General features: G+C 48.5%; 92 protein-coding genes, 2 tRNA genes and 1 pseudogene. 34 read left to right on the plus strand and 61 right to left on the minus strand.

Going from position 1 to position 105,923, the window contains the following annotated elements; translation table 11 throughout:
- The 3 genes and pseudogenes from katE2 to Q366_RS12200 form a co-directional block, all read right to left on the minus strand.
- Window positions 1-415, minus strand: a pseudogene (gene katE2 / locus Q366_RS12190) (catalase KatE2); the annotation flags it as partial.
- Between the two features lie 426 nt (window positions 416-841).
- Window positions 842-1,168 carry a helix-turn-helix domain-containing protein gene (locus Q366_RS12195; protein ID WP_035239295.1) on the minus strand — a complete coding sequence of 109 codons (327 nt, stop codon included), beginning with the start codon at window positions 1,166-1,168 and terminating at the stop codon, window positions 842-844.
- A complete protein-coding gene (locus Q366_RS12200) occupies window positions 1,161-1,523 on the minus strand; it encodes a type II toxin-antitoxin system RelE/ParE family toxin (RefSeq protein WP_035239297.1) in 363 nt (120 codons plus the stop codon). Before Q366_RS12200 ends, Q366_RS12195 begins: the two co-directional genes overlap by 8 nt.
- A 207-nt stretch (window positions 1,524-1,730) precedes the next feature.
- On the opposite strand from Q366_RS12200, the gene tnpC reads away from it, so the two are divergent.
- The gene (tnpC, locus tag Q366_RS12205; protein WP_035239299.1) at window positions 1,731-3,260 is read left to right on the plus strand and encodes an IS66 family transposase; all 1,530 of its coding nucleotides are present in this window, start codon (window positions 1,731-1,733) and stop codon (window positions 3,258-3,260) included.
- A 516-nt stretch (window positions 3,261-3,776) separates the two neighbouring features.
- Here tnpC and Q366_RS12210 read toward each other — a convergent pair.
- The 4 genes from Q366_RS12210 to Q366_RS12225 are packed head-to-tail and all read right to left on the minus strand — an operon-like array spanning window position 3,777 to window position 13,120.
- Complete coding sequence (locus Q366_RS12210; protein WP_035239302.1) at window positions 3,777-9,650, minus strand: DEAD/DEAH box helicase; 5,874 nt, start codon at window positions 9,648-9,650, stop codon at window positions 3,777-3,779.
- 5 nt (window positions 9,651-9,655) lie between these two features.
- The gene (locus Q366_RS12215; protein ID WP_245619953.1) at window positions 9,656-10,927 is read right to left on the minus strand and encodes a BREX system ATP-binding domain-containing protein; all 1,272 of its coding nucleotides are present in this window, start codon (window positions 10,925-10,927) and stop codon (window positions 9,656-9,658) included.
- 29 nt (window positions 10,928-10,956) lie between these two features.
- Window positions 10,957-12,270, minus strand: coding sequence for a BREX system ATP-binding domain-containing protein (locus tag Q366_RS12220; RefSeq protein WP_035239304.1), 1,314 nt, complete (start codon window positions 12,268-12,270; stop codon window positions 10,957-10,959).
- A 13-nt stretch (window positions 12,271-12,283) separates the two neighbouring features.
- The gene (locus tag Q366_RS12225; protein ID WP_035239307.1) at window positions 12,284-13,120 is read right to left on the minus strand and encodes a hypothetical protein; all 837 of its coding nucleotides are present in this window, start codon (window positions 13,118-13,120) and stop codon (window positions 12,284-12,286) included.
- Window positions 13,121-13,356: 236 nt separating this feature from the next.
- Here Q366_RS12225 and Q366_RS12230 point away from each other — a divergent pair, with 236 nt between their 5' ends.
- Complete coding sequence (locus tag Q366_RS12230; protein ID WP_245619954.1) at window positions 13,357-13,872, plus strand: hypothetical protein; 516 nt, start codon at window positions 13,357-13,359, stop codon at window positions 13,870-13,872.
- A gap of 83 nt (window positions 13,873-13,955) precedes the next feature.
- Here the strand turns inward: Q366_RS12230 and Q366_RS12235 are convergent, their stop codons facing one another.
- Genes Q366_RS12235 through Q366_RS12265 form a run of 7 tightly spaced genes read right to left on the minus strand, consistent with a single transcriptional unit; the run spans window position 13,956 to window position 21,818 of the window.
- Window positions 13,956-15,581: an NADP-dependent glyceraldehyde-3-phosphate dehydrogenase gene (locus Q366_RS12235; protein ID WP_035239312.1), complete on the minus strand. Its 1,626-nt coding sequence runs from the start codon at window positions 15,579-15,581 to the stop codon at window positions 13,956-13,958.
- An 11-nt stretch (window positions 15,582-15,592) separates the two neighbouring features.
- The gene (locus Q366_RS12240) at window positions 15,593-17,275 is read right to left on the minus strand and encodes a HEAT repeat domain-containing protein (RefSeq protein ID WP_035239314.1); all 1,683 of its coding nucleotides are present in this window, start codon (window positions 17,273-17,275) and stop codon (window positions 15,593-15,595) included.
- Window positions 17,276-17,284: 9 nt separating this feature from the next.
- A complete protein-coding gene (gene galE / locus Q366_RS12245; protein WP_035239316.1) occupies window positions 17,285-18,301 on the minus strand; it encodes a UDP-glucose 4-epimerase GalE in 1,017 nt (338 codons plus the stop codon).
- 12 nt (window positions 18,302-18,313) lie between these two features.
- Entirely contained in the window at window positions 18,314-19,108 is a 795-nt protein-coding gene (locus tag Q366_RS12250) for a LutC/YkgG family protein (RefSeq protein ID WP_169742961.1), read from the minus strand.
- 13 nt (window positions 19,109-19,121) lie between these two features.
- Window positions 19,122-20,570 (minus strand): LutB/LldF family L-lactate oxidation iron-sulfur protein, encoded by a 1,449-nt coding sequence (locus Q366_RS12255; RefSeq protein WP_035239318.1) that lies wholly within the window; start codon window positions 20,568-20,570, stop codon window positions 19,122-19,124.
- Window positions 20,567-21,304, minus strand: a complete 738-nt coding sequence (locus Q366_RS12260) for a (Fe-S)-binding protein (protein WP_035239321.1) — start codon at window positions 21,302-21,304, stop codon at window positions 20,567-20,569. Before Q366_RS12260 ends, Q366_RS12255 begins: the two co-directional genes overlap by 4 nt.
- 10 nt (window positions 21,305-21,314) lie before the next feature.
- The gene (locus Q366_RS12265) at window positions 21,315-21,818 is read right to left on the minus strand and encodes a MarR family winged helix-turn-helix transcriptional regulator (protein ID WP_035239324.1); all 504 of its coding nucleotides are present in this window, start codon (window positions 21,816-21,818) and stop codon (window positions 21,315-21,317) included.
- Between the two features lie 200 nt (window positions 21,819-22,018).
- Here Q366_RS12265 and Q366_RS12270 point away from each other — a divergent pair, with 200 nt between their 5' ends.
- Window positions 22,019-22,927 carry a flagellar basal body-associated FliL family protein gene (locus Q366_RS12270; protein ID WP_245619955.1) on the plus strand — a complete coding sequence of 303 codons (909 nt, stop codon included), beginning with the start codon at window positions 22,019-22,021 and terminating at the stop codon, window positions 22,925-22,927.
- An 11-nt stretch (window positions 22,928-22,938) separates the two neighbouring features.
- On the opposite strand, the gene Q366_RS12275 is transcribed toward Q366_RS12270, so the two are convergent.
- Window positions 22,939-23,580, minus strand: a complete 642-nt coding sequence (locus tag Q366_RS12275) for a thiamine diphosphokinase (protein ID WP_035239325.1) — start codon at window positions 23,578-23,580, stop codon at window positions 22,939-22,941.
- A gap of 127 nt (window positions 23,581-23,707) precedes the next feature.
- On the opposite strand from Q366_RS12275, the gene lptF reads away from it, so the two are divergent.
- The 10 genes from lptF (at window position 23,708) to Q366_RS12325 (ending at window position 34,430) form a co-directional block, all read left to right on the plus strand.
- Entirely contained in the window at window positions 23,708-24,898 is a 1,191-nt protein-coding gene (gene lptF / locus Q366_RS12280; RefSeq protein WP_035239326.1) for an LPS export ABC transporter permease LptF, read from the plus strand.
- On the plus strand, window positions 24,895-25,974 hold the full coding sequence (lptG, locus tag Q366_RS12285) for an LPS export ABC transporter permease LptG (protein WP_035239327.1): 1,080 nt from the start codon (window positions 24,895-24,897) through the stop codon (window positions 25,972-25,974). Before lptF ends, lptG begins: the two co-directional genes overlap by 4 nt.
- A gap of 10 nt (window positions 25,975-25,984) precedes the next feature.
- Window positions 25,985-27,283 (plus strand): 3-deoxy-D-manno-octulosonic acid transferase, encoded by a 1,299-nt coding sequence (locus Q366_RS12290; RefSeq protein WP_035239329.1) that lies wholly within the window; start codon window positions 25,985-25,987, stop codon window positions 27,281-27,283.
- The gene (lpxK, locus tag Q366_RS12295) at window positions 27,276-28,469 is read left to right on the plus strand and encodes a tetraacyldisaccharide 4'-kinase (RefSeq protein ID WP_035239330.1); all 1,194 of its coding nucleotides are present in this window, start codon (window positions 27,276-27,278) and stop codon (window positions 28,467-28,469) included. Before Q366_RS12290 ends, lpxK begins: the two co-directional genes overlap by 8 nt.
- A gap of 25 nt (window positions 28,470-28,494) precedes the next feature.
- Entirely contained in the window at window positions 28,495-29,391 is an 897-nt protein-coding gene (locus tag Q366_RS12300) for a lysophospholipid acyltransferase family protein (RefSeq protein ID WP_035239333.1), read from the plus strand.
- Window positions 29,392-29,491: 100 nt separating this feature from the next.
- Window positions 29,492-30,250 carry a glycosyltransferase family 2 protein gene (locus Q366_RS12305; RefSeq protein WP_035239334.1) on the plus strand — a complete coding sequence of 253 codons (759 nt, stop codon included), beginning with the start codon at window positions 29,492-29,494 and terminating at the stop codon, window positions 30,248-30,250.
- Window positions 30,243-31,190 (plus strand): glycosyltransferase family 2 protein, encoded by a 948-nt coding sequence (locus Q366_RS20370; RefSeq protein ID WP_051958021.1) that lies wholly within the window; start codon window positions 30,243-30,245, stop codon window positions 31,188-31,190. Before Q366_RS12305 ends, Q366_RS20370 begins: the two co-directional genes overlap by 8 nt.
- A complete protein-coding gene (locus Q366_RS12315) occupies window positions 31,159-32,283 on the plus strand; it encodes a glycosyltransferase family 9 protein (RefSeq protein WP_035239336.1) in 1,125 nt (374 codons plus the stop codon). The genes Q366_RS20370 and Q366_RS12315 overlap by 32 nt, the downstream gene beginning before the upstream one ends.
- A gap of 35 nt (window positions 32,284-32,318) precedes the next feature.
- Window positions 32,319-33,236, plus strand: a complete 918-nt coding sequence (locus Q366_RS12320; protein ID WP_051958022.1) for a glycosyltransferase family 2 protein — start codon at window positions 32,319-32,321, stop codon at window positions 33,234-33,236.
- Between the two features lie 12 nt (window positions 33,237-33,248).
- Entirely contained in the window at window positions 33,249-34,430 is a 1,182-nt protein-coding gene (locus Q366_RS12325; protein ID WP_035239339.1) for a glycosyltransferase family 4 protein, read from the plus strand.
- A 34-nt stretch (window positions 34,431-34,464) separates the two neighbouring features.
- On the opposite strand, the gene Q366_RS12330 is transcribed toward Q366_RS12325, so the two are convergent.
- The 5 genes from Q366_RS12330 to waaF all read right to left on the minus strand — a co-directional run bounded on the left by Q366_RS12330 (window position 34,465) and on the right by waaF (window position 39,698).
- Window positions 34,465-35,268, minus strand: coding sequence for a hypothetical protein (locus Q366_RS12330; RefSeq protein ID WP_156968169.1), 804 nt, complete (start codon window positions 35,266-35,268; stop codon window positions 34,465-34,467).
- Window positions 35,228-36,484, minus strand: a complete 1,257-nt coding sequence (locus Q366_RS12335) for a CgeB family protein (RefSeq protein WP_084691815.1) — start codon at window positions 36,482-36,484, stop codon at window positions 35,228-35,230. Before Q366_RS12335 ends, Q366_RS12330 begins: the two co-directional genes overlap by 41 nt.
- A gap of 5 nt (window positions 36,485-36,489) precedes the next feature.
- A complete protein-coding gene (locus Q366_RS12340) occupies window positions 36,490-37,428 on the minus strand; it encodes a hypothetical protein (protein WP_035239346.1) in 939 nt (312 codons plus the stop codon).
- 105 nt (window positions 37,429-37,533) lie between these two features.
- A complete protein-coding gene (waaC, locus tag Q366_RS12345) occupies window positions 37,534-38,628 on the minus strand; it encodes a lipopolysaccharide heptosyltransferase I (protein WP_281175493.1) in 1,095 nt (364 codons plus the stop codon).
- A 35-nt stretch (window positions 38,629-38,663) separates the two neighbouring features.
- Window positions 38,664-39,698, minus strand: coding sequence for a lipopolysaccharide heptosyltransferase II (waaF, locus tag Q366_RS12350; RefSeq protein ID WP_245619956.1), 1,035 nt, complete (start codon window positions 39,696-39,698; stop codon window positions 38,664-38,666).
- A gap of 363 nt (window positions 39,699-40,061) precedes the next feature.
- Here waaF and Q366_RS12355 point away from each other — a divergent pair, with 363 nt between their 5' ends.
- A complete protein-coding gene (locus tag Q366_RS12355) occupies window positions 40,062-41,378 on the plus strand; it encodes a nucleotide sugar dehydrogenase (RefSeq protein ID WP_035239472.1) in 1,317 nt (438 codons plus the stop codon).
- Between the two features lie 28 nt (window positions 41,379-41,406).
- Here Q366_RS12355 and Q366_RS12360 read toward each other — a convergent pair whose 3' ends face one another.
- The 4 genes from Q366_RS12360 to Q366_RS12375 are packed head-to-tail and all read right to left on the minus strand — an operon-like array spanning window position 41,407 to window position 45,664.
- Window positions 41,407-42,612: a glycosyltransferase family 4 protein gene (locus Q366_RS12360; RefSeq protein ID WP_035239352.1), complete on the minus strand. Its 1,206-nt coding sequence runs from the start codon at window positions 42,610-42,612 to the stop codon at window positions 41,407-41,409.
- Between the two features lie 6 nt (window positions 42,613-42,618).
- Window positions 42,619-43,356 carry a 3-deoxy-manno-octulosonate cytidylyltransferase gene (gene kdsB / locus Q366_RS12365; protein WP_035239355.1) on the minus strand — a complete coding sequence of 246 codons (738 nt, stop codon included), beginning with the start codon at window positions 43,354-43,356 and terminating at the stop codon, window positions 42,619-42,621.
- Window positions 43,357-43,359: 3 nt separating this feature from the next.
- Window positions 43,360-44,427, minus strand: coding sequence for an iron-containing alcohol dehydrogenase family protein (locus Q366_RS12370; RefSeq protein WP_035239358.1), 1,068 nt, complete (start codon window positions 44,425-44,427; stop codon window positions 43,360-43,362).
- A 52-nt stretch (window positions 44,428-44,479) separates the two neighbouring features.
- Window positions 44,480-45,664 (minus strand): DegT/DnrJ/EryC1/StrS family aminotransferase, encoded by a 1,185-nt coding sequence (locus tag Q366_RS12375; protein WP_035239360.1) that lies wholly within the window; start codon window positions 45,662-45,664, stop codon window positions 44,480-44,482.
- 199 nt (window positions 45,665-45,863) lie between these two features.
- Between Q366_RS12375 and Q366_RS12380 the strand changes: the two genes are divergently transcribed.
- Both Q366_RS12380 and hemW read left to right on the plus strand, forming a co-directional pair.
- Window positions 45,864-47,027, plus strand: coding sequence for a radical SAM protein (locus Q366_RS12380; protein ID WP_035239362.1), 1,164 nt, complete (start codon window positions 45,864-45,866; stop codon window positions 47,025-47,027).
- Window positions 47,020-48,201 carry a radical SAM family heme chaperone HemW gene (gene hemW, locus Q366_RS12385; RefSeq protein ID WP_035239364.1) on the plus strand — a complete coding sequence of 394 codons (1,182 nt, stop codon included), beginning with the start codon at window positions 47,020-47,022 and terminating at the stop codon, window positions 48,199-48,201. Before Q366_RS12380 ends, hemW begins: the two co-directional genes overlap by 8 nt.
- 14 nt (window positions 48,202-48,215) lie before the next feature.
- Here hemW and selB read toward each other — a convergent pair whose 3' ends face one another.
- Both selB and Q366_RS21570 read right to left on the minus strand, forming a co-directional pair.
- On the minus strand, window positions 48,216-50,132 hold the full coding sequence (gene selB / locus Q366_RS12390) for a selenocysteine-specific translation elongation factor (RefSeq protein WP_035239365.1): 1,917 nt from the start codon (window positions 50,130-50,132) through the stop codon (window positions 48,216-48,218).
- A 13-nt stretch (window positions 50,133-50,145) separates the two neighbouring features.
- The gene (locus tag Q366_RS21570) at window positions 50,146-50,316 is read right to left on the minus strand and encodes a hypothetical protein (protein WP_169742962.1); all 171 of its coding nucleotides are present in this window, start codon (window positions 50,314-50,316) and stop codon (window positions 50,146-50,148) included.
- Window positions 50,317-50,524: 208 nt separating this feature from the next.
- On the opposite strand from Q366_RS21570, the gene Q366_RS12395 reads away from it, so the two are divergent.
- Both Q366_RS12395 and Q366_RS12400 read left to right on the plus strand, forming a co-directional pair.
- Window positions 50,525-50,600 (plus strand) — tRNA-His (locus Q366_RS12395).
- Window positions 50,601-50,950: 350 nt separating this feature from the next.
- Window positions 50,951-51,451, plus strand: a complete 501-nt coding sequence (locus Q366_RS12400; RefSeq protein WP_035239367.1) for a hypothetical protein — start codon at window positions 50,951-50,953, stop codon at window positions 51,449-51,451.
- A gap of 200 nt (window positions 51,452-51,651) precedes the next feature.
- Here Q366_RS12400 and Q366_RS12405 read toward each other — a convergent pair whose 3' ends face one another.
- The 4 genes from Q366_RS12405 to Q366_RS12420 form a co-directional block, all read right to left on the minus strand.
- Complete coding sequence (locus Q366_RS12405; RefSeq protein WP_035239370.1) at window positions 51,652-52,134, minus strand: adenosine-specific kinase; 483 nt, start codon at window positions 52,132-52,134, stop codon at window positions 51,652-51,654.
- A gap of 174 nt (window positions 52,135-52,308) precedes the next feature.
- On the minus strand, window positions 52,309-54,060 hold the full coding sequence (locus Q366_RS12410; RefSeq protein WP_035239373.1) for a hypothetical protein: 1,752 nt from the start codon (window positions 54,058-54,060) through the stop codon (window positions 52,309-52,311).
- Window positions 54,050-55,555, minus strand: coding sequence for a hypothetical protein (locus Q366_RS12415; RefSeq protein WP_035239375.1), 1,506 nt, complete (start codon window positions 55,553-55,555; stop codon window positions 54,050-54,052). Before Q366_RS12415 ends, Q366_RS12410 begins: the two co-directional genes overlap by 11 nt.
- Window positions 55,556-55,604: 49 nt before the next feature.
- On the minus strand, window positions 55,605-57,482 hold the full coding sequence (locus Q366_RS12420) for a hypothetical protein (protein ID WP_035239377.1): 1,878 nt from the start codon (window positions 57,480-57,482) through the stop codon (window positions 55,605-55,607).
- A gap of 263 nt (window positions 57,483-57,745) precedes the next feature.
- On the opposite strand from Q366_RS12420, the gene Q366_RS12425 reads away from it, so the two are divergent.
- The gene (locus Q366_RS12425) at window positions 57,746-58,816 is read left to right on the plus strand and encodes a flavin monoamine oxidase family protein (protein ID WP_035239379.1); all 1,071 of its coding nucleotides are present in this window, start codon (window positions 57,746-57,748) and stop codon (window positions 58,814-58,816) included.
- Between the two features lie 279 nt (window positions 58,817-59,095).
- Complete coding sequence (locus tag Q366_RS20375) at window positions 59,096-60,250, plus strand: tetratricopeptide repeat protein (protein WP_051958023.1); 1,155 nt, start codon at window positions 59,096-59,098, stop codon at window positions 60,248-60,250.
- A 14-nt stretch (window positions 60,251-60,264) separates the two neighbouring features.
- Here the strand turns inward: Q366_RS20375 and Q366_RS12435 are convergent, their stop codons facing one another.
- From Q366_RS12435 to Q366_RS12485, 11 genes are all read right to left on the minus strand, one after another.
- Window positions 60,265-62,637: a flagellar assembly protein A gene (locus Q366_RS12435; protein ID WP_035239383.1), complete on the minus strand. Its 2,373-nt coding sequence runs from the start codon at window positions 62,635-62,637 to the stop codon at window positions 60,265-60,267.
- A 131-nt stretch (window positions 62,638-62,768) separates the two neighbouring features.
- Window positions 62,769-63,503 (minus strand): response regulator, encoded by a 735-nt coding sequence (locus Q366_RS20380; RefSeq protein WP_051958024.1) that lies wholly within the window; start codon window positions 63,501-63,503, stop codon window positions 62,769-62,771.
- A 129-nt stretch (window positions 63,504-63,632) separates the two neighbouring features.
- Window positions 63,633-64,451: an HDOD domain-containing protein gene (locus Q366_RS12445; RefSeq protein WP_245619957.1), complete on the minus strand. Its 819-nt coding sequence runs from the start codon at window positions 64,449-64,451 to the stop codon at window positions 63,633-63,635.
- Between the two features lie 74 nt (window positions 64,452-64,525).
- Complete coding sequence (locus Q366_RS12450) at window positions 64,526-64,921, minus strand: FxsA family protein (protein WP_035239388.1); 396 nt, start codon at window positions 64,919-64,921, stop codon at window positions 64,526-64,528.
- Window positions 64,922-65,001: 80 nt separating this feature from the next.
- Complete coding sequence (gene aat, locus Q366_RS12455; RefSeq protein ID WP_035239390.1) at window positions 65,002-65,745, minus strand: leucyl/phenylalanyl-tRNA--protein transferase; 744 nt, start codon at window positions 65,743-65,745, stop codon at window positions 65,002-65,004.
- Complete coding sequence (gene clpA / locus Q366_RS12460; protein WP_035239391.1) at window positions 65,745-68,006, minus strand: ATP-dependent Clp protease ATP-binding subunit ClpA; 2,262 nt, start codon at window positions 68,004-68,006, stop codon at window positions 65,745-65,747. The genes aat and clpA overlap by 1 nt, the downstream gene beginning before the upstream one ends.
- 7 nt (window positions 68,007-68,013) lie before the next feature.
- Window positions 68,014-68,322, minus strand: coding sequence for an ATP-dependent Clp protease adapter ClpS (clpS, locus tag Q366_RS12465; protein WP_035239393.1), 309 nt, complete (start codon window positions 68,320-68,322; stop codon window positions 68,014-68,016).
- Between the two features lie 31 nt (window positions 68,323-68,353).
- Complete coding sequence (gene secA / locus Q366_RS12470) at window positions 68,354-70,879, minus strand: preprotein translocase subunit SecA (protein ID WP_035239395.1); 2,526 nt, start codon at window positions 70,877-70,879, stop codon at window positions 68,354-68,356.
- Between the two features lie 298 nt (window positions 70,880-71,177).
- Entirely contained in the window at window positions 71,178-71,945 is a 768-nt protein-coding gene (locus tag Q366_RS12475; protein ID WP_245619958.1) for a M23 family metallopeptidase, read from the minus strand.
- A gap of 209 nt (window positions 71,946-72,154) precedes the next feature.
- Window positions 72,155-73,192 carry an N-acetyl-gamma-glutamyl-phosphate reductase gene (gene argC, locus Q366_RS12480; protein WP_035239398.1) on the minus strand — a complete coding sequence of 346 codons (1,038 nt, stop codon included), beginning with the start codon at window positions 73,190-73,192 and terminating at the stop codon, window positions 72,155-72,157.
- A gap of 104 nt (window positions 73,193-73,296) precedes the next feature.
- Entirely contained in the window at window positions 73,297-73,749 is a 453-nt protein-coding gene (locus tag Q366_RS12485) for a macro domain-containing protein (RefSeq protein ID WP_035239399.1), read from the minus strand.
- Window positions 73,750-73,955: 206 nt separating this feature from the next.
- On the opposite strand from Q366_RS12485, the gene trhA reads away from it, so the two are divergent.
- The 3 genes from trhA to Q366_RS12500 all read left to right on the plus strand — a co-directional run bounded on the left by trhA (window position 73,956) and on the right by Q366_RS12500 (window position 77,107).
- The gene (trhA, locus tag Q366_RS12490) at window positions 73,956-74,615 is read left to right on the plus strand and encodes a PAQR family membrane homeostasis protein TrhA (protein ID WP_035239402.1); all 660 of its coding nucleotides are present in this window, start codon (window positions 73,956-73,958) and stop codon (window positions 74,613-74,615) included.
- A 96-nt stretch (window positions 74,616-74,711) separates the two neighbouring features.
- Complete coding sequence (locus tag Q366_RS12495; RefSeq protein WP_035239480.1) at window positions 74,712-75,266, plus strand: NUDIX hydrolase; 555 nt, start codon at window positions 74,712-74,714, stop codon at window positions 75,264-75,266.
- Between the two features lie 11 nt (window positions 75,267-75,277).
- Window positions 75,278-77,107: a M48 family metallopeptidase gene (locus tag Q366_RS12500; RefSeq protein WP_035239405.1), complete on the plus strand. Its 1,830-nt coding sequence runs from the start codon at window positions 75,278-75,280 to the stop codon at window positions 77,105-77,107.
- 48 nt (window positions 77,108-77,155) lie between these two features.
- On the opposite strand, the gene Q366_RS12505 is transcribed toward Q366_RS12500, so the two are convergent.
- A complete protein-coding gene (locus tag Q366_RS12505; RefSeq protein WP_245619959.1) occupies window positions 77,156-77,866 on the minus strand; it encodes a hypothetical protein in 711 nt (236 codons plus the stop codon).
- Window positions 77,835-78,269: an iron-sulfur cluster assembly scaffold protein gene (locus tag Q366_RS12510; protein WP_035239408.1), complete on the minus strand. Its 435-nt coding sequence runs from the start codon at window positions 78,267-78,269 to the stop codon at window positions 77,835-77,837. Before Q366_RS12510 ends, Q366_RS12505 begins: the two co-directional genes overlap by 32 nt.
- Before the next feature lie 365 nt (window positions 78,270-78,634).
- Between Q366_RS12510 and Q366_RS12520 the strand changes: the two genes are divergently transcribed.
- Together Q366_RS12520 and Q366_RS12525 are read left to right on the plus strand one after the other, a co-directional pair.
- Entirely contained in the window at window positions 78,635-78,865 is a 231-nt protein-coding gene (locus tag Q366_RS12520; RefSeq protein WP_035239412.1) for a KH domain-containing protein, read from the plus strand.
- 103 nt (window positions 78,866-78,968) lie between these two features.
- On the plus strand, window positions 78,969-79,802 hold the full coding sequence (locus Q366_RS12525) for an HAD-IIB family hydrolase (RefSeq protein WP_035239414.1): 834 nt from the start codon (window positions 78,969-78,971) through the stop codon (window positions 79,800-79,802).
- Window positions 79,803-79,819: 17 nt separating this feature from the next.
- On the opposite strand, the gene Q366_RS12530 is transcribed toward Q366_RS12525, so the two are convergent.
- From Q366_RS12530 to Q366_RS12600, 15 genes are all read right to left on the minus strand, one after another.
- A complete protein-coding gene (locus Q366_RS12530) occupies window positions 79,820-82,114 on the minus strand; it encodes a response regulator (RefSeq protein WP_035239415.1) in 2,295 nt (764 codons plus the stop codon).
- Entirely contained in the window at window positions 82,114-82,410 is a 297-nt protein-coding gene (locus Q366_RS12535) for an MASE3 domain-containing protein (protein ID WP_035239418.1), read from the minus strand. The genes Q366_RS12530 and Q366_RS12535 overlap by 1 nt, the downstream gene beginning before the upstream one ends.
- A 40-nt stretch (window positions 82,411-82,450) precedes the next feature.
- Window positions 82,451-83,116 (minus strand): response regulator, encoded by a 666-nt coding sequence (locus tag Q366_RS12540; RefSeq protein ID WP_035239420.1) that lies wholly within the window; start codon window positions 83,114-83,116, stop codon window positions 82,451-82,453.
- A gap of 299 nt (window positions 83,117-83,415) precedes the next feature.
- Entirely contained in the window at window positions 83,416-83,955 is a 540-nt protein-coding gene (locus tag Q366_RS12545; RefSeq protein WP_035239421.1) for a ferritin-like domain-containing protein, read from the minus strand.
- Window positions 83,956-83,972: 17 nt separating this feature from the next.
- Window positions 83,973-84,833, minus strand: coding sequence for a thiamine pyrophosphate-dependent enzyme (locus Q366_RS12550; RefSeq protein WP_035239422.1), 861 nt, complete (start codon window positions 84,831-84,833; stop codon window positions 83,973-83,975).
- 1 nt (window position 84,834) lies between these two features.
- On the minus strand, window positions 84,835-86,535 hold the full coding sequence (locus Q366_RS12555) for a 2-oxoacid:acceptor oxidoreductase subunit alpha (protein ID WP_035239424.1): 1,701 nt from the start codon (window positions 86,533-86,535) through the stop codon (window positions 84,835-84,837).
- 16 nt (window positions 86,536-86,551) lie between these two features.
- A complete protein-coding gene (gene acnA, locus Q366_RS12560; RefSeq protein WP_084691817.1) occupies window positions 86,552-89,245 on the minus strand; it encodes an aconitate hydratase AcnA in 2,694 nt (897 codons plus the stop codon).
- Window positions 89,246-89,289: 44 nt separating this feature from the next.
- Window positions 89,290-89,682 carry a response regulator gene (locus tag Q366_RS12565; protein WP_051958025.1) on the minus strand — a complete coding sequence of 131 codons (393 nt, stop codon included), beginning with the start codon at window positions 89,680-89,682 and terminating at the stop codon, window positions 89,290-89,292.
- 334 nt (window positions 89,683-90,016) lie between these two features.
- Window positions 90,017-91,675 carry a radical SAM family protein gene (locus tag Q366_RS21575; RefSeq protein WP_035239426.1) on the minus strand — a complete coding sequence of 553 codons (1,659 nt, stop codon included), beginning with the start codon at window positions 91,673-91,675 and terminating at the stop codon, window positions 90,017-90,019.
- 93 nt (window positions 91,676-91,768) lie between these two features.
- Window positions 91,769-92,926 carry a sulfate reduction electron transfer complex DsrMKJOP subunit DsrP gene (gene dsrP / locus Q366_RS12575; protein WP_035239428.1) on the minus strand — a complete coding sequence of 386 codons (1,158 nt, stop codon included), beginning with the start codon at window positions 92,924-92,926 and terminating at the stop codon, window positions 91,769-91,771.
- Window positions 92,927-92,937: 11 nt separating this feature from the next.
- Entirely contained in the window at window positions 92,938-93,762 is an 825-nt protein-coding gene (dsrO, locus tag Q366_RS12580) for a sulfate reduction electron transfer complex DsrMKJOP subunit DsrO (protein WP_035239430.1), read from the minus strand.
- Window positions 93,759-94,154 carry a sulfate reduction electron transfer complex DsrMKJOP subunit DsrJ gene (gene dsrJ, locus Q366_RS12585; RefSeq protein WP_035239433.1) on the minus strand — a complete coding sequence of 132 codons (396 nt, stop codon included), beginning with the start codon at window positions 94,152-94,154 and terminating at the stop codon, window positions 93,759-93,761. The genes dsrO and dsrJ overlap by 4 nt, the downstream gene beginning before the upstream one ends.
- Before the next feature lies 1 nt (window position 94,155).
- A complete protein-coding gene (dsrK, locus tag Q366_RS12590; RefSeq protein ID WP_035239436.1) occupies window positions 94,156-95,814 on the minus strand; it encodes a sulfate reduction electron transfer complex DsrMKJOP subunit DsrK in 1,659 nt (552 codons plus the stop codon).
- Between the two features lie 3 nt (window positions 95,815-95,817).
- On the minus strand, window positions 95,818-96,825 hold the full coding sequence (dsrM, locus tag Q366_RS12595; protein WP_035239439.1) for a sulfate reduction electron transfer complex DsrMKJOP subunit DsrM: 1,008 nt from the start codon (window positions 96,823-96,825) through the stop codon (window positions 95,818-95,820).
- 54 nt (window positions 96,826-96,879) lie between these two features.
- Window positions 96,880-97,389: an RsbRD N-terminal domain-containing protein gene (locus Q366_RS12600; RefSeq protein WP_035239442.1), complete on the minus strand. Its 510-nt coding sequence runs from the start codon at window positions 97,387-97,389 to the stop codon at window positions 96,880-96,882.
- A gap of 408 nt (window positions 97,390-97,797) precedes the next feature.
- Between Q366_RS12600 and Q366_RS12605 the strand changes: the two genes are divergently transcribed.
- Window positions 97,798-98,247 carry an acyloxyacyl hydrolase gene (locus Q366_RS12605; protein ID WP_483782858.1) on the plus strand — a complete coding sequence of 150 codons (450 nt, stop codon included), beginning with the start codon at window positions 97,798-97,800 and terminating at the stop codon, window positions 98,245-98,247.
- A 38-nt stretch (window positions 98,248-98,285) separates the two neighbouring features.
- On the opposite strand, the gene Q366_RS12610 is transcribed toward Q366_RS12605, so the two are convergent.
- From Q366_RS12610 to Q366_RS12620, 3 genes are all read right to left on the minus strand, one after another.
- A complete protein-coding gene (locus Q366_RS12610; RefSeq protein ID WP_035239446.1) occupies window positions 98,286-99,008 on the minus strand; it encodes a class I SAM-dependent methyltransferase in 723 nt (240 codons plus the stop codon).
- Window positions 98,989-100,245 (minus strand): glycosyltransferase family 4 protein, encoded by a 1,257-nt coding sequence (locus tag Q366_RS12615; protein ID WP_035239488.1) that lies wholly within the window; start codon window positions 100,243-100,245, stop codon window positions 98,989-98,991. Before Q366_RS12615 ends, Q366_RS12610 begins: the two co-directional genes overlap by 20 nt.
- Window positions 100,246-100,257: 12 nt before the next feature.
- A tRNA-Arg gene (locus tag Q366_RS12620) sits at window positions 100,258-100,333 on the minus strand.
- A gap of 337 nt (window positions 100,334-100,670) precedes the next feature.
- Between Q366_RS12620 and Q366_RS12625 the strand changes: the two genes are divergently transcribed.
- From Q366_RS12625 to Q366_RS12660, 8 genes are all read left to right on the plus strand, one after another.
- Window positions 100,671-101,114 carry a YebG family protein gene (locus tag Q366_RS12625; protein WP_035239448.1) on the plus strand — a complete coding sequence of 148 codons (444 nt, stop codon included), beginning with the start codon at window positions 100,671-100,673 and terminating at the stop codon, window positions 101,112-101,114.
- A 355-nt stretch (window positions 101,115-101,469) separates the two neighbouring features.
- A complete protein-coding gene (locus Q366_RS12630; RefSeq protein WP_035239450.1) occupies window positions 101,470-102,663 on the plus strand; it encodes a helix-turn-helix domain-containing protein in 1,194 nt (397 codons plus the stop codon).
- A complete protein-coding gene (locus tag Q366_RS12635) occupies window positions 102,647-102,859 on the plus strand; it encodes a TraK family protein (RefSeq protein WP_035239451.1) in 213 nt (70 codons plus the stop codon). The genes Q366_RS12630 and Q366_RS12635 overlap by 17 nt, the downstream gene beginning before the upstream one ends.
- On the plus strand, window positions 102,856-103,200 hold the full coding sequence (locus Q366_RS12640; RefSeq protein ID WP_035239452.1) for a TraK family protein: 345 nt from the start codon (window positions 102,856-102,858) through the stop codon (window positions 103,198-103,200). The genes Q366_RS12635 and Q366_RS12640 overlap by 4 nt, the downstream gene beginning before the upstream one ends.
- Window positions 103,201-103,284: 84 nt before the next feature.
- Entirely contained in the window at window positions 103,285-104,481 is a 1,197-nt protein-coding gene (locus tag Q366_RS12645) for a Rha family transcriptional regulator (protein WP_035239454.1), read from the plus strand.
- A gap of 5 nt (window positions 104,482-104,486) precedes the next feature.
- On the plus strand, window positions 104,487-105,224 hold the full coding sequence (locus Q366_RS12650; protein WP_035239456.1) for a nucleotide-binding protein: 738 nt from the start codon (window positions 104,487-104,489) through the stop codon (window positions 105,222-105,224).
- On the plus strand, window positions 105,221-105,469 hold the full coding sequence (locus Q366_RS12655) for a hypothetical protein (protein ID WP_004073543.1): 249 nt from the start codon (window positions 105,221-105,223) through the stop codon (window positions 105,467-105,469). Before Q366_RS12650 ends, Q366_RS12655 begins: the two co-directional genes overlap by 4 nt.
- Window positions 105,470-105,484: 15 nt before the next feature.
- Complete coding sequence (locus Q366_RS12660; RefSeq protein WP_004073544.1) at window positions 105,485-105,805, plus strand: TrbC/VirB2 family type IV secretion system protein; 321 nt, start codon at window positions 105,485-105,487, stop codon at window positions 105,803-105,805.
- The last annotated feature ends 118 nt before the right edge of the window (window positions 105,806-105,923 follow it).

A 105,923-nucleotide genomic window follows, 5' to 3' on the forward strand; every position in this document is an offset into this window, starting at 1 on the left:
GGTCACGCAAAAAGAAGACAGGCGTATTATTGCCCACCATATCCCAGTTACCCTCCTCGGTGTAGAATTTAAGTGCAAAACCGCGAATATCACGTTCGGCATCAGCAGCACCGCGTTCTCCGGCCACGGTGGAAAAACGTGCAAACAATTCAGTTTTTTTGCCGATCTCAGAAAATATCTTGGCGCGGGTGTATTGTGTGATGTCATGGGTTACGGTGAATGTACCATAAGCTCCGGAGCCCTTGGCGTGCATCCGTCGCTCGGGAATCACTTCTCTATCAAAATGGGCCATTTTTTCCAGGTACCAGACATCCTGGAGAAGTTGAGGGCCGCGAGGTCCAGCTGTCATGACGTTCTGGTTGTCAGGTACCGGAGCCCCGGCGTTGGTTGTTAGCTTATTGTTCTCATCTTTCATCATTGTTGTCCTTTTTTGTTATTGTTTTGTTGTGTTAACTAAATGTGAGAGTCTGTATCACATGAAAAAATAAATATTATCCAACCATTATACGCAAGGAGTTGGGACAAAAAGGAGGTCAAGATAATTGGAGATTAGACATCTTCTGTTAAAAATTGCAATCGTTAATTTAAAAATCCTATAAAATTTCCATCTAAATTATAGGCAATAAGGACATTGTTGACTTTGTCTATCAATGTGGAGTGTAACTCTTGCCAGTAAAAGCGCTGACTACTTTTGTTATTGATTGTTGCTCATTTAGACAGCGACCATAACGATTGCCTCTGGGCGACCCTTCCCGTTCCTTTTTTGTAACTGGTTAATCACCCGAATTACAATTTTATCAATCCAGGGATTTTTACAGGCAAATGACAACAATTGCAGACCTTATGCTGAGTAGACAAGGCTTAAGCGGGCTTCATCCTGCTTTTTAGGCTTAACAATAATATCTACATCCTGGTCGAGTGCTTTCAGAAATAAAAATAGACGTTCCATTGAAAAGCCCTCAAGCCTGCCGTTTTTCAGAGCAGAAACCTTAGGCTGATTAATTCCTAAAATATGACCTGCCTTTTCTTGAGTTATGTCCCTTTGTTCAATAATATCATAAATCATAGACGCTATTTGGGCCTTTGCTAGGCGGTCATCAGGTAAATCCAACCCCATATCCTTAAATATATTGCCGGAACTTTTGATATGTTCAATTTTATTATTCATTTGGTTTCTCCTTAGCGAGTTCAAGGGCCTGTTGAAGTCTTTTTTTAATCATTTCTATTTCTTTTTTCGGTGTTTTTATTCCTGATTTAGATTTTTTTTGAAACGCATGTAATACATAAATATTATTACCTAATTTAAGGATATAAACCGCCCGATAAGTATCTGTTCGGTAAGAACTGACGATTTCAAAGACCCCATCAAACCCCTTTAATGGCTTTGCTTTATGATGTTTTTTGCCTTCCAGAGCCCTGTGAAGCGCAAATCCAATTTCATCTTTTACCGTATCTGGAAATTTTTTAAGTTGTTCGAGCGAAGACCCGACCCAGACTATCAATTTTATTTGTTTATCGTTCATAATACATATTATCCCATATTGGGGATATAGCAACAAGCCCTTTTTCGAGAAAAGGGGCCTACTATTGACCCTTAGTCAAAATTCTTCCCTCAATTATCGGCTACCGATTTAAGTCTGGACGTAACCGTTCACTCCCCCCCCCTCTACTGAGTTTCGAACAAAATAATTGCTGACGAAGCAATTTCAGCTGTGGTATGCTTTTATATTATGGAGAGGCTGACAAAAGACGATCTCACACAAATGGATCGAGGTTATTTTGAGAATCTCGCACCCAAAGCACTAATAGATCTGGCCTGTAGGCTGCGAGATTTTAGTGTGGATCTAGTGGAGCGTCTTGAACAAAATTCCAAAAACAGCTCCAGGCCCCCCTCATCAGACAACCCTTACGACAAAGGAAACGGCAAGGAATTCAAATCTGAGGAAGATGACAAAGATGCATGTTCTGAAGATGAAAACAATTCATCCGGAGATGAGGAACATTCCGACTCGGATGACCCCATGCAGTCCAATGAGGTCAAACGTTCTCCAGGAAAACAACCTGGTGCTCAGGGCTTTTGGCGATCAGAACCTCCAGTTCCAGAAAAAATCGTTCCCCATTATCCCACAGTGTGTACAGGTTGTGGCAGCTCTGCCCTCAAACGATCAGACCGGCCATATATGGGATTTTACGTTTACGAACTTGAAAAAACCGACATGGGGATTCGTATACGCTGTACACTTGAGCATTACTACGGGGCAGTTTGTGAATGTGGGCATGAAACAAAAGCCCGGCCCGGTGAAGGTGCTGTTTCCAGGCTCGAAGGACGCAAAGAAGATCTAAAGCTGACGGAATACTCAATGGTCGGCCCAATGCTGGTGTCATTCATTTCCGCGTTGAGTGTCCGATACAAGATGTCTCGTGTAAAAATTCGAGAATTTCTTTCCTATTGGCTGGGGCTTGAGTTGTCAGTTGGAACGATTGATAAATCTATCCGGGAAGCCGGTGTCGCTTGTTTTCCAATTGTAGAAGCGCTTCTTGAAGATATACAAAAACAAGAGGTTATTCACTTAGACGAAACCCCCTGGTATGAAAAAGGGTGTTTAAGATGGTTGTGGGTAGTGATTTCAAGCCACATAGCCATATTTCATATCGGAAGCAGGAAGAAAGAAGAGCTTTTGGGGCTCATCACAGAGGCGTTTTTTGGCTGGTTGGTGACGGATGGCTACCTGGCATATCGAAGTCATAAAAAACGACAACGTTGCCTGGCCCATCTGATTCGCAAAGGCATCGCTCTTACCGGGTCGGTAGACAAAAAAGCTCAAAAAATGGGGGAATGGCTCTTACGGGAGCTCAGAGGGCTTATAAAAGCCGTAGCCGAAGATGGTGAGGGTGGTCAACAATGCAACCTCATCCTCGCCAGATTAAAAAGGGTTTGCAAACTGGGATCTGAAGAAGAGCATGAGAAATTGAGAGCATTGGCTAAAGAAATTCTCAATGACTGGGATGCAGTGATTGCGTTTGTCAAAAATCCGTTTCTTCCTCCTACCAATAATGAAGCGGAGCGGGCCTTGCGGCATGCTGTTATTGCAAGACGAATCAGTTTTGGCACACGAACTACAGAAGGTAGTCGTGCATATGCGGCTCTATTGAGTGTTATCGAAACATGCCGTTTACGAGGACAAGATCCCTGGACTTATATTGCTGAAACAGTCGCTCTTGGAAGAAAAGGTATGGTCCCTTCAGCAATCAGAGCATAAAAAATGGGGGGGGGGAGTGAACGGTTACGTCTGGACAGTTTTTAATTTCAAGTAGTTATCTGAAACAGTATTTTTATACTGCCGTGGCAAGGGCAAATCGTCCATTCTATGAACAACCCATTCAAAAAGGTCTGGAAATTCTGGCGCTCACCCGCTATCGCGCCGAGCAAAGCTCGGCGCATCTTGCAGGGTGAAAGTCCCTGTCGGGTGAAATTCAGTAGGGGAGACCGCGCTCCCTGAAGTGCTGGTACAGCTTCGAAAGAGCAACTTGTGGACGCCGAGGGTTTTAGCGGTCACCGAAGGCTACACAGAAGCATCCGTTGAAGATCCGCGCGGAAGCGAGTCTAACCGAAGAACCGGATGCGGGAAAACCGCACGTCCGGGACTGTGCGGAGGGCGCTGGGTGACCGGCGTTCCTACCGTGAGAATACTTTGAAAAAGAAAAAAGGTTAATTATCCTATCCGTATCAAAGTATTAGCGGGTGAGCACCACCTGCTCAATCTGGGATTAAAATATTAAAATGGGGATAACTGTTTGGGAAAATAAAATACCGCGTTTTGGGTCCGGCAATGGGTCAGCAGCTGTTTGAAGCAGCAGTGTCCGGCCAGCAGGGCCTCTGAATCGGGAATGAGCGAGAAAAAGGCCTGGCTGCCCATGATGACCAGTTTTTTCCTGGCCCGGGTCATGGCCACATTGAGGCGGTTGGGGCTGTTTAAAAATTCGCTGGTCAGATGATCCGGGTCCGAGGCGGTGAGGCCGAAGAGGATGATGTCTCGTTCAGCACCCTGGATTCGTTCCACTGTGTCCACAAGGGGCAGAAGGGTATTGTCCGGGTCCGGGGGGTGCTGGTCTGCCAGGATTTTCCCCAGCCGCTGGAGGATGGCATTGTTCTGGGCCCGGTGGGGGGTGATGATGGCCATTCGGTCCGGGGACAGGCCGTGGCCCAGGATCAGGCGGCGGGCCAGGGCCGCCATGAGATCCGCCTCCACATCCGATTGCTGGGCGCATCCCTGGTGATCCGTTAATACCAGCGTAACAGGTTGTTTGGGATCCAGGATATCCCTGAGTATCGGATCGTCCTCTGCTGGATTGTATTTTTCGCCCGGGTCATCCGGCTCATTCAGGCAAAGCCGTGCATTTTCCACTGAAGGGTGTGGGCAAAGCCGGCGGTAGTACCAGGTTTTGGATGGGAATGCGCAGATTTCCCTGTTCATCCGAAAGGTGGTGTCCAGGGTGACCTGGCACGCTTCCGGATACAGGTCCCGGATATTGGAGAGAATGGAGTTGTTCAGGCGCAGTTGGTTTTCATTGTTACTATTGTCATGGGGATCATAATTGCCCATGACAATGGGGGGAAGCTGGTGAACATCGCCCAGGAAAAGGAAATTTTCCCTGCCGTATATGAGACTGAGCAGGGCCTGGGGCACCGGGACCTGGGAGGCTTCGTCAAAAATCATCCAGTCCAGGGCCAGGGGAAAGCCTTTGTCCCTGCTGTTGAACAGGGAATAAAACCCGTATCCGGTGGCGCCTAAAATCAGCCAGGGCCGGGTTGGCAGATCCCGGGCCTCCTTTGTATATTCCACCTTCATGGCGGCATGGCCCGGACTGGATGTTCCGGATTCAGGGGTGTTCTCCTCCCCCCATTTCACGCAAAGGCCCGGAAAATCATCCGGCAGATATTGGTTGACCAGTTGGACCACTTTTTTCAATACCGTGTCAATGGCCTGGTGGGTCAGGGCGCTGATGCCGATGCGCAGGGGCTTTCCGGTTTCATGGGCTTCAAGGATCAGGGCGATGATGATCCATCCCAGCACATGGGTTTTCCCGGTGCCGGGCGGGCCCTGGATCATGGCGGTGCAGTATTGGAACGGGAGCCTCAGGGCCTGCTGCTGGGACGGGTTGAGGCCGTGGTTGTCCCGGGCCAGCCATTTTTCCACCCAGGCCCCTGATGCTGGTCCCTGTTTTTCCAGGGCTGTCCCGGCCAGAAGCTGCCTCAGATGGAAATATCTGTCTTCTGAAAACAGGGTCTGGGCGGCGTGAAGCAGTTTTTCCCGGTTCCAGTCATCCATATCTTCTTCAAGGGAGTAGAACAATTCTTTATTGAGATTGATCTTGCCGGACCGGGAAAGCAGCCCGATGTCACCGGCTTGTCTGTCATATTCCACCATGATCACGGGAAAGCCGTTTTGCAGATCAGCCATGCCATGGGGCACCAGTTTTAAAAAATCCCCCTGGCGGAATTTGGCCGGCCAGGTCTGGTCGGTGGGCCTGAAGAGATTGATAAAGCGCCCGAAGCTGTCCAGCCGGGTCCGGACGAATTTCAGGTATCCCAGGGACCTGAACCGCAGCATCCGCTCTTCCAGGGGCTGTTCCTGGAGCATCATGATATCTGCTTCTTTCAGGCGTTGTTCCTCCTGGATAAATGTGGTATAGGGCCGGGCCTTTTTGTCGCCAGGGTTGACCTGACTGCTGCTGACAGGGGGCCATTCCCTGATCCATTGGCTTTCCAGCCGGGATACGGCGGTCTGGTACAGTTCTGCCATGAGCCCGAGGCATTGTTTGGCCTGGGCTGCAGCCTGGACTATATCGCTGATGAATCCGCTGTTGTGGTGGAACAGGGTGGGGGGCGGTGCCGGGAGGGTCTGGCAGTTGAAGATGCGGCCCAGGGTATACAGGGATGCTGTGCCCGGCGCGGGCATATAAAAATGGGCGGTCAGGACCTTTTGTATATCTGTCCAGGGGGAGGGCTGGGTTTGGCCGAGGAATTCCCAGGATGGTTCCTGTGCCTCCCCGGGCCATTGGACCCATTGATTCAGGGCAGCCGGTGTCTGGGCACCGAAATGGAAGAGATGGGGGCCCTGGCCGGCATGGATGCTTTGTTCCCACACCCGGGCCAATTCCCTTAAAAAGGTTTGCCGGACTGCCTGGCGCTCCTCGTGGGTTTCCATGGTCCATATCTTTGATTCAACGATTGTCCGGCCGTCTGTATCCAGGACCTGCCACCCCAGAACCCGGGGCAGGCCCTCCAGGGGATCTTTTTCCAGGTGGATGAACATGGGTCTGGACAGGTTGGCCGGGAACTGGTGGGTCTTTTTTTTGTGGCAGCGGATGCGGCCGGTTAAAAAAGCATCACCCCATCCCGTTAATTTTTTTTGCTGTCCCGGAGAGAGCAGAGCGGCTTGGTTTTCAAGGGCACCGGGGAGCTGTTCAAGGGTGGTGCAGCCCATCTGTTTCAGGGCAGCCAGTTCTCCTTGGGTTAATTGGGGCAGGAACCGGATATCCTCGTGGGCCAGGGCATGGTGGTAGCAGCCGGGGAATCCGGAACAGGCGGTACACAGGTTTTGGAGCCTGTAATCTGCATGGGCTGGCAGGCTGGAAATCACATGGCCAAGGTGGTTCAGGAGCGTGGGCAGGGTTGCCATGTATGGGGTTAAATCAAATTCATGGATCTGATACGGTGCTGTTTCCCGAACGTCGCCCAATGGCGGCGGGGTAATGATGAACCCGTTGGAGGAGACCCGGGCAGGCAGGTTGCAGCGGTCAATAATTTGTTCCAGTGCCAGGGCATAGAAGGCCACCTGCCATTTATGGTGGTATCCTGGTTTCTGGCTGCGCTTGATATCCCCGGCTTGAATGATTGTCTGTCCGCCTTTGCCCGGGGACAGTTTCAAAAGATCGGGGATGCCGATGCCTGTGATATGGGGGAATTGACGGATGGGCTCTTCTGTTTTGAGATAGCACTGGGACAGCCAGACCGGCGGGTCCTTTTCCGGATCACGGCCGGCCAGTTGCGCTATTGTTTCTCCCAGCAGCTTAACCGAAGGGGCCCACCGGGGCTCTTCAGCGGCTGCCGGTTCCGGGACCGCCAGGTGGTTCCCCTGGTGTTCAAGGGCGGCCAGCACTGCCTGTTCATGTTGGACCCCCTGCTCCCGGACAAGGGCCATGACATGGTCCTGCTCTTTTACGGGATGGGCCAGGCCAAGGTATGACAGACAGAACCTGCGGTCACACTGGCCGTGGAACATATAATCACTGACCATGGTGGCGGTGAGGGCCCGGGCGTCGGACCGGTCCGGATCAAGGCAAGGGGCCTGCCATACAGGGGATAAAAAGGGTAAATCTTCCGGCGGTTTTGCGGCCTGCTTTTCATGGGACAGGAGCGCTGCGCAGGCTTGCATCTCAAAGTCCAAAGATTCATCGGCAACCATGGGCAACGGTCCGGAAAGGTTGGCTATATCCCCGGAAACAATATCCGAACCCAATTCAAGATACCGGGCAAAGGTATCTGCCACCCGCTGGTCAAAAAGGAAATCCGCCACCTCTTCAACCATTTGTTTCTGGGGCAGGGTCCGCCAGAAAATACTCAAGGGAATCAGGCTGCGCAGCACCCTGAAATGGGCTAAGACCCAGGTGTGAAAGGCCTTTTTTGTAACGGGCAGGTTCAGTTTTTGAAAGTCAATCCAGCAGGCGCATTCCACCCCGGTTTCGCTGGAGGCCACCTCTATATCATCATCCTGGAAATGATCCCGGACCGCCCATTCCAGCACCAGGTTGCCGGCAGACCCCAGAAAGGTGCGGAAATGGAACTTTGCCCGGGTTCCCGGAACCACTTCAATGCCGTTGGCCAGAACCACCCGGTTTTCAGAAGATGACAGTTCCAGGTGGAATAATTTCTGGGTCCGGGCCATGAGGCCGCTGTCCCGGGGCAGGGTGCCGGTATCCAGGATGCGCCCCATGGCCTGGGCCGTTTCCCAGGAGACATGGGCACCTAGGCCCACCCAGACCAGGTCTTTATCATCCTTTTTCATGGCCGGCCGGGCTGTGACCTTGCCGGGCTCACCTTCTTCAATTTTCAGGATTTTAAGGCGCCGGCCCGACAGATAGACCCGGTCCCCAACCTCCATCTGGTCCACAATGGATTGGGGGATGTCGGCAATGGATTCCATGTCCACTTCAAGGATGTATTCTTTTTCGCTTTCCGGAAAGTTTCCCCAGATTTTGTATGCCATAAAATGGTTCCGGTACTGCCATCCGCCCCGGAACAGGCCGGGCCGCCCGGTCCTTTGATCAGCCCGTCTCAGCCAGCCCTTTTTTTCAAGGGCCTTGAAAATATCCGGCAGCAGGCTTTTGCGGTCGGCAAACAGAGCCTTCAGGGCGTTGAGGGAAATTTCCTTTTTTTCGTAGAGGCAGGAGATGACCTGCTGGCTCAACACACTGGGCAACGCTTTGGGGGTCGGGGCCTCGATTTTTCCCTGGCGGCCCAGGGCCAGCAGAGCCAGAAAGCGGATCACCTGGTTGCCGGCGGCTTCCCCGGAGCAGATGCCCCAGAAATTGATGGATTGCCCCCGGCGGTTGGCCCGGCCGATGCGCTGGAGAAAGGCCGACACTGATCCCGGGGGCTGGTAAAGGAGTACTGCGTCCACATCCCCCACATCAATGCCCAGCTCCAGGGTGGAGGTGGCAATACACAGGGCATGGGGATTTTTCCGGAACCGGTCTTCTGCTTTTTTCCGTTCCTTTGCCTTGAGGTTGGAGTAGTGCAGCTCGGTGACTTCCCTGAACACCCCGTTGCGCCGGACAATGCCCGAAAGCCGGTCGCAGGCCGACCGGCTGTTGCAGAAAACAAGAATTTTTCGATACCCCCATTCCCGGTACAGATCATTGAGCAGGGCGGGCAGCTCAATATCCTCTTTTTTCAGATGAAGGAGCCGGGCCTGAATCTGCCGGTCCGCATCGTCGGAGATGGCGGTGCTGTCAGGCCTGAAATTGAAAAAATCCATGACCCCGGGGATGCCGGAAATGGTGGCGGACATGGCGATTTTCTGTATGGGCGCATTGGTTCTTCGTTCCAGGCGGGTGAACAGATAGACCAGGTGGCGTCCCCGGTACTGGTGGACCAGGGGATGGACTTCATCGATGATCACGGTGCCCACCCGGGCCAGAAAGGCTTTGAGGTTGGGCTTGGCAGTGCCCAGCAGCACATCCAGGGATTCCGGAGTGGTGAACATGATGTCCGGCCGCTTATTCCCCCCTTTTTTGATGTCTCCGGTCCGGATGGCCAGGATCAGGTTGAGCCGCTCGGTGATGATGGGCTCGAACCGGCGCATGAGATCCTTGGCCAGGGCCCGGGTGGGAATGATGTACAGGACGCCGTGGGCCCGGCCCGATGTGATGACCCGCTCCAGGGCCGGGGCCAGTACAGCCTCGCTTTTGCCTGATCCCGTGGCTGCCTGGACAATGAGATCCCGGCCTTCAAGGATGGGGGCCATGGCTTCAATCTGGACCGGCCGCAGGCCGGCAAAGGCCCCGTAAAAAGGGCGGAAGGTGTTGGGAAGCCTTAAAAGGGGGGCGGGCAGGGGGGCGGATGGCGGATCAGGGCCCTGGAACATGGGGCTCAGCAGGGCGCTTTCTGCTGTTCCAGATCCAGGAGGTTGACCAACAGCCTCAATTTCATCCTGGATTCAGCCCCTTTGTTTTGGGAGAGGGCCTGCATCATTTTCCGGGTCAGTTCAGCGGTTCCCGGTGCCCACCCGTAGGCCCGGCCGTGGAGGATTTTGAGTTTGCCTGTGAGTGTCTCCCATTCGCCTGAAGACAGGTCCTGGAGAGAATGGATATTGATGTCTTTCCAGGCCTTGTGGTAATTGCGGGCAAAGCAGGGAATGTCGTCGGTTGGATGGTCCGCTTTCCGTGGTCCGCCGGGCCTGCGGGTCCGGTCCCAGGGCTCGGTTTCAACCAGGGTGAAAAAATCATGGGTAAAGGCAAATACCGGGTAAAATCCCTGGGCCGGTTTTTCCGGGCAGAAGATCTCATGGAGGAGATCATAGCTTTTGCTGCGGCTGGTGATGCGGGTCTGGCCGATGGATTCCCCTTCGTCAAAAAGCAGGACCCACCCCTTGTATCCCATCTCCTTGAACAATTGGGCCAGCCCTTTGACCATGGCCAGATATTCCCTGGATTCCCGGCAGACCAGGGAGCTGTCTTTATAAAACGGCACTTCCCGGTAATGGAAGGCCGCGTTAAGCTTATGGGCCGGGATCTCTCTGCCCATGAGGGCATTTTTCAGGGTCCAGGAAAAGGATCTGGGCTGAAACCGGGCATGTTTTTTCAGCTTTTGTTTGCCGGCCGGAATCTCCATGTTCTTGTGGGCCATGGCCGCCAGGATGGCCCGGAACCGGTGGGGCATGTCGCCGGGGATGAACTCGCTGATGGATTTATTCCTGTTTTCCGGCCGGGCCAGCCATTGGTTCGCTGATGCCTTCCACAACGTTGCCAGGCTGGTTTCACCATTGGGAAAGACCATGGCCCCCATCAGGGCCCGGTAGACCTCTTTGAAGTCGTGGAAAGGGATCTGCCGCGGGTCCAGGTTGATATAGCTGACCACAAAATTATTTTCCAGGGCCCGCTGTTTCAGATAGGTGAGGCTGTGGGATTTACCCTGGCCGTATGCGCCGCAGACACAGAGGTGGTAAGATGTTCCCCTGTCCAGGGCGGCGGCCCCCCGGTCAAAGAGCTGGTTGAGCTTTTCTTCCCCCGAGGTGAGCCATTGGACCCCCAGGGGATCGAACAGGCCCTCCCTGAGGCGCTCCACTGCCCTGCGGAGATGGAAATTTTTGGTGCCGTTGATCTGCGCGTTAAATGCTTTTTCATCCAATGCTTTTTCATCCATGGTATCAATTTCGGTTTATGCGTCCCAAGTTAAGAATCCCAGGTGGGCTCCATCTGTTTTATCTTTTCCGCTTCCATCTCTTTTCGGGTCTCGACCATCTGCCGGGCCATGTCCATCTCCTCCGGGGACTGCCCCTGTTCGGCCAGGTCCAGGACCCCGATGAGCTGTTTGATGAAAAGCCGCACCTCGCTGATGACCCCCATCCTTTTCTGGTTGGCGCAGATATCCTCCAGGACCTTGTCCGTGACCATCTCCTGCGGGGACCAGCGGTAGGCGATGCCGTGCAGGGACAGCAGGCACCGGCCCAGGTCCACCAGTTCTTCGGTTTGAAGCGGGGTCTGGTGGATATCCACAAGGACGCCCCGGTAGTTGAGGCGTTTGGCGTCGCCGCCCGATGCCCCGATGGACCGCACCCGGCTCCACAGGGCGTCGTAGGATTTAAATCCGTTTTCCGATACCAGCACGTCCGGGATAATGGAAAAGAAGATGTGAAGGTATTGGGCGGTCTCGCTGTTGTCGATGAAGAGGCGGACATTTTCGTAGGCAGCATTGCGCACAGAGGCACTCATGGCCACCACCGTCTCCATTTCGTCCATGAGCAGGATCAGGCCCTGGTGTCCGGACCGTCGCAAAAACAGGATCAGGGAGTTCATCAACTGCCGGGCATTGGCCTTGGTCAGGTATTCGTAAACCTGGAAGGGCTTGAGTTCCCGTTTGGTGACTTTGCCGCCGTCAAACCAGTGCATGAGAATTTCCCGGTCTGCCTTGCGGCTTTCTTCATCCTCCCCCTCTTCCATGGGGGCAAACCGGTTGCTCACCAGGGCGGCCAGCGCATTGGCAAAGTTGATATCCATGTCCGGGATATCCCTGAATTCTTCGGCCAGGGCCGTACATTTTTCTGTGGCAGCCTCTGCCTTGGCGCCTTGGAATTCCGGCACCAGGGACGCCAGCCAGGCGGTCAGCAGATCCCGGATGCCCATGCCGTCAAAATTGCCCTGGAGCTGCCGGACAATGGACTGGTAAACGGTTTCAAATTTGTGGATGGGCACATCCCGGGTCAGGACCACAAAGGAGACGGCAAATCCTTTTTCCATGGCCAGGTGCCGGATTACGGACATGAAATGGGTTTTACCGTCTCCGTAATCCCCGCTGATGAACCGCACCTTGGCCCCGCCTTGGGCAATGTAATTCACAAGGTCGTCTTCGATATAGGAGAGCCATTGCTGCCGGTCCACGGTAAATACCGGCACATATTCCACAGGCACGCTGCCCTTGCGCAACTCTTCGATGATGGATCTGGCCTGGAAGGGTTTGAGTTCTTTGAGGGCATCCAATGATATCATGGCCAAAGATCCTTTAAGATTTATGGAAAGAGATGGCAGTGATCTGGCGCAGTTCCCCCTGGGTGTCCAGGAGCCACAGGGCCTTGTTCCGTCCCGGGGTGAGCTGAAGTTCGTATCCCTGGGACGTGCCGCCGATGCCTGCCTGGTAGTACCGCCACAGGTCCACGGAAAATTGATCCAGGCTGTAGCCTTTGAATTTTCCCTTGTCCATGTCCTGGAAAAAGGTTTTAGACTGCAAAGAGATCACATAGGCCAGGTAAAACTGCTGCATGGGAACGGGACGGCCGGCGGGCAGATCTTCTTTTTCAAGGAGTTCCAGGTAGACCTTGCCCAGGGTATCAATGAATTCCTGGGGATTATAGGGCGTATCGTACAATTGCTTCTTGAGCCGGACCACCATGGCCATGATCCGCCGGGGATCAATGGATTTGAGTATTTTTTTATTAATCTTCGTGGAGCGGCTGGCAAAATCAATCTCCCCGGTGATGCCCTTTAAAACCCTGAACCTGGGAAAATCCATCTCCATTTCAAGACCGGCCTCTTCGCATTTTTGGGTCAGGTCTTCGATGAGATCCATGCGGTACTGCTCCACCTTTTCATCGGCATAGGCCCCCAGGGTTTCAAATACCGGGGCGCAGCTTTCAAGGGTATTATCCTCGCATATATCCCTGGCCAGTTTGCTTTTCAGCAGTTCATCCAGTTGGAGAAAGTCATCCTTTCCCGCACACTGGATGCATTTTCTGATCAAATCGGCTTTTTTCTGTTTCTGATTCAGGTCCTGCTGAAAGGGCTGGACGATCTGTTTTAAATTCTCTTGGGCATCCCCAAGAAATTCATTGGCTTCCGGCATTTGATTCCTCGTTTGGTTTCAGATTTTAATTGACCTTTTTTTACACCAGTGCCGAAAAAATTTCAATGATTAAGCAAGGTCCAGGTTCATGGGGTGACAAGCGATTGCCCCGGGAGGCCTGTGAGGATTGTCCTTGAATCCTGTTCTGCATTGATTTATAATCGCCTGTAATTTAAGTCGTAACTATTTAAAATAATGGACAATCACTAATGACCATGGCATGTGTAAGAAAGATCTTGCCAAATGTTAAGGATTTCGAATCGTTCTGGAAAAAACAAGGTCCTTTCCGGTACGCACTGACAAGCAAGGAATACCCGCCTGTGCTGCTGGAACCCGAAGAGTGGATATTTGGCCAGGATAAACAGGTTCTTCTCAAGGAGCTGATGCAGTTCTCCCGTATGAAGATGGCCTTTGTACCGGCCCCGTTCAACCCGGACAATAAACGTATCCTGCGTCCTGATGATATCTGTGCCTGGAAAATTGTCCATTTTCCGGAAGCCTGGAATGCCATGATCTGCGACGGGTTCCTGCCCGAAGGCCAGCTCACCCGGGCCGTGGTGGAAGAATGTGCCAGCCTGGGTCTGGCCCAGGATAAATCAGGTATTGAACAGGCTTTTTTCAGTCTGCTGGAAAGGCAGCTGGACGGTATGGGCTATGTCTGGCTGACGCCCCGGGGGAACGCAAAAACCGCCTTTATTCATGAATACCTGGCGGCGTGGTACCGGGATGAGGAAGAGGCCGGACTATTGTAGTATTTGGGGGAGTCCTGTCCCGATCCACTGTACCCGATCCACTGTACCCGATTCACTGTATTATTTGTGTCCGGACCTGTGGGTTACAAAAGAAAATCGGTGGCCAGAAATTTGCTTTTGTGCTCCTGAACGATGCGGGTAATGATCTGTTTGTTCAGTGCTGTCTGTTTGGCAGCCACCAGTGTTCGAATGGAAAAAACCCGCAGTGCATCGGATATGGAAAGGGTTCCTTCGGCGGAATCCTTCCGGCCTGTGAAGGGAAAGCTGTCCGGCCCCCGCTGGCACTGGCTGTTGATATTGACCCGGCAGACCTGGTTTACCAGCGGATCGATCAGCCGGGCGATCTGCTCTGGATCACTGCCGAAAATGCTGACCTGCTGGCCGTAGTTTGAATTGATCATATATTCAACGGGCTCGCTGATATCGTCAAAGGGCAGGGCAGGGATGACCGGTCCGAACTGCTCCTCATGATAGACCCGCATCTTTGAAGAAACCGGATACAAAACAGCCGGGAAAAAGAAGCTGCCGGAAATACTTGCCCCGGACGGATTCACCACCCGGGCCCCCTGGGCAACAGCATCGGTGACCAGGGACTGTAAATAATCTGTTTTGCCTTTTTCCGCCACGGGTGTCAAAAAAACCCCTTCCTGCCATGGCATCCCAAAGGATAACGCATTCACGGCCATGACAAGCCGTTCAAGGAAGGCATCGGCAATGCAGGATTCCACAAAAAGGATCTTGATGGCGGTGCAGCGCTGCCCGTTAAAGGAAAGGGTGCCCAGAATGCATTCGTTCACGGCCAGATCAAGGTCTGCGTCTTTGAGCACAATGGCCGGGTTTTTAGCCTCCAGGCCCAGCACACATCTAAGGCGGTTGGGATGGGGATGCTGTTTTTTCAAGGCATTTGCCGTCCTGCTCGTGCCGATCAGCCCCAGCACATTGATCTTGCCCGACGCCATGAGCGGGGGAATCATTTTTTTCCCCTCTCCGTAGATGACATTGATGACCCCCTTGGGGAAAACCTCACAAAAAGCATCCAGAAGAGGCGCATAAAGAAGGGCGCCGTGCTTGGGCGGTTTTAAAATAACGGTGTTTCCCATGATAAGGGCCGGAATCAATGTGGTGAATGTCTCGTTGAGCGGATAATTAAAGGGTCCCATGCACAAAACCACCCCCAGGGGAGCCCGCCGGATCTGGGCCATAATATCCGCCTCAATGGTGAACCGGGAAGAGACCCGGTCCAGCTCTTTTAATGCGGCAATGGTCTCCTGAATATATTGAATGGTCCGGTCAAATTCCTTGGTTGAATCCCCGAGAGACTTTCCCACCTCCCACATGAGAAATCGAACCACGGGATCTTTTACTTCCATCATTCGAAAAACAAATTTCTCCAGGTGGTCAATTCGCTCGGCAACGGACAGGGTCGGCCATCTCCCCCGCCCATGATCATAGGCCGCTACCGCCGCATCCAGGGCCTCCAATGCCTGTTTCTCTGTCAACATCGGATACTCGCCGATAAAAAACGGCTTGGGGTCTGCATCTGACGCCACCCAAACCGGAGAAAACACCGCCTGGCAGGGGCCATCCCAGACCCGGATGTCGCCGTTGATAAGATAACCTGTCTGAATGCAGGGAATATTGTTTAAAAGGGACTCGGGTATATCACCAGTCCGGGCAAATGTGGTCTGAATTTTTTCATTTAATAACATGGCTGATTTCCTTATTTTTTCCCTCCGGCCAGGGATTTGATCTGGCCGGGTTTTGCCGGAAATCCCCAGAACCCGTTAATGCCGCAGGTCTGGAAGATTGATTCTATATTGCTTTTGTCCAGATGCTGCTGGAGGGAGCTGACCATGAGGGGAACCTGGGCTGCCGGATAAATCTCTCTGATTTCACGGGCAAGGTCGTTGACCCGCATCTGTCTGACAAAAAAATCCATTATGATTGCGGCCGGCTTTTCACTTACAATGAACTCGAACGCCTCCTGGGAGCCCAAAAAGGTTCGGGCGCAGAATCCGCATCTGTGAATGAGTATGGAAAAGACATCCAGATAGGGTGCTGATGGATTAATTACCACAATCACCGGGCGGCCTGTCTGGTTTTGATCATCCCTGATCCGGGCAAATTTTTTAGCGGTTGAGGTCTGTTTCCGTTTTTCAAGAATGCTGATCCAGGTGTCAATGGTTCTGACCGGAGCAAAAGATTCCAGATAGTTTGAACTGATATATGAGAATGTGTCCGAGGCCATCAACGCTTCTATGAGCCGGGGCGCGCATGTATCCAGAATCGTCGTGGCCACCGTTTCTCCCGCTTTGGTGCCGGATTCAATTTTTTTTCTTATTTCGGCAATCACATAATCCGAACAATGTCTGTCCAGGGCCCTGATGGCTGCCATGCTCACAAAAAAAGCCGGATCTGTGACTGCCTTTAGAATGGGCGCTGTGGATTCAAGTTCAGGGTAATGTGACAGGGCGCTATATAAAGAAAAACGGACCGAATTTTTAAGATTTTTTTCTTCGGTAAGGGCCAGAAGATCGCCCAGCGATTCCTGGGGAATGGTCCTTGCAACAAGCCTTAACAGGTTTTCCAGCAGATCGGGTGTCTGATTTTTCAGATTGTCATGCAGGGCATGGGCCACTTCAGGCCCTTTGTCTCCAAAGTATTCAAAGGCGTTAAAGCGGTCTTCAATTTTAGGGGAGACCAGCAGCCGGACATTGGGGTCCTCAGGGACCTGGCAGGGTGGGGCCGGTCTGGCCGGTCCGGGTTGCCCGGACGGTTTGGGCAGCCGGGCCGGTTTTGCCTCTTTCCGGGGCTGGGGTGCAGGCGGTGTTTTTCGTTTACTGTTTAAAAAAGTCAGGGCATCCAGAATATCAGAATCACATTTGTCGGTCTGTGCAATTTGTTCCAGTCGATTCACAGCCTTGTTCGTGCCGATACGTTCCATGGCCGTAACCGCTTCCTTGCGCAGTTCGGAATCATCATAGAAAACAAATTCCGCCAGGTCATCAATGAGAAATTCCATGCCAAGTCTGCCTGCTGCCCTGAAAAGTTCCCTGAGCAGATCCTTGTTGGTCTCCTTGCTTAAAATATGCCTGATTAAGTGGATGATGGGGCCGGGACGGTCCGGGTTGGTATGGTTGATCAGAATCATGGAAAACTTAAAATTAATATGTGCCCTGTCCATGGTGAGTTGATACAGGCGCGGACGAAGGGGATGGGTGGGACCCATGGTGTTCATGAGAAAAAACAGAATATCATAGGCCACATTGTCTGGAGCCAGGGCAAGTTGTTCAATCATGGCCTGCTGCTGGCCGTCATCAAGGCTTAAAATCTGTAACAGGGTATCTGAATTGATCTGCCCTGTTTTGATTATCCTTTTAAATTCCGAGATAAATGACGCCATATGTTCTCCTTATGAATCATATCCTTTGGGGTTTTTCTGCTGCCAATGCCATGCATCTTTGCACATATCCCCGATGTCCAGGGCGGCTTTCCAGCCAAGTTCCCGCTCGGCTTTAGACGGGTCAGCCCAGCATGCGGCAATGTCTCCGGGCCTGCGGGGCACAAGTTCGTAGGGAATATTGTGTCCACAGGCCTTTTCAAACCCTTTGATCATCTCAATCACGGAATATCCCCGGCCGGTGCCAAGGTTGTAAATATCCACACCTGACGCCTCCATGAGCCTGGGAAGGCAGCAGATATGTCCTTTGGCAAGGTCTGTGACGTGGATGAAATCCCGGACCCCTGTGCCGTCCGGGGTATCATAATCATTGCCGAAAACATTGACGCAGGGCAGCTGCCCTATTGCCACCCGGGCCACATAAGGCATCAGATTGTTGGGAATGTCCCTGGGGTCTTCGCCAATGTCGCCGGACGGATGCGCCCCCACCGGGTTGAAATACCGCAGCAGGGTGATGTGCCATTTGGGGTCAGCCCTGTAAAGATCGGACAGAATGTCTTCAATCATCAGTTTGGTTCTGCCGTAGGGGTTGGTTACGGACAAAGGAAAGTCTTCCGTGATGGGCAGGCTGGCCGGGTTGCCGTAAACCGTGGCGGATGATGAAAATACAATGGCGGTGACACCTGATTCTTCCATGGCGGAAAGCAGGTTTAGGGTGCCGGTTATGTTGTTATGGTAATAGCAAAGCGGCTTGGAAACCGACTCTCCCACAGCTTTAAGCCCTGCAAAGTGGATCACGGCATCAATATCTTTGTGGGCATTGAACACCGCATGGATATTGGCTTCGTCCAGCAGATCTGTCTGGTGAAATACAAGATCTTTTCCCGTAATGTTTCTGACCCGGTCAAGGGCCTTGGCGGAGGAGTTGACAAGATTATCCACCACCACCACGTCGTGATCCTGGTTAAGCAGTTCCACGCAGGTATGACTGCCGATATACCCGGCACCGCCGGTGACAAGAATTTTCATTGGAATTCCTTATTATCCAGTAATTACATAAAGATAAAGTTTCCTTGGACCATGGGCGCCGTGTACCATAACCAGTTCAATGTCTGCGGTTTTGCTCGGACCCGAGATCAGGGTCATGTGATGGGGGAGTAATTCTGCTTCCCTTGTCTCAGGATCATATTTAAGCAGGGCATAAAGTTCCTTTAAATTGGTCAGCATCTGTTCTTTTCCGATCACTGCCACATGGATGGAGGGCAGCAATGATACGGCCCGGGCCTCTTTGGGCCTGGATTTCATGACCAGTGTGGCCGTGTCTGCCAGGCAGAAATCCGCCGAGGTCACACCGATGTAAGAATCAATCATTTGCCGGCGCACCCGGTCCCTGGCCTTGGATCTTGTGAGGTCATCCATGCCTGTGGTGTCAAACGCCGCCGTATGAACCGGCACGTTCTGGTCTTTTAATGCGGTTTTCAGATCCAGGGCATTGACCAGGGGGTGATCCCACTGGACCACACTTTTTTTTGCGCCCCATTCAGGTCCGGTCTCTTTCACCAGGTTGGCAATGGCCTTTGACACCTGGGCCTTGTCCTTTACCGGAATGACATTGAGGTTCAATGGTACGGCCTCCCGGGAAAGATGGTGTAATAGAGCCATGTGGTCTTTATCCCGGCGGGATTTTATTGTTTTCACAATGGCGGCCTGTTCCGGGCTCGGATCCTTGGGGTCTGTAAAAATTTTTGCAGCACGCGCTCCGGCACTCTCCTGTCCAATGCCCAGGGCTGTCCTAAGCGTCTTTATAAACTGAGTTTCAGTGGTGTTGGTCTGCATAAATTTTAAGTCCTCAACCATGGGCCTTTTTAGCGTTTAGCTTTTTAAACCGTTTTCGGAAAGGGGTTTGGGAAAGCGGCTGTATATCCCTGGATCTGGTCCAGCCCGCACCAGGTCCCGGCATTTTGGTAATCATGCCCCTGGATGTGGGAAATATTTTCTGTCCCAGGGCAAAGGTCCTAAGAAAGGCCCGGTACAGGGCAGGGTGCCCGGCCAGAAATGCCCAGGCCTGGTGGATGGTTTTTTCCGCGACACTAACGGGCTGGGTCTCCCATTGATCATCGCCGTATGCCAGCCGGTACCTCAGTTCAAGCAGCATTCTGGGCAAATCAATATTCACCGAGCAGGCCTGTTGGCAGGCACCGCATAACGATTCGCCCAGGCACAGGTCTTTTGCCTGGTTCATGCCTTCCATCAGCGGTGTGAGTACAGCCCCGATGGGACCGCAGTAGGTGGCGTCATAGGCATGCCCGCCGATTTTGCCGTAAACCGGGCAGACGTTCAGACAGGCCGAGCAGCGGATGCAGCACAGAATTTCCCTGAATTTGGGATCTGCAAGGATTCGGCTTCTGCCGTTGTCCAGGATAACCAGGTGAAATTCTTCCGGACCGTCGGGAAATTCCGGGCCGGCCGGGCCGCCGATGTAGGATACGCATCCGCCCAGTTTCTGGGCCGCAGCTCCCCGGGACAGCAGGCGGAACAGGATGTCGTGGTCCTCGAGATTGGGCACCACCCGCTCCATGCCCATGATGGCCACATGCACTTTGGGCAGGGTGGTGGCCATGCGAATATTGCCTTCGTTGGATACCACGGTTATATGGCCGGTCTGGGCACAGGCCAGGTTGCAGCCGGAAATCCCCATATCTGCGGTGAGAAATTTTTCACGCAGGGCTTTTCTGGCAATCCGGGTCAGTTCCGGCGGGTCTTCGGTATAGGGCACGCCCAGTTTTCGTTCAAACAGTCTGCCCACCTGCTGCCGGGTTTTATGGGCTGCCGGCGCAATGATGTGGGAGGGCTTTTCTCCGGCAAGCTGTATGATGTATTCACCCAGGTCGGTTTCGTTGACTTCAATGCCCCGGGCTTCAAAGGCCGGGTTCAGACGAATCTCCTCTGTGACCATGGACTTGCCCTTGACCACCTGCTTGACATGGTGTTGTCGGGCTATCTTCAGGCAGTATTCCACAGCTTGTTCGCCTGTCCGGGCAAAATAAACCCTTCCGCCGTTCTCCCGGATTTTGGCTGCCAGACGGGTCAGCACAACATCCAGGTTGTTGATGGTTTTCTCCCGGATGTCATGGGCGGCAAGGCGCAGGTCCGGGCCTTCGTCCAGGTTTTGATAGGAAAGGGCCGTGGCCTTGCCCAGGCCGGACTGAATTTTATTTAAGGCTTTTTGCAGGATCTCATCCTTAATGGCTGATGCGGCATTTTGTGCATATTTTTTTGTGGCGGCATCGTGGCTCATACCGCACCTGCCTTTTTGCCTGCCAGGAGCTGGGCAATGTGCATTACCCTGACATTGAGGGTGTTGCGGGTCAGATACCCCTTGATATTCATCAGGCATCCCATATCACAGCCCACCACGGCATCGGCTCCCGAATCAAGAATGTTTTTTACTTTTTCCCTGACCATGGCCGTGGAGATGTCCGGGTATTTGGTTGAAAACGCACCGCCAAAACCGCAGCATGTGTCGCAACCCTTCATCTCCACAAACGTGGCGCCCCTGACCTGGCTGATCAGTGTACGGGGCTGGGCTGCCACGCCAAGATACCGTTTCAGGTGACAGGAGTCATGGTAGGTAATGGTGCCGTCATAATAGGCACCTGTGTTTTCGATATGGAGCACGTCAACCAGGTACTCGGTGAGTTCAAAGGTTCTTTTTCCCACGGCAATGGCCCGCGCTTTCCACGCCGGCTCATTTTCGAATAATTCGGGATAGTGATGCCGGACCATGGAAACGCAGGAGCCTGACGGGCAGACAATGGTTTCAGAATCTTCAAAGGTCTCAATGTAATGCTTTGCCGCCTTTGCCGCTTCTTTCCGGTATCCCGCGTTGAACGAGGGCTGGCCGCAGCAGGTCTGATTTTCCGGGTAGTCCATGGTGATGCCAAGGCGCTGGAACAGGCTGACCATGGCCTCTCCTACCTCCGGGTACATACCATCCACAATGCACTGGATGAACAGGGTTGCATGTGTCATTGAATTTTTCCTAACCGTTTGTATTCTGCCGGATGGGGCCTGTAACCAGGATGGGAGATGCCTCAATCTTGTCTGCGGCCATCAGGCTGACCACCCGCTCAAAGGCGCTTATGATCATCATCTGTTCCCAGTCTTCAATATCGGAAAACAGCTCCGTGAATTTTTCCTGGAGTAACGGTGGCAGATTCTGGATAATATCCTGACCCTTTTTTGTGAGAAAAAGGCTGACAGCCCGCCTGTCATCCTCTCTTTGTTTTCGGGCAATGTATCCACGGGCCTCAAGGCGCTTGGTGATATCTGTTACGGTTGCCTGACTTAAGCTTGTGGCCCGGGATAACGGGGTAATGGAAATCTGACCATGGGACGAAATTTGCTGGAGCACAATAAGCTGGGGGCCTGTCAGACCAAATTCTTTGTTCAGCTTTCTGGAATGAATGTCAACTGCCTGGATGATTTTGCGAATTGATATCAAAAGGGTTTGACATCTTTGGTTGCTGAGTTTTGTTTCGGTCATGATTATATATATTCTTAAATTAAGTATTCTTAAATTAATTTTTTAAAATTAGTTTGATGATATACAGTTTTAAGGCGGTATTGTATACTATTGTCCGGCCAGGAGGCAAGCACCAATGGTTTTTGTCCTGCTTGACCCGTAACATCGACCATGGTAGCCTGTGCAGGCATAAGTGCAAATGGGAAATCAAACGAATTTCAATGTCAATTCTTCGGGTAAATGCCATGGAACAACAGGTTAAAAAAGTGAATTTGAAGCGGTGTGCTATTGTCTGCGCGGGCATATTTTTCTTTTTCATGGTCCTTTCCGGTATGTCAGGATGCGGCGGAGAAAAAGAAAAAAAGGATATGGATCTGATCCCGGGTAACTGGGTTCACTACAGGAACCGCACCTATACTCTCATCGCCATGAATATTAAAGGTACGTGGAGCTCTTCGGTCAGGATTGCAGATGTGACCTCCAAAATTGTTGATGCCAAGGGAACAGCCAGCGGTACCTGGGTTTGGAATGAGAACCAGCTCATTTTCACCGTCGTGGCGTCTGATATCGACAAAATCTGGAAAAAAAATGACACCCGTTTTTACAAGGTGATTGAACTCAGCGACTATCTCATGGTCCTTGAGGGCGAAGACGGCCGCAAGGAAGAATGGAAGAAAACAAGTCTCCAGAAGGAGAAAGAGGGATCTGGCGCAGTCAATACGATTGTTACCATGGCGCCCTATGCCGTTAATCTGAATAAATATTCTTCCAACACCCAGGATCGCTACCTGTGTCTGAGTATGCATTTGGAACTTATGGAACTGATGCCGGAGCAGCCTGTGCCCCAATTTCATCCCAGGGCCAGGGATGCCGCCATCATGTATCTGTCTTCTTTGACCTATGATGATGTGTCTGATTTTGATCGCATCAAAGTTCAGAGAGAAAAGATCAGGGAGGTACTCAATCCCTATATTGGCGGACTAATCAAAGACGTTGTCATTGATCATGTGGTGATTGCCTTATCTGCCGCCAAGGTGGAAGAATTTATCATTGAACATACTGCTGTACCAAGCAAGGAGGAGACCGCTGAAGGAGAAACCGGCAAAAAAAAGAATCCCAAAGCCTCCTGACGGGCAGGTGGTCAATTTTCCGCCTTGGGTTTGATGACCAGTACGGTGCCGGACTTAAGACTGATTTCGACCGTATCCTGGCTGAATACATTGCTGATACCCATGGTTGTTCCCATGCAAAGGCTTTGATCCGTCAACGGGTACTCCAGCCCCTCCAGGGTCAGCCCTTTAACATGGTCTGATACCGGGATGACGGATATCAGGTCTCCGGGGCGGCCCGTGAGTGTCAGGCGGGAAACAACAATATGAATATCGTTATATGCATCAAAGATCGTGGCGGGGATTCCCTGGTCTGCAAGTCTGCGCAGAAGGAAAATATTTGCCAGGGTATGGTCAAGCCGGGTGCTGGTGGCGCCCATAATGAGAAGGTCTGTACATCCATGGTTAATGGCATATTCCATGCACAATTCCATATCTGTCTGGTCCTTGCGTACCGGATGCTTTAAAATTTCAACCTGTTTTTCCTTAAAGAATGAAAGGATGCTTTCGGGAATGGAATCAAGGTCACCGATGATAATCCGGGGAATAATGCCCATGTGGTGAAGATGAACAGCCCCGCCGTCTGCGGCAATAACCATGTCCGCTTGTTGAATCCGGGATAAAAGCCCGTCTGTTTCAGACAGGGTTCCGTTTGCCACAATGACTGTTTTCATAATTTGGTTTTCATACCAGAAAAATACTATAATGCAAACAATACTATTTCATTAACACACGATTTATTGTAATTTTTGTTGGAGATTTTATTGACACAATGTCCAGAAGATCATATTTTCCCAGGCGATGAAGGTTTTCAAACGTATACATACATACCTGTTTCTTGAGTTCATCCCGCCATTTGCCATAAGCACCTTTTTTTTAACCTCGGTGTTTTTGATGACCCGGATTCCGGATATCACGAATATGGTGGTTAACTACAACTCCAGCATCACGGATATCCTGCTTTTGATATCTTATACCCTGCCGCGGTTCATGGAATTTACCATTCCCATGTCAGCCATGATTTCCGTGCTTTTGACCATCATGCGCATGTCCGGGGAAAATGAGATCACCGCCCTGAAAGGGGCGGGAATGTCTTTGTACAAACTGTTGCCACCGGTGCTGATATTCAGCGTGATCGCCCTTTTTATCACCATGTGGATGACGGTTTACGGGATTCCCAATGGCAAACTGGCCCTGAAAGTGAAAACCATAGAACTTGCCAGATCCAGTATTGACGCAGCACTGCAGGAGCGCCAGTTTAACAGCCGGCTGAACGGGATCATGATTTATGTGGCCCATGTGGATATGGGCACCCGGGATCTGACGGACGTATTTATTGAAGACCGCAGGACTGCTGATGTGGTCTCCATTTCCACGGCGCCCAGGGGGCGCCTGGTGCGCAAGGGAAACCAGGATATATACACGATCCGTCTGTATGACGGTATGATCAACCAGGTCAATGTTCAGGACCATTCCGTGACCAATATTAATTTCGGGCATTATGACATCAATATTGACCTGACTGCCCTGCAGAAAAACGGGCCCAGAGAGGAGAAAAAGGATTTTGATGAAATGAGCCTGCATGAACTGGTCCAGCATATCCAAAACGGTTTTAAAACACCTGAAATGGATAGTGAGGCGCGTCTGGTGCTGCATGAAAAATTTTCCATTCCCTTTGCCTGCCTTGTTCTCGGATTAGTGGCGTTTCCTTTGGGGGTCCAGTCCATATCGTTAAGAAAATCAAGTGGCTTTGGTATGGGGATAGGCTTCTTTCTTCTCTATTATCTGCTGCTGGCCATTGGCTGGTCCGGTGGTGAGGCCGGCCATTATCCGCCGGTGATCGCCATGTGGCTGCCCAATGTGGTTATGGGGGGTGCGGGTATTTTTCTTTTGATACGCAATGCCAAGGAGCGGCCCGTGCGTCTGCCCCTTTGGATACAGAACCTTCCGGCAATTATTGTGGTCCGTCTCAGAAAAAGGACAGAACCATGATCCGGTGCCTTCACAAATACTGGCTTAAGGAATTTGTCAGAATTTTTATTATGATCCAGGCGTTGGTCATGGTGTTGTTTGTGTTCATTGACTACCTGTCCCATATGGATAAAATTCTTGAGTCCGACATCACCTTTGCACGGGGGCTTTGGTTTGTACTGCTTAAACTGCCCTATATGTTTGTCCAGCTTACCCCGGCAGGACTGCTTTTGGCTGTTATTTCCGTATTCGGCATTATGAATCGAAGCGGTGAGCTCACGGCCCTGAAGTCTTCGGGGATCTCGGTTTATTTCATGGTGAAGCCGGCCATTCTGGCAGGCGGTGTTCTGGCTTTTTTGATGCTGTTTTTGACAGAAACCCTGATTCCTGTGTCCATGGCCCGTTCCAATCATATACGATACCGCGAGATGTCCCGCAACGGCGGTATTGTTCATGCGAAGGAGGACATCTGGATCCGGTCGGGCAGGGCCCTGGTGCATATTAATTTTTTTGATCCAGCTAAAAAAACAGTGGCCGGCATCTCATGCACCACCATGGGACCAGGGTTCAAGATTGCGTCGCGTACCGATGGGGCCAGGGGGTATTATGAAAACGGACGCTGGATACTGGAGGATGTCATTGAGCAGTCGTATGATCCTGAAATTGATGATTATCATGTATTCATAACCCCCCAAAAGGTTGTGTCCCTTGATCTGAAACCCGATGACCTTGACCGGATGACCCAGAGGTCTGATGAAATGAGTTATACAGAACTCAGAAAATATGTAGAGAAAGTAACGGCCGAAGGGTATGACGCCACCACTTACAAGGTGGATATGTACGGAAAGCTGGCCTTTCCCTTTATCTGCGTGATCATGGCGTTGGCCGGGGCTGCCACGGGCATGCGGGATTTTGTGAAAAACAATCTGCCCCTGGGCATTGCCGTGGGCGTGGGATTTTGTTTTCTATACTGGTTTGTCTTCGGGTTCACGGCCTCTTTGGGCTACGCAAAGATTCTGCCGCCGGTGGTGGCCGCCTGGGTGAGCAACCTGGTTTTCCTATGCCTGGGGTGTATCTATCTGATCCAGACGGAATGATGCCGGTATCATGATTTTTTTTTACCATATCATCACCCTGGCGGTATTTTTCCTGTGCCTGCCTTTTTTACCTGTTGTCTGGATGGTTTCAGCCAAACGGCGGGCCAATCTGCTACAGCGTCTGGGGGTATTTACAAGAATTCCTGAAAAAAAAAACAACACGCGCAGAATATGGGTTCATGCCCTGTCCGTGGGTGAAGTAAACTCAAGCCTTGCCCTGATAACCGCCTTAAAAAAAAAATACCCGGCCCATGATATTGTTTTGACAGCATCCACCAAAACCGGATTTGAGCGGGCCCTTGATCTGATGCACCCGGGCCGGGCCGATTCCCCGGTTACAGCGGCGGGTTATTTCCCCTTTGATATCTGGTTCGCAGTGATACGGGTGGTCAAACAGATTTTCCCGGATATCGTCTGCCTGGTGGAAACGGATTTATGGCCCGGGTTTTTATCTGTCATGCATCAACGACGGATTCCTGTGATCCTTGTGAATGCACGGTTGTCACCCAAGTCCTTAAACGGGTACCGGTGCATGGGACCCCTGGCCAATTTGTTTTTTCCAATGCTTTCCTGTGTCATGGCCCAGACCCGGCAGGATGCTTCGGGCTTTGAACAGCTTGGTGTGCCCGGGAACCGCATTCAGGTCACCGGCAATATCAAGTTTGATCAACCCTGTCCGGAATTGTCCCGGGAAGAGATTTCAGGCCTTGTCCGGGATCTGGGGTTTTACCCGGATGACCGGATATGGATGGCCGGTTCCACCCATCCGGGTGAAGAATCCATGGTGGTCCGGGCGTTTATCCGGGCAAGACAGACAGATCCTGAACTTAAACTTGTTATTGCGCCCCGGGATCCGGGCAGGTGTCCAGCTTTACTCAAGGAATTGCCTCTGGCCGGATTCAGGGTTGCATGTTACCTGGATCCGATGAAAACCAAACAAGGGGCGGATATCATGTTTCTTAACACAATCGGCGTTCTGGCCAGGGCCTATGCGGTCTGTACGCTTGCCTTTGTGGGCGGATCCCTGGTGGCCCGGGGCGGGCATAATCTTCTGGAACCGGCCATGTTCGGCAAACCCGTGTTTTTTGGGCCCCATATGACGGATTTTCGTGAAATGGCCCAATTGTTTATCCAGGGTAAGGGCGGCATCCAGGTTGAAGATGAAACGGCTTTGTCCTGTGAGTTGGAAAAAATGCTGCGCAATCCTGACCATTGCACCCGCACCGGATATAATGCCCGGCAAATTTTTAAAGAGAACGCAGGGGCGCTAAATGCTTGTTTAAACCGGATGGAGGCGTTCCTTGATTAAATCCTGGCTGAACCGCATCGAAAAACGGGTATTGAAGACCATGGAAACCCCTGGTCACTTTGAACCGTTTTCCTTTGATCAGGTGCTGGCCAGCTGTGCAAGCGTCTACAAGGCCGGGGTGAAACTGCGTTATGCCTTGTATGGGAGCGGTTTTTTGAAATCCCGGCGCCTGGACTGCCCTGTGATTTCCATCGGCAACCTGGCCGTGGGCGGGTCCGGTAAAACACCCATGGCCTTGTACCTGGCCCGGATGTTGTCCGAAAAAGGTATGCGGCCCGTGGTGATCAGCAGAGGGTACAAGGGGACGTTAGGAAAACAGGCTGCTGTAGTGTCCGACGGCCGGGAAGTGTTTCTGGATGCCACAGCCTGCGGGGACGAGCCTTATATGATGGCCATGGAAAAAAACTTTCCCGTGGTGGTGGGAAAAGACCGGTACAAGGCGGGTCTTATGGCTTTGAAAACCTTTGCACCTGATGCGGTTATTCTCGATGATGGATTCCAGCATCTGAAACTGGGCCGGGACCTGAACCTGGTGCTTCTGGACTACAGCCAGCCTTTGGGGAACGGACGCATGCTCCCGGCAGGACGGTTGCGTGAAACGCTTTGCATGGCAAAGGACAGAATTGATGCCATCGTGTTTACCCGGTGTCCCCCGGATGTATTTCAATGGGATGCATTTCAACTGGACGCGGTTCAGGGATTCGGGCATCAATCCTTTGCAAAGGATATCATTAAAGTCGTGCCCTCTGTGCCTGTTTTTTTTTCCACCCATGAGCCCTTTGTGGCACAATTGTTTCCGGCCGGCAGCGATAATAACACAAAGGAGTTTCAATCCTGGACCCTGCAAGGGAAAACCGCTGTCCTGTTTTCAGGTCTGGCCCGGAACGCCTCTTTTGCACAATCTGCGCAGGACCTGGGTGCAAACATTGCCGACCACCTTGAATTTTGCGACCATTACAGGTATAACGGGCCTGATTTTAAACGGATTATGGCCCGGGCCAAGGCGTTGAACGTTGATTGTATCCTGACAACCCAAAAAGACTGGGTAAAGGTAAATCCGGCATGCTTCAGGGACGTGACGGTTGCTGTTATTGGTATCCGAATGCGGGTTTCCAATCCCCAAGGCCTTGAAAAATTTATTTGGGACAACACCTTGGGGCAGGCCACAGCGCCAGGTCGTCCATGACAATTTAATCGGAACAGATGTATGTATGAATGATGATCAGATTTATCGGTTATTGCGTCTTCTGATGCTGGCCCTGGGCAGACTGCCCATGTGGCTGGCTGATTTTTGTGCCCACCTTTTGGGCCTGCTCTGGTTCAAGATCGACGCAAGGCATCGAAAAATCACCCTGGAAAATCTTACCCGGGCCTTTGGCGATCAAATGACGCCGGATCAGATCGAAATACTTGGCAAACAGGTGTATAAAAATATTGTGAATATTTTGTTCGAATTCGCCTGGACCCTGCGGTTTGACCGGGACACATTTTTAAGCCATTTCACCATCAAAGGGACGGATCATCTCAAAAAGGTTCATGCCCGGGGCAAAGGCGTCCTGGGACTGTTATGCCATCTGGGCAATTTTGAAATGCTGATTGGCGGTATCGAACCTGCCGGCGTCAAGGGATACGCCATATACCGGAGCCTGGACTTTAAACCCCTTGACCGGCTGATCAAGGAAGGGCGGAAGCGTTTCAGCGTGGAGGTGATTCCTTTGAAAGGTGCTTTTAAAAGGGCGGAAAGCATACTGGAACAGGGTGGTATTGTGGGGTCTCTTCTGGACCAGAACGTGGATTGGAGACAGGGACCGTTCGTGGATTTTTTCGGGTATCCGGCATGCACTCATAAAGGGTTTGCCCAACTGGCGCTTAAGACAAAATCACCTGTGATGCTCATGTACACGGTCCGGAAAAACCGGCATTTTACCGTTGAAATTTTGCCGGAAATCCCGCTGGTAGAAACCGGCGACCCCATCAAGGATATTGAAATCAACACACAGAATTATACTGCGGCTATCGAGGCGCTGGCCAGGAAATACCCGGACCAGTATTTCTGGGTTCATAGCCGCTGGAAAACCAAGAATTTTTGTCCCTGGCCCCGGCAATAACAGCCATAGGTTGACCGGGTTTATCAACATCTGATCCCGGCCCGCAACTGGATATGAACATAATTCAACAGCGTATTTATACTTTTTTTATAAAAAATTCATGAAAACATCGACCATCTCCCTTGCCGTCATTACAAAAAATGAAGCAAAAAATATTGAGAAAATGCTTTCCAGTGCCTCTTTTGTTAATGAAGTTGTTGTTGTGGATTCGGGCAGTACAGACAATACACAGCAGTTATGCCGGGACATGGGAGCGGTGGTTATTGAGCAGGCATGGCTTGGCTTTGCCCGTCAAAAGCAGTTTGCCTTTGACCGATGCACGTCGGACTGGATTCTCAGCCTGGATGGCGACGAAGCCCTGTCTGCGGCATTGGGTGCGGAAATTCAGAAAGCCGTAATATGTTGCGATGACACGGTCTGTGCATTTTCAATGCCAAGAGTCTCATTTTATCTTGGCCGATGGATTTACCACGGTGGCTGGTATCCGGACAGGAAAATAAGATTGATACGGCGGTCTAAAGGCCGATGGCAGGGGGATGGGCTCCACGAAAAGCTGGTGGTGGATGGCGAGGTAAAGCCCCTTTCAAACGATATTCTGCACTGGGTGTATGAAAATATTTCCCACCAGGTTAAGACCATAGACAGTTATTCAACTACCCATGCTGACCATGCAGGGAAAAGGGGCAATTGGTATTTGATCTGGGGCCTTTTCCATATGGCCGGCAAGTTTTTGGAGTGTTATATCTGGAAGCGTGGATTCCTGGATGGGCTGGCTGGCCTTGTGATTGCCGTTAATTCCACCTGGTACATATTTTTAAAGCATGCAAAGGTCTGGGAGAAATACATACAGCATGGCTGATATTACCATCATCATTCTCAGTTATAACACCAAAACACTGTTGCTCAATTGCCTTGAAAGTGTTTTTGACACCACCAGGGAACTGGATGTTGAGGTCGTGGTGGTGGATAACGCCTCCTGTGACGGAAGCCCGGATGCGGTAAAAGCGCAGTTCCCGGAAGTGCATGTGATTGAAAACAGGTATAATTTAGGCTTTGCCAAAGCCAATAATATTGCCCTGGGCCAGGTGACGGGAAAATATGCCCTGCTGTTGAATTCTGATACCCGACTGACACCTGGGGCTGTAAAAGCCCTTTATGATTTCATGGAAAAACAGGCTGACGCCGGAGTGGCCTGCGGGCAACTGCTCAACGAAGACGGTTCAAAACAGAACTCTTTTGCTTATTTCCCGGGCTTTGCCACCCTGCTGGTCAATGAAAGCCTGATCAATACCCTGTCACCTTTCCGGAAAAGCAAGCGTTCAGCGATAAATGCGCCTGTCAAGGTGGATTCCTGTATCGGTGCCTGCATCCTTTTGAGGATGTCGGCTGTGGCGGCAGCGGGTTTTTTAGATGAAGCCTTCTTTTTTTTCTTTGAGGAGACTGACCTGGCCCTGACCATGAGACAAAAAGGATGGTTCTCATATATGGTCCCCCAGGCCGGAATTTACCACTTCCAGGGGCAAAGCGTCGGCCACAGCATTAAGTCCAGACAGCTTTTTTACCAATCCCGGAAAATTTATTATAACAAACACTTTCCACTGCTTTCGGGTCTTTATATGCCCCTGGTTCTTTGCCGCCTTGCCGTGGATTTCCTGCTTAATTTTATACTGTCCGGCCTAGCTTTTCTGCGCTCTGATGCCAAGAAAAATAAGGCTGCGCTATACTACAAACTTTTAATCTGGCATGCAAAAGGATGTCCCCAAACAGATGATTGTCAAAGGCCCTTTAATCAACCTTGAAAACAGAGATATAAAATCAATTCTGCTGATTCAGCTGGGTGATATCGGTGATCTTGTCCTGACTCTGCCCGCCATTGAGACGCTGCGCGCCAATTTCCCCAAGGCCCATCTTGCGGTGGCTGTGCGTGAAAAGGCTGCAGGCCTGCTCCAGGACCATCATGCCGTGGATCAGGTCCTCCCGGTGGACAGGCATAAGCATGGGGCAAAGGGGCTTTGGCATCAGTTGAAGCTTTTGGTGTCTTTGATTTTCAGACGGTTCGATTTGTCCATTGAGCTTCGCACCGGCACCCGGGGTGCTGTTCTTTCGGCGGTTTCCATGGCCCAAATACGCATCGGCCGCCATGGGAACGATGACCGCTTAAGGGAATTGTGCTTTACCCATATTGTTAAACCTGCCAGCGAAACCGGACAATATGCGGCCCAGCATAATTTAAATATCCTTGAGCCATTAAATCTGAATTGCGTATCGCCCCTTATCCCGGCCCTTTCTATCCCTAATGAACGGTTTTCAGCCGTAACTGCCAAACTGAAAAATCTGTTGCCAAAGCCTGAAAAACCGATTCTGGTTGTCCACCCTTTTTCAATCTGGCACTACAAGGAGTTGACCGCACAGCAGTATCAATATATTTTTTCACATCTTGCCGCAGCTTATGATGTCAACCTTGTGCTTACAGGTTCCCCCGACGAACGGCCCCGTGCACAGGCACTTATCGATTCTAGCCGTTTGCCCAATGTCAACATGGCAGGCAAAACCTCTATTATGGAAATGGCTTGCCTGCTGCAACTTGCCTGCTTGGTCATCAGCATCGATACATCCGCAGTTCACATCGCCACAGCCGTCCAAACGCCTACAGTAAGCATTTTCGGACCATCCTCGACACTGAATTGGGCACCCAGGGGGGATCTCCACAGGGTTGTGACCCATTCCATGTCGTGTATACCCTGCAGCAAAAAGGGCTGTGATGATACTGAAAAGGTGCCCTGTCTTCATGGGCTTGCGCCGGAACTGATTTGTGACGAAATCGATACGCATATACAAAAAATGGAGTCATTGCTTCCCGGCCGGAACCTGATGAGGCATTCGCCTTCCTGATCCAATTACTGCCGGGTTAAGGTCAGGTATTAATCATGGAAAATACAAAATTAACGGGTCAGCACTTCGGCGTTGAATGTTCAGTTTCAGTTATTATTGTCAGTTACAATACGTCAGATCTTTTGTCCGCCTGTCTTAAGTCCCTGGAAAGGGAACTGGCAAATTCCAGGCTCGCCGGGCAGGCTGAAATTTTTGTTGTGGACAATAATTCCAGGGACGGCAGTTCAGACATGGTAAAAACTGAATTTCCCCGGGTCCGCCTTATTCAAAACACTGAGAATTTAGGATTTGGCAAGGCCAACAATCGTGCAATAGAACGGGCAAAAGGTGACTATCTTTTTTTTCTGAACCCTGATGCAGAGGTTTGCCAAGGAGCCATTGCCGTTATGCTTGATTTCATGAAAAAAACAACGGATATCGGCCTTGCCGGAACCGCTCTTATTTTCCCTGACGGTTCCCCCCAGCCCTCGGTGGAGAAGACTTACCCCGGTGCCCGTTATGCAGCCGCAGACCTGCAGAATCTTCCGGGCGATATCGCCTGGGTCATGGGGGCCAGCATGATCGCCCGGGCCGGTTTAATTAAAAGAATAGGCGGATTTGACGAGCGTTTTTTCCTTTATGGTGAAGACATTGACTTGTGCCTTTCCGTAAGAAAACATGGTTTTGCCGTGGGTTACATTCCAGACGCCGTAATCATTCACCATGAAGGGCAAAGTGAAAAAAACAGTCTGCCCCTTCATGTGTTTGAAAAAAAAATGGCCGCTGCCATCCTGTTTTTTAAAAAGCATTATTCCGGAAAAAGCCGGAAAACAATAAGAAATATCCAAAGTCTTCAAGCGATCTGGCGAATTTTTTCGTTGCGTATCTCATTGTTGTTTTTCCCTTCTGACCCGGATCGTCGACAAAAGCTCTCAAAATATAAAAAAATTTTGTCTTTTTATAAGTCGTTCTGATTGGAGTTGTGAATGGATGCCAGACGGAAAGGGAAAGCCTCAGAAAATATAAAACCGATCAGAGTGGCCGTGGTGGTCCCTAAATACGGGTTGATCGGAGGGGCTGAAAATTTTGTATTTCAGCTCACAGAAAGGCTTGCCTCATTTGAGGATATCACCATTGATGTTTTTGCCAATAAATGGCGTAAAGGGGATGCGCTGATCCGGTTTCATAAAATCCGGACAATACCCTTTCCCCGATTCCTTGAGCCTTTAAGCTTTGCGTTGGGGGCCTATTTTCAAACTGGAAAGTTTGATCTTATCCATAGCCACGATAGAGTTTTTGCCATGGATATTTTTACCTTTCACGGGATACCCCACACCATCTGGGTTAATGATGTACAGCACAGACGCTTTCCCAGGCTGGTGGATTTCATGATTGCCTGGATTGAAAGAGCCGGTATTACCCGGAACCGTCTGAAAAAGATACTGCCGGTCTCATCCATTGCGGCCCGGGCGCTTAAACGGTGCTATCCAAGTCTTGAAACAAAGATTGACATCATGCCACCCGGTATTGCCGGCGATTTTTTTCAAGCCTATGACAGACCCAGAGAGCGGGAAAAAATCCGGCAGCAGTATGAGGTGCTGCCCCAGGAAACCGTACTCCTTTTTGTGGGAATGAATTTTGAAATTAAAAATCTTGATCTGGTACTTGAAAGCCTGGCTGTTTTTTTTAACCGGGGCGGCAGAAATTTAAAGCTCATGGTGGTTGGAAAAGGCAATGAGAAAAAATACCGGAAAAAGGCCAAAACTATTGGCATTGAGCACCTTGTCAGGTTCTGCGGCCCTGCACAGGCCGTACAGCCATTTTATCTGGCCGCAGATCTGTTTATCATGCCTTCGTTTTATGACACCTTTGGTATGGTTGTTCTGGAGGCAATGCTTGCGGGGCTGCCCCCGGTCATTTCCGCCACAGTCGGCGCAAAGGACCTTGTTGACGATACATGCGGTTTTGTGCTGCCTGATGCGGCCTGCCCTGAATTGGTTGCCAATATTTTTGAACGGCTGCAGGAGGTTCATATCCGGCAGGCGCTGGGCCGGAACGCTGTTAAAAAGGCAAACGATTATTTTTGGGACGCACTGGCCCAGCGAATGGCTGATAATTACAGATCGGTTTTTCTTATGAAACAACAAAAGAGGGAGCAAATGCCATAAGTCCGGATGTCAACGGCCCCAAAAACACATGAACCTATTGAATATACTCATCTATAAGTCCTTGGTATTGTTTTTGAAACCGAGAATTTAATTGATTCCGGAACAATACAACGATATCTGAAAATTCTTCGGTTTTGTAAATATCTAGGGTGACGTCGGTAAACATGGTTTCGAAAAGTTCCCGTGTATTATGTTCATCAAAAACATGGAAATGAATATAGGGGTAAGAAACAGGATGGGTTTTATGAAACTGTTTTTGCCAGCCGTGTTTAATGATGGCGGATTGAACATAGTCATCGTTATGAGTTGCATCATCAAAGCCTGTTCTTTTTTTAAAATCTTCTATTAGATGTTTTACGCCGGTGGGCTCTCGGAAGCAATCATAGGTGTATTTGTAATGGGGAAGTGCATGAAATTGATATCCGTTTTCAGGACAAAGCAGATGGAAGTTTAAAAGGAGAAGGATCGGATTTGGGGAATGCTCAATCACATTGGAAGAAATACAGCAGCTGTATTTTGGGTATAACCGGGGGTGTTGAGAAATGTTATGGGCATCCAATACCACTGTTTTTCGATCTCGTGGTATTTTTTTCCCATATCTGTAGAATTTTATTTCCTGGGAGACTGTTTTTCTAATTGTTGAAGCCCGTTGGAGAAAAGACTGTTTATTATCTAATTGATCGACAGAACCATAACCGCCATCCAAAAGATTTATATCCGTTACACAACATTGAGAGTAATCGACAATCTGGTTTACCGTTCCGCCAATCCGAGCTATGTTGCTCTGAATGTAACTTTTAATCTTTTTTTCTATATCTGTTTTTAGCAAATAAGTCATAACTGCCCTCGGGTTGATGATCTATTGGTTTATGTTTTTTGCCACAAGTCACAGGTTTAACAAGGACGCCTAAAATAGAAAAAATTTGTTCAAACCGGCTTTCCCAGGTATGCTGGCGAACCGCAGCATCATATCCCTTTTGTCGTATTTTTTCACGTTCATCTTCATTGCCAAGATAGAAATTGATCTTTTCCACAAGATCATCAAAATTATGGTAAGTTACTATTTCTTTCCCGGGTAAAAAGCATCTTTCAAGTTCTTCATTATGTTCGGTGAGATAAAAACCGCCACTCATGGGTATTTCAAAGTCCCTCCCTTTAAGACAGAAAGTCTCATTCAGCCCTGCGACTCCGCCAAAACCCAGGTTTATCTTGCTTCGGGAGTACATTTTTACCATCTCCTCAGTGGACAAAGGGCCCTGTGGCCAATTATAGCCGTAGGCTTTAACCGGGATGCCCTTTTCACAAAGTTTATCAATGATCATAGGCCTGTTTCCGTAACACTGCCCTACAAAAGAAACATCAATGTCTTGATCAACAAAATATGGTTTATGGATTTCCGGATTCCCGCCTTCGGGTAAATAAATGGGCAGGGCGCCTTCTACAACATATTTAACTAAAGCGTCCTGGGTGCTTGTCCAGCAAAAATGGTAAAAACGGCAGATATCCCGTGCGCCCATGGCTTGGCCGTTACGTATTTTCCCGACAAAAGATTCCTTATCATTTAAAGCTAGATTGATAATCGGCACACCCATAGATGCAATTGTCTTGATAGTTTCCGGGTAGACCGTCTCTCCTGAAAAATAGGTAAAGATAACATCAATGTTTTCTTGCTGTATCCACGTTTGTACTTTCCGTATAAGATCAGTGTTCATCCGCCTTTTATTTTTTTTGTGCCAGGTTTTTTCATCTTGTTGGTTAAATTCACTAAACCAATCATAATGGATGACCCGGCCAAATTTTTTAAGGGAGGGCAAAAGTGCTTCATTTTCCCAATTATAGTGGTGGTAAATGGCTAAGATGGATAATTCCCCTTTTTCCCGGCGGGCAATGCCCGGAAAAAGATCCGCATATTTCTTACGCAGTTTATTTTCTGTGGGAACTTGCAATCTGCGCTCGTTAAATCGTTGTTTGTAATAAAGCGCCTCTTTTTCGAGTCGCTTGTTATTGCGGAAACGTCGGATTTGTCGACGATACCTTTGGAAGAGACCAACCATAAATTCTAATTTCCAGAACTTTTATGCCAAAGGGTAAACATCCTGGCCCCGTTGGATTTATCTTCACGGGAGTTCATCATATTCAGGACATGTCCGGCATCAATTGCGGGGATATTAAATGCTTCAGAGACATCAACCGCCACAAGCAAAGCACCAATACCTGCACCGATCAGGCAGAGATCTGTATCCGATGGGATCTTTTCTAAAACCTCATCCTTCATATTTGCCCACCGGGTGGCAACATAAGAGGACGGTATTTTGACAAAGCTGATATCCGGTTTGCTCTGCAGCTTTATGAACCAATTACGCACTGCCTGCTCATCAAAGGTGGAGTTAACGATGCAAAGTTTTTTCCCGTCAATACTTTGCGCAAAAAGTTTTGAGGAAAGATAGGCATAAACTGCATAAAAAGGAATATAGTTCTCACCTGTCAAGACAATATGGTTTTCATCAAGAAATTGCAAAAATTTTAAAGACAGGCTCCTCCCATCCTCTTTTTTTTCGAAAATGAACAAAAATTTTCGGGGGGGATTACTGTTCCCCGGATGAATCAGCGGTGCAACAATACCGTGTTGTGATACAAAACGGAGGTATTCGGCATGCGTGGGCAGGGCGTTTTCAATGGCTTTTCTTGACTCTGCCTGTTGATACAGACCGTTGCACTGCAGGCTTTGGGCATAGAATGCGTATTCACCGTCTGCGAATCGTACCACAGGGGTGGCAATCCCCTGGCTCATCCCTGTGACGACCCTGTGGTGAAGGCGTTGGAAATAATCATCTCCGGTACATACGCTGCTGTGAAAAATGCAATGTTCTTCAATGCGCATCTGTTCGCCAAAATGTTCGATCACAGGGGTGTTGTCAAGTCCCGGGATTTCAAGATGTGTAAAAGCAAATCCTGCGTTCAGTAGTGTACCTAATGTTTTTTGCTGGTAAGCGTTCATGCCCCCTCTTTCCTGCATTATGTTGGTGTACAGTATTTCCTCATACCGATATTGAAACGATCGGTTGTTAATTTATGTTATATTGCAAACTTCGCTCATTATGTTCTATCTTGAGCGTAATACTTTAAAGACCATATTTTGTATATCAGTTACTGAAATTTTAAGCATACATTCCATGAACAAGTTTGAGTTCACACATTTTTTTTTGAAACAAGGACTGCAGGCAACACCGGATCTCACAACCGTGCAGTGCTCCCCCCAAGGGCCAGTGCGCCAGGGAGCTGTTGAGCCAAAAATGGCGATAACCCTTGTACCCAATGCCGCTGCCATATGCATGGGGCCAGTGTCTGTGGTTATCAGAAGATCTGCGCGGTCATATAATGAGGCCAGGGTTTTAAGGGTGGTTTTACCGGCAAGATTTACGCTTTTGCTCGTCATTTGTGAGCGGATCATCTCAACGGCTTCGGCATCTTGCGGTCCGCCGGTGAAAATAATGTCAGCACTGTAAGTCTTTGACAGCTTATCTGCCAGCTGTGCAAATTTAGTATTCTCCCACAGTTTGGTTTCCCAGGTTGCCTGGGGGTTGATGCAGAACAGTTTCCGGATGCCGGTGATGCCGTTTTGTGCCAGAAGGCGGCTGATTTGGGTACGGTCCCGGTTTCGTACCGGTAAATTGTAAACAACGTCGGATGCAGGAATTCCCATGGCTTCCAGAAATAACAGGCCTCGTTTCAGGGCATGGACTTCCATATCGATGGCCGGAATATGCTCGTTGTAGAACAGATAGCTGCCTTCCGCATGTTGCATGCCTTTGGCAAAACCGATTTTCCTTTTTCCCTTTGACAAAAGGGTCATTGCTGCACTTTTCAAAAGTGCCTGGAAATCAATTACGATATCATAGCGGGTGTCTCGCAGGGTATTTATAAAGGAAATTATTCCTTTAAGGCCTGCTTTCGATTGCCGGGTTTTGAACTGTTTGACCCATTGTTTGCGTTTGGATAGGATAATTCGGTCCAGGGCTGGATGCCCCATGACAATATCGGCCGCAGCTTCTTCCACAAGCCAGGTGATGTGGGCATTGGGGTAGTAGGTGCGCAGAGCATTTAATGCGGGAAGGGTGTGGATTACATCGCCTATTGCACTCATTTTGATGATTAAAATCTTGGGGGATCTTCCTCTGAATGGTTTACGCTCTAACAAGTTATTATCCTTTTTCGTTTTTTAATCATACTGATTTATACATTAAGCATCTCCAATGCCTCCTCATACACCATATCTGTGGTTATCAGGTCCATGCATCTGTGGTCAATGGGGCATTCCGGCTTCATACAGGGGCTGCAGGGAACCGGGACCCGGATAATGACGCTGTTTTCGTTGGCAGGGGAGGTGGCTTTAAAATTTGTGGAACCGATTATCGCCACCTGATTGATATTAAGGGCTGCTGCTGCATGCATAAGTCCTGAGTCGTTGGTGATGAACAGCCGACAGGTTTCAATCAAGGCAAAGGCCTGGCCCAGGGTGGTCTGCCCTGCGATGTTGATGCAGCAGCCAGGGACGGCTTGACAGATCTTTTCACCTAATTTTCGGTCTGCAGGCCCACCGAAAATCAGGATTTTTGTGTTCAATTTTTTTGAAAGCCTGCCGGCAATTTTAGCAAAGCGTTCTGGAAACCACCTCTTGGCCGTTCCCCCGGTGGCACCGGGGTTGATACCGATAATTGGACCTGACGGATCAAGCCCGATTTGCTCCAGCACGTTCCTGGCGGTTTGGCGGTCTTCTTCAGATAAAAAAAGCTCCAGTCTGCGACCGTCTGTAAGAAGTCCGGCGCCTTTGAGGATAGCGGTGTAGTAATCGATAAGATGCCCCTGTTTAAGTTTCGGTTCCATCTTTACGGCCCGGTTGAGAAGCAGGCCTCGGGCATCGGTGTTGTATCCCAGCCGCTCTCTTACGCCCCCGAGCCATGTAATCAGGGCTGCTTCAAAGGCGTTTTGCATCAGAACGGCCAGGTCAAACCGGTGCTGCCGGATATCTGCGGCCAGGGAAAGGGTACCCAAGCCTTTTTTATGCCGTCCGTTATTATCATACACCATGATGTGGTCCACATAGGGACTGTGTTCATACACCGGAATCACCCATGGCTTGGCCAGCACCGTAATCTGAGCCTGGGGAAAATTTTTTCTTACCGCCCGCAGCACCGGCGTGGTCATGATCGCGTCGCCGACCCAATTGGCGGCCCGGAAAAGGATGCGGGCGCAAGGGCTATCTTTCAAGGTGATTTCAGTCATGGCTTTATATGTGGTGTTGTGGGCTGTTAGTGGTTTGGATGGGACCCGCGCTTAAGAAAAAATAAAATATTAAAGGCACCCCTACCTCAATCTCTAAGGATAACTAATTATAAAAATTGGGAGTTAATATCAAATCTGGGATATGTTTTCAAGATTGTTCTAAAGTATCCCCATGGTAATTGCATGAAAATTTGGCATGATTTATGATTTCAATAAATTCAAATAGTTAAAAATATAGATTAAATTGAGTTGTTTTCTCACTATCTTGAAGATAAAATCGACCGATTAATTTATGACACTTTTTTACAGCGAGACAGATATGAAAAGATTCAAGCAGAGAAGGGCAAGATGATGCTCACTTTTAAGGCTTTGGCAGCTAGAAAAGAAACAATTGCAGTCGTGGGATTGGGCTATGTCGGGTTGCCCCTGGCGGTTCATCTTTCACGGCATTTTAATGTGGTTGGCTATGATTATAATGCCGGCCGTATTGCTGAACTTAAAAACGGCAGGGATCGCACCCTTGAAGTCTGTGATGAAGATATGGCAACAGCCGCAATCACTTATACGGATAATGCTGAAGCGCTGGGCCATTGCCGCTTGATTATTGTGGCCGTCCCCACCCCCATTGATCAGTATCGTATCCCCGATCTGACGCCGTTGCGCAGCGCCTCCGAAAGCACAGGCCGTTACTTGAGCCCTGGCAGCTGTGTGGTCTTTGAGTCCACGGTTTACCCGGGTGCCACAGAAGAATTTTGTGTGCCGATCATCGAAGCCGCATCCGGATTGGTTTTCGGTAAGGATTTCACAGTGGGCTACTCACCGGAGCGGATAAACCCCGGGGATAAAGTGCATACGGTTGACAAAATTTTAAAAATTGTCTCCGGCTCTGACGCGGCAACCGCGGAACTGCTGGAAAAGGTTTACGGGAAAATAGTCAAACCCGGCATTCATGTCGCCCCCAGCATAAAAGTGGCTGAAGCTGCCAAGGTCATTGAAAATACCCAGCGGGATATAAATATCGCCTTAATGAACGAACTGGCCATGATTTTTGATATTATGGGGATTGATACTCTGGATGTACTTGAAGCTGCTGGCACCAAGTGGAATTTTCTGCCTTTCAGGCCCGGTCTGGTTGGCGGACACTGCATCGGTGTTGATCCCTACTATTTAACTTTTAAAGCGGAGTCAATAGGCTACCACCCGGAGATGATTCTGGCCGGGCGGCGTATTAATGACGGCATGGGCAAGTATATTGCTGAGCGTCTGGTCAAAATAATGATCAAGGAGGGCAAGCAAATCAATCACACCCGGGTGGGGATCCTGGGTATTACATTTAAAGAGGATGTGCCGGATTTGCGTAATACCCGTGTGGTAGACATTATTGCCGAGATTAAGGATTATGGTATTGATGTGATTGTTCATGATCCCCTGGCCAATCCCGGGGAAGCCAAAGTTTATTACGGTGTTGATTTGAAACCCATGGATGCCCTTCGGGGCGTAGATGCATTGGTGATTGCCGTGGGCCACAGAGAATACCGGGACATGGGGTTGGCTGGCATTGCCGGATTATGCAGTGAAAAACATCGTGCGGTTATTTTGGACGTCAAGAGCATATTTAATGTACAGATGGCTGTCACAGAAGGAATCATTTACTGGCGTTTGTAAAGGCGGCCCTGAATTTGTATGGATAATTTTATACAGGGGAGATTGCATTGGCGCCTGTTTGAAATTGCCGATCAATTTTTACCTGGCGTAACCGGTAGATACGCAAGATATTCCTGCCCATGGCATCCATGGTGTAATATTTTTTAACCAGGGCCTGGGCCGCCTGGATCAGGGGCTGGACAGCCGCGGGGCTATTCAGGGTCCACCTGATTATTCCCGGCAGAGAACCGGGTTGATCCGGATTAAAGATCCTGCCGGTTTTATAATTAATAAGAATATCCCTGATACCGGGAGTATCCGGACCAATTACCGGGCAGAAGTAAGCCATGGCCCTTGTCACTTCCCAAGGCACCCCCTGGTAAAAATTTTGAGGGTTGGGAAAATAGACACAGCAGTCCAGGGCCTGGTAGAAATCGGCATCATTCTCTTTTGAGAATAGCAGCATATGCACACGAGGGGATGCCTTTTCATCCATGGGATACTGGTTTTCAGGCGTACCGGCGATCAGCAGATGATGACACGGCAAGTGCCGGCTGAGCTGATCCGCAATTTTGCAGAGCTGCTGTATATCTTGGGGCTCGATTTTACCGAAAATTCCGATGAACCGGGTATCTTTTGACAATCCAAGGAAGATTGCCAGCTTTTGTCTGGCTTCTGTTTTGGCTGTTCCGCCTGTTCCGCCTGTTCCGCCTGTTCCGCCTGTTCCCTCTGGGGCAATGGCAATATCAGGCACGGCAATGGCGTCGGGAATAGAGAAAATCTGCATGTCTGACAGGGAGAAGGTCTGCTTCAGGTGGGCTGTGCTGTCCTTTGAGGTGGTGAAAACATAGTGGCACCGTGTTTTATAAATTTTTTTGTTGGGCCAGGTGTTTTTAACCCGTTCCCCATTGTGGCGGGACATGATCCGGCAGGGGACATCTGCAGTCTGGGCGGCCTTTAAGGCAAGCTTGGCATCGCCTCTGCCGTGGGCATTGACCACAAAAGGGTGTTCGCCGGCAAATATCTGTTTGAGCCGGCTATATTCTCCGATTCTGACCAAAGGCTTAAAGGACATGGGATAGACCTTCAATCCGTTTTGTTTGGCGTTTTCAAACAAAGGACTATTCCCCGGGGCAACAATGACCACCTGGTGGCCGTTTTCTTTCATCCATAATGATTCGCAAAGGATTCGTTTTTCCCTGTTACCCCACAGGACCCGGCTTGAGGTATGAATAATTTTATAAAATGATTTCATGAATAATCAGAAGTATTCGCGCAGGATCGCTTCAACGCGTTCAATATCTTCGGGCAGATCAATTTCCGGTGAATCATATTGTGTGACAGCCACTTTTATGGGAAATCCGTATTCCAGCACCCGAAGCTGCTCCAGCTTTTCCACCTGTTCGCAGGTGCCGCTGCCAAGGGTGACAATTTGGTCCAGAAAGGCTTTGGTGTATGCGTAAAATCCCAGATGTTTATAATAGGCTACATCAGTCTGGCCGTCCCTGGGAAAGGGAATTTGGGCCCGGGAAAAATACATGGCAAAGCCCTGGCGGTTGAACACAACCTTTACGTCCTTGGGATCTGTAATCTCCCGGGGATTTTTGATCTTATACGCCAGGGTGGCCATGGCAAGGCCGGGATTCCCGTCAAAGGGCCGGATCAAATCATCAAGGCTTTTGGGATCAAACACAGGCTGATCCCCCTGGATATTGATGATGATATCTTCCGGGGCCGCACCAAGCATCCTGGCGGTTTCCGCCACCCGGTCCGTGCCTGACCGGCAGGTGTCCGGGGTCATCAGAGCTTCTCCGCCAAATGCCTTTACAGCTCTGACAATCCGTTCGTCATCCGTGGCAACAATGGTTCTTGTCACCACGGATGATTTCTGGGCTTGTTCACAGACCCGCTGGATCATGGGTTTTCCGGCAATGTTAACCAGGGGTTTTCCCCCAAGCCGGCTGGAACCGAAGCGTGCCGGGATCACTGCAATGGGCATGGGCTACATCTTTTCAAAAAGGCTGCGCGCCTTGTCACGGGTCATGATGCTTTTCCAGTCCTTACCCAGGCAGTTTTCCCACAAAGGATCCAGGTTCAGGGCCACACTGATCATGGTCTCCATCTGATCCCCGGTAAGATCCTTGGTCAGTCCTCTGGGAATATCCACCCCTGTTTTTTCCATGATGGTTCGAAATTCTTTCACCCCGTCGGGATAGTATTCATCCAGGGTGTCAAAGGTGATGCAGCAGCCGATGCCGTGATGGGTGCCAAGCACATAGGAAAGACCATAGGACAGGGCATGGCAGGCACCCACCTGGGAGTAGGCAATGCTCATGCCGCCGAAAAAGGAGGCCATCATCAGCTTGTCAGCCGAATCCGGATGATTATCCACAAACACCTGGCGGCACAGATCCAGGGATTTTTCCCCGTAAGCTTTGGAAAATTCATTGATATAGGTGCCCTGCAACGACTCAATGCAGTGGATATAGCAGTCCATGCCGGTGTAGAAGTGCTGGGCTTTGGGCACGCCTGCGGCCAGTTCAGGGTCCAGGATGACCTGGTCAAACACTGTATAATCGGAGTTCAGTCCCAGTTTTTTCTCGGGTCCGGTGAGCACGGCTGTACGCGAGACTTCCGCGCCTGTGCCGGAAAGGGTGGGCACGGCTGCATGCCATACGGCCGGGTTCTTGATCAGATCCCATCCCTGGTACTCGGTGGATGAGCCTTCATTGGTGAGCATCAAAGAGACGGATTTGGCAAGGTCCATGGCGGAACCGCCCCCAATGCCGATGACTGCGCAGGGCAGGGCAGGGTTGAAACTTTTTGCTTCCCGGGTGAGCTGATCCACATAGCCTGTCTTGGGCTCATCCGCTACATTGACCCACAAAAGAAAATCATTGTCATGCAAGGGGATACGTTTTTCAAGGTCCTTGCCCTTAAATACATCATCCACAACAAAAACAGCCCAGTCTTCACCGGACTTGCGCCGGCCTGCCACCACCTCGTCAAGCTGGGCAAAACAGCCCCGGCCGAAAAGAATATTGGGAACCAGCTTAAAATTTCTGAACATTGATAAATCCTTAACTTATTGCTTAAACCCCAAAACATGTTTGGGCGGCTTGTTATTTTAATGCGTTTAATACAGCCTGTATACGTTTGTCCATATCATCTGCGGACCAGGAAAGCATGATCTGCATGGACAGGGTCCGCTTCATGATCTCTTCACTTTGCACCAGGACAAGGCCGGCATAATCCGGCAGGTCGCCACTCAACTCAAAGGGAAGCCTGGCAGCGCCTTTCATTTCCTTGAGGTGATGCCATTTTTTTAAATAATGCCAGTTATTCTCATACCAGTAGGCGCAAGGGGCTCCGTTTTCCGCAAGTTTTTTTGCCGCCTGTCCGGCCTGATCCTGTGTGGGCATCAAAAAGCTCAAGAAGGTGGCGGAATCCCCGTCCGGGTCGGGAAGTTCGCGGAAGGTAACGCCTTTAATCTCTTTCATGGCATCCTTGATGGCGGCTTTATTTTTTCTCTGGATTCCAACGATGCGGTCAAGTTTGTCTAACTGGGCAAGCCCCACCGCTGCATTCAGTTCGGATATCCTGTAGTTGGTGCCCATGATGGGATGGTCATCCGCGCCCCGGTCCGGTCCGCCCAGGTGGTCGTGGCCATGGTCTGCATACTGGTGGCACCGGGTGTAAACATCTTGGTCATTTGTGATAATGCCGCCGCCTTCTCCGCAGGTCACGGTTTTAACCGCGTCAAAGGAGAAACAGCCGGCCTTGCCGAATGTGCCCAAATGGCGGCCTTTGAAACTTGCGCCCAAGGACTGGCAGGCATCTTCCAAGAGTACCAGGCCCTTTTTATCACAAAAGTTTTTTATCTCATCAATCCTTGCCATGGCCCCGCACATGTGTACCGGCACCACTGCCTTTGTCCGGGACGTTACTGCCGCTTCCAGTCGGTCCGGGTCAAGGCAAAGGGTCTGGTCAATGTCTGCAAACACAGGCACAGCGCCTGCCTGGATCACGGCCTCAAATGTGGCCACAAAGGTAAACGGCGGTACAATCACCTCGTCCCCGGCCCCGATGCCGCAGGCCGCAAGGGCCGTACAAAGCGCCGCTGTTCCGCTGGCGCACAGATGGCTGAACCCGGCGCCTGTTATCCGGGCCAGTTTTTTCTCAAATTCCAGGGCTTTAAAATGGCCGTTTCTGGCCCCTTCAAATCCGTACCTGAATAAAACCCCTGTTTCCAGTACATCATTGACCTGTTTGCGTTCTTCATCTGAAAATAATTCAAAGCCAGGCATGCGCTCTCCTTAATATTGCACAAATTTTTCCTCCCCGGTGTGGAAAAACTCGATAATTGACTATAAAAATTAGGGATTCATATCAAATCCGGGATATGTTTTCAAGGCAGATCCAAATATTGACTTTCATTTTTCTAATGCTTATAACCCTTTTATTGGAAAGGTTCAATATCAGGGGAGAAACTGCGGTTTTTTAGCTATGGCAGACAATAAACAGACACAGACCTACCAGGGATATGAACAGGGACCTGTTCGCCCGGCCAATGATACGTACAGCCTGCTGCTGCGCCTGATCCGGAACTGTCCGTGGAACCGCTGTTCCTTTTGTCCGGTATATAAAAAACAGAAATTTTCCATACGCCCTGTGGAAGACATTATTAAAGACATTGACCTGGTCCGGACATACATTGACAGACTGCTCCAGGAAAACGCCCTGCCCATTGCCTTTGACCAGGAACGGATTCATTCCATTTATACCAGTTTCGAGGTCCGGGACCGGGTTGCATTCAACAGCGCCGTCACATGGTATGCCGCAGGCATGAAGGCCATTTTTCTCCAGGACGCCAATCCCCTGGTTATGAAACCCAAGGATATACTTTTTATTCTCAGGCATATCAAAGACTGTTTTCCGGAAATCGAAACCATTGCCACCTATGCCAGAAGCAGCACCATCCTTCAATTGCCAGGCGGCATCCTGAAACAGATGCATGACCTTGGCCTTAACCGGATTCACGTGGGGCTTGAAAGCGGGTCAAATTTAGTGCTTAACCGCATGCGCAAAGGGGTTGACAGATCCGGCCACATAGCGGCGGGCAAACGGATCCGGCAGGCAGGTATTGAGTTGTATGAATATGTGATGCCGGGGTTAGGCGGCATTGACCTGTCCATTGAGCATGCCCTTGAAACCGCCGAAGCCCTGAATGCAATCAATCCGGATGTGATCAAAATCCGGACCCTTGCCCTGGCACCTTCCACGGAACTTGCCCACTGGCAGCTCCGGGGCATGTTTGAAAAACCAAGTGATGCCATGATCGCCACGGAAGTGCGCCTGATGCTTGAGACCCTGGACAATATCCAGTCCCGTATAAAAAGCGATCATATCCTGAATCTGTTTGAAACGGTTACCGGTAACATGCCCCATGACAAGGAGAAGATGATCGGGATCATTGACCGGTTTTTTGCGCTTCCCCCAAACGAGCGCGTTCTATACCAGATCGGCCGGCGCATGGGCTTTTTCAGAGGGCCCGGAGACATGGATGCAAGTCCCCGGATGGACCAGGTACGGCTTGCCTGTAAAAATTACGGGGTCACCCCGGAAAACGTGGATCAGATCCTTGACCGGTTGATGATACGGTTTGTCTGAACACCTTTATATTCACGTTCCCTTCTGTATAAAAAAATGCAGGTATTGCGATTTTTATTCCAAAACCGATCTGTCCCTGATTCCTGATTATGTGACAGCCCTGGTCCGGGAGATTCGGCTGCGTTCACGGACATCTGTATTACACCCCAAAGGCAGCGCGGCAACCGTATATTTCGGGGGCGGCACCCCGTCCCTGCTTGGACCGCGGCACCTTGGGGCCATTCTGCAGGCCCTGGACAACGCCTTTGGCCTCTGCCGGCAGACCGAAATCACTTTTGAAGCCAATCCCGGCACCTTGGGCGACATCCCTTTGAAAGAGTGCCACGGGATGGGGGTTAATCGTGTAAGCCTTGGTATGCAGTCATTTGATCCGGCACAGCTTTCCCTTTTAGGACGTATCCATTCGGCAGATGATGCCATCCATGCCGTTGAAAAGGTCCGTGCTGCCGGTATTGAAAATATCAGCCTGGATCTGATTTACGGCCTTCCCGGCCAGACCGGCGACCACCTGATCCGGGAGATTGACGCGGCCTTGGATCTTACGCCTGCGCACCTGTCCTGTTACATGCTCACCCTGGAACCGGGTACCGCCCTGCATGCCATGCATGAACAGGGTCAGTTTTCTCCCATGGCACAACCGGACCAGGTGGATCTGTTCCGTGCAGTTGCCAAATATTTGAGCGCCCGGGGATGGGATCACTATGAGGTATCCAATTTTGCAAAGCATCCAGCCCTTCGTTCCCGGCACAACAGTGCCTACTGGCAGATGGTGCCCTACCATGGATTCGGGCCGGCCGCCCATTCCTATGCCGTAAAATCCGACACAGATGGATCGGCTGCGTATAAAAGGTTCTGGAACGTACCGGACCTCAATGGATATATCCGGGCCTTAAAATCAGGAAATCTTCCCGCATCCGGCAGTGAAACCCTTACCCTGGAACAGCGGCAGATGGAGTATCTCATGGTGGGGCTGCGGACAGCCATGGGCCTTGATATCAGAACCGGACAGGATCTGTGGCAGAACCGGTTTTTAACTGTGTTTCAAAGCCTGATGGAACATCTTGAAAATAATGGGCTTGCCCGGTTCCAGGATTCGGGCAAACGGTTTGTTTTAAGCCTTGAAGGCTTCCTGCGCCTGGATAGTATTATCGCCTCTTTTGTTGAAAGAATCTGATGCCCGGCAGCCTGTCAGGACGATCTTTTCCTTAACTGCCGGTGGTCCTCAACCCGTATGGTCAGGTGTATGGCGTCAAAGTATTCGATCAGGGGAATGAGATATTTTCTGGAAATGCCGGTCATGTCCTTGAATTGCGGTGTGGTGATTTTTTTATTGGCTTTGAGGCATTCAATGAGCTTTGTTTCCAGATCCCGGACGGCATTGGCATCAAAAAACAGATCATCCCTTGTCTTGACCACCTGTTTTTCATCAATGAGAATCTGCATTACGTCCCTGGCTGTTTTCTGATCCAGGTCAAGATCCTGGCATATGGTGCGGAAAAAAGGCGGGGTCAGGCCGGATTTTTTGTAAATACCGGCAATTTTTTCCTTGATTTCATGCTGGTCCACCTGGAGCGCCACCTTGAAGCCTGGAAGCTTCACCTGGTTTTTGTCCTGAACAATGAGGTTTTCCTTTTCCAGGCGGTTGAACAGGATGTTGAAAAACCGGGCATCATCCACATATTGAAACTTGGATTTCAGTTCCTGGGCCGGCATACCTTCCTTTAAGGGGTTTTCCTGGTGATAGGCGGTCAGCCGTTCCAGTATTTTTTCCTTAAACGCATCAAACACCATGCCGTGGACATAGATCTGTTTCTCTTTGTCCGTGAGAATTGCTTCCTGTTGTGCAAGCATTTTCTGCAAAGCGGCAGCCAGTTTTTTGTCAGGCACATTGGTCATGACTCTTAAGGCATTAAAGGTCAGCCCGGAATATCCCTTGACGGACAGAAAATAGGCAATGGTTTTTTCGTCATCCTGGGCAGTAAGACCGGAAAGGCCTTCAATCATGGCCGTATCTTTAAGTTTGTATTTTCTGGACACCGGGTTGAGGATGGCACCGCCCCCGATGGTTCTGACAGGGGAATAGGATCGGATAACGTATCTGTCATCCTTGATGCAGCATACCGGGGATTCCAGTCGGAACTGAACCGGTGCCGTGTCCCCGGGTAACAGCGCTTCCCTGTCCAGCAGGATCATGTAGCCCAGTATTTCACTTGTGCCCGAATGAAACCGGACCCTTGTCCGGGCCTTGGCCGGCTTGACATTGCTTTTCAGATAATGGAATTGTGCGTCCACCATATAGCTTTCAATCAACGCCCCCGGGGTGGAGAGCACATCCCCTCTGAATACGGCATCCCGGTCAAGACCCTGGAAATTGATGGCAGTCCGGGTGCCGGCCATGGCTGTCTCCACCGAACTGGAATGCACCTGAAGCCCCCGGACCTTTGATGTGATTTTCCGGGGAAACACCATGATATCCTGGCCCACACTCACCTGGCCTGAAATCAGGGTTCCGGTGATGACCGTGCCGAATCCTTTCATGGAAAATACCCGGTCCACGGGAAGACGGAAAATGGAAGAAAATTTGCGGGGCGGGATTTGTGTACAGATTTTTTCAAGGGCGGTTAAAAATTCCCCCAGGCCCTGGCCTGTGGCAGAGGATACCGGCACAATGGGTTTGTCTTCGAGAAAGGTGTCTGAAATAAAATCATGGATGTCCGCCATGGCCAGTTCCAGCAGGTCTTCATCCACAAGGTCTGTTTTGGTCAAGGCGATCATGCCGTGGCAGATGCCCATGAGGTTACAGATCTCCATGTGCTCCCGGGTCTGGGGCATGACGCCTTCATCTGCCGCAATGACCATGACCACCACATCAATGCCCGAAGCGCCGGCCACCATGTTTTTTACAAATTTTTCATGGCCAGGCATGTCCACAATGCCAATGTGCTGTCCATTGGCAAGATCCAGGGAGGCAAATCCAAGTTCTATGGTGATACCGCGTTCTTTTTCCTCCTTGAGGCGGTCTGTTTCCGTGCCTGTCAATGCTTTGACCAGGCTGGTTTTCCCATGATCAATGTGACCTGCTGTGCCCAGAATTATATTGTCCACAAACGTCTGCCTGTTACCCTTTGGATTTTCTGTAATAGCCCATGCCATAGGCCAGGGCCACAAGGATGATCCCTGTGGCAACACCATGGTAGATTCCCCAGTCCGGATTGAACAGCCGGGTAAGGATGATTCCGAATGCCAGGCCCAGAATCAGGCGTATGGTGAAAATAATCAGTGTATTCATTATACGAGCCGCCTTTTTGCGTGTTGTTATTGATAAATATCCCAAGGATAATAGTCAAAGGGGAAAAGCAGGTCAATCCTTATATGTAATTCGAATTTAATCAACCCGAATTAAATCAACCCGAATTAAATCAATAGGATAAAAAATAAAAGCAAAAACTACTTGAAAAAAAAAAGCAGTTCTGATAATTATGCAAAGTTTTTTTGTGGTGGGTGTAGCTCAGTTGGTAGAGCACCAGGTTGTGGCCCTGGTTGCCGCCGGTTCAATCCCGGTCACTCACCCCACAAAGATCTCCAAAGCAGCCAATCGGCTGCTTTTTTATTATGATCCCCCCCGTTGCAAATCATAACAGGGATGCAATTCCTGCAATGGCGGTGTATTTCAAATGATATCAATATGTTCCTTTCTATATCCAACGGTCTCTATTTCAGAATGAAACGCCCGTCCTGTTTTCCCAAGCCTGGTGAAATCGCCCATTTTGAACACTGAAATCGTTTATGGGCGCGGGATAGAGAAAAAAATTGAAGCCCCCTGTACCGTCTGGTATATAAAATGCTCATCTATTTTCTGAACATTGGTGTTTCCCATAAATCCCCCTTCGCGGGTTCTTAAAAAAATAATAGAAAGGGATAAAATGAAGCAGGTACTGCTTGCCATTGACGGGAATGTTCCCTCCCGTCCGATTTTTAAATATGCTGCTGATCTGTGCAAACATATCAGTGCCCGGTTGTGTATTCTCCAGTTTATAAAAAATAGAAAGGACAGATCCTTTGGTGCGGATTATGCGGAGTGTGAGAATTATTCAAAGAATATGGACGGCACAATCGGAAACATTCAACTAGGGGGCAGTGATATGCCCGGTCAGGGGGACAAGCGCCTTGCCAGGATTTCCGGACCGTTGAAACAGATGCTTAAGAATCCGAACTGTCCGGTTCCCTATTCAGTCGCATTGAGTGCCGGCAGCCCTGAAAATGTTCTATCCGGTTATGTTGATTTCCACCATGATATTGTTCTTGCCGTATTTGACCCCTCCCATGACCATGCTCCTGCCTCTTCCCGGATCAAGGAACTTAAAGAGCGGCTTGGTGTTCCCCTGGTGGTTGTCGATCCCGCCGGTATAAAAAAAGCACATTAACTCTTTAAATGCGTAAGAATTCAATTTCCAATCTATCTATGCGTCCGGGGCGCGTCCGGGGCGTCAATTTCAGAATGATCCCTGAAAACCTCTCCCAGGTGAGCAGTCCAAAGGAATTTTTCCGTCAGGTTCTCTGGGAACCGGGGGTGAATCTCTCCCCAGGATATGTCCCGGGAGGGTATTTGCATTTTTTCAGGCTATTAGAGCTTGTAGCCGATCATTCTTAAGAAGTCTTTGCGTTTTTTAATATCGTCCTGTGTTTCAACACCTTTGGAAGAAAAGCCGTCCACCACACCCAGAATGCCTCTTCCCTGGTCGGTCTGGGCCATGATCACCTGGGTGGGATTGGCTGTGGCGCAATGGATGCGCACCACCTCGGGAACGGCCTGTATGGTATTCACGATGTTGACGGGGAACATTTCTTTCATGAAAATGATAAATGTATGGCCGGCTGACAGAGCCTGGGCGTTCGTTTTCGCAAGTTGCAGCATCTGTTCGTCCGTACCGGAATGACGGATCAGGCACTCCCCGGAAGCCTCACAGAACGCCACACCGAATTTTGCGTTGGGTACGGTGCAGACAATATCCTCATGAATATCTTCAACGGTCTTGATGAAATGGGAATGGCCCAGAATAAAGTTGAACTCCTCGGGATTTTCTATGGTTACGCTGATCAATTCCATTATATGTCTCCTCCTCGGGATTGAGTGTTTTATTTTACCAGGAAGAACACGAAGTTCACGAAGTTCACGAAGATTTTAGAGTACTATACTTCGTGTTCTTCGTGAACTTCGTGGTATTAATCTGAAATCATCTTAACTTTATGACATTGCGTTGGGACCTTATTCGTCGGAATCTTATTCTAGTGAGAGCGCCCCCCATGACAGGTCAAAGGCCTGGTCGTTCTGCTCTAAATTGGTGATCATAAGGGACGGCATGATCCATGCCTGGCTGTCACTGCTCTGGGCCACCCGGATTACGGGGAATGCGGTCTGCCGGGCAATGGTTTTTACCGTAAGAAACCGGGTGCTGTTTTCCCCTGCCGGAAATCTGGTAAAGGCCAGGTGGTTGACATTGTTGTGTTCTGCCGATTTCTTGTAATTTTCAAACTCTTCCATATTGTAGATCCGTCCGGGAAGCACTTCCATCTGGGAAGTGGTCCTGGTATCCGTGTCCATGGAAATATAATATTTGTGGTCATCCACACAGATTTCATACCCGTCATAAAGGGTGTATACATTGCCTAGAAGGGTAATCAGTTTTTCAAAATGGGAAATTTTCTTGGCATAACGCTCCCCTTCCTGGTTTTTACCCACATGCCGGTACTCGGCCATAAACAGGCAGTGCTCGGGCAAGAGCAGCAGTTCATCCTTATTAAACTCCTTGAGGATGTGTTTTTTAATGGCTTTTCTAACTTTTTCCGATTTGGTGGGACGGCCTGAAATCAGAAAATAGATGCCGGACAGATTTTTGTCCTTGCGCCATTTATTGAGCAAGGCTGCCTGTTTGCCGCATAACAGTTCCAGAAACCGTGAAAAATCCCTTTCAATGAACCGGTCATTATCCCACCAGGGCCCGGTTTCCTCCGGGGATCGGTTCTGGGCAAAGGTGTCTGAAAAATATTCCCCGGCCTTTCTTTCGGAAAAGGATTCCTTTCGATTCAGAGCGGTGGTGATGCCAAGGGCTGGGTCCTGGTAGGTATTGGCCAGAAGAACGCTGACATCTGTGGTCAGTCCGCCAATGTCAATGTGGCACACCACAAACTGAAGATTTTCGGCATTGGGGTCACGCTGGGCAGCCTGGGAAAAGATAAAGTCCACTTCCTTTAAATCCGGGAGCCGGTCTTTCTGGCCGGACAGGTCCCAGAACGGTAACTGCTTGATCAAGTTCAGGAAATAAAGTTCGCACGCCCCACTCTCATCTGCAGAAATATTGACAAATGTTTTGCGTAAATGTCTAATATCACTTGGAAACAGGAATTTCCATTTCCGGTCCGAGGATAGGTTCATGCACACGGAATAGATGTTTTCCCTGTATCCGTTTCTTAAATTTTCAATGAACAGGTCCGGTACCGTAACCCGAATTTCGGTGATCACCGGAATGGCCGGGCCGTTCCAGGGCCGATCTTTGTTCGGCTCGGTGATGTACCTGAAACTGTGTTCAAGAATTTTTTTAATGTAGAGCTTGAACTGGGGAACATCGCCCCTGTAGGCGGCAAATTTGGAGGCAAATTCATATTTGGCGCTCTTGACAATCTGGCTTGAGCTGACATGCTCTTCACCCATATTGGGCACAAAGGCAAAGTCCCGCTCATCACCCGAAGGCGGATTGATAAAGGCCGAAGGAAAGCCGCCCTGGGCATCGGAGTCGCCATGGACCACATACTGCCATGAGTCGGTGATCTTATCCCGGCCAAAGCTGCAGGGCCAGCACAAAACACTGGTCCGGTAGGATCCGAAATCAATGAAAAGAATATATTCCTCGTGGTTTTGGATGTCCCTTGGGGTGCGGCCGGCAATGGTTTCATAGTAAAGTTTGCCGTCATCCTCCAGCTCCAGCTGGAACTGGTCCACTTCCTTTTTTTTGCGTTTGAACAGGTTAAACCACATGCTGGGCATCCTCTTTAATACGTCTTTCAACAAGGGTGAAATCGCCGCGCACCAACATGTTGGGAACGTAAAATTCCGCCATGTTCATGATGATGTGGGGTAAATCCTTTTCCATTGCACTTAAAAATCCTTTGTTGGCCGAGTCCAGGCGCTGCTGCATGTTTTTCCACAATACATCGGAAATGGCCTGGCTTTTTGGGGTGTTGGCCAGAAACTGGTCCAGGTACTGGGTGAATATGGTGTTCCAGAACGTTTTGTGGTCCTGAATCACCCCCTCTTCGTTGTATTTGATCTCCCGGTCAAAAAAGTGCCGCAGGCTTTGGTAAGTATCGTTGAGAATAGCTTTGCGCATGCACTCCTTGACTTCGGCCACCTCATCATAACTTTCAATTTCATAGAGCAGGTCAACGGCCTGGGTGTGTATCTTTTCAGCCTTCCTGATCCAGGGCATCAGAAACATATTGTCAAGGGCGTCTCTGATATTGGAGGTGGTGCAGATATCGCCGAGCATCTGCCTGGACCAGGCAATACCGCCATCCTTTTTGATCTCGTCTTTGATTTCACGCAAGCTTTTGTACCGGGACAGATTGCGTATCCAGGTATCCACATGGGGGCCGGGGGATATAAAGTTCACCGGGTATTCGCTGTTGCAGGGGTTGATTAGCTGTACCACGCTTTCAAAGGCTTTATAGCTTTTGAAATCACTTTCAAGATCCTGTTCCACATTGGTGTTGCCGCAATAGCTTGCCACGGCACTGTCCCCCTGCAGGGACAGGATCAACGGCAGTTTCTGATACGCATGGGTGGTTTCCAGCACCGTGCGGTATTTTTTCAGGATGGCATCCAGGGGGTGGCCCGGGGGAATGGCGATTTTGTGCTGGAAACAGGCCACAAGAATGCCCGGATAGCGCTCCAGGCAGTCCAGCATATTGGCCTGGAATTTTTCATGGCGCTCCTTCTGGAACGCAATGGCGTCCGCACCCTCTTTAATGCCCGGATATTCAATGGCCGGCAATGTCATGGGGGTCTGGTCTTCGGGCACAGCCACCCGGATGAGATAATCATCCGGTTCTGCCCCGGAGGAGAGATCATACAGCCGGTTAAACTGCCCTTGGGTCAACCGGTCCCGGATCACAGTGCCCGTGGAAATGCTGATCTGGCTGACCACCACCTCGTCGGTCCAGGATACCGGTTCCACAAGGCAGGGAACTGCCGTATTTTCCGAGGTGTTGCGCTGCTTAACCGCAAACAGCCCACGAAGGGTGTCATTGTCAAACAGATCCAGAAGATAACTGGTCTTAAAGGATTTATCCGTGCCCGTAATGTGGACATATACGGGCATATCCGTGTCCGGTGCCGTTTTCAGGCATAGTTGACAGCGGTCAATGACTTTGCCCACCCGCTCTGCCTGCCGGGCCGGCAAGCCGGCAAGCTGCTGGACAACCGCCTTGATTGTGTTCTGGATTTTCAAAAGCCGGTCTGTGTTATCAAACATATGTTTAAATAAAACTCCTTGATGCTGATTTCGTAAAACTACTTGATTTTTAAGGGATCTTTACAATCTGATAATTTCCGTCCTTGGCCTTTACGATTTTAAGCTCGGTGTCGTTGGTCTCAATGGTCATGTCCTTGATATCATGACGGAAACATAAAATTATGCTATCCTTGGATACCATAAAAGTAAAGGGGTTGAATAGGTTGACACTGGCTTTCTCAAAGGTGGTGGAAGTGCCGTCCTTAAACGTTGCCTTAAAGCTGTCCAAGGGTTCAAACAAGCGAATAATATTGGTTGTGCCGGGTGTAATGGTCACGGATTGAACCGAGAAACTGTCGTCCTTGGAGAGCTGGATCAGTGTTGTGTTGAACTGGATAGGGTCTCGTTTTAGGGAAACATTTGCCTCCTGTTCAAAGGATGATTTGGTAATCAGGTTGGACAGCACCAGGCTTGTGATGGGGTCATTGGTCTGGATGCCGTATTTTCCCTTTGCATCCCCCATGAGCAGTTCCCGGTGAACGCTGATCTTGATCCGTCCCTGGGACAGCCTGGAAAGGCCCAGGGTGTTGATCCGATCTTGAATGATACCCAGCTGGTTGGTCTGGCCGGTCTCAGTACTAAAATAGGTCAGGGCGCGGTTCGACATTTTCAGCTTCCCTGCCTGGCTGTCATCTAAGGCATACCAGGCCATGTCCGAAGGCAGCCCCTTGTCCGCCAGCACCAGGTGTCCGATGCGTTTGGGCACCAGGGTGGCGCTGTTCTGGTGGAAGAAGGCTGCAAAGTCGAGATTGCCGGAACTGTTGGTCCGGGTGAGCAGGTACCAGGATTTACCGTCAAGTTTTGTGTCAATACGAAGGGGGGTAAAGGTGTATACATTTTCCAGAAAGCCCTTCATCTTGTAACTGATGCGGTCACTGGCCATGAGTTCTGCAAAGGCATTTTCATCCCGGATTTTTTTAAAATCCTGGTAGGAGATCATGTTCTGTTTCATATAATTGGAGATTTCAGTGTGCCTGATGTTTAAGTCTCCGACCTTGAAATAAAAAATATTGGAGGCATATCCGGATTGCAGGGTTGAATAAATCCGTGACAGGCGCATGAATTCCGTGCCTGCCAGAATCTGCCTGCGGGCGCTGGTCAATTTTTCAACCTGACGGTTATAATTGAAGTATACAAACAGGATCAGCCTGTTGCCCCGATTCATGTCCTGCTCACCTTCCTGACGGTAATCGGGCAGGGTCATGGTATGAAGCATGGACGAGACATATTCGGTTTTTAAAAGTTTTTTAGCCACATCTTTCTGTTCCGGCTCTCCGTCATGGAGCCAGGCATGTAAATCGGGAAATACGGATTGGTAAAAGCGCATTTCCGGGCCGGTATCCTGGCCAATGCTGCTGAGAAAAGAAATGTTTTTCAACAGGTGACCATATTTGAATCCGGCCAGAACGGTCAGGGAAATAAGCAGAACAGCGGTAATCCAGGGGAACCAGCGCTGTTTCATTTTGCTGATGCCTTTTTGTTTCTGGAGTAACGAAAGCAGGGCTGTTATACGCTCCTTGCCCATATAGGTGTCATTATGCACCACGTTTCCCCCGTAAGCCACAAGGCTTCTCTTTTTATCCGGAGACCGGAAAAAGGCCCAGGCATAACCGATATTGTCGCCCCTGGCAACACGGACGGTCAGATAATCCACCAGGGCTTTACGTTCAGCGCCGCTGAGTTTATTAAAGGATACGGGGGTCATGTCCGGGTCAAGCTCAATCTTCCCATTCACCGGAATAATCCGGATTTCCATGTGAGGGCCAATACTCTGGTAGCGCCGGACATCCTGGAAAAAAGTGCATGCCGAAGGGATCTGTGCTTCGTAGATTAATGGACTGTCACTGACCTTTTTAATTGTCAGTTCAAACTCATTTAAACGTCCCATATGGGGTAATTCTCCTTAAGCTGTATCCGTATTCTTTTTTGCCGCATCCTTTTATCATTACCATCATGATAAAGCAAAAAAACATATCATATAAGTGGCTGAAAAAACAGAGCCGGGAAAAGGAAAAAATGATTTCAGATCCGTCTGTCCTCCATGATTGGTGTCTTTAATTCCATTGATTTTTCAATTCCAAAGGCGCATAACCTTTTTGGGGGCCTGTTCACTCCACTAAAGCGTGAAAAATTAATGACATTTAAAAAATTATGGAAGAAGTTGAGACAATAATTATCGGGGCAGGATTAAGCGGGGTTGCCTGTGCTGCCCGGCTTGTGGCGCAAAATAGATCCGTACTTGTTCTGGAAGCCAGGTCCAGGATAGGAGGCAGAATTTTATGCCCGGAACACCAGGATTTTTTTGCAGACTTAGGCCCCTCCTGGTTCTGGCCCATGGTCAACCCGGAAGTGTCTGCCCTGGTACAGGATCTGGGGGTAAAAAGCTATCCCCAGTTCGAACAGGGACTTGCATTGTTTGAAACCAAAGACGGCCATGTCCAGACCGTGTCCGGCTGCCCCATGGAACCGCCTGCCTTCCGCCTTGAAGGCGGCATGATGGCCCTTGTCAAGGGACTTTTGGCCCGGGGCGGTGAAAATTGCATCCGCCTGGACCACCCGGTCTGTGAAATCCGGCGCCTGGACCATGGGTGCAGGGTTTCGGTGGGACATCTTGACCAGCCGCCCAGGTGTGAACTTACGGCTTCCAATGTGATTCTTGCCCTGCCTCCCAGGCTTGCGGCCGGGTCCATTCTGTTTACCCCGGACCTTTCCTATGACCTGTCCCAGGCCATGCTTAAGGCATCCACCTGGATGGCCGGACATGCCAAATTTTTTGCCCTGTATGACCGGGCCTCCTGGCGCAGGCTGGGGCTTTCCGGCCAGGCCTTTAGCCAGCGTGGCCCCCTTGGGGAAATCCATGACGGGTCCGGTGCCGGTGACACCCCCTATGGCCTTACAGGCTTTGCCGGCATTCCTGCCCTGAGAAGAAAGGACGAAAAGACCATGTCCCGGGACATTCTTGCCCAGCTTGCGCAGCTTTTCGGATCCGGTGCGGCACAGCCCCTGGCCCTTTATTACCAGGACTGGGCCACAGAAGCGTTTACAGCCACGGAATACGACAAAAGATCCTGCCACAATCATCCTGAATTTTACCCGCCCGGCGGCAGAACAAGTATCTGGAACAATACACTTCACTTTGCAGGCACCGAAACCGCAGGACAGTTCGGCGGCTACCTTGAAGGGGCCCTTGTCAGCGCCCGGCGTGCTGCTGCGGCAGTATGAGAATAGCCTTATTACTCAAGAGATTGTGCTCAATATTTGATCTGAAAAAAACGTAAATTTTTCTCGTGTTTTTTGAAAACAAAGCATAACCTTGTTTTCGGTAAATACTTCTGATATTGTTATTCAGTTTAAACGGAACGTACAATTGTTAATGAACTGCTGGAAAGATCTTAACTAATAGGATGCAGCCAGCGGAGTTGATAACGTGGCGGCTGCAATTGGCCTATGCCAAGATTTTAGTATTTATAAACTGACAATTGATGGATGATGGAAACAAAAATGAAGGATCGCATCTATTTTTTACTTGTAGACGACCAGCAGCTGATATTGACCTTGGCTTCGCGTATCTTAAAAAATAACGGGTATAAACACATCATACAGGCCTCCAATGGTGCGGTCGCTTTAAACAAGATCAAAAAATCACCTATGATTAACGTGATTGTTACGGATTGGAATATGCCGAACATGAACGGCATTGAGTTGTTGATGGCAATAAGAAACGACCCTAATTATTTTAATATTTCCGTTTTGATGCTGTCTGAAGAAATGTCCGACGATAAAATTTTTTATGCCATTGAAGAAGGGGTTGATGCTTACCTGGAAAAGCCTTTTTCCGAAGATAAATTTATAGCGACTATCAATAAAGTATTACAAAAGGATCTTGATCCGGATCCCATTAAGTACAAACTGCAAAAGCTGACGGCTATGAGTTTACGGAAAAAAGTCAATGAGACGATTGACTACAGCAAATCACTCTTGCAGGAATATGGAAATAATATTGATGTTTATCTTATTTTAAGTGATTGCTATCTTAGCACAAGAGACTATGAAAACGCCGAAGAATGCTTACATAAGGTCTTAAAAATTAACAAAAAGAGCAGTAAAGCATACCATATGCTGGGCCAGATAAGTATGAAACAGTTTGAATACGAAAAAGCCCTTTCCTATATGGAAATGGCCTATTCAATAAATCCCTTAAACACGGATGCCGTTATCAGCATTGGTAATATCTATCTTAAAATGGGAAAGATAAAGGAGGCATCTGAAACATTCAGCAACCTTCAAGTCGACACGCTTACGAATAGAAATTATACCAGCATTGGAGCGGCATATCTCGGGGCCGGAAATCTTGAAAAAGCCAGCCAATATTTACAAAGTGCCAAAGCGCCTGTACTAGAATCAATTGCTGTTTTTAACAAATATGCGCTTGAACTTAAAAAGCAGGGGGAATATGAAGCAGCCACAGACCAGTATCAGAAATGTTTGAAAATTGATCCGTTAAATCATATCCTCCTGCTAAACACGGCTGTATGTTATTTTGAAAAAAAAAATTACGCTGAAGCGACAAGCCTCTTGGAAAAATGTCTTAAAATAGACCCCCAGTTCAATGATGCCGCCCGACTGCTAAACCATATTAAAAAGATGAAAAGGTGAAAAGAAGGTCAGCTCTAATTTATTTCCAGTCCATAATAGGTAATACCGCCTTCATTCCGGCACTTTTCCTTTATAAGACATCGCGAACAGGACTTGTTCAGGATTTTATACGAATGAGGCGCTTTAATTTTTGTCTGCGATTGAATGTGCCTTGATATATTTAGCGCAGGTATGGGTTCGAACTTGTCTGAAATCTGTTCCAGATTTTCCAGTTTTTCAACAAGTTGTTTGTTTGAATTTTCCAACGCCTCAATTTTAATACTTTTTGATGAAATATCATTATGTATCTGGTCCTGACGTTCAAACCATTCGTTAATTTTTTCCCCTGCATTTTTCGCCTTGTTTTCCAGTTTTCGAATCGTATCTGAGATGCTTTTTAATGCAGCGGCATCTTTTTTTTCGTTTAAAACAGACATCTTTTTTTTAAGTTTCCGAATCTCTATCTGGGCACGATCCTGGAGATGTGCATTCCCGGTTATGGTTCCGTGAAGCCACTTGTCCACCTCTTTCATCTGACTTATTTCTGATGAAAACTCCTTAATCATGTCCCTGTTAATTGAAAGATTGGATTTTATTTTATCCTCCAAACGGATTAAATGTTCATCCACCCCCACAGTCAGAACCGATGGTGCTGCAGATTCATTTCCCACAGTTCCGGCTTTAATCCCAAGCTTTGCTGACACGGTTGAGTTGAGAATGGTTCCCCTTTCATTATCGCAGGCCCCGCTCAGATAAATTGTAGAATCAATGATCTCTTTTTGAATCGTCAAATCTCCAAACGCGTTTATGGTTGAGTTGCGAATGTATTTGGCCTGAATATTACCTTTAACATTGATAAGTTTTGTATCCATAATACCCATTGAAACGTTCAGATCCCCAGATATATCAACCTGTGCACCGCAAATTTCCCTGGCTGTGAGTGAAATACATTTGATCTTAAAGCCTTCCTTAACCGTGCCTGGAACAATGACATTTCCATTGAAGTCAATATTTCCGGTTTCAAACCCCACATCACCTTTTATCTTGAATTCCTTGTTGACCGAGACAACCCCCATAACATCCAGATGAGGTTCTCCCTGGGTGGTTGAAAAGATTTTAGTCTTTTGTTCGTTGAACCGGGTACCCGGACCCGCCAAAAAAGCCGGATCCACAGGCTCTGCCACAGGTATTTCCATGCCTTTAACATCCAGGCCGGGTTTCCCCGGCTCAGGACGGATCTTGGCGGCCAGCATAATGCCTTCTTCCACATGGGGGACTTCTCCTCTGTCCCTGAAATCTATGCTTCCGTCCGGGTTCAGTCTGCCTGCGCGCTTGAAATTGGTTGGGAAAGAATAGTGAATTTCTCCCTGGATTGGCGGAACGGGTTGTGTACCTTCAGCAATAAGTAGTTTTTCTCCTTTTCGGGCATTTCCATAGAGCCATTCTTCGATGACTGGTTCTTCTGCGATTCCAAAGATAATCCCGTTTTTGTGGAGAAACTGTTCTATCATGTAAACCGTCACTATTTCCGGGGTATCCTTCCCAAGCCGGATATAAGCCCTTATCCTATTATCTGAGAAGTCGATGGTAAAATATTTTAGGACATCCGACAATTTTGCGTCCGAAGGGCGCTCTGATTCATGATTGGCCCGCCAAACCATTACATTCAGAATCTCCTGGGTCAGCAGACCGGCAAGGGTGCTGTACTCAGCCATATCAATGGTTTCATCCAATTGATCGGTCTGGATTGTCAATGCGTTGAAAATATCTTTTTCAGAAAGAGTCAATGTGCCGGAATGATCTCTTTTTGAAAGAATGGTTGAAAAAATATCCCTGACACGGGTTTTTAAATCATCAAATGCCTGTCTGAAGCCAAATGAATTAAAACTGATATTTTCTTTTTCCAAAAGGTGTTTAAGATCTGCCCTAGGTTTAAATTCATTATCTCCAAAACTGCTCTTGAGCCTGGATGCCAGAATTTTGATTTCTTTTTCTTTTTGTTGAATTTGGGCCGCATACAGCGTCTCTTTTTTTTTCAGATTTCCAGCTATCTGGAACAGCTGCTTATTCTGACGCTGGATGGTTTTCTGCAGTTTTTTTGTTTTTCTGAAGGCGTTGTATGCATCGTACCGCAATCTGACTTGAACAAAAAGTTCTTCAGCCGTAAACGGCAGGGGCAGGCAGGCATGAATTTCGGCAGAATTTATTGCATTGACAAAGGAGGGCAGCTCTGAGGGTGCCGCCACCAGGAGTCGCTGGGTTTCCGGGGAAATTTCTTTAGCCTTTGCCAGAATGGTCTTCTGTTCTTTTTCTATGTCAACATAGCCCTCAATAATCAGAAAATATGAGGGGGCGGAATCCTGGGCCAGGCGTTGCAGGCCTTCAGCAGGCGATTTGAAACAATCCACCTGAAATCCTTTTTCCGATAACAGCCCGATTTTATTTTCAAGAATCCCTTGCGGGTCAATTATCAGAATTTTATTTTCCTGTTGTCCGGTTTCGATGGTACACGCCCCTTTGCCTTGATTGCAAAATAAAATTATTCTTCCCGGTTCAGTTCGTTATCTGTGGGCATAAAAAAACCGTTACGGGCGGCAAGGTCTTTAAATTTTAAGAAAAAATCTTTCATTACAGCCTGGTAGCATAACACAATCTTATCTTTGTTAAACATTTGATTTTCCCCAAGCAATTTTTCTATCTGCGTGAAATAATCTGCCTGATACCCCCCTTTTTCCAATCGCTTTTCTAACTGAATTATCTGTTTTTCTTTTCGGACAATCTCCCGTTTATGCGCTGCCGCTTTTTGATTAAGTTCCTGGCTTAAACTATACAGGCGGGTATTTTGTTTTTTCGCCAAAGCAAACAAGTTCTGGTTCTCAACGACCAATTCGTAGTATTGCAATCCTGACTTGATCATCTCCAACAGATTGTCATTGTCCCAGGGTTTTGTGATAAACCGATGGACAGCGCCTTGATTCACCGCGCCGGAAACCGCATTGATATCTGCATAGCCGGTAATCAGGAATCGGACAGTATTCGGGGTGATAGTCTTGGCTTTTTCCAGAAACTGGGTGCCTTCCATTTCCGGCATTCTTTGGTCCGAAAGTATCATGGAGAGCGGATTTTCTGATTTTTGAATGAAATCCAGTGCCTGGGGACCGGAAGCCGCATAAACAGAACGGGCTCCTGCTTTTTTAATCAGACGTCCAAGTGCTTTCCCGATTTTTTCCTCATCATCAACAATCAGAATTGTATGATTAAACCCCTTGGTCATTTGGCTCCCATAGAAACGGTGTCAGAATCATCAATCGGATAATTTTTTGTGAAATTTATTACCTGATATAAGTTTAAGTCATTTTAAATTTTTTCTCAAGAGGCTAAAATAACGATGGGTAACCAATGATCATCTAACGGCTGTGGTAATTTTGAAAAATTCCTTGATCTGCGCTTCTTTGGATTTTAGGGATTCTATGATCTTCATCATTGCCGACTCATTAATGCCGATCTTCTTGGGCGCATTTTTGATGGTAACAGGAACCGGATTGCCTGAATGCCCCAGTTGGGCTTTCTGTGTAAGATAGTCTGCAAGATTGATGATCAGGGCCTGATGGCGGTATTGGATCGGTGCTGATTCCGGGGTATGGTGAAACCTGCAGGGCAGAATGATGGATGCAGGAAAATTCCACCGTGTCATCAAAAGGGCGGATAATGCTGCATGATCCAGTTTGAACAGGGTGTTTTCGCTGAAATACAGGGGACGCCTGTTTTCCAGTGCGTACTGACGGACTTCGTTATATTCCTCTTTAAAATAGACCGAGAAAATCACCTTACCCATATCATGGAGCAGGGCCGGGACAAAAATTTTTCCGGTAATGCCCGGATTGGTCTGCTTTGCCAGCTGCTTTGAGGCCGTGGCCACACCGATACCGTGTATCCACAATGCTTTCATATCAAGGCTCAGGCCTGAGGTTTCTGATACGCTGGATAAGATTCCCATGCCCAGGGCAATGCCGATGATTTCATCAAACCCGATAATGGAAATGGCCCGTTTAATGGTATCCACTTTATTTCTTTGGGCATAATAAACGGAATTTGCAAGCTTGATCAGCTTATTGGTAATGCCCAGATCATGTGCAATGATTTGGGCTAAGTTTTCTGTGGTTGTGTTTTCGTTAGAAGCGGCCCGGATCAGGTTATCTACAACAGCCGGGAGCGTGGGCAAATCGCTTTCCCTTTTTTGAACCATTTGAAGGATTCGTTCTTTTATTTCCATTAAATGCAGGATAGGTTTCCGGTTTAATGAAACCGGGTGATATTAATGCTGCTGTTGGCTGCCATCTCGTCAAATTTTTTTCGTAAAAAGCGTTTAAACATGTTTCGAGTGGGGGGCCATAACAGCAAAAGTCCTGCTGTGTCCGTTAAAAGCCCGGGCGTGATGAGCACTAATCCGGCAATGAGGATAATAAAGGCATCCAGTAGTTCTTCGGCCGGCATAATTCCCTGGTTTAAACTCTGGCGAACCTTTATCATGGTGTTCAATCCTTCCATCCGGGCAAGGTAGGCACCGATGAACCCGGTTATAATGACCAGCATGACGGTGTTTAACCCGCCGATAATACCGCCAAGATGGATAAGGATGTATAATTCAGCCACCGGGATCAGGGTAAAACATAAAAATAGTCTAAACAACATTTAAAATCCTCCTTGCTTAAAAGTACCTTAGTCCATAATTGCTATAAACCCGTATTTGTCAAGGCAGAACAATACATTGCTTATATGGCATGTGCAATACGGCTTGGGCTTGAATCTGTTTTGCTTTTGGGGAAAAGATGTCGCCCGGATCGCCACAGGCTGTCCGGTACTATTTCATCAACACTGTGGTCTAAAATGTCAAGAAACAGGTCTCTGGTGATTTCCTGGGCCCCCATGCGAAGCAGATGGCCGGAGGTGACCTGGCAGTCAATCATCCCAAATCCCTGGCTGTCAAGCTCATGGGCCAGAGCCACAAGCGCCACCTTGGACGCATTGGATACAAGGGAAAACATGGATTCCCCGAAAAAAGTTTTTCCCAGGCTGACCCCGTACAGGCCGCCTGCCAGCCGGTCGCCCTGCCAGGCTTCCACGGAGTGCGCCATCCCCATTTTGTGCAACGTGATATAGGCATCAATCATTTCATCCACCAGCCAGGTGCCTTCGGGTTTGTCTTGCCTGGATTGTGAACAGGCCACAATGGTCTGTTCAAACGCGGTGTTGAGCCGGATGGAGAAACAATCCTTTCGAATGGTTTTTTTTAAGCTTTTTGATACCCTGATTCTGGAAGGAAACAGCACCAGCCGGGGATCTGGGGACCACCAGAGAATGGGTTCACTGTTGGAAAACCAGGGAAAAATACCGTTTCTATATGCCAGGATTAAACGCTTTGCGCAAAGGTCTCCCCCAATACATAGCAAACCGTCAGACCGTGCCAGCCAGGCCGGCGGGAATTCAATGTTTTCAGATAACCTGAAAAGGGGCATCAGGCTGATTTGATATTAAATGTCAATTTACCGTCCCTTAGGCCCACGGATAGTTTCCCCCCTTTTTCAAGCCGGCCGAAAAGAATCTCATCCGTGAGTTTGTCTTTGATTTCAGTCTGGATCAGACGGGCCAGGGGCCTGGCACCGAATTGGGGATCATGGCCTTTCTTGGCAAGATGGGCCCGGGCATCAGCTGAATAGCTCAAAGAAATGCCCTGGTCACTAAGCATGGCTTTAAGCTCCTTCATGTTCTTATCCACGATCAGTTCCATCACCCTTTCAGATAAATGGTTGAACTGGACAATGCCGTCAAGACGGTTGCGGAATTCCGGACTGAAGGTGTTTTTCACCGCTTTTATACCCTGGGAATCGGAATTGGCGTTTTGTGATCCAAACCCAATGCTGTTGGCGCTCATTTCCCTGGCCCCGGCATTGGAGGTCATGATAATGATCACATTTCTAAAATCAGCGGATTTACCGTTATTGTCAGTAAGCGTGGCATAATCCATGACCTGGAGCAGAATGTTGTAAAGATCCATATGGGCCTTTTCAATTTCATCCAGAAGAAGGACACAATGGGGGTGCTTGCGGATGCTGTCCGTTAAAATGCCGCCCTGTTCAAATCCTACATATCCCGGAGGCGCGCCAATGAGCCTGGATACAGCATGCTTTTCCATGTATTCGCTCATGTCGAAGCGTAAGAATTTAATGCCCATGTTGGCGGCCAGCTGTCTGGCCACTTCAGTTTTGCCAACCCCTGTGGGGCCCATGAAAAGAAAGGAACCAATGGGACGGTCCGGCGCTGCAAGTCCGGCCCGGGATCTTTTGATCGCCGTGGTCAGGGTCTCGATGGCATCGTCCTGGCCAAAAATCACGTTGAGCAGTTTGTCGGGCAAAGATTCCAGGGAAGACTTATCAGCCGCCGTAACACTGGAAACCGGAACCTTGGCTATTTTCGCCACAATCTTTTCAATGTCCTTGGGGCTGACGGTTTTGCGCCGGCCATTTGCCGTAAGTTTTAAAAAGGCTCCAGCCTCATCAATAACGTCAATGGCCTTATCCGGCAAGAATCGGTCATTGATGTATTTATCTGACAGATGGGCAGCCGCTTCAATGGTTTTATCCGGGTATTTCAGGCCATGGTGTTCCTCATAACAGGTGCGCAGACCTTTGAGAATCTCGACGGTTTCCTCCTCACTGGGTTCTGAAACTTCAATTTTTTCAAACCGCCGGGAAAAGGCCCGGTCTTTTTCAAAATGGTTTTTGTACTCTTCATAGGTGGTGGTGCCCAGGCACTTGATGTCTCCGGAGGATAAAGCCGGTTTAAGAATGTTGGAGGCATCCATGGAACCGGATGTGGTGGCCCCGGCCCCTACAACGGTATGGATTTCATCAATCACCAGAAGCGCATTTTCCTTTTCCTCCAAAGCGGAAATGACATCCTTGAGGCGCTGCTCAAAATCCCCCCTGTATTTGGTGCCGGCTAAAAGAGCGCCCATATCCAGGGAGTACAGTTCACAGTTTTTAAGCAGATCCGGCACGGCCTTTCCGCTTATTTTCAATGCCAGACCTTCTGCAATGGCGGTTTTCCCAACGCCGGGATCACCCACAAGAATGGGGTTGTTTTTCCGCCGCCGGCAAAGTACCTGCATCACCCGTTCGGTTTCAAGCGTTCTGCCGATCAGGGGATCAATCTTATTGTCCTGGGCCCGTTTGATCAGATCTGAAGTAAACAACTCCAGCGGATCTTTTTTCTTCTGGCGCCTGGGCTTTGGATCGGTCTGGTGGAAAAGCTGCTGGGGCTTGTCCTCTTCGGGCGTCCCCTTTTTTTCCGTATCTCCATCATGGGAGATGAGTCTGAGTACATCTAATCGGGTGATTCCTTCGGATTCGAGGTAAAAGGCTGCGTGGGAATCCTTTTCCTGGAAAATGGATGCCAGGATATCCCCGAGATTGACTTCTGATTTTTCAGCGGATCTGGCGTGATTGATGGCCCGCTGAATCATCCGTTGAAAGCCGATGGTTTGCTGGAGCACATACTCTTCACTGTTCTCTATTTTGGTCAGTTTTTCATCAAAGAATTTTTCAAGATCCTCTTTGATGTGCTCAGGACTGCCCCCGCATTTTTCAATGGTTTCAAGGCCGGATTCATGATTGACAATGGCGTAAAGAACATGTTCGACACATACATACTCATGTCTTCTTTTTTTAGCTTCCCGAACGGCAAACCCGAGCGCTGTGGATAGTTCTTTGCTGATCATATACCATTTACTCCTTTTCCATTGTACTTTTTAAGGGAAACCCTTTGCTGCCGGCCAGATTATGGACGGTCTGAACTTTTGTTTCAGCTATCTCACGGGGATAGATACCGCACACGGCCTTTCCCTTATTATGTACATTAAGCATTATTTGTGTGGCTTTTTCAAGTGATTTTCCGAATACCCGGACCAGGATATCCACCACAAAATCCATGGTTGTATAATCGTCATTGTGCAAAAGCACCTTATACATGGGCGGATGATCCTCATTTGTATCATGGGATATTTTGGGGCGGGTTTTGGAATCAGTGGATGTCATACCGTAACCTTGGGGTCAATTGGTTATTTTATTATTGCCCGCAGCATTTTTTATATTTTTTTCCGGAACCGCAGGGGCAGGGATCATTTCTTTGGATTTTTTCAGATGAGCGCCTGACCGGCTGTTTGGGCGCGGATTTGCTAGAATGGGAAGAAAAGGTCAGGTCCTGTTGTTCTTCCTGTTTCATCTCCGCCACCTGGGTGGGAGAAGCGATCTGGATTTTAAACAGGATATCCACCACTTCCTGTTTGATCCGGTTCATCAGGTCATGGAACATATCAAACCCTTCTTTTTTATAGATACGCAAAGGATCCTGCTGGGCATATCCCCGAAGGCCGATGCCTTCCTTGAGATGGTCCATGTTCAAAAGATGTTCCTTCCACCGGGTGTCCACGGTCTGAAGGATAATAAACCGTTCAACTTGGCGTATGATTTCAGGGCCGTGCATCTCTTCCTTTTTTTTGTATAGGGCCTGGGCTTCATGAAATACAAACTGTCCCAGCTGGTCGGCAGAAAAATTTTCCTGCACAGGCTTATCTAAGGACAGATCCATATTGAACTGCCCTTTAATTGATGAGGAAAGGCCTTCCAGATCCCAGTCCGTGATTGCTGTTTTGTCTGAAATGAATTCTTCCACAAGGTCATAGGAGACATCTTCAATCATATCCTGGGTCACCTGTTTGAGGTCCTTGGCGGCCAGTGCTTCACGGCGCTGGCGGTAAATGATCTCACGCTGCTGATTCATGACATCGTCGTATTCAAGCAGGTGCTTTCTGATTTCAAAGTTATGCCCTTCCACCTTGGACTGGGCATTTTCGATGGCCTTGGAAATAAATTTATGCTCAATGTGCTCGCCATCTTCAATGCCCAGCCGATCCATGATGGAATGGATACGGTCTCCGCCAAAAATCCTGAGCAGATCGTCTTCCAGGCTCAAATAAAACCGGGAACTTCCCGGATCTCCCTGGCGCCCGGACCGGCCCCGCAACTGGTTGTCAATACGCCGGGATTCATGACGGGATGTGCCAAGGATATGAAGGCCACCAAGCGCTTTAACACCTTGCCCCAGCTTGATATCAGTACCCCGGCCGGCCATGTTGGTGGAAATGGTCACAGCGCCTTTCTGGCCCGCATTGGCCACAATTTCAGCCTCTTCTTTGTGGTGCTTGGCATTGAGAACAGTGTGCTTAATACCTTTTTTCTTGAGCTTTTCGCTCAGGGATTCGGAAACATCAATGGAAATGGTACCTACCAGCACAGGCTGTCCTTTTTTATGCAGCCGGATGATCTCTTCGATGGCGGCATCGTATTTTTCCTTCTGGGTCTTATAGATCAGATCTGCCCGGTCTTCACGGACCATGGGCTTGTGCGTGGGAATGACCAGCACATCCAGGTTGTAAATTTTTTTAAATTCCTCTGCTTCTGTCTCTGCGGTACCTGTCATGCCCGACAGCTTGTCATACATCCTGAAGTAGTTTTGGAAGGTGATGGAGGCAAGGGTCTGGTTTTCGTTTTCAATTTTAACCCCCTCCTTGGCCTCAAGTGCCTGGTGAAGACCTTCCGAGTACCGGCGGCCACTCATAAGCCGGCCTGTAAATTCATCTACAATGACGACCTGATCGTTTTTTACGATGTAGTCCGTGTCTCGTTTGAAAATTACATGGGCCTTTAAAGCCTGGGTGAGATGGTGCAGGAGTTCAATGTTGACCGGATCATAAAGATTGTCCACATTGAGCAGCGCTTCACCCTTTGCAATACCGTCCTCGGTAAGGGATACGATTTTTGATTCTTCATCCAGGGTATAGTCGGTATCCTTTTCAAATGCCGGGATAATGGCATTGGCCTGGGTATACAGGTGGGTGGATTTTTCAGCCGGGCCTGAAATAATCAAAGGGGTTCTTGCCTCGTCAATGAGAATGGAGTCCACCTCATCCACAATGGCAAAGTGCAGATCTTCCTGGGCGAGTTCTTCGGGATCGAATTTCATGTTGTCCCGCAGGTAGTCAAAGCCAAATTCATTATTGGTACCGTATGTGATGTCGGCGGCATAGGCCTGCTTGCGTTCCTGGGCATCCATGTCATGCAGAATCACCCCTACGGTCAGTCCCAAAAAATCATACACCTGGGACATCCACTCGGCGTCACGCCTGGCCAGATAGTCATTGACCGTAACAATGTGAACACCTTTGCCCGTAAGGGCGTTCAGGTAGGCGGGCAGGGTGGACATCAAGGTTTTACCTTCACCGGTTTTCATCTCCGCAATGGTACCGCGGTGCAATGCAATGCCGCCAATGAGCTGGACATCATAATGACGAAGCCCAAGGGTACGCACGGAGGCCTCCCTGACCAGGGCAAAGGCCTCGGGAAGAATGTTGTCCAGGGCTTCTCCCTTTGCCAGACGGTTTTTAAACTCCGTTGTTTTTTCATCGATCTGGGTATCTGATAAGGCCTGGATTTGGGGTTCTAATTCGTTTATTTGGTCAATAATAGGCTGAATTTGTTTAAGGATCCTGTCATTTCTGGACCCGAAAAGTTTAGTAAGAAAATTGAGTACCATGTAAACGCTACCTGTTTAAATTAGAGGTCATTTAATTTGTCAGAACAACATATAAGCATTATTCCGGGAAATAAAAGAAAAAATTCATTAATTTGGCACTTCTGGGGCAGACTGATGAAATGACGAACAATAAACCGCGGGACTGCATATCATCTGGCGTATGAAAGAAATGCTGTGTTTGGATGCAAAGTTGACCCGATGCAGGGCGCAGAAAAATTTGTAACCGGAGTCATTTTTGGGTTGTGAGGATTGCAAATTTTTCTGCAACGCCGCAAATGGGTGACTTTGCGTTCAAACACTAGTTGAGAATGTATTTTGAGGGATTAACAGGGGTTCCGTTGACAAGAACCTCATAGTGAAGATGGGGGCCGGTGCTTCGGCCGGTATTACCTAATGTGGCAATTGCCTCCCCTCGTTTGACCAGTTGCCCCTTATGCACCAGGATATCTCTTAAATGGGCATATTTAGTGGCTTTCCCATATCCGTGGTCAATAATGACGACATTGCCGTAGCTGGTTTTTCTTCCGGTAAAGATCACTTTACCGGTCGCACTTGAAACAATTTTAGTGCCCGTTCGGTTGGAAATATCAAGACCTGAATGAAAGGTTTTCTTTCCGGTAAACGGGGATTTACGGTAACCAAAGGGCGAGGTGATGATACCTGAAACCGGCTTGATGGACGGGGTGGATGCCAGCAGATTTTTCTTTTTTCCCAGTTTAACAATCAGGTCGTTAAAATCCAGTTTTTCTTTATCCGCAACAGATCTGATCTGTTTCACCTGGTGATGCATCTCGCGTATCAGGGCGTTATGGTGTACGTCAAGAGGGATCTCCTGATCCAGATCGGTTTCTGGTACCCCGCCAATGCCCAAAAGGCCTGATGATCGTCCTGATTTATCAATATCCGCAATAAGGCGGACCTGGTTCTCTAATTGTCCAAGTTTTGCGATCTGCTCCTTTAATCCCTGAATTTCTCCGGCAAACATCTGGATCTGGCGTCTCTGATCTTCCACTTCAGTTTTCTGGCCTGCGATGGTTTCATGGAGCGCTGTGTTATCACGGTTCATCCGCTTAAGCAAATAGTAATCATAGCCACAGTAGAATACTGTTCCGGCGCAGGCTAAAAAGAGAAGCATAAAAACAAACAAAAATGTTTTTCTAACCGAAATCTCTTTTATATTTGAACTGTTGCCTGAATGAAACCATATTTTGATTCGTTTATTCATCTCGGCATTAAATACAAGTTATATGATGTCCGTGTCAAGTAAAAATGCCCTTACAGCGGGGTTTGTACCCAATCCAATCCTGCTTTTTCGTCAATGGAGAACATGATATTCATATTCTGAACAGCTTGGCCGGCAGCGCCTTTGAGCAGATTGTCAATGGCTGACACCAGGATCAGCCGGCCCGATGCAGATTCCAGGTGAAAGCCGATATCACAGCAGTTCGTGCCTTTGACCTGGGACATATTCGGAAATTTTCCCGGGGGCAGAACCCTGACAAAGGGTTCATTTTCATACCATTTATTAAGGATGTCACGAATTTGTTTTTCGGCGACGCCTTGGCAAATTTGGGCATAAATGGTTGAAACCATGCCCCGGGTGACAGGTACCAGATGGGGAACAAAGGTCAGAGACACCGATTCTCCAGCCGCCTTGGTCAAGACTTCGTTGATTTCAGGGGTGTGTCTGTGATTGCCCACTTTATACGGACCAAAGGATTCGTTAACCTCACAGAAATGGGTGGTCAGGGAAAGGGAGCGGCCTGCACCGCTGACCCCGGATTTTGAATCTGAAATCAGGCCCCGGGGGGAAATCAGCTTTTCCCTGAGCAACGGAACCAGGGGCAGAAGGATGGATGTTGGGTAACACCCGGGATTCCCGATTATCCTTGCGGTTCTGATGTGCTCCCGGTTGAGTTCACACAAGCCGTAAACGCTTTCTTCCAGGAGATTTGGGGCGGTGTGGGGCTGATATGCCGCTTCGTATGCTTTTGCATCATCAAACCTGAAGTCCGCTGAAAGATCTATGACTTTTATATCCTGATCTATGAGTTTTGGCGCAAACGCCATGGATACCTTGTGGGGCAAGGCCAGAAATACGACATCCACTTTACCTGAAAGCGCCCTGGCATCAAAGGGCGTGCATATCAGGGATTCAAATCCGCGCATGGACGGAAAAATGTCGGTAAATGATTTGCCCTGGTACGAATTTGAGGTCACTGCTTCAAGGCTGGCCCCAGGGTGGTTGGAAATCAGTTTAACCAGTTCCAGACCAGTATAACCCGATGCACCTGCTATTGCTGTTTTAATCATGTTTTTAGTCTTTACCTTAATGTATATTTAACGAGGGACTTTAAGATAAAATCAGCAATTGTGCAAATTAAAATTCGATTATTTTTTAATCATAATAATTTAAATTATCTAAGCTCAACCAAGGTGTGGGCCTCGCCATCCAAAGCGCTGTCTATGATGTTGCTGATAATCTTCCAGTCTCCTTTGGCAAGTCCTGCCCCAATTTTAGGATATCCCATGCGATTTCCGCTGAACTGTTTTTTCAGTGCGGTGAAGACCTTTGCTATGGCATCATAATCCGCCAGTACCCCGTCCCCGGAATAGTGATACTGGGTGTAGGCATTGATCACACACAACCGGCCGGATGGTGTGTCCACGTATGCCTTTGAATAACTGCCAAGTTTGGATCTATCACCAGATGCCGTGGCAAGATCGGCTTGCCAGGCCTGGGGAAAATGGGTGCGGATCTGTCTGGCAATTCCGGCTCCCATGGTGCAGAAACAGTTGCAGCCGTGAATAATGAGATCAAACTGCCCTTCCCGGGCCAGGTGAATTAAATCGCCTTTTACGCATTTCATTGGACTTGTTTCCGTAAATTTAGTCTAATAGTTAGCATATGATGTCAATTTTTCAAGAAATTTTTTTGTTTTGTGCGGAAATTGAAACTATAGTGCTTTTTATGCGCAAATTTGTAAGAAATTAATTGGCCGTATTTGGTAAAAAAAATGTAAATTCGCTTTGGTGCGCCTTGCTTAATTCATATCCCAAGGGTAAATGACAAACGATGTGTGGATGTAAAAAGTTTTTAAGGGAACCTGTCAATGCTATTTCCCACGGGGCCGGTGCCCTGGGCGCCATGGCCGCATTAACCCTGATGATAGTGTGTGCGGCCCTGCATGCCGATGTCTGGCATGTGGTGTCTTTCTCTGTTTTTGGCGGAACCCTGATCCTTATGTACGCTTCAAGCTGCCTCTACCATGCCTTGAAAATTTCTGACCAGGCATTGATGGTTTTTCGCCGCATCGACCATATCATGATATTTATGGTCATTGCAGGGTCATATACCCCCTTGTGCCTTGTCCCTTTGCGAGGGGCATGGGGCTGGAGCCTTTTAGGGGCCGTATGGGGCATTGCCGTTGCCGGGATCTTCATTAAAATTTTTTTCATGGGGACACCGAGGTGGATCTCCACCGTGATCTATCTGGTCATGGGCTGGCTGTGCGTAATTGCCGTATATCCCTTGGTTAAAACTCTGGAATCCGGCGCATTAATGTGGCTGGCCGCAGGCGGTCTGTTTTACTCCATCGGCGCTGTGATATACGCCTTGAAAAGACCCAACCCCTTTCCTCGGATTTTAGGATTTCATGAAATCTGGCACTGCTTTGTCATTTTGGGCAGTGCTTCTCACTTCTGGCTGTCGTTTAAATATTTGATGTATATATAGGGGTTGGGCAGAATCTAAGGCTTCTTTTTAATTGAGTTGCATTCAAGACTGGTATGTCTTAATTTTATGTTTATTATTACTGACCAGGAGATTCTTGTGAACATATATAAAGAAGAAAAAATAACTGATTATCCTCATCTGAATTTGATTCGTGCCAGGTATAAGGACAGGGCAGGTACGGATAAGTCCTGGCTGTATGCGTCCAGGCAAAATTCGGCCAGGCCCGATGCCGTAGTGGTTGTTCCGTTCCATCGACAGGAGAATAAACTGGTCATCATCAAGGAATTCAGGGTGCCTTTGGGCGGGTTTCAATATGGTTTTCCTGCAGGCCTTGTGGATCCCGGCGAAAGTGTTGTCCAGGCCGGACGCCGCGAACTGTATGAGGAAACCGGCCTGACGGTTGTAAATGTAATAAAACAAAGCCCTGCGGTATTTTCTTCATCTGGATTAACAGATGAAAGCATCAGCCTTTTGTATGTGGCATGTGACGGATCTGCAAATACCGGACATAACGAGGCGTCCGAACTGATAGAGGTCAAGATGCTCTCCCAAAGCCAGGCCGCCGACTGTATGGACCAGGACAATATTCTGTTTGATGTAAAAACATGGATTGTTCTGGACCGGTTTGCGGCAACCGGTAAGGTTGTATAAGGACCCATTCTGTGTTTTCAAATTTTATATATTTTCTGGCAGCACTGGTGATCTACACTACGTCTGAGCTGTTTGACAACTCTTCGGGTTTTGACCTATGGGCCATTGGTTTTTGCCTGACCTCAACCGCTGCCTTTGCGCTGGTCTGCCGGGTTTATTTCAGTCGCCTGTCAATCCTTGGGCAGACCTTGCCGGCACAGGATATTGACCAGCGGATGAACACCGCTGTTTCAAGGCTTTCCATTGCGGCCCTGGTGCTGTTTGCCGTAAATATTTATGGATTCCGTGTGAATCATTTACTATCGGGTTTTATGATATTCCAATGGGTGCCCACCCTTGGGGCTCTGCTGTTTCTTGGATTGTTTCTTTTTTATCTGATTTTGATATGGAACTTTGCCTATCAGATCCAAAAGCGTTTTTTTGCGGGGTCTTTGACCAAAAAAAGTTTTATCCTTTCCAATATTTCCTTTTGCATGCCTGCCCTGTTGCCCTGGTGTTTTCTGTCTCTTTTAGCTGACTGCCTTGGGCTTTTACCCTTTGACGGGTTGAATAAATTTTTAAACTCCACTGCCGGAGAAGCGATTTACATTCTTTTTTTTGTCATCGCCATCTCTGTGTTTGGGCCGGTCCTGATCCAGCGTTTATGGGGGTGCCGTCCCATGACACCCGGGGTTGACAGGCAGCGCATCGAAGCAATCTGCCAAATGGCTAATCTCAAATACAGGGATCTGCTGATCTGGAATCTGTTCGGCGGCGGCATGGTCACTGCCGGTGTTATGGGGATTGTCGGCCGGTTCCGGTATATCCTGGTGACGCCGGCCCTTCTTGACTGTTTGGATGATGATGAAATCCAAGGCGTAATCCTCCATGAAATCGGTCATGTATATCACCGTCACATGCTTTTTTATTTGTTTTTCTTTGCCGGATTTATCGCCTGTAATTTTATTTTTTTTGAGCCTTTAATGCTCATGATTTATTTGATCAACCCCCTGTATGATGGGGCTGCATTTCTGGGCCTTCGACAGAATACGGCTCATGCCGCCATCACCTGTCTGGTACTCATCGGCTTGTTTATTTTGTATTTCCGGTTTATTTTTGGTCTGTTCATGCGGAATTTTGAACGTCAGGCTGATCTGCATATTTTTAAATACACAGACTCGCCATCGGCACTTATTTCCACCTTCTATAAGATTGCGTCCCTAAGTCGCCAGTCCATTGATAAACCCAACTGGCACCATTTCAGTATTGGTCGTCGTATTCGTTTTCTGGAAAAGTGCCGGATGAATCCTGATCTGATCCGAGACCATCACGGAAAAGTAAAGAAAATGATTTCAGGGTATATCCTTGCCGTTGGAGCCATTTTTTTTCTTGGGTACAGCCTTAACTACGGCGGACTTAATGCCTCTTTTATCCGGTTTGCCGCCGGAAATATTTTAAGCCGTCAGCTTGAGCTCAATCCTGATAATTCTGATTTATATGTGCAGGTGGGTGATTTTTATTATGATGCCCGGCAGTATGAAAAGGCAATGGCGGCCTATGAAAATGTTTTAAAAATTGATCCGGTTAATGTTCATGCGTTAAATAATCTGGCCTGGCTTCTGGCCACATGTCCGGACAGTGCCTTTCGGAATGCCCCCAGGTCTTTGGATCTGGCCCATCGGGCTGTGGATGTCCGGAAGGAAGCCCACATACTGGATACCTATGCCGAAGCCCTGTTTTTGAATAATCATACAAACCAGGCATTACAGGTTGCAAAGCAGGCACTTCTGATTTCCACAGAAAGAAAACAATATTATAAGGATCAGGTAACCAAATTTAAAAAAGCGCTTAAGAAATCTTAACCTGGCAGCGCGTGAGCGTTTGAGACCAGGCCGTTGACGATCAAGTTCCTAAATTCCAACGGGAAGAAAGCTCATGCCAGCCATGTGAACCGCCTGTTTGACAAACCGGTCCCCTCGTTCAGCCATTATCAGGGCCATGGTATCTGATAAAGCAATCAGTTTTCCAAAAATCCGCTCAAAGCTTAAATTAGATATGTCACTCTCCCAGGTGTTGGTGATCAGGCATAATCTGCCAGCAGATGTATATCTGGTTTTCAGGCGCCACACCAGAATTTCTATATTTCTGGCTGAGTTGTAAAAGTTCTGGGCGGTCAGAAAATCTAGCATGAACAGGTCGCATTTGTTGTTATAGGCCATGTGCAGCATGGTGAACAGCCCGTACATGATTGCATACACCCGGTCTTCTTCATAATCTGCTTCAAGGCCTGCCAGCATGGCATTGGTTGATTTTTTGCCTGAAAGAGCAGGCTCCGGAGGCGGGGCAGGGCATTTGAATATGCCTGAAATCCTGGATTCTATAGTTGCACCCGGGGTTTTAGCCAGTTCCCCGGGATTCATTTTGTATAATTTGCGGGTGAGTGTCTTTAAAAGTAATAATGTTTGGTCTATATGAATATCTGATACCATGTCGATATCGGATTTAGCCAGGGTCTCAACGCTGAAATTCGATGAGATACACCCGGCTGGTAAAAATGAAGTGCATACAAGAACAATAAAGGTAAACGATTTAAGAACCGTGTGCCGTTTGAAATTCTTCAAGGCCCTGGTGCATTGTCTTAACAGCCAGTTGAATGCAGTGATGCTTTTTTTCCGGTATACTTTCAAGAACTCTGAAAACATCCCCATCATTAATTTTCAGCGCCTGTTCAACGGTTTTTCCCTTTACAAGATCCACTGTTGCCATTGCCGCAGAGATAGCCCCCGCACATCCGGTGATTTCATATTTGGCATCCTGAACAATCTTGTTTTTATCCACGCTCAAATAGATTTTCATTGTATCACCACAGGAACCAACTTTAAAAGAAATTTGATCCGCATTTTCAATGGAACCCATATGTTTTTTTCCAAGATAATATTCAATAGCCGGTTCCCCATATCCGGCTTCGGACAGCATTTTACGTTCTGAATCCTGTATTGTAATTTCTGTGACCACTTCATACATCCTTAATTTTGTGCCCTTACCAAAAGCAAATATTTTATCGGGCAATGGAATAAAATATTTTTCCCGGTCAATAAATATAATAACCTTTCTAAAATAATGAATTCCCTTTTGATGTCAAGGGGGATAACTATTTTCGTCTTATGGGTTTTACGATTATCCCTGCGATATGGCATGAAAAGTAAAGTTCCGTAAGGCCTGGTCCGGTTTTTTTGCATGAAATTTTCAAAGCACTGCAAATAGGGATTGTGATTATAGCCAGTTATGATATTCTATACGAACTTTTTCGATAGGTTCAGCCCTAAACAGTTAAATGTTGTAGCTTAAATATCTTATTCATTGTCATTTTGGTTAAAGGAGATCCGTTAATGAAAGAGTTGATTACACTTATGGCGAAAGCGCTGGTTGATGATCCTGAACAGGTTGACGTACAAGAAATCAAAGCTCAGCAGACCGTTGTGCTGGAACTGCGGGTGGCCAAGGAAGATCTAGGAAAAGTGATAGGCAGAAAAGGCCGCACAGCCCAGGCCATGCGCACCATTCTTTCCTGTGCCTCTGCAAAGGAACAGAAACGGGTTATTCTGGAGATTGTAGAATAGGGCGGATAAGTTGCCTTATTTGGGAGATTGTCAATGGGCTGATGGGCATTGGATAAATGGAAACAGTCAAGGTTCCCGCGCAGTCCGGTGAAAGGAGGAAAACATGGAAAAACTTTTTTTATGTTGCGATCTGGACCGCACCCTGATCCCAAACGGCGATCAGGCTGAATCTGTGAAAGCCCGTCCGCTTTTTTCCCGGATCGCTCAACAAAACCGACTCATCCTTGCCTATGTCACCGGGCGCAATAAAGCACAGATCCGGGACGCCATAGAAACTTACGATCTTCCGGTACCCGACTATGCTGTAGGGGATGTGGGCGCAACGATTTACCAGCCGGGTAAAAACTGGCACACCCTTTCAGAATGGAGCACGTATATTCAAAACAGCTGGCATCACTCTGGATGGGAGGATATTAAAGAGAGCCTCAATACCTTGACTTTTCTGCTGCTCCAGGAACCGGAACACCAGCACAGGCATAAACTGAGTTATTATACAGACCCTGGCATTGATAAAAACAGCCTGGAAGAGGAAATTTTGAGGCGTTTGTCGCCCTCCGGCGTAAAATCCAACGTGATCTTCAGCCTGGATGAAGAAAAAGGGGTTGCACTGGTGGATATCCTGCCGCAAAAAGCTTCCAAGCGTCATGCGATTGAATTTATTCGCCTTCAGGAAAAATTAAGTACCGATCAGGTTATGTTCGCCGGGGACTCGGGAAATGATCTGGATGCACTGACCGGCGGAATTCGAGCGGTTCTGGTAAAGAATGCAAGTGAAGCTGTACGCAAAGAGGCTGTAAACCAGATGGCCTCACAGCCGAATCCGGACCATCTTTTTTTTGCCAGGGGAGATTTTCTGGGAATGAACGGCAATTACAGTGCCGGTGTTCTGGAAGGGCTTGTGCATTTCTTTCCTGAAACACTGGACTGGATGTCGTAACAACCTGTCGGCCTGAATTATTGGGAAACCGTTACGGCATTTTTAATTGCGGCCACCATTTCAGCAGAAGAGCATCCTTTACTGATAAAATCAACGGCGCCGGCTGAAATCATATCCCGGGCATAATCTTTTTTCTCATACATGGAAAGGGCCAGGATCTTGATGTCCGGATGGGACTGGTAAATACGATGAGTCGCTTCAATTCCATCAATGCAGGGCATGTTGATATCCATCAGGATGACATCAGGGTTGAGTTCTTTGGCCAGTTCAACAATTTCCAGGCCGTCATGGGCCTGGCCCACCACTTTGATACCGGCAGTCTCCTTAAGCGACTGAAATACACCTTTACGGAAAATGGCGTGGTCATCTGCCAGAAGAACCCGGATATCTTTTTTCGAATGTTTCGATTCGCAATTGGCCACACAAAGATTCAGCGAATCTGCCGGCTCGTCATCGGCAGGAACCGGCTCGGCCTCTTTTTCGTAGGGTATAAAAATATTAAACCGGCTGCCATGACCGGGTTTGCTTTGGATTTCAAACTCCCCCCCGATTAAATAAATCCGCTCCTGGATACTGAACAGGCCAAAGCCTTGTTGCATATTATTGAAACCGGAAATTTCAGATAGATCAAAGCCTTTCCCCTCATCCTGCACACAAAGACAGAGTTGACGTTCTCCACTTCTTTTCAGCCGTATCTGTGCTTCGGAGGTTCCGGAATGCTTAACCGAATTAAACAGAAGTTCACGAATCGATTCAAAAACCAACAGGACAATATCCTCGGGAAGGGATACATTATCTATCTCAGATTTAAAAGTCACTCGAAACCCATGGCGTTCCTGCATTCTTGAAGAAAGCCACCTGAGACCGGAAATCAAGCCGCCCCTGTAAAGGGCCGGCGGGCTTAAGTCTGCACTTAAAGAACGGGCCATTTGAATGCAGGTGCCAATGGTTTCTTCAATTTTTTGAGCCATGCCACGCAATTGCGGATCTTCTATTTTTCGCCCAAGGCCGCTCAAGTGAAGTTTGGCAGCCGCCATATACTGCTGAATACCGTCATGCAATACCTTTGCAACCCTTCTTCGTTCTGCCTGTTCCGCCATGGTCAGCTTTCCGGCCAGGGCCCGCAGTTGGGTCGCCCGAAACTGCAGTTCCTGATCCGCTTCTTTGTTACGGATGTCAGCTTTGATGCGCTGTTCAATTTCTTTTTGAAGATGCTCTACGGTCTGGTGCAGGGTCAGGGTCCGTTCGGCAACTTTCTCCTCCAGGAATTCATTGGCCTCCTGGAGTTGTTTTTGAAACTTTTTCCACATGGTAATGTCTCGAAAAATAAGAACGCGCCCAATGACTTCTCCATCTTTATTGGTGACCGGACTGATATCCTCCTCTATGGGAATCCCGGTTCCGTCCCGATGAATCAGCATGCCTTCATCGGGAAGAACCATTGATTGATCTTTGTACGAGAAGTCCGTCCCGGCCTCTTTGCAGGTCGGCTCATCTTCCTCGTTTTTCCGGCAGACCTTGAATATCTGTTCTAATTTTTTTCCCAACGCTTGAGCCCTGGGCCACCCGGTCAGCTTTTCCGCAGCCGGGTTGATAAAGGCAACACACCCGGTTTCGTCCGTGGAGATCACGCCGTCCCCGATATGCGCCAACGTGGTGTTTAGTAACTTAGTTTGGGAAAAAAGCGCGTTAACCGATTCTTTTCTTTCGGTGATATCTTCAAAGATCGTTACAAATTCGCCGTGCTTGACCGAATAGGCGTTGACGGAATACCATTTTTTCAGTGACGTGACATAACTTTCAAACCGGGCCGGTTCTCCTTTAAGGGCAACTTTGCCATAAACATCAATCCAGGCCATTGGATCACTTTCTATATCCGGCAGCAACTGTGTCACTTTTTTTCCGGCTACCTCTTTAAGTCCGGTCAGTTTTTCAAAGGCCTGGTTGGTTTCCAGAAATTCAAAATCAACGGGGTGGCCGTTTTTATCCAGGATCATCCGGTGCCTGGCAAACCCGTCGATCATATTGGAAAACAAAGCCTGGTAGCTTTCTTTGCTGTCGGCAAGACCCTTGTAAAGCAGGCTGTAGGGCTGTGAAAGACCGGTTTCAATCAGTGCTTTGTACAGGCAATAAAAAGATACGATTTTAAAATAATGGCCCAGCATATTGGCGGTACTGTAAACGCCGATATAGGTTGTAAACAGCAATTCAGAAACAATGGTGATAAGGATAGATGCCTGCAGCCAGTTGAAAAGTGTTTTGTCAAACCGGTCCCGGTTGAAATAAAGGGCACTGAGTGCTGAAGCCATCATCAGGCATATGACGTATTAATGATATTGACCCCTTTATAGGTCATGGCATGAACAAGGTCCAGAATACCAACGAAAAGATAGGCTATCCCTATAAAAGGAAAGAACTGCTTTTCCTTGAAAAATTTTCTGGCGTTCCATGTAACCACAAAAATACTGCATGCGGTGACCACCGCAAACATTTCAGCCAGCATATGAAACAACAGGTAATTGTAAAGGGAACTGATGTAAAGGCCGGCCAACACCAGCAATAGCCCTGCTGCGCCGACGACAACCTTTTTTTTGCGGTTCTTTGCCACCGTATGGGTATGTTGATCAATGCGTTGAATAATAAAGAAACTAATTCCCGATCAGATTTTTTTCAATGGCAAAGGATGTCAATTCGGAGACATTGTGCAGATTCAGCTTGTTCATAATGTTGGAGCGATGGCGCTCCACGGTTTTGGGGCTGATACATAAGAATCCGGCCACCTTTTTGCTGGTATATCCTTCGGCTACCAGTTTGAGAACCTCCCGCTCCCGCTGGGTCAGACTGTCCCAGGCTGTTTTGCTTTTAAGTTTCCTGCGACCGTCCAGAAAACCGTCCATGACGGTCCCGGTAATTCCGGGACTGATATAAATTTTTCCGGACAGAACCACATGGATGGCTTTTAACAGCTCATCCTGGGATGAATCCTTCAGGCAGTATCCTGACACGCCGGCATCAAAGCACTCCAGAATAAATTCATCGGAATCGTGAATCGTTAACGCCATGATTCTGGAATCGGGTCTTTGGCGTTTGATCTCTTTGATGGCCGATACGCCGTCCATTTTAGGCATGGACAGATCCATCATGACCAGGTCCGGCGGCTCTTTGAGAGAAAGGGTTGTGTCGATGGCAGAAAGCCCGTCTGCGGCCTGGGCCACTACCTCAAGATCCGGATCCGAATCAATCATCAAACACAGCCCTTCACGCAGCAGGGTATTATCTTCAGCAATGACAATTTTTTTTATTTTTGAACTCATTGAACACCTTGAATTGAACATCTTGAATTTTAAGGATATTGCAACACAGTCAGAATCTCATGCCTGTTAATTACTGATATACCACGCCTGTTTGAATATACCAAATAAAATAATATTATTCAGTGTTAGAACAAAAAATCACCCATCGTGCCTTGCATCTGGGCAACCTTTTGTTCTAACACGGGTTTGAGTTCAGGGGATATTTATCCAAATAAAGAATCCGTGCCTGGCCTTGGAAAAAACGGGGTGGTCTGTGCTATACAACCACCCCGTTGCGTTATCCGGAATATTTATCTTTGTTATGCTTGTTCTCCGGAAACGGCAAATCCGCTGGTTCCAAGACCGGTGGCTGATGAGGTCCCGGCAATTCGGGCCAGGTAAGCGTCCCCTAAATTTTCAATATGGCCGCCGATATTATCAAAATAGTTCAGATGAATCTGCTCTTCATCAATAATGGTTTCAAAAATTTTCATGGTAATGCTGTCGCCGTTTTGCCGACAGACCTCCAGAAAATGGTTGTATGTATCAATGGTGTTATCTTCCAGATTGGTATCAAAGGGGAAAATTTGTTCTATTTTCTGGCCTTTGCTGATTTTGTCGGCCAGTTCGGATGTTGGTTCTCCGCCAAGTTCCTTGATCCGTTCGGCAAACATCTCTGCATGCCGCATCTCGTCAATGGCGATCAGCTTGACTTTTCCTGCCAGTTCCCCAAAGTCCATGTCGTCAAGATTGTAATGCTGGTTCATGTACTGGCTGATGGCCTGAAGCTCCATGGCTCTTGCCTGGTTCAATGCGCGGATCACATTGTCTCTTCTCTCTTCTTTAGTTAAATCTGCCATTGTATTTTCCTTTTTTATTATGACAAAATATATTCTTGTGCCGTTTTTCCCAACCTGTCCGGATCATAAGGCCTGTCAATGAGCGGCCCTTTTTCCAGGGTTTTAATCTGTGAGATAAACTCTTGTTTCTTTTTGGCATACAAAATGCCGACAGGTATCCGGTCCCCTGTTTCGAAGGCCAGTTTCATGGCCTGGTGAAAATCATCCCGGCTGTCGGTATTATCCAATTCATATATCCGTTCTTTGTACCATTGGGCTGTATTGACCCGGTTGAAGGTGACACAGGGTTGAAAAATATCGATCACGCTGAATCCCTTATATTGAACCGCCGCCTGGATAAGACTGCTCAAATGCTGTACATTTCCGGAAAACCCCCGGGCCACAAATCCGGCTCCCATGGTCAGGGCCAGAGCCGGGCCGTTTAAAGGTTCTGCAATCACGCCGTCAGGCTGCATGGGCGTGGTCATGCCCCGGGCCGATGTCGGAGATGCCTGGCCCTTGGTCAGGCCGTAAATTCGGTTGTCATGTACTAAAAGCGTCATATCCGCATTCCGGCGTACCGCATGGATAAAATGGTTGCCGCCTTCACCGTAACAGTCCCCGTCCCCCGAATTGACCACAATATTCAAATCCTGGTTGGCGATCTTTGCCCCCAGCGCCAGGGAGAGTGCCCGCCCATGGATGCCGTGCAGAAAATTGCATTTCATAAAATGGGGTGTTTTGGCAGCCTGGCCGATACCGGAGACGATGAGTAGCTTTTCCGGCGCAATATTGAGTTTGCCAAAGGCATCTTTCATGGCTTCAAGGATACCGAAGTTGCCGCACCCCGGGCACCACTGGTTTTTATAGGCGGATTCATAAAGTTCTTTATCTGACATGTCAGGCAAGCTCCTTTTCTTTGAGTGCATCTTCTATAAAAGCGGCTGTAAACGGCCTGCCGTCATACTTGAGTACATATCCGGAAAAAACGATGTCTGTGTATTCCTTTAAAATCCCGGCAAACTGGGCACCTGCATTCATTTCAACGCAGATATATTGTCTGTCAGGATTATTTTGAAGCACCTTTCCAACAGCAGTCGCAGGAAACGGCCATATATGGGAAAACAGCAGGCAGCCGATATCCAGGCCCTTGTCACGCAAACGTTTTGTGGCCTCTTTTATGGCCCCGGCACTGGACCCCCAGCCGATTAAAATGGTACGTGCTTCCGGATTAACGGCGGCCGGTTCATCCAGTTCATCGATCATGGCGGGCAGTTTGGCATGGCGTTTTTCCATCATGGCGTTGCGAATGTCGATATTTTCGGTAATATGCCCGTCCGGCCGGTGTTCATCACTGGACACCTTGACAAGGGCGTCGCCTCTGCATGGCAAAGCCCTAGGCGATACGCCTGAATCCGTGAAAGCAAACCGTTCGTAATTTTTCGGATCCGGCATGTCTTCATCCGCCACAATAAAGCGTTCCACATGCGTATCAATTGAGAAGGGTTTTTCCAGCATAAACAGGGCATCCATCAGGTATTGGTCAACCAGGATAATGGCAGGTACCTGGTATTTCTCAGACAGGTGAAATGCTTTGCGGGTCTGTTCAAACGCTTGTTCCGGTGTTCCCGGCGCAAATACAAATCTTGGAAAATCATCCTGGGATGCATGGATGGCAAACCGCAGATCTCCCTGGGCAGTTCGTGTGGGAAGTCCGGTAGACGGTCCGGGCCGCATGGCGTTGACAATCACCATGGGGGTTTCGGTCATACCGGCAAGCCCTAGGGCCTCGGTCATCAGACAGAACCCGCCTCCGGAGGTTGCCGTCATGGCCCGTGCTCCGGCAAAGGAGGCGCCAATCACGATGTTTGCCGCTGCAATTTCATCTTCAGCCTGTTCCACCACCAGGTCCAGTCGTTTACTTAGTTCCGTCAAATGCTGCATAATGCCTGTGGCAGGACTCATGGGGTAAAACGCCCCCACCCGGCAGTCAGCGGCAACCGCACCCAGTGCAATGGCCTTGGCACAGGAAATAAGGTTGCCTTTGGGAACGGACGGGTCTGTCAGGGGCTGTTGTTCAAAAGATACATCCGCTACTTTTTCAAATCCCTTTTGGGCCGCATCCAGGTTTTTTTCCAGCAACTCTGGTTTAAGGGTGCTGAAATGGTCTTTGATGACGGACTGAACCGTCCCGAGGTCGGCACCCAAAATCCTGAGTCCTGCCGCCGCAGCCACTGTGTTGACAAACAGCTTTGAGCCAATCTCTTTGGCAAGTTGTTCAAATGCCACGGGCACAACTTGGCCGGTGGTTGAAAAATCCTCATCTGCCAGCACAACACTTTTTTCGGAAAGCGACTGCTTATGGGTCTGCCAGGTGTTTTGATCCAGTGCAATCAGAAGATCAACGGTTTTTTGGGGGGAATAGACCGGTTTATTGCTGATCCGGATTTGGAAAAAGCTGTGCCCTCCTCGAACCCGGGACTCAAAATCGTTGACAGCCATGGCAAAATACCCGGCTTTGCAGCAGGCCTTTGCCAAAAGGGCACCAATGGTCTGGATGCCCTGGCCGGCGGCGCCGCCGATTAGTATGGTTATATCCATTATAAAGTTCTCCTTATCAGGCGTTTTGTATTAATTTTCGCAAAACGTACGGTAAAATGCCGCCGTGTATCATGTACTCGACATCAATATCCGTATCCAGGCGGGCAATGGCCTTAAACGTCACTTCGCTGCCGTCTGCTTTTTGGGCGGTCACCTGCAGTTCCTTGTGCGGGGTTAATTGTGCCATCCCCTTGACGGAAAAAAGTTCAGACCCATCAAGCCCCAGTTCCTGCCACCCGTCGCCGTCAAGGAACTGGAGCGGCAGAACGCCCATACCCACAAGGTTGCTGCGGTGGATACGCTCGTAAGACCGGGCAATGACAGCACGAACACCAAGCAGCGCAGATCCTTTGGCAGCCCAGTCCCTTGAAGACCCGGTGCCGTATTCCTTACCGGCCAGCACGATCAGCGGCACCTGATGCTGCCCGTAGGATTTGGCCACATCAAACACAAACCCGGTTCCTCCCTGGGGAAATTCTTTGGTAAAACTGCCTTCTTTGGGAGTGACCATCTGATTTTTAATTCGGATATTGCCAAAGGTTCCCCGCATCATCACTTCATGGTTTCCCCTTCTGGCGCCGTAGGAATTAAACGAGTCCGCGTCAATACCTTGTTCCTTAAGATAAATCCCGGCAGGGTAATGTTCCGGGATGGCACCGGCCGGTGAAATGTGATCGGTGGTCACAGAATCCCCTAAGGTCATAAGTGCCCGGGCGTCTTCAAAATTTTCGAGGGATTTGGGGGACAGTGAAAAATTCTCAAAATATGGCGGATTGCGAATATAAGTCGATTCCGGGTCCCAGCTAAAGGTGACCGACTGGGTGATGTCGAGCGCTTTCCAGAAATTGTCCCCTTGAAAAATCTGTTCGTATTGATTTTGAAAATCCTCTTTTTTTACATGCCTGTGAACCAGATCTTCTATTTCGTCGTCCCCGGGCCAGATCTCCTTGAGGTAGACCGGCTCGCCATTGGGATCCAGGGCCACAGGCTCTTTCTCCAGATTCACATCCACCCGACCGCAGAGGGCAAAGGCCACCACCAGCATGGGTGATGCCAGAAAATTTGCCTTGGTCAACTGGTGGATACGGGCTTCAAAATTGCGGTTCCCGGACAGAACCGCAGCCACGGCCAGATCCTTTTCTTTTATCTGTTTTTCAATTTCCGGATGTAACGGCCCGCTGTTACCAATACAGGTGGTGCATCCAAAGGCTGCTACATGGAACCCCAAGCTTTCTAAGTAAGGCATCAGGCCAGCATCGGATAGATAATCCACGACCACCTTGGACCCCGGTGCAAATGAGGTCTTGACATGGGGTTTGGGAAATATGCCTTTTTTTACGGCATTTCTGGCGAGTAATCCTGCACCCAGAAGCACGTAAGGATTGGACGTATTTGTACACGATGTGATGGCGGCAATCACCACGCTGCCGTTTCCGATTTGCGCCGGGGTATCGTTAAGGCGGATATTAATCTGTTTATTTTCAGGGGCTGTCGCATCCAAAAGACCTGAAAAATTGGTTTTAAGATCGCCGAGCTTTACCAGGTCCTGGGGCCTTGCCGGTCCTGCAAGGCAGGGAACGATCTCCGTCAGATCAATTTTGAGGGAGTCGCTGAATTCAGGTATATCACCATCATTGCGAAACAGGCCGCAGGCTTTAGCCCAGGCCTCGACGACTTCTCCTTGTTCCCCCCGGTTGGTTATCCTGAAATAGTCGATGGTTTGTTCATCTATGGGAAAAAACCCCATGGTCGCCCCGTATTCCGGCGACATATTGGCTATTGTGGCCCGATCTGGCACTTTAAGGTTTTTTAGCCCGGAACCGTAAAATTCCACAAATTTTTCCACCACGTTCATTTGCCGTAAGCGGTTGGTGACGGTCAATACCATATCCGTGGCCGTGACCCCGGGATTGAGCCTTCCGGTCAACTCCACGCCAATCACCTGTGGTAGCGGCATAAAGTATGGTTGACCCAGCATAACGGCTTCGGCTTCAATCCCCCCAACCCCCCAACCCAGCACACCAATGCTGTTTATCATGGGGGTGTGGGAATCGGTTCCCACCAGGGTATCAGCAAACAGCAGATCATGGGTCTGGGTCTTTTCCCGCATGGCGCATCTTCCCAGATACTCCAGGTTAACCTGATGGCAGATCCCGGAGTTGGGCGGGACCACCCGGAAATTATCAAAGCTTTTTTGTGCCCATTTTAAAAGGCGATAGCGCTCCCCGTTGCGTTCATACTCCTTGGCTACATTCTTTTGCCGGCATGCCTGGGTGCCGTTAAAATCGACCTGTACGGAATGATCCACAATCAACTCCACCGGAATCAAGGGATTGACCAGTGCCGGGTCCTTTCCTGCCGCAGCCATGGCATCTCGCATGGCTGCCAAATCCACCACCGCAGGTACACCAGTAAAATCCTGCATCAGCACCCGTGCCGGATAAAATGGAATTTCAACGGAATCATCATAGCTTGGCTGCCATTGGGCCGCGGCCAGGACATCTTTGGCCTTTGCCTCGCCACTCGCCACTTTTCTTAAAAGGTTTTCCACCAATACCCGTATGGAAAACGGTAACCGGGCAAGCGGAATCCCGGCTTTTGATTCCAAAAAATTGAGGTTATAAAATGAACAGGTTTGATCTTTGATCCTTATTTCATCCATAAAATCCGATGTATTAAAGGTTTCGGGGTTGCCGTTTTTAATTCCCATTGTCTTTTCTCCTTATCTGGTTGTACGGATTTTTAGCCTGACGTTCATTCCTTTTCGCCTTTGTGACCGCAACTGCGTATGGCACAAATCAATTGGTCAGGGGAATCGCTTTTACTTAAATACGCCGTTGCACCAGCCTTGTGCATGGCCCTGGCAAGATCCGGATCCTCGTGCATGGAAAATCCAATGACACAAATATCCGGCTGGTTATCCAAAATCTGCTCGGTCACCTGAATGCCATGCATTTCCCCTAGGTCGATATCCATAATGATGACATCCGGGGCAAGGGTTTGTGCATATTTTATGGCCTGTTTTCCATCTTCTGCTTCTTCTATGATCAAAAAATCAGGCTCCATCTGTAAAATAACCTTGAGTCCGTCTCGCAAAGCCTTGTGGTCATCAACAATTAAAATTTTAATTTGTTTTTTTTTTGTCACAAAAGCCCCTTTGTAAATCTTTTTTGCATGGTTATCCTTGTTTTATTGGTGGCTTAAAGAAATAGCTTGAGCTTCATGGAATCCAGTAACTATACGTTTGCTGTAAATTTTATAAAAAACTAGCGACAAGATACAGGAAACAAGAGGGAAAAGCGCCTGGGGCGCCCCTTTTAGCCCGCATTGTTGGTGTCTTTAGTTTTATTATCCGTTGTGGGCTTGCGGCCCATGGGATTATAGCGAATTTAACACCTCAAAGAATCGTCGAACAATGGGGGAAATACTGCATTTCAGATAGCGGATATATGCATTTAAAAAAACGGTAAGTTGGATAACCTTATTTTTTTGAGCATTGGCCTAAAGCCGCGGGAATAAACCGGTCCTTTTCCGGGTGAAAAATGCCAGGACAACCCTGGATAAACTGGTCTACCTGCTTTGTAAGCCCTTTGTGAACCAGGCTTAGGGCATGATACCGGAACAGCAGCCATGGATCGGTGTCCGGACTTTCAAGCCTTTGGGCAATGGGCAACATTGGGTCCGTATCCTGAAATAGCGCTGCAAGGTCCGTATATTCCTGCAGGGTCAACTGCCGGATAATTCGGCAGTTTATGGGCTGCTCCTGAATATAGGCATGAATGGCGGCAAGGAAAAAAGAGATACTGCACGTCATCGCCTGTGCAACGATATCTTTTCTTGTAAACCGAACGTGGTCAAGGATTTCGTTTTTCAGGGCAGTCTGCTTTTGGGGGCAAAGGTCATGGAACCGGATGGTGTTCAGATACCTGTTTTTTATCCGTTTGACCACCGAAGGGGTCAGGTGCTTTCTTTTGCGCCGTGCCTTGTCCGAAAACACATCAAAATATTCCCTGATGCTTCTCATGCCCGGCGGGGTCAGTTCATCCCGGCCATTGTCAAAAAGGATATTTTCCACCTGAACATCAAGAAGGGCAGGTAAAATGGAAACCCCCTGTTCGGTGACCACTTCAAGGGGTTTGAAATAATCCACTAAAAGGGCAGGGCGGCCTATTTTTTTTCTGGGGATGAACGCACTTTGGGCCGTGATCCTGATTTTTTTATGGCCAAAGGGGTGCAGTGCACTGGTAAATGCCGGGATCACGGCAAAACATCCGTCCGGGGAGATTTCAGTGCCGTAGCTGTCTGTAATGGAGGGCTTGACCGTGGAAAAGTCTTCATCCAGACCCGCTGGAATTAAAAGATCGGCAGTGGCATGTTGTTTGGTAAAAGGCTGTTCCATCTGCATTTCAAGAAGGCTGATTTTGTCCCGGTTGCGGTTGGTCAGGCTGACAGACATGGGGATGCCAGCCGTTATCAGCGCTTTTGCAAGTTCTCCCTTTCCATTTGGTATTTTTGTCAGCAGGCTGAACCGGCAGGGCCCTTCAAGGCGGTTAAGCACATGGGTGATGTCATGGGGCAAATCACACCAGTCAAGAGGGTCTGATCCGCCGTAAAGGGCCAGGTCCCTGTTTCCCTGTTCCAGAAAATTTTGAATAAAAGTATTCACCGCGTCAAAGCTGAAATGACGCCTGACTTTTGGAAGCGCCCATTCATTGCAGCGTCGGCAGAAATTGGAACAGCCCGACGTCATCTGGAAGGTAATGGCTTCACTGAATACATAAGGGTGCTGCCAGGGGAGAAGGTTCAGGCAATTTTTCCACGCGTCATATCCCATGTGGCCGGGTTCAGCTCGACGTACTTTTTCTGCCAGCAGACGTCGAAGATGTTTTATCTGTCTTTTCAGGTCAGGGTTTGTGTCAAGCTGGTGCTTGTGCCGGATAAGTGCGGTCTGGGCCTGGCGCAGATACTTTTCATCTGTTTCTCCAAGTTCCGGATTTTTGGCTATTTCTGCGGCATGATCGAGCAGTACTTTAAGCTGGCCTGTGTTTTGGGAGAAAAGGGCAGCCAGGATTCTGTTTTTCAGTTTTTCCACAGGGGCATCCGATGTAACAATGAGGTTTTGAAAAACAGATAAACCCAAAGGTGTTTCCTTTACAAATAAAAAGGGGGGGCTTTTATGAAAAAGTCCCCCCTTATGATATTCAGTTAAATATTACAGATAAACGTTTTTAAGCTATCCGCGAACCTCTTCTTTAACCGTGGTGGCAAGTTTGTACAGGATGGTCAGTACAAAAAGGCCGGCACCGTATACACCCAGGGCAATGATCCCTTCCTGGAGGGTAGGGGCATATTCGGTCACATGGTGTAACGGAGAGGGGACAAACCCTCCGGCGATCATGCCAAGGGCCTTGTCAATCCAGGCACCGAAAAAGATCATGGCACAGGTGACAGGCAACAGGGCATGATTGTTTCTCAGTTTGGGAATCAACAGGAAAATGGCGCCTAACCCCATGAGACCGAGGGAACTCCACATCCAGGGCACCATCATGTTGTGTCCGTGCAGACCGAACAGCAGGTACTGGGTATGGGCCAGATGGCTGGGGATACCGGAGTAGTAAACCACGAAACATTCACATGCAAAGAAGAACAGGTTGGCGATAATGGCGTAGCAGACAATTTTTGACAAGGTCTGCATGGCTTCCCAGCCCGGATCAAACTTGGTGAATTTTCTGATGATGTAGCAAAGGATAATCAGGAACGCAGGACCTGCCGCAAAGGCAGATGCCAGGAATCTGGGGGCCAGGATGGCCGTCAGCCAGAAACCGCGTCCGGGTAGACCGCAGTACAGGTAAGCGGTTACCGTATGGATGCCGATGGCAAAGGGGATGGATACCAAAACAAGGGGTTTGGTCCACCACACGGGTTCCACCTGATTTCTTTCCGCTTCAAGCACCTTCCAGCCCACAACAATGTTCAAAAACAGATACCCGTTAAGAACAATCATGTCATAAAAAAGCATGGAGTGGGGGGTGGGGTACAAGAGTACGTTCAACATGCGGGTGGGTTGCCCTAAATCCACGACGATGAACAACAGGCACATAATCAGGCAGGCAACCGCCAGGAATTCACCTAAAATGGTGATCCGGTGGAACCGTTCATAATCATGTAGATAATAGGGGATGACCACCATAACACCACCTGCGGCAACACCCACAAGAAAGGTGAAGTTGGCAATATAAAATCCCCAGGAGACGTCCCGGCTCATTCCTGTAATCATCAGACCGTTCAGGAACTGATCAACGTAGGCAATGGCGCCTGCGCCGATGACAGCGAGCAAAAGGACGATCCACAACCAATATTTTTTACTTCCTTTAAAAGCTATCTCAAGCATAGTCGCCTCTCTTAAACGATGTAGTAAACACTGGGTTCGGTACCCAGGGATTGTTTACGTCTGATTGTATAATGTTCGGCCAGGAGATGTCTGATTTTAGATTCAGGATCTTCCAGGTCTCCGACAACGATGGCGCCTTCGCTTGCTTCCACACAATGGGGCTGCTCACCTTTGGCCAGACGTTCGGCGCACAGGTTGCATTTTTCAACTACACCCTTGGTACGGGTGGGAAAACCCGGGGCTGTCTCTTCAATGAAGGGCCTCGGATCCATGAAGTTGAAATTTCTGGAACCGTAGGGACAGGCTGCCATGCAGAAGCGGCAGCCGATGCAGCGGTGGTAGTCCATGATGACGATGCCGTCTTCCCGCTTGAAGGTCGCCTGGGTGGGGCATGCCTGGACACAGGGCGCATTTTTGCAATGGTTGCAGGTCACAAGAAAGGGAAGATCATGGAATTTTTCAGCTAAAAATTCATCTTCCTTATCCGGAAAGGCATAGTGGAAATGTTCAGGCCAGATCCATTTAATTTCCTGTCCATCCCTGATCGTGCGGGCATGAGGATACTTTTCCGGGTCCGGAGTAATGGTGAAATCCGGTACGTTGTGGGCCTTGTGACAGGCTTTGTTGACAGCTTCAGCAACTTCTTCGGTCAACTTGGAGGTGTCAATAACCATACCCCAGCGTTTAGCATGAAGGGATTCTTCATTTTTTGTGATTTCAGGCCCGGCATTGCCGTGGGATTCTGATGCGGCAAGATTCATTACCGGAGCAGCACCCATTCCAATGGCAGCAATACCCGCTACTTTAAGAAAGCTTCTTCTGCTCTTTATCATCATTTGATCTCCTTGGGGTTGGTGTGACAATCCCAGCAATAGGGGCTCACAGAGGCATAGTTGTGGCAGCTGTCACAGAATTTCGCTTTATCTTCATGGCATCCCAGGCAGGAGTTTTCACCTGTGGAGAGGCTCATGTTAAAGGTTTGGCCGTTGGTTCCGGTGTATTTGCGGTCCCCAAGGCGCACCACAGAGTTCCGCCACACATCCAGCAGGTACATATGTTCTGCACGCATGTTATATTTGTCCAGAACACATTTCTTGGCTGTTGCGGCCTTTCCCAAAAGTTCTGGTTTAGGTGCTGCCTGTGTGGTTGTGATCAGGTTGAACCAGAACGGAGAAAGAACGGCGAGTACAAATACTGCAAGTCCTGCCATAATCGTGTTTTTACTCATCTTATTCCTCCTCTACCCCGGGCAGGGGTTCCATTCTCAGATCCTCGGTTCTTTCCTTTTCACCCGGCAGAATCAACGCATTGCCCACAAGTTCGTGAACACCGGCCACCTCGCATTCAGGAACCCAGTATTCGCACAGGGTGGAGAGGGCGGCGCGGTCGATGGCACAGATGGTTCCAAGGGTGTTAACCCCGAATTTTTCATGGACATATTTCAGTGCATTGGCCCGGGGCAGTGCCCCTGCCATTCTCAATTCCATGTTTTCACCGGCATTGAGCCCGGCACCGGAACCGCAGCAAAAAGTCTGCTCGCGGATGGTGTTGGGCGGCATTTCATAGAACTGATCCACGCAGGCTTTAATGACATACCGGGGTTCTTCCAGAAGCCCCATGCCCCTGGCAGGGTTGCAGGAATCATGGAAGGTCATGATGCGGTTGGCATTGCGGCTCTTGTCAAGTTCGAGCTTGCCGTGCTTGATCAGATCTGCGGTGAACTCGGTGATATGCACCATCTTGGTGGAGGCGGCATTATCAAACCGGGTACCGGTGATGGGGTTCACAGGAACTTCCATAAAGTCGGCAGGGCCGTTCATGGTGTCCATGTACTGGTGGATAACCCGCCACATGTGACCGCACTCACCGCCCAGGATCCATTTAACGCCGAGACGTCTGGCTTCGGCGTACATTTTGGCGTTGAGGCGTTTCATGGTTTCATGGGAGGTAAAGAAACCAAAGTTGCCGCCTTCGGACGCATAGGTGGACCAGGTAACATCCAGTCCGTATTTTTCCTTGAGGTACTTGAACAGGATCAGATACCCCTGACAGGTGTAAGTGCCGGGATCGGCAAATACGTCGCCGGAGGGGGTAACAAAGAGAATGTCCGCCCCTTTTTTCTGGTACTGCGGGGCACAATTCACGCCGGTGATCTCTTCAATGTCTTCAACAAAGAAATCAAGCATGTCCTTGAAGGCATGGGGCTGAATGCCCAAGTGGTTACCGGTCTGGTAGCAGTTGGAAACAGGCGTTGCAATCCAGTCGATGTTTAATCCGATCAGATTGAGCAGCTCACGGCCCATGATGGTGATTTCAGCCGTATCAATGCCGTAGGGACAAAACACTGAACAGCGGCGGCATTCAGTACATTGGAAAAAGTAGTACCACATCTCTTTAAGTGCATCCAGGGTCAGATCCCTGGCGCCTAAAAGACGCTGGCCCCCTGGGAGCTTTTTCAGGATCTTGCCGGCCAGGGTGAAGTCGTTACGGTAAATGGACCGCAGCAATTCAGCCCGCAATACCGGCATGTTCTTGGGATCGCCGGTCCCTAAAAAGAAATGGCATTTATCTGCACAGGCTCCGCAACGTACGCATACGTCCATGAAAATTTTAAAGGTACGAAAGCGCTCCAGCCGCTCCTTGATTCCGTTGTGAAGAATTTCCTGCCAGTTCTCCGGCAGCTTCCAGTCTTCGTCCGTGGGATTCCATGCCCTGGCATTGGGAAGGCCCAAGGTCTCCACACTTTCCGGTTTGGCCGCATAGCAGTACATGCCCGGCCGGATCTGAACGGATTTTGTGGTGTCCAGCCAGTTGCGGGGCTCGGAGCTAGACCGGGGACGATAGTCAATTTTGTCTAATGCTTCATCCGGTGTAAGTTCGTCAGCCATCTATCACTCCTTTTTATCCACCGGCAGGCCGGCTTCAATCATTTTGTCTCTGAAGTGGTCCTCATACTGTTCATACGTATGGATGGGCACATCATAGTTCCAGGGGTTAACATGCCGTTTGGCCCGGGTGTTGTTCGCCATGTTCCGGGTGGGGCTTAAGAATATGCCGCCCATGTGCATCAGCTTGCTCATTGGAAAATAAGCAAACAGAATGCTCACAAGGAAAAGATGGCCGTAGAACAGTCCGCCGACTTCTTCAGGGATGTGGGGATGGAAGGTAGCCAGTCCCATGGTCAGTTCCTTGATGCCGATGATATCCACCTTGGTGAAATAGCGCATGGCAATACCGGTGATGGCAATGCCGATGATCAAAAACAAGGGGAAATAATCAGCAGCCTGGGAGATGTAGCTGACTTTTGCATCTAACACTCTGCGGCTTAAAAGAAAGAGCGCTGCCAGTAAAAGCACCGGCCCGGAAATGAACAGCCCGGGAAGACCAACCTGAACAATGCCGTCCAGGTATTCTATAAGCTGGATACACCCGGGAACTGGCGCAGTGAAAAATCTTAAGTGCCTGAGAAGAACCACCAGGAATGCGTAATGGAATGCAAGCGCGCCTACCCAAAGAAAAATTTCCCAGGAATAGGAGAGTCTGTTGGACGCATGCCGGTTAAATGCCGCTTTTGTATTTCTGAACAATGACCTGAAAGCAAATATTTCCAGGAGCATTCTTACAAAAACGCCGGCAGATGTGTTCGGGTTGTCAATGGTGTTCTGTTTAATCCATGGCAAAGATTTCTGCTGGCCGCAGGTTGTCGGAATCCTGAACGGCACAGCAGACGCTGCCCACCCCTTGACCTTAATTACAAAGCCAATCAGGAATGCGGCGACTGCCAGATACGGAATCAGTACACCAAAGACGACCTGAAGCCCGAGTCCCTCAACCCCTGTATAAGCCAACAGGAAGAGCAGAAAGACAGCAGTAAGGGGGATCAAGTACCTTTGATTCATGTTATAACCACCTCATTATTTTATGTATGGCCCGCCAATATCGCGCCATACATGTTAAGATTTTTTGGAGCCTAAGAGGTCGCCCTCTGACAGCTCCGCTACTAAACCTGCCCTTTCAAAGGCGTGATGGATGCGTCGTTTGCTTTCCGTTGCCTTTAAAAGGAAAATATCCTCTCTACATTTCATGTACCGGTTAAAAGCGGCCAGGGCAATTTCATCTACCAGGCGATAAAACTTGATTATATCTGCCTTTTCAATGACGCTTTCACCGATTTCCTTTAATGCAAATACAAAACTTACGGCATCTGCAGGGTTAAATGCCTGAACGGCGCGGATCCGAATGACTGGATCCAGGGCTTTTTCAAGACCTTCCCTGCCGAAACTTTCTGTAACAAGAGTTAAAACATCTTCAAGGGATTCCCGGGTGACAGCGCCCACAGGATTGTCAAAACGATCGGATTTTTTGCCTAAAACCCTTGCAGATTCTTCAGGATAGGTATTGATGGTGGCATGAAACCAGCTTTCCAGAAGTTGATTACGGTTTTTTTTTATGGTCTGTTTCAATGTGTATTAATCTTTATTTATAAAATGTCAACGGGTTAATTTGCGCAATTGTTAGAAGGATATAAACTTCCCCCAATTTTATGTCAAGGGTAAACCTGCTTTGATTTCCGAATGAAAGTTGCCGTGTTTAGGGCTTTTGTTCTGTTCGTGGGACATCATTGATCCTGATGGTTTTTCATCAAGAAAAATTTATGGCAAATGTTTATTTTTTTGAGAAAATGGTGTATCCACTTTGGCATTTAACTTTTAAACCAACGCTGCCGGTAACGCTTTTTGCCGGTGTCAGAAAGTATTTCGCAAAAAAGGGCAAATATGAAAAGAGTTCTGCTTTTGTTAATTTGTTTTCTTTGTATAAGTACCTGTGCCGCGGCCCAAGACCTCTCCGGCTTAGGGGGATGGGGCGTTTCATTGGGATACGGTCAAAGTTCGTACAGTTCGGATTGTATTGATATTTATCGTGCAGGGCTGTTGAAACAATGGGATGTGAAATGGCTTGGGAACAAAACCGGTTATGTCCGGGGCTACTTTGAACTGTCATACAACCGCTGGGAACACGGCGGGGATGATGTTATCAATGCAATTGCTTTTTCTCCGGTCTTCCAATATGTCTTTGATGCAGGAAATGCGACCTGGTATCCATATATAGAGGCGGGGATTGGTGTTGGCTATCTGGACGATTATACGATCAATGACAGGCATATGTCCTCAAATTTTCAGTTTGAAGACAGGATCGGGGTCGGGGTCAGGATTCAAAATATGGATATTAATGTCCGTTACATGCATTATTCCAATGCTGGTTTCAAAGAACCCAACGATGGACTTGATATGCTGATCGGTACCCTGGCCTGGTACTTTTAGGTAACCTTGCGTCCAAATACGGGCCTGGGCATATGCACTCAAATTTTTTTAAAATGTTTTCTGAAATATAACACCAGGCTTTTTCCAAGCACCGGGTTAAGCAGGCGGTCGATAAAGGTGGTCAGTGCCGGTTTTTTCATCAGATCCCATACCAGAAGCCTGTGAAAGAGATTTACGGCAACTGAATCCGTGCGGGTGGGACCCACAAGACATTTAAGCCACCAATAGGGGCTGTGGATGCTGTGGGCATAGTGACAACCCAGGTAATCCAGGCCGTTGTTCCGGATTTTTCCAATAATCTCTTTTTTATTGTAGATTCTTACATGGCCCATGTCGGCGGTGTGATATTCATCCGACAGCTTCCAGCAGATCCACTCGGGCCAGGCCCGGGGGACGCTGACAGCCAGCATTTTACCCGGTTTGACAATACGGATCAGTTCTGAGACGGCTCTATTGTCATCCGGGATATGTTCCAGAACCTCCGAGCAGATCACAACATCAAAACTGTTGTCTTTAAAGGGAAGCGCCGTGATGTCCATGGCGGACAACGCCCAACGCCTGCAGGGCAGGTCGTCTATGGCCTGGTGAAATTCAAGTTTGCCTTTGGTGGTGACCAGGTTGTCAAATCCGAAGTCCGCACCAATGCAGACCGTACCGGATTCCCGGCAGGCCCTGATGGTGTGGCGTCCCTCTCCGCACCCGATATCCAGAACCCGGTTGCCGGGGGCAATGCCCAGACGTTTAAAGTCCATGGTAATCATTTATCACCTCGCGGTAGACTTGAGCCGTGCGCATGGCGCATTTTTCCCAGGTAAATTCAGTTGTTACCCGTTCATATCCCCGGCAGGCCAGATCTTCACGCTGTTTTTCATCGTCAAGCAGTTCAATGATGGCCTTTTCAAGCGCCCTGGCATCCCCGGGGGGGACAAGTTTTGCTGCATCTCCCGCCACTTCGGGCAACGCCCCGCCAGTGGTGGAAATCACCGGTACCCGGCAGGCCATGGCCTCCCCGACCGGCAGGCCAAATCCTTCGTACATGGAGGGCACCACCGCAATCTGGGCTTTTGCATATTCCCGGACAAACCGCTGGTGATCAATGCGGCCGGTAAAGTCTATATGGCGGCCAAGATCAAGGGTTTTAACCAGATTTTCTATGCCGCCGCCCTTTTTGGGCGTGCCAATAACCGTCAAGGAGACATCCCTGTGCTTTAATACCCCTTTAAATGCGTAAAGCAGGTGGTACAAACCTTTTAAGGGTGTATCCGCACTGTTGGTGACAATCAGGCGCCCGCGGGTTTTTTTTACATGGTCCAAGGGAAAAAAATTATCCAGATCAATGCCGTTGGGAACGGTTTTTAATCTTGATGCGGGAATTTTAAATTCCTTGGATATATCTGTTTTAGAACTGTCAGATACCGTGATCATGGCAGGTATTCTCCGGGCAACCCGTTTTTGCATGCTAATAAAGGAGTACCAGCGCAGGGCTTTAAGCTTTTTATAAAAGGATCTAGTCGCTTTGACTGCCAGACGGCGGTCCACGGTCATGGGATGGTGGATGGTGGCGGTTACGGGCAGGTCCCGGGCAAGGGATAAAACACCATAAGAAAGACTTTGGTTATCATGGATAATGTCATAGCTTTTTGTCCGGCCCTTGATGTAGCGCTTCACCCGCATGCCAAATGTCATGGGTTCAGGATATCCCATGGCGCAGATGTCAAGCCATTCAATGAGGTTGACAGGGTCCTTTAACTCTTCAATCCGTGGTGTCCTGAACAGATCCTGTGGGTTGTACAAATCCAGGGTGTCGAGCATGGTCAGATTGACCCCGGGATTAACCAGAAGGGGATCCGGGGGGCCGGCAATGACCTCAACCTGATGGCCAAGATCGGACAACGCATGGCTTAAATGGCGGATATAAACACCCTGTCCTCCGCAATGGGGATTGGACCGGTAGGAAATCAGTCCGATGCGCAGGCCTGTTGTATGGGATGGTTGCATGGGTATCATAGATGGTACGCCCGGCTGGAATCGAACCAGCGATCTTCAGCTTCGGAGGCTGACGTGCTATCCACTGCACTACGGGCGCATAAACTTTTTTGGCACTCTTCAGAGTTCCAAATCATTTTTTTTGACGGATCGACACAATTTTAATTTTTGATCTGTTTCGATCTGGAAAGGCAGTGTATTTACCAACCCTTTAAATAGTAGTCCGTCATGGTTGCATTCTTATGCCTCAATTGCCGCTGAATGTCAATAAGGGATAATTTTTTTGATGTCGCCACCATTTAATTCCATAGGGTACCCCGAATATTGCTCTTGGGAAAAAGTAAAATAGCTTTACCCAGCCCTGTTTTTTCTATATGAATGAAGCTTAAACGAACCGCTTTCCTTTGTTAAAGAAGTTTTATTCTCAAGGAGAAAAAATGGCTGTAATTGTCCAATATATTGTTGTCAGGGATGGAGATAAAAAGATGACATTTGCAACAAAAAAAGAAGCAGATTCCTATGACAAGATGCTTGATATTGCAGACAATTTGTTTGATTTTCTTGAAAGCTCTGATATCAATCTTGATGAAACCCGCAAAGAGGAAATTTCCCTTTTGTTCGCTGAAAAACGCGAGGAGGTGATGCCCATTTTGCGAGGTGTCTCTCCCAAAGCCTCGATTGCCCGGAAAAAAAGCGTCTCTTCTTCGGAGATTTCCAAAATTCGAGGCAAAGCGCCTGAGAAACAGGCTGCATCCAAACAGCAGGGCGATACCTCTGAAGACGCCACAGATCCTGAAGCCAAGCCTGCTCCTAAAGCTGCGGCCAAAGCAATTTCTCGCACAAAGGCTGCGTCTTCAAAAAAGAGTGCCCAAACAGAGTGAATTGATTATAAATAGCGACATTATATTATAATGTGATGAAATAGGGCTTGATGCTATTCCCTCATAACGCCAGAAAGACAAAAGTTAACATAATATATATTATCAGACCTTGGAGGTGGGAGAAGAGGGGGGAAAAGAAAGGGTTATTTTTAACCTTTAGATAAATTAGCGGAGGGACAATCTTAAGCTAATAAGCCGCCCAAAAAAGAAAATCCTTAATGGTAGCCGCCATTAAGGATCTCCCAGAAGCCTTGGGCTTCTTAATATGAATTACATATTGAGAAGTTAACTCAACGAATAGAGTTTGTCAAGCTTACAGGTATAGTATTTTCTTTTTTCGGCTCGAAAGGAAAATATGAATTACAGTTTTATATCGCATGGTTATGCGAATGACCTTGATTTGTGGTTTGGGAAAATCGAAAGAAAAGATGGTGGAAAAATGACTGCAGGGATCGAAAAAACTTTTAAGGCGCTGGTCAGATGTGCGGTTGGTGAGGACCATACATTTGTGAATATAGGAACATTAGCCAACCGGACAAATGTATGCTACCGAACCATTGAAAGACACATCAAGATCCTCAATGAAGCCGGGCTGATTACCGCTGTTAAAGAAGAAATCAATGGCTGGACGCAGACCGTGTATTATTTTCTTGCTCATCCTGTAATCACTAAATTCAGAGAATTACGGACTGGCAAAGCAAACCCTCAGCAGCCAAAGCCGATTGAAACACCTAAGCCGGATCAGCCGGAAGCGGTTCCAGAAACTGAGCCTCAAACCGAACAAAAATTAACAAAAAATGACCACCTGGAGACCACCCGGGAGTGTCATGCTGTGGATCAACAAGCGGATCAACAAAATGTCGGTAATTTGTCGGATTATACCCTAGATAGATTATATATAAATACTACCCCCCTACCCCCCTCAGAATCAGTTCAAGACCGCCAGGAGCCTGGAACCTGGGCAAAAATCAGAGAGAGTATTATCGAAAAAGACCAACTCAATTTAGCAGCTAAAATGCTTCCCTGTCTGGAGGCCGAAATCGAGAACGGCAGTGTAATTCTGTCAGGGCCAAACAAAGTAGCGTTACAAAGAATCGAAAAACATTACGGTCAAACACTCAGAGATAATTTTTCTTTTTTTGGCGTTAACACCCTTATCTTTAAAGTCTTTTCTGAAGAACGCCAAAAGAAAAAAGATGAAGATCAAAAGCTGCAAGATCAAATTCAACGGCAGCAGCAGAAAGAACGGCAGGAAAGGATTCTGGCTGAAAAACAGCAACAGGAAGCTGAATTAAATAGTTTGCCCCTTAAAAAACAATTCGATGTGATTTTAAATCAATACCCCCGGCAAACCGGGAAATGGCAAGCCTGGATGAATTTTAAAAAACTTGTTCAGGCCGGAGAACTGCCAAAAACATCAAAACTTTTACAAATCATTAAAAAAAACAAGATGTCCCGGGACTGGCAGCGGGATAACGGCCGCTGGATACCGGGACTATCAAAGTTTTTGAAAGAAAGAAGATGGTTAGATTATGGAAAATGGACCTAAGCCCTCATGTAAAAGTCAGTACCTTGCTATCCATGATGAAACCCAAACCCTGCTTAAACAGGGTTATACAATAAAAGCTGTGTATGATTATTTTTTAAAAAAAGGCGTTATTCATATGTCATATAATTCCTGGACTAAAATATTAAAAAATTATCACAAACCCTTTCCTTTCACACAGAAAAAAGATGCGTTATGAAGCCTTCATGTAAAAGTCAATATCTGGCTGTCCATAACGAAGCAAAGGCCTTGTTGGCCCAAGGTTATTCAAAAAAGACCATATACGATCATTTTATCGAAAAAGATAAAATTCATATGTCTTATGTGGCCTGGGCTAAAATAATGGAAAATCACGATCAAAAGTTTCCCTTCGGTCAAAAAAAATTCAAAAAAGAAAAACCCATAAGTCAAAGCCCAAGAAAAATACGGGGTAAGTTCAGCCATTCAAATGATCCGTACCCGATTGAAGATGCAACTGACTCTATTGTGGAAGAAAAAGAAAATGAAAAACCGTTTAACCTCATCAAGAAGGGAGAATAAGCATTTCTTATTATTTATTGATTTTAGACTCCTCAGTTTTGAGGAGCCTAAAACAGAGCATTAATTTTTTTTGGGAGTTTAACGATGAACATGGAAATAGAAAAACAAAAAATCAATATTATAACCACAAACGGAAAACTTACGGTTTCCTCAATGATGGTGGCAGAACATTTCAAAAAAAGACATGATAATATTATCCGAACAATTCAACACCTCGAAATACCAGAAGATTTTAACGCCCTCAATTTTGAGGACGTTAAATATGTCGATGCAAAAGGCGAGGAACGACCAGCTTTTAATATGACCCGTGATGGTTTTGTTTTGCTTGTTATGGGTTTTACAGGCAAAAGAGCCATGGCGTGGAAAATTAAATACATTGAAGCTTTTAACGCCATGGAAAGGGCTCAGAAAGACAAATTATATTTAAAAGCCGCGTTACAAATACCAATAGACAGCGATCTGACAGTTTTATTGCCCACCGGCGAGTTCGGCATTTCAAGCTGGAAACTGGCCCGGGAAATTGACCAGCCCCACAATGCCCTGGCAACAAAAATCCATTATCTTGATATCCCCGCTGCATTCAAAGCAGAAAATTTTATCCCTATGGGCCATATTGCGGATCACGGTCCAAGAGAGGATGGCTACGGGATCACCTTGGCCGGTCTCGGCATGATGGGGCAAATTCTACGCAGTCAGGCCGCCAGGGGCGCGCAATTAAAAGCATATGATCAGTTAAAGGCTGTCAATTCCAAAAAAATCCAGGTGGAAACTGTCCAACTGCAACCGGTTCCTGATGCGATCCCCCGGTTTCAGCGGACTGCTGTTCCGGAAAAAAAGATGCTCGCCCTCAAAGGTTTAATTTCTATCTGGGCATGGATCGAAAACACCACCACCGAAAAATTGGAAGCTGAACTATGTGCATACATGCAGATAGCAAACCTGAAAGGCATCACCACATCAAGCTATGAAAACGCCATGGAATACATCTGGTCAGGCATGAACATGCTGCAGAATGATTTTATAGACCTTTGTACTGAGGAAGAATTACAGCCTTTAAGGGGCCTGTTTGATTTTATGGCCTATTATGATGACAGAATAAATTATGAATCTTTGTTTAATAATTTCAAAAAAACTCACCAGTTTGAAGATTTTTCAAAAGTTTCCAAAAAGGATTTTCAAAAAATCATAATGTTAGCCTGGGGCACCATGTATGCCATGTGCCTTGGCGATAAATCCGGATGCTGCAAAGCAAGCTGCATCCATAACCAATTAAAAGGATAAAAAAAATGGCAGCTATAAATATGATCCTGCAAGGTAAGGGCGGTGTTGGGAAAAGTTTTACAGCCAGTCTGTTAAGTCAGTATTTGCTTGATAGAGATCAGTTGGTCGGATGTTTTGATGCTGATCCAGTTAATGCAACCCTGACAGCTTATGCATCATTAAAAGCAACAAAAATCGAGATCATGGAAGGGGATTCTATTAACAGCCGGTTATTTGACACGATGATAGAAAAATTAATTCAGCTGCCGGATGAGGCATTCGCTGTCATTGACAGCGGCGCCAGCACATTTGTTCCCCTGGCTGCGTACATATCAGAAAACAATGTTGCCGAATTCCTGAAAGACAGCGGCCACAACCTGACGCTGCATACCTTGATCACCGGCGGCCAGGCCGAGGGTGATACCATCCAGGGCCTTGCCTCCCTGATGGAAGGTTTTCCGGACACCCCCATAACCGTATGGGTAAACCCTTTCTTCGGTCAAATTGAATTTAAAAACCACAAACTGGAAAAGGCCAACCGAGATCTGGGTGGCACCACCATTGTTTTGCCCACGTATAAAAAAGAAACCTTTGGCTATGACCTGGAGCTGATGCTCAAATCCCGCCTGACATTTGCCCAGGCAATCAATTCCGGCAAATTCAACGTCATGGCTAAACAGCGGCTTAAAATAGCCAGGGATGAAATATGGAACATCCTGGATGAATCCGGCCTGATCATTGAGGCCCGGGAACAGCAGGAATGAAAAACAAAATCCAGGCGGAAATAGCCAAAAGGCACAAAATGACAGTGAGTGACAATGATCCTGTCTGGATCGTTGCAACTGTGTGTGAGCTTATGGCCGAAGAATACTCACGAAAACTTTCTGACCAGCAAGATATTCTTGCAGAAAAATTCAAGGAGGCGAACAAAAAAACAAACCCGCTGAATATGGTGATCGCCGTGCTTTTCGGCATCATTATAGGCCTGTCAATTCACCTGGTTATTTAAAGAGGAGTTTTAGAAATGAAAAGATTCTTACCGTTACTTGTACCAACCTTTCTTTTTTTTGGCGTTATCACCTTTGTTGATACTGCGTTTGCATCAACAATTTCGGAATTTGAAACACCGGCAGAAACCTTGATGGAAACCTTGCGCGGGCCATGGGCCAAATCCGTTGCCATACTGATGATCCTGGCGGCGGCTTTTGTGATGTGGTTCAAAAAAGATGATTTGGACGGGATGACAAAAGGTTTTCTTGTTGTTGTCTGCATCATATCCGTGCTGGCCCTGGCGGAACCAATCATAGATACGCTGTTCACATTCGGCAGCGGGGCATTAATCTAATGCGAAGGATAGCAATACACCGGTCACTGCATCGTTCAGACCTGATCATGGGCATAGAGCGGGATTTGCTTTTCCCCATAGGTATAGCCGCCGGCGTGCTGATTGTATCCAGCGGCAA

This window comes from Desulfobacter vibrioformis DSM 8776 (genome assembly GCF_000745975.1).
GTDB lineage: Bacteria > Desulfobacterota > Desulfobacteria > Desulfobacterales > Desulfobacteraceae > Desulfobacter > Desulfobacter vibrioformis.

Excerpts from the sequence above, each read along its gene's own strand:
- Q366_RS12195 (WP_035239295.1), bottom strand. The coding sequence starts at position 1,168 with ATGAATAATAAAATTGAACATATCAAAAGTTCCGGCAATATATTTAAG.
- Q366_RS12200 (WP_035239297.1), bottom strand. The coding sequence starts at position 1,523 with ATGAACGATAAACAAATAAAATTGATAGTCTGGGTCGGGTCTTCGCTC.
- tnpC (WP_035239299.1), top strand. The coding sequence starts at position 1,731 with ATGGAGAGGCTGACAAAAGACGATCTCACACAAATGGATCGAGGTTAT.
- Q366_RS12210 (WP_035239302.1), bottom strand. The coding sequence starts at position 9,650 with ATGTTCCAGGGCCCTGATCCGCCATCCGCCCCCCTGCCCGCCCCCCTT.
- Q366_RS12215 (WP_245619953.1), bottom strand. The coding sequence starts at position 10,927 with ATGGATGAAAAAGCATTGGATGAAAAAGCATTTAACGCGCAGATCAAC.
- Q366_RS12220 (WP_035239304.1), bottom strand. The coding sequence starts at position 12,270 with ATGATATCATTGGATGCCCTCAAAGAACTCAAACCCTTCCAGGCCAGA.
- Q366_RS12225 (WP_035239307.1), bottom strand. The coding sequence starts at position 13,120 with ATGCCGGAAGCCAATGAATTTCTTGGGGATGCCCAAGAGAATTTAAAA.
- Q366_RS12235 (WP_035239312.1), bottom strand. The coding sequence starts at position 15,581 with ATGTTATTAAATGAAAAAATTCAGACCACATTTGCCCGGACTGGTGAT.
- Q366_RS12240 (WP_035239314.1), bottom strand. The coding sequence starts at position 17,275 with ATGGCGTCATTTATCTCGGAATTTAAAAGGATAATCAAAACAGGGCAG.
- galE (WP_035239316.1), bottom strand. The coding sequence starts at position 18,301 with ATGAAAATTCTTGTCACCGGCGGTGCCGGGTATATCGGCAGTCATACC.
- Q366_RS12250 (WP_169742961.1), bottom strand. The coding sequence starts at position 19,108 with ATGCAGACCAACACCACTGAAACTCAGTTTATAAAGACGCTTAGGACA.
- Q366_RS12255 (WP_035239318.1), bottom strand. The coding sequence starts at position 20,570 with ATGAGCCACGATGCCGCCACAAAAAAATATGCACAAAATGCCGCATCA.
- Q366_RS12260 (WP_035239321.1), bottom strand. The coding sequence starts at position 21,304 with ATGACACATGCAACCCTGTTCATCCAGTGCATTGTGGATGGTATGTAC.
- Q366_RS12265 (WP_035239324.1), bottom strand. The coding sequence starts at position 21,818 with ATGACCGAAACAAAACTCAGCAACCAAAGATGTCAAACCCTTTTGATA.
- Q366_RS12270 (WP_245619955.1), top strand. The coding sequence starts at position 22,019 with ATGTCAATTCTTCGGGTAAATGCCATGGAACAACAGGTTAAAAAAGTG.
- Q366_RS12275 (WP_035239325.1), bottom strand. The coding sequence starts at position 23,580 with ATGAAAACAGTCATTGTGGCAAACGGAACCCTGTCTGAAACAGACGGG.
- lptF (WP_035239326.1), top strand. The coding sequence starts at position 23,708 with ATGAAGGTTTTCAAACGTATACATACATACCTGTTTCTTGAGTTCATC.
- lptG (WP_035239327.1), top strand. The coding sequence starts at position 24,895 with ATGATCCGGTGCCTTCACAAATACTGGCTTAAGGAATTTGTCAGAATT.
- Q366_RS12290 (WP_035239329.1), top strand. The coding sequence starts at position 25,985 with ATGATTTTTTTTTACCATATCATCACCCTGGCGGTATTTTTCCTGTGC.
- Q366_RS12300 (WP_035239333.1), top strand. The coding sequence starts at position 28,495 with ATGAATGATGATCAGATTTATCGGTTATTGCGTCTTCTGATGCTGGCC.
- Q366_RS12305 (WP_035239334.1), top strand. The coding sequence starts at position 29,492 with ATGAAAACATCGACCATCTCCCTTGCCGTCATTACAAAAAATGAAGCA.
- Q366_RS20370 (WP_051958021.1), top strand. The coding sequence starts at position 30,243 with ATGGCTGATATTACCATCATCATTCTCAGTTATAACACCAAAACACTG.
- Q366_RS12315 (WP_035239336.1), top strand. The coding sequence starts at position 31,159 with ATGATTGTCAAAGGCCCTTTAATCAACCTTGAAAACAGAGATATAAAA.
- Q366_RS12320 (WP_051958022.1), top strand. The coding sequence starts at position 32,319 with ATGGAAAATACAAAATTAACGGGTCAGCACTTCGGCGTTGAATGTTCA.
- Q366_RS12325 (WP_035239339.1), top strand. The coding sequence starts at position 33,249 with ATGGATGCCAGACGGAAAGGGAAAGCCTCAGAAAATATAAAACCGATC.
- Q366_RS12330 (WP_156968169.1), bottom strand. The coding sequence starts at position 35,268 with ATGACTTATTTGCTAAAAACAGATATAGAAAAAAAGATTAAAAGTTAC.
- Q366_RS12335 (WP_084691815.1), bottom strand. The coding sequence starts at position 36,484 with ATGGTTGGTCTCTTCCAAAGGTATCGTCGACAAATCCGACGTTTCCGC.
- Q366_RS12340 (WP_035239346.1), bottom strand. The coding sequence starts at position 37,428 with ATGAACGCTTACCAGCAAAAAACATTAGGTACACTACTGAACGCAGGA.
- Q366_RS12355 (WP_035239472.1), top strand. The coding sequence starts at position 40,062 with ATGATGCTCACTTTTAAGGCTTTGGCAGCTAGAAAAGAAACAATTGCA.
- Q366_RS12360 (WP_035239352.1), bottom strand. The coding sequence starts at position 42,612 with ATGAAATCATTTTATAAAATTATTCATACCTCAAGCCGGGTCCTGTGG.
- kdsB (WP_035239355.1), bottom strand. The coding sequence starts at position 43,356 with ATGCCCATTGCAGTGATCCCGGCACGCTTCGGTTCCAGCCGGCTTGGG.
- Q366_RS12370 (WP_035239358.1), bottom strand. The coding sequence starts at position 44,427 with ATGTTCAGAAATTTTAAGCTGGTTCCCAATATTCTTTTCGGCCGGGGC.
- Q366_RS12375 (WP_035239360.1), bottom strand. The coding sequence starts at position 45,664 with ATGCCTGGCTTTGAATTATTTTCAGATGAAGAACGCAAACAGGTCAAT.
- Q366_RS12380 (WP_035239362.1), top strand. The coding sequence starts at position 45,864 with ATGGCAGACAATAAACAGACACAGACCTACCAGGGATATGAACAGGGA.
- Q366_RS21570 (WP_169742962.1), bottom strand. The coding sequence starts at position 50,316 with ATGAATACACTGATTATTTTCACCATACGCCTGATTCTGGGCCTGGCA.
- Q366_RS12400 (WP_035239367.1), top strand. The coding sequence starts at position 50,951 with ATGAAGCAGGTACTGCTTGCCATTGACGGGAATGTTCCCTCCCGTCCG.
- Q366_RS12405 (WP_035239370.1), bottom strand. The coding sequence starts at position 52,134 with ATGGAATTGATCAGCGTAACCATAGAAAATCCCGAGGAGTTCAACTTT.
- Q366_RS12410 (WP_035239373.1), bottom strand. The coding sequence starts at position 54,060 with ATGTGGTTTAACCTGTTCAAACGCAAAAAAAAGGAAGTGGACCAGTTC.
- Q366_RS12415 (WP_035239375.1), bottom strand. The coding sequence starts at position 55,555 with ATGTTTGATAACACAGACCGGCTTTTGAAAATCCAGAACACAATCAAG.
- Q366_RS12420 (WP_035239377.1), bottom strand. The coding sequence starts at position 57,482 with ATGGGACGTTTAAATGAGTTTGAACTGACAATTAAAAAGGTCAGTGAC.
- Q366_RS12425 (WP_035239379.1), top strand. The coding sequence starts at position 57,746 with ATGGAAGAAGTTGAGACAATAATTATCGGGGCAGGATTAAGCGGGGTT.
- Q366_RS20375 (WP_051958023.1), top strand. The coding sequence starts at position 59,096 with ATGAAGGATCGCATCTATTTTTTACTTGTAGACGACCAGCAGCTGATA.
- Q366_RS20380 (WP_051958024.1), bottom strand. The coding sequence starts at position 63,503 with ATGACCAAGGGGTTTAATCATACAATTCTGATTGTTGATGATGAGGAA.
- Q366_RS12450 (WP_035239388.1), bottom strand. The coding sequence starts at position 64,921 with ATGTTGTTTAGACTATTTTTATGTTTTACCCTGATCCCGGTGGCTGAA.
- aat (WP_035239390.1), bottom strand. The coding sequence starts at position 65,745 with ATGCCCCTTTTCAGGTTATCTGAAAACATTGAATTCCCGCCGGCCTGG.
- clpA (WP_035239391.1), bottom strand. The coding sequence starts at position 68,006 with ATGATCAGCAAAGAACTATCCACAGCGCTCGGGTTTGCCGTTCGGGAA.
- clpS (WP_035239393.1), bottom strand. The coding sequence starts at position 68,322 with ATGACATCCACTGATTCCAAAACCCGCCCCAAAATATCCCATGATACA.
- secA (WP_035239395.1), bottom strand. The coding sequence starts at position 70,879 with ATGGTACTCAATTTTCTTACTAAACTTTTCGGGTCCAGAAATGACAGG.
- Q366_RS12475 (WP_245619958.1), bottom strand. The coding sequence starts at position 71,945 with ATGAACCGTGATAACACAGCGCTCCATGAAACCATCGCAGGCCAGAAA.
- argC (WP_035239398.1), bottom strand. The coding sequence starts at position 73,192 with ATGATTAAAACAGCAATAGCAGGTGCATCGGGTTATACTGGTCTGGAA.
- Q366_RS12485 (WP_035239399.1), bottom strand. The coding sequence starts at position 73,749 with ATGAAATGCGTAAAAGGCGATTTAATTCACCTGGCCCGGGAAGGGCAG.
- trhA (WP_035239402.1), top strand. The coding sequence starts at position 73,956 with ATGTGTGGATGTAAAAAGTTTTTAAGGGAACCTGTCAATGCTATTTCC.
- Q366_RS12510 (WP_035239408.1), bottom strand. The coding sequence starts at position 78,269 with ATGTATGAAGTGGTCACAGAAATTACAATACAGGATTCAGAACGTAAA.
- Q366_RS12520 (WP_035239412.1), top strand. The coding sequence starts at position 78,635 with ATGAAAGAGTTGATTACACTTATGGCGAAAGCGCTGGTTGATGATCCT.
- Q366_RS12525 (WP_035239414.1), top strand. The coding sequence starts at position 78,969 with ATGGAAAAACTTTTTTTATGTTGCGATCTGGACCGCACCCTGATCCCA.
- Q366_RS12530 (WP_035239415.1), bottom strand. The coding sequence starts at position 82,114 with ATGATGGCTTCAGCACTCAGTGCCCTTTATTTCAACCGGGACCGGTTT.
- Q366_RS12540 (WP_035239420.1), bottom strand. The coding sequence starts at position 83,116 with ATGAGTTCAAAAATAAAAAAAATTGTCATTGCTGAAGATAATACCCTG.
- Q366_RS12545 (WP_035239421.1), bottom strand. The coding sequence starts at position 83,955 with ATGGCAGATTTAACTAAAGAAGAGAGAAGAGACAATGTGATCCGCGCA.
- Q366_RS12550 (WP_035239422.1), bottom strand. The coding sequence starts at position 84,833 with ATGTCAGATAAAGAACTTTATGAATCCGCCTATAAAAACCAGTGGTGC.
- Q366_RS12555 (WP_035239424.1), bottom strand. The coding sequence starts at position 86,535 with ATGGATATAACCATACTAATCGGCGGCGCCGCCGGCCAGGGCATCCAG.
- acnA (WP_084691817.1), bottom strand. The coding sequence starts at position 89,245 with ATGGGAATTAAAAACGGCAACCCCGAAACCTTTAATACATCGGATTTT.
- dsrP (WP_035239428.1), bottom strand. The coding sequence starts at position 92,926 with ATGCTTGAGATAGCTTTTAAAGGAAGTAAAAAATATTGGTTGTGGATC.
- dsrO (WP_035239430.1), bottom strand. The coding sequence starts at position 93,762 with ATGATGATAAAGAGCAGAAGAAGCTTTCTTAAAGTAGCGGGTATTGCT.
- dsrJ (WP_035239433.1), bottom strand. The coding sequence starts at position 94,154 with ATGAGTAAAAACACGATTATGGCAGGACTTGCAGTATTTGTACTCGCC.
- dsrK (WP_035239436.1), bottom strand. The coding sequence starts at position 95,814 with ATGGCTGACGAACTTACACCGGATGAAGCATTAGACAAAATTGACTAT.
- dsrM (WP_035239439.1), bottom strand. The coding sequence starts at position 96,825 with ATGAATCAAAGGTACTTGATCCCCCTTACTGCTGTCTTTCTGCTCTTC.
- Q366_RS12610 (WP_035239446.1), bottom strand. The coding sequence starts at position 99,008 with ATGATTACCATGGACTTTAAACGTCTGGGCATTGCCCCCGGCAACCGG.
- Q366_RS12615 (WP_035239488.1), bottom strand. The coding sequence starts at position 100,245 with ATGCAACCATCCCATACAACAGGCCTGCGCATCGGACTGATTTCCTAC.
- Q366_RS12625 (WP_035239448.1), top strand. The coding sequence starts at position 100,671 with ATGGCTGTAATTGTCCAATATATTGTTGTCAGGGATGGAGATAAAAAG.
- Q366_RS12630 (WP_035239450.1), top strand. The coding sequence starts at position 101,470 with ATGAATTACAGTTTTATATCGCATGGTTATGCGAATGACCTTGATTTG.
- Q366_RS12635 (WP_035239451.1), top strand. The coding sequence starts at position 102,647 with ATGGAAAATGGACCTAAGCCCTCATGTAAAAGTCAGTACCTTGCTATC.
- Q366_RS12640 (WP_035239452.1), top strand. The coding sequence starts at position 102,856 with ATGAAGCCTTCATGTAAAAGTCAATATCTGGCTGTCCATAACGAAGCA.
- Q366_RS12645 (WP_035239454.1), top strand. The coding sequence starts at position 103,285 with ATGAACATGGAAATAGAAAAACAAAAAATCAATATTATAACCACAAAC.
- Q366_RS12650 (WP_035239456.1), top strand. The coding sequence starts at position 104,487 with ATGGCAGCTATAAATATGATCCTGCAAGGTAAGGGCGGTGTTGGGAAA.
- Q366_RS12655 (WP_004073543.1), top strand. The coding sequence starts at position 105,221 with ATGAAAAACAAAATCCAGGCGGAAATAGCCAAAAGGCACAAAATGACA.
- Q366_RS12660 (WP_004073544.1), top strand. The coding sequence starts at position 105,485 with ATGAAAAGATTCTTACCGTTACTTGTACCAACCTTTCTTTTTTTTGGC.